Origin of the sequence: Gordonia sp. BP-119 (assembly GCF_016924115.1) — a bacterium.
Taxonomy (GTDB): Bacteria; Actinomycetota; Actinomycetes; order Mycobacteriales; family Mycobacteriaceae; genus Gordonia; species Gordonia hongkongensis.
In genome coordinates this window covers 115,343-230,685 of record NZ_JAFFZF010000003.1, presented here as the reverse complement: position 1 = coordinate 230,685, position 115,343 = coordinate 115,343, and the positions used below count along the sequence as shown (strand labels likewise).

Here is a 115,343-nt window from a genome sequence, read left to right as displayed (position 1 = left end):
TAGAGCCCGATGCATCGCGGTGGACGGAGACGCCAGTGGAAATCGATTTCGTACCCGACCCAACACTGTATCCCTTCGAGTCACGATGGTTCGAATCGTCGGTCGGACGGCTTCATTACATCGACGAAGGCGTCGGGCGACCTGTCCTGATGTGTCACGGCTCCCCCACCTGGAGCTTCCTCTACCGGCACATCGTGACCGGGCTGCGCGATCGTTTTCGCTGCGTCGCCCTGGACCTCCCCGGCTTCGGGCTGTCCAGTCGCCCCGACGGGTTCGGCTACACCATCGCCGAGCTGACGGTTGTCCTCGGCGAGCTGATCGACCACCTCTCCTTGGACGACTTCGTCCTGGTGGGTCACGACTGGGGTGGACCCATCGGACTCGGTGCGGCAGTCCCCCGCGCCGAACGCGTGGGCGGGATCGTTCTCGCGAACACCGCGTTCTGGCCGATCGATCTGCTACCGAATCGATTGTTCAGCGCGGTCATGAGCAGTCGTCCGTTGCGACAGTGCATCCTCGAACAGAATCTGCTCGTCGAAGGCGTACTGCTCGGCAGGTTCGGGCCGACCTTGACCAACGCGGAGGCCGAGCACTATCGGCGGGTGCAACCGAGTCCCGACGCCCGATATGGACTCTTGGTCATGCCCGGCGAGATCCGCTCGGCGAGACCACTCCTCGAGCAGTTGGCCGCGGATGTCCCGCTCCGTCTGGGCGATAGGCCGGCACTCGCCGTATGGGGGATGAGGGACATCGTTTTCCGGCCGCGACGCTGCATCCCCAAGATTCGCGCGGCCTTCTCCGACCTGGAGGTCGTCGAGCTCCCGGACGCCAAGCACTTCGTGTCCGAAGACGCTCCCGAGACGATGAGCGCGGCAATCGCCGCGCGATTCCGCGATCGGTGACGAGCTTCGACGACCATTTCTTCGTTGAACTGCACACGATTTGCCATAATGCTGCCAGTTTCCGGCGGCACGGCTACTGTGTGAGCCACTCGAAGGGCAAGGCACTTGGCGCGCCTCGCCGGCCAGGTCGCCAGCGAAAGGACGTTCATGCCTTCCCCGTCGCCCGCAGCACGACTCGCGGCTGAGTTCTTCGGAACATTCTGGTTGGTCTTCGGCGGATGCGGCAGCGCGATCTACGCCGCCAAGCAGATCGCCCAGTCCGAGGACGGCCAGGACACCTTCCAGGTCGGAATCGGGTTCCTCGGTGTCTCTCTGGCTTTCGGTCTCACCGTCGTGACGATGGCCTACGCGGTGGGGCACGTCTCCGGCGCACACTTCAATCCCGCGATCACGCTGGGCGCCGCCGTCAGCGGCCGGCTCTCCTGGAAAGAGCTGCCCACCTTTTGGGTGGCGCAGGTCGTGGGTGGCCTGTTGGCCGGCCTCATGCTCTTCCTCATCGCCAAGGGCCAACCCGGGTTCGAGGCCGAGGGCAATATGGCCGCCAACGGGTTCGGAGAACACTCCCCCAGCAACTACTCGCTCACCGCGGTCCTCATCGCGGAGATCCTGCTGACGGCGTTTTTCCTCATCGTGGTCCTCGGCGCGACCGACGGACGCGCTCCCGCGGGCTTCGGTCCGCTCGCCATAGGCTTGTGCCTCACGCTCATCCACCTGATCTCGATCCCGATCAGCAACACATCGGTCAACCCGGCGCGTTCGACGGCGGTCGCCTTCTTCAACGGCAACGGCGCACCCGGTCAGTTGTGGGCCTTCTGGCTGGCCCCGCTGATCGGCGGACTGATCGGCGGTCTCCTCTACCCACTGCTGTTCCAGAACGGGAAGCGCGCGGCGCCCGAACCGACCCGGACCGAGACCGCCGACGCCTGAGCGTGGCGGTGGGCCGGTTCGAGGACGGCCCTGCCGTGCGACTGATGAACCCGAACTCGACTGATGGACTTCGATCGAGTCCATCAGTCGAGTTGGGGTTCATCAGTCAGAGTAGGACGCGGTCTCGCGGCCGACGGAGGAACACGAAAGAACTCGTTGTGCTCGGAGCGAGCCCAATTTCTGCTCCCTGAGGAGGCCGGAGCTTGCGGAGGCCGTCACGAAGGGTCCTGGTGAGATGCGTCGCCAACCCTTCGAGGCTCGTCGATCTCGACGCGCTCCTTCGTCGCTTGCTCGGCCCGGCGGCTAACGCTCCACGCACCTCAGTACCTGCGGCCTGGCGGCCGTCGTGGACTACGAAAAAACACTCTTGAGCGTCCCCATCTCTGCTCCCTGAGGGAGGGCATCGCTTGCACCCCACAGACCAGCGGTGTTGAGGCTGTTTCGGATTAGGGAGCAAATGGTGTGTCGATCTTTCGGATCGGGGACCGGGGTCCCTCCGCAAGCTCCGGGCGCGCCTCGAAAAGCATTGAGCGGCGCTCCTTTCGGAGTAGGAGCATGCCGCGCGTCGCGATCAGGACGGCGCGACGACCCGCAGGATCTCTCGCCCCGAATGCAGCCGGGAGATGTTGTCGGTGATGTCGCGCACCCGCCCGACGAACGTGTCACGGGTGACCCCCGAGATGTGCGGGGTCATCAGCACGTTGGGCAGTTCACCGAACGGCTGGGCCGACGGGTCCGCCTGATCGCCGGCGGTCGGATAGTGGTACCAGACGTCGAGAGCGGCCCCGCCGATCGTTCCGTCCCGCAGAGCCTCGTACAGATCCTGCTCGACGATGAGCGGGCCGCGGCCCACATTGACCAGCACCCCCGAGGGCCCGAGGCGCCGCAGGTGGCCGGCGTCGATCATGCCCGTCGTGCGCGCAGTCAGTGGCGCGGAGACGACCACGACGTCGGACTCGTCCATCAGGCGGTCGAGATCGGTGGTGTCGCCGTACCATTCGAGCCCGGAATCGTCGGCTACCCGGCCGGAACCGGTCACTGCACAGGCCCGTGCGCCGAACGCACCCATCAGGTCCGCGGTTCGTCGACCGATGTGGCCGAAGCCCACATAACCGATCATCGCGCCGCCCAGAGTCCGCGGCTGTGCCACGCCGTCGCGGTACACCGCCGAGGCCCACGACCCGTGACGCAGCGCGGCGTCCTGGACGAGGAAACCTCGCCGCACGGTCACCACCGCGGCGGCGATGTACTCGGCGATCGAATCCTCGTGATGAAAGGTGTTGGCCACCTCGGTGTTCGCCGCGAGGTCACCGAAACTGACCTTGTCGGTGCCGGCGCCACCGGTCAGCACCAGCCGCAGACCGGAACCCGCGCGCGCCATCGCCGGGGTCACCCGACCGCCGACGTAGACGTCGGCGTCGGCCAGATCGGCCACGAGCGCGGCCTCGTCGAAGGCCGCGTGCCAGGACGTGTCCACGCCGGCGGGCAACAGGCTCTCGAACAGCGCGCGGTGCGGCACGAAGTTCCGTTCACCCACCACGACTTTCAGGCCTCCGCCGCGCGTTTCCGCCACGACCTCAGCTCCGCACGAGCGCGGGTCGTTTGCTGTCGAAGGTCCAGTCGGGGATGAGGAACTGCATTCCGATCGCGTCGTCCCGCGCCCCGAGCCCTTCGGAGCGGTACAGCTGATGAGCGGCTTCCACCTGCTCCATGTCGAGTTCGACGCCGAGACCCGGCCGGTCGGGAACCGTGAGGTGACCGTCGACGATCTCGTACGGCTCGGTGGTGAGGCGTTGTCCGTCCTGCCAGATCCAATGGGTGTCGATCGCGGTGATCTCGCCCGGCGCGGCGGCCGCGACGTGCGTGAACATGGCGAGTGACACGTCGAAGTGGTTGTTGGAGTGCGATCCCCAGGTGAGCCCCCAGGCATCACACAGCTGCGCGACGCGCACCGAGCCGGCCATGGTCCAGAAGTGCGGATCGGCCAGCGGGATGTCGACCGCATTCGTGCGGATCGTGTGCCCCAACTCGCGCCAGTCGGTCGCGATCATGTTGGTCGCGGTCGGCAGTCCGGTCGCACGCTTGAATTCGGCCACCACCTCACGGCCGGAGAATCGACCCTCCGGTCCCACCGGGTCCTCGGCGTAGGCGACCACATCGCGCAAGCGTCCGCCGATCCGGATCGCCTCCTCGAGCAACCAGCCGCCGTTGGGATCGAGCGTCACCCGGGCCGTCGGGAAGCGTTCGGCCAGCGCGGTGACGACGTCGGCCTCCTCGTCGGGCGCCAACACTCCGCCCTTCAGCTTGAAATCGGCGAAGCCGTACCGCTTCTGGGCCGCCTCGGCGAGCGCGACCACGCCGTCGGCATCGAGGGCCTCCTGATGGCGTAAGCGCATCCAGTCGTCGGTCTCGCCGGCACCGTCGGCGTAGTCCAGCGTTGTCCTGGTGCGATCCCCCACGAAGAAGAGGTAGCCGAGCGCGGCAACCCGATCGCGTTGCTGTCCCTCGCCGAGCAGCGCCGCCACCGGCACACGGAGGTGCTGGCCGAGGAGATCCAACAGTGCCGATTCGACGGCGGTGACCGCGTGGATCGTGATGCGCTGATCAAAGGTCTGGTCGCCTCGGCCACCACGGTCACGATCGGCGAAGGTGCGCCGGATGTCCTGCAGGACCGCGTTGTACTCGCCGATACCGCGTCCTTCGACGATCGGTCGCGCATCGTCGAGCGTCGTACGGATCGGCTCGCCGCCCGGGACCTCGCCGACCCCCTGGTTGCCCTCGGAGTCGGTCAGTACGACCAGGTTCCGCGTGAAGAACGGGGCGTGTGCTCCGGACAGATTGAGCAGCATGCTGTCCCGCCCCGCAACGGGGATCACCCGCATTTCGGTGACCACCGGGGTCGTCGTGGACGTCGATGTGGCTGTCGTCATGGTGAGGTCCTTTCAGAAGTGTCAGAAGAAGATCTGCTGGCCGATGAGCAGTGCCGCGCCGAGGGCCGACACCGTGATCGACACGGTGCGGAGCCGATCCCGGTCGAGTACCCGGTTGACGGCGCGGGAGGCGATGAAACCGAGTACGACGACCGGTGTCAGGGCAAGGAACGCCCAGAGGATCTCGGCGCTCACGCTGCCGGTCGCGGCAAGCGCGGCCATCGACATCACGCTGCCGACGAGGAAGAACGCACTCATGTTGCTACGCACATGCGCGTTCTCCTCGCCGGAGTACACCAGCGCCATCGGGGGCCCGCCGATGGACGTGGCCGTGCCGAGCAATCCGGAGGCCGCGCCCGCGGTAGCCAGGTTGCGACGTACCGGTGCCGGCCGCCAGCCGACGGAGGCGATGACGACACCGCCGAGCACGACCGCCGCCAACAGCAGTGACAGACCGCGGGTGGGCAACCACACCAGCAGCAGGGCGCCGGCGATGGTCCCGGGGACCCGACCGGCCAGGGCCCACCCGGTACCGCGGAAGTCCAGGCTTCCCCGCTCGCGGATCACCACCAGCAGCGTGACTGTCGTCGCAGAGGCGATCAGCATGCCGGGAAGTAGAGTCGGCGCCACCAGGGCGACCACCGGCGCGGCGAGCATGCCCATCCCGAAACCGATGGATGCCTGCATGCAGGACGCGAGGAACACGGCCACCGCGATGGTCACGCATGCCACGACGCTCACACCAGCACGACCTTCGTGCTGCCCAGCGTGCTCACGCCGCCGGCGCGGGCATACCCAGGCCGACCCGCCCGCGGGGGTGATAGCACTCGGCGATGTGCCCGGCCTCCTGCCGATCGGTGACGGCCGGCGGGAGCTCGGTCGCGCAGATGTCGGTGGCGTGTGCGCAGCGCGTCCGGAACCGGCAGCCCGACGGCGGATTGAGAGGCGAGGGCACTTCACCGCTCAGCAGGATTCGCTCACGGCGGTTGTCGGCGTCGAGCGTGGGTGCCGCGGACATCAGCGCCTCGGTGTACGGATGCGCAGGATGGTCGAAGACGGCTTCGGTACTGCCTGTTTCGACGATCCGGCCCAGGTACATCACCGCGACCCGGTCGGCCACATGACGCACCACCGAAAGATCGTGCGAGATGAAGATGTAGGAGATGTCGAGTTCCTGCTGGAGTTCGTTCAGCAGGTTCAGCACCTGCGCCTGTACCGAGAGGTCCAGCGCCGACACCGGCTCGTCGCAGATGATCACCTCGGGATCGAGCGCGAGCGCTCGGGCGATTCCCAGGCGCTGGCGCTGACCGCCCGAGAATTCCTGCGGGCTGCGGTGTTCGTCGCTCGGCCGCAACCCGACGAGATGGAGCAATTCACGGACACGGGCGGCCCGGTCACGCTTACGCGGGTACAGGTCCTTATGGGTGCGCCATGGTTCGCCGATGATCTCGGCCGCGGTCATCCGGTTGTTCAGCGAGGCATACGGATCCTGGAAGACCATCTGCACCTTGCGGCGCAGCGCGAGCAGGTCCTTGCCCTTGAGCCGGTAGGGGTCGGTGCCGTCCCATCGGACGGTGCCGGTGTCGGGCCGCTCGAGCATCATCAGCGTTCGGGCGAGAGTGGACTTGCCGCAGCCGGATTCGCCGACCAAACCGAGTGTCTCGCCGCGGCGGAGATCGAGATCGATCCCGTCGAGCGCGCGGAGCTGCTTGCGGCCGCCCTTCCCGGACACCGCGAAGGTCTTACCGACGTCACGTACTTCGAGAACCCGGCTCGTGTCGAGCGGGGCCGCGGCGCCGCGGCGCGCCTTGTCGAGGCCGGGCGTCTTGTCGAGGCTGGTCGTCTCAGGCATTGTCGATCTCCTCCGAGAAGTGGCAGGCCGCGGCCCGGTCGGTGCCGGTGGCCGTCAGCGTCGGCCGTTGCTGCACGCACTGCGCCCGAGCCAGCGGACACCGCGCCTGGTAGACGCAGCCCGTCGGGATCGAGTGCAGATCCGGCGGCGTACCGCCGATCGATTTCAGGTCGGCGCCCCGTTCGGCGCTGACGGGTACGGAATCCAGGAGGCCCTTGGTGTACGGGTGCTTTGGACTGCCGAACACCTCGGCCACCGGTCCGGTCTCGACGACGTTGCCCGCGTACATGATCGCGACGCGATCGGCTTGCTCGGCGACGAGCGCGAGGTCATGGGTGATCAGGACGACCGCCATGTCGTGTTCGGCCCGGAGGCGGCCCAGCAGCGCCATGATCTGGGCCTGCACCGTCACGTCGAGAGCGGTGGTGGGTTCGTCGGCGAGCAGCACCTTGGGGCTCAACGCCACCGCCATCGCGATGAGCAGACGTTGCCGCATCCCGCCGGAGAACTGGTGGGGGTAGGAGTCGACCCGCGACTCCGGTTCCGGGATGCCCACGTGCCGCATCAGTTCGATCGCCTCGAGGCGGGCCTTCTTCTTCGACATCCCGCGATGGATGCGGAACGGTTCGGCGAGCTGGGTCCCGACCGGGTACACCGGGTTGAGGGCGGTCAGTGCGTCCTGGAACACGATCGCGAGTTCGGTGCCGGCCATCTCGCGTCGCTTCGACGCCGAGGCGGAGACGAGGTCGACGGAGTCGAGGACGATCGATCCGTCCGAGACCGAGGCGATCGGGTCGAGCAAACCGACGAGCGCCTGTGCTGTCATCGACTTGCCACACCCGGATTCGCCCAGGAGGGCCAGGGTTTCGCCGCGCCGGGCACGGAAGGAGACGTGGTCGACGGCCCGGACGGTACCGGTGGGCGTTCGCAGATCGACGGTCAGGTCGACGACGTCGAGTGCGACCCGGTCGTCGGTGCCGGCGTCGGGCCGGTCGAGGGCAGGAGCACTCATCGCAGCGCCTTTCGTGAGGAGAAGAACCGCTTCCGGGCGTTCGGGGTGGTCAGTCGCCACCGCTGGCCGGGGTCGGTCGCGATGCGGGCCCACGCGGCCAGCATCGTGGCCGACACGGTCGTGATGACGATCGCCAGACCCGGGAAGAACGACAGCCACCAGGCGGTCTGCAGGTAGGTCCGGCCCTGCGACACCATCAGGCCCCAGCTGACGTCGGGCGGCTGGATACCGATGCCGAGGAACGACAGCGACGACTCCGCGAGCATCACGTAGCAGAAGTCGAGGGTGGCCACGGTGAGCAGCGTGGGGAGCAGGATCGGCAAGACGTGCCCGCGGAGGATCGCACCGCTGCTCGCACCGAAGGTCCGTGCCGCGTCCACGAACACGCGGCTCTGCAGCTCGGCGGATTCGGCCCGAGCGGTCCGCAGGTAGATCGGAATCCGGGTGATCGCCAGCACGGCGATGATGTTGGCAGCGCTGGGCGAGAACACGTACAGGATCACGACGGCGAGCAGCAGCGACGGAAAGCTCATGATGACGTCGGCGATACGCATCGCGGTGGTCTCACGCCAGCCGCGGTGATATCCCGCCCACATGCCGATCGCCGAGCCCACGACGCACGAGATGATCACCGCGGGCAGGGAGACCATGAGCGTGGTCTGGCAGGCGACGATGAGCCGGGCGAGCATGCTGCGACCCAGCGGGTCGGTGCCCAGGACGTTCATCCACCCCGTGTCGAGGTTGAACGGCGGGAGGTTCGACTCGTCCAGGTTCTGGTCGGTGGCGGCGTCGCCGACCAGCCACGGACCGAAGATCGCGGTGAGCAGGATGAAGGTCAGGATGCCGGCGGCGACGGTCGCGAACTTGTCGCGGAGCAGCAGCCGCCACAGCGGCAGCTGCGCGCCGGGCACCTTCTTGGTGGCGACGGAGTCGCCGGTGATGTCGGTCGAGGCGACGGGACTCGTCGTGTCGACGGGATCGGTGACGATGGACATGTGTCAGTACTCCTCGATGTGTCCGGCGACTAGACCGTGGCCTTGTCACGAACGCGTGGGTCCAGGAGGGCGAGACCCGCGTCGATGACGATGTTCAGGATGAAGATGCTGAGAGCGGTGAGGAGCACCGCGGCCTGCAGGACCGCGAAGTCACGCTGCAGGATCGAGTCGATCATCAGCTTGCCGATGCCGGGCCAGCCGAAGATGGCCTCGACGATGACCGCACCGTTGATCAGGCCGACCGCGAGGTCGCCGGCGACGGTGAGGGCGGGGGCGGCCGCATTGCGGAGCGCGTGGTGGGTGACGATCCGGAAATCCCCGGCCCCCTTGCTCCTCGCCACCTTGACGTACGGGGCCGACAGGGCGGAGACCATGGCGCCGCGCACCACCTGGGTGAGAACGCCCAGCGGTCGGATCATCAGTGTCGCGATCGGCAGGACCCAGGCCAGCACCCCACCGGTACCGGAGGTCGGCAGCCAGCCGAAGACGACCGCGAAGATCCAGATCCCGGTGATCGCGAACCAGAAGTCGGGGACGCTGGCCGCGGTCATCGACAGCAGGCTCGAAAAGCGGTCGGCGAGTGAGTTCGGCCGGTAGGCCGCCCAGCAACCGATGATGATCGACCCGAGGACCGACAGCACGAGCGTGACGAAGGCGAGCTGCAGAGTCGCCGGGAACGCTGCGAGCGCCATGCTCGCGGCCTGCTGGCCGGTCTTCAGCGACTCACCGAAGTCGAGGTGGAAGACGCCGGCGAGGTAGTCGGTCATCTGCTGCCAGATCGGTTTGTCGAGCCCGTTCGCGGCGGCGAACTCGGCGCGCTGCTCCGGGGTCGCGGAGACCGGGAGGTAGAGATTGGTGGGGTCGCCGGTGAGCCGGGCCATGAAGAACACGCCGAACAAGACGATGATCAGCGGGATCAGGCTGGTGAACATCCGGCGCCGGAGGAAGGTGAGCATCGGTCATCGCCTCTGTTTCAGTCGTTCTGGGCTGGCGCGTGGGTCATCTCGGCGAGACGCATCTCGTCACCGGTGGCCGAGTTGGGCCGGTAGGCAACACGATTCGCTTTCGCGAGAACTGCTTGCATGTGTGCGATATACGCGTACTGGCGGATCTCGCGCGGCTCGGCGGCCAGGACCGCGGCGAGTGCGTTCTGACGGGCCGGGCCGGTGAGAGCCTCGGCGGCACGGATCTGTTCGTCGTAGGCGGCTGTGCCGTAAGTGCTCTGGTAGCCGTCGGACAGCATGTACTGGTCGAGGGTGAACTGGGTGTCACCGGCCTGGTTGCCGTGCATGATCATCAGCAGCACCGGTCCCGACCCGGGCACGAAAGGCCTTGTCTGATACTGCATCTGACCCGAGGTGTCCATCATCTCGATCTTGACGTCCAGCCCGATCTTACTGAGCGTGAACTGCAGGTTCTCGATGGTCTCGTTGATCTTCGGGAACTGACCTGTACGGCCGATGAGGCGGATGGTCCGGTCGACCGGCACCCCGTCCGCACGGGCTTCGTCGACCAGGCGCTTGGCGCGGTCGAGGTCGTAGGGCGTCGGGGTCAGCTGGTCGTTGTAGCCGACGATGCCCTCCGCGACCAGCTGGGCCGCGGGTGTACCGAGACCCTGGAACAGCGCGTCGACGATGCCGACACGGTTGACGGAGAGATCGATGGCCTCACGCACCCGGTAGTCGGTCAGGGGCGCATCGGTGGCCTGCATGCGCAGAGCGGTCGTCTCGTTGTTGGTGTAGGCGATACCGAGATCACCGGCTCCGTCTTCAGGACCCAGCGAGGTGGCGATGTCCGCCTCGTCGTTGGAGACCATCGCGGCACGGACACTGCCCTCGGAGCGCCACTGGTAGACGGCGCGGGTGAACGCAGGGGCGTCGCCGTGATAGTTCGGATTGGCTGTCAACGCCACGCGCTGGCCCGAGTCCCAGAAGTCGACCATGTAGGGGCCGGTCCCGATCGGCACGCGCACCTTGTCATCGGCGACGGTGGTGCGCGGGACGATCTCGATGAACGACAGGCGCAGCGGCAGGATCGGGTCGGGGGTCTCCGTGCGGACCTCGATGGTGCTGGGGTCGATCACAGTCACCTCGCGGGTGCTGTCGTCGAAGACATAGCCGTTGACGTCGCAGCCGATCGCCCCGTTGAACGTGCGACGGATGGAGAACGCGGCGTCCTCGGCGTCGAACGGCTGGCCGTTGCTGAATCGAATGCCCGAGGCCGTGGTGAAACGCCATACGTTCGGCTCCACCTGGGTCCACGCCGTCGCGAGACTGGGCTGCAGTTCGCCACTGTTCGGATCCCGTTCGATGAGCGGTTCGGTGATGTTGGAACGGACCACGACACCGGTGGCCGTGAGGGAGGCGTCGCAGGGTTCCAGCGTCGGCGGCTCCTGGGGCAGGACGATGCGCAGGGTGTCCGGTGAGGCGCTCTCGCTCGCGGTCGTGTTGGCGACGCTGCAGCCGCTGGCCGCGAGCACGGCCACCGCGGACAGTGCCAGCAGACACCCGGCGGGGCGCTTCCGGGATCGCAGAGCTGCGATCTGCATGGGGACCTCCGATGAAAGAAAGACTGCGAGTGATCTCGCGGTGGGCTCGACCGCGTTTGTGACGGTAGACACACGCTATGAGCGTCGCGATGACGGCGTCAACAGAGCAAAAGCCCAGCAAACGGCCATTTCGGCGGGTTTGGAGGGCTTTCGAAAGGCCTCTGAACCGGCGACTCCGCGAGTCGAAACCACCGCTGACCTGACGGTTCATCGCTGCTCTCTTGCGCTGGACGAATCGACAACCCCGTATCAATACAGTTTGAGTATCGGTCCATGTTATTTGCGTGTTGGACAGGTATCCGTGGCACTTCTAGCGTTGACCACATCCACCGAAGGACCGGTCTGTGTCCTGCACTCCTGGAGGTCAAGCATGACGAGCAGTTCGGCCGGCACCGCGACGGCAACGGAAACCATTGGGCTGAAGGACCTTTCGTCGTTCCACGGCTCTGTCCTCCGCGTCGGCCCGCTGAAGCCCTCGCTCGAGGAGCGTCTCGAAGGTACCTACGGCGCCCAGCGACTGCCCGATGACCGGGAGGCGCGGAAGGCCTTCCTCGCGCGCAACGCCGACGCGGTGACCGCGGTCGTGACCTCGGGACGAACTGGGGTGGACGCCGGCTTGATGGCCGAGCTCCCGAACCTCGGCGCCATCGTCCACTTCGGCGTCGGTTACGACACCACCGACGTCGCCCGTGCCGCCGAGCTCGGCATCGGCGTCAGCAACACCCCGGACGTCCTCACCGACTGCGTCGCCGACACCGCAGTCGGACTACTCCTCGACACGATGCGCGGTCTCGCCGCGGCCGATCGGTTCGTCCGAGCCGGTCGCTGGCCCGTGGAAGGGAACGTTCCGCTCACCCGGAAGGTCTCCGGCACCGACGTCGGCATCCTCGGGCTGGGCCGTATCGGCTCGGCGATCGCCCACCGCCTGACCGCCTTCGGGTGCCGGATCACCTACCACAACCGCCGCCCGGTCGACGGCTCACCGTATCGCTACGCGGCGTCGCCGGCCGAGCTCGCCACCCAGGTCGACGTGCTGATCGTGGCCGCCGCCGGCGGTGCCGACACGCGCCATCTCGTCGACCGGGACGTCCTCGAGGCGCTGGGCGCCGACGGCTTCCTCATCAATGTGGCGCGCGGCAGCGTCGTCGACGAGGACGCCCTCGTCGACCTGCTGCGGCGCGGCCGACTGGCCGGCGCCGGGCTCGACGTGTTCGCGCACGAGCCGGAGGTGCCCGAGGCGCTGCTGTCCATGGACAACGTCGTACTTCTCCCCCACCTCGCGAGCGGAACGGTCGAGACACGTGCCGCCATGGAGGAACTCACGCTCGCCAACCTCGACACCTTCCTGCAGACCGGTGACCTGTCGACCCCGGTCGTAGCACCGAATCACGCTCTGCGAAAGGACATCTGATGTCTGTCGTCCTCAGCTACCTACCGACAACCGAGGGGCGCGGCGCGCTCCCGTTCGGCTTCGCCGAGGCCCGTATGCGCGGCACCGACGTCGTGATCGTGGCCGATGGCGACAACGCCTCGTCACCGGAGTTCCTGGTCGACCTTGAGAACGCGCGCAAGGTGGCTCAGTCCGGTGACGTCGAATACCGTGTCGCCGAAAATGATCCGGGCCTCTCGCACGCCGACCAGCTCATCGACGCATCGTACGACGACGCAGCCGAGCTCCTGGTGATCGGCCAGCGCAGGCGTTCACCGGTCGGGAAACTACTGACCGGCAGCGTCGTCCAGCGTGTGCTGCTCGACGCACAGTGCCCGGTGGTCGCGGTGAAACCACCCGTGCGCGCCGCGGTCTGATCGGGCTTTTCCACCGCAACCCCTGCTGGTCGAGCAGCGTCGAACGAGCGAAGCGAGTCCGCCGCGCCCGTCGAGGCCACCGAGGTGAGGTCGTCAACGGGATCCGGTGCATAGTCGACGAACTCGTTCCGAGGTCGTCGTCAGATCCACTCCCGTTCGGGGAGAACGTCTCTCATCAATCGCGCAAGAGCCGGGTTGGTATTGTCGGCGCGCCAGGCGATGTTCATCTGCACGGGACGATCGCGGATCGCGGTCACCTCCTTGAACACCACCCCGTCGGGATGCATGGTCATGGCCGACTCCGGAACCAGCGCCATGCCCAGCCCGGAGTGCACCAGGACCAGCATGGTGTGCACTTGCGTGACGTATTGGACATAGCGAGGCGACGCCCCGACCGCCGTGAAGGTGCTGATCAGCAATTCATTGAAATACCGCGCATCCGTGGGCGAATACATGATGACCGCCTGACCGTCGAAGTCCTCGATCGCGAGGTGCTCGGCGTCGGCGAACTCATGATCGGCGGGCAGGGCGGCGACCAGGCGCTCATGGTGCAGCGGACGGGAGTTCACACCTGGGCGAGAGATCGGCGGGCGGACGATGCCGAGGTCGAGATCACCGCGGACCAACGCCTCGACCTGCGCGATGGTGACCATCTCCCGCAAGACGAGCCGAACGTCGGGTAGCTTCTCGCGGGCCGTCTGCATGAGCCGGGGCAACACCGCACGCGCCGACGCCCCCGTGAAACCGATGTTCACGGTGCCCAGATCACCCGCAGGCACGCGGCGGACCGTCAGAGCCGCCCCCTCCGCGAGCGCGACGATGCGTCGTGCGTCGGGTAGGAAGGCCGCGCCGGCCGCCGTCAGCGACACTGCCCGGCTGCTGCGTTCGATCAACTGGACGCCCAGTTCGTGCTCCAGCTGCTGGATCTGCCTGCTGAGCGGGGGTTGCGTCATGTGGAGCCGCTCGGCCGCTCGGCCGAAGTGCAGCTCCTCGGCGACCGCGATGAAGCAGGAGAGGCGCGAGAGAGAGAACATCGATCCACTTTCGGCATCGTCACCCCGCGATCTGCGGAGCGGTGTGGATGACGCTAACCCACTCCCACGGTGACGGTCGAGGGTTCGCCCACGTCACCACCGCGGGCTGGAGTTCACCCCATCACCGCGGCGGTGCTCGTGGATACGCTCACCACCGCGGGCTGGAGTTCACGAAGCCGGGATCGATGGACTGCATGTAGCCGGTGTCGTCCCGGTCGCGGATGCCGCAGTCGAGGTACTGCTGGTGCAGGGCCTCCAGCGACTCATCGTCGAGTTCGACGCCCAGACCCGGGCCGGTCGGGACCGGCACCGCGCCGTCGACGATGCCCAGGACGCCGGGCTTCACCACGTCCTCGGTCTTCCACGGCCAGTGGGTGTCACAGGCGTAGGTGAGGTTCGGTGTCGCAGCCGCGAGATGCACCATCGCGGCGAGGCTGATGCCCAGGTGCGAATTGGAATGCATCGACAGGCCGAGTCCGAAAGTCTCACAGATACCGCCGAGGAGACGCGACCGCTGCAGGCCGCCCCAGTAGTGGTGATCGGACAGGACGACCGAGACCGACCGCTTGCGCACCGCCGGTTCGAGGTGGTCGAAGGCGACCACGCACATGTTCGTCGCGAGCGGCATGGACGCCTGCTCAGCGACGCACGCCATACCGTCGAGGCCGGGGGTCGGGTCCTCCAGGTACTCGACGATGCCCTCGAGTTCCCCCGCGACGCGCACCGAGGTCTCCACGGTCCACGCCGCATTGGGGTCCAGGCGCAACGGGATTCCGGGGAACTCCGCGTGCAGCGCCTTGATCGCCGCGATCTCTTCGTCGGGGGCGAACACGCCGCCCTTCAGTTTGATCGCGGTGAACCCGTAGCGGTCGATCATCCGGTGTGCCTGCCGGATCAGTCCGCTCGGATCGACGGCCTCGCCCCACTCGTCCGGCAGTCCGTTGGTGCCGGCCGCCCCGGGGTGGGCCGCCCACTTGTAGAACAGGTAGGCGCTGAACGGAACTCGGTCCCGCACGCGGCCGCCGAGCAGATCGCTCACCGGTCGACCGAGGACCTTACCCTGGATGTCGAGACAGGCGACTTCGAATGGCGAGAAGACACGATCGGTGGTGCTGGCCGTGGTGATCATGCCGGCCACTCCGTCGCCCCCGGTCACCGACAGGGTCGAGACCCACAGGTCGATGGCATCGCGCAGGTTGTGGAGCGCGAAGGCATCGAGTCCGATGATCGCCTCGGCGGCGGCCTCCATCCGCGCGAGATGAGCGGTGTCGGCATAGGTCTCGCCGAGCCCGCGGATTCCGCCGGCCGTCTCGATCACGATGATCGCCCGCAGTGCGTAGGGCTGGTGCACACCCACCGTGTTGAGCAGCGGCGGGTCGACGAAGGCGACCGGGGTGACCGTGACCTCGGTGATCGTGGTGTCGGTGTGCGGACTCGCCACGGTTCGCGTCCCGACCGGCACCGACTGGAAGGTATTCGTCGACATGAGTTCTCAGACCGTGGCCTGCGCGGCGAGCGTCGTCGCGAGGACGGCGCGCCCGGCGGCGGTGATCCGCTCGAGCTCGGCCTGGTGCTCCGGTGTCGGCTGGACCAGCGGCGCGCGCACCGGACCCGCTTCGATGCCCTCCATCGTCACACCGTGCTTCACGAGTGCGACCGCATAGCCCGGCACCCTGTTGCGCAGACGGACCAAGGGGTGGAAGAACTCTCGCAGCAGCGCCTCGGTCAGCTCGACGTCGCCGTTCTCCAACGAGTTGTAGAAGGCCAAGGCCAGTTCCGGGGCGAACGCGAACGTCGCCGACGAGTACAACGTGACACCGATGGCGCGGTAGGCCTGCTGGGTGATCTCGGCGGTGGGCAGGCCGTTGAAGAACAGGAACTCCTTGCTGTCCCCGAGTGCTTCCTTGACCGCGATCACGATGCGCGACACGTTGTCGAGGTCACCGGTGCCGTCCTTGAACCCGATGACCGTCGGCAGCTTGGCGACCTCGATGGCCGACGCCTCGTCGAACACGGCGTTGCCGCGGTTGTAGACGATGAGCGGCAGATCGGTGGAGGCCGCGACTGACCGCGTGTACTCGGCGAGGCCGGCAGGCGGCATCGTCACCAGGTACGGGGGCAGGAGCAGGATGCCGTCGGCCCCATTGGCCTTCGCGCTCACCGCGAACTCGCGGGCCTGGACGAGGGAGCCGCCGGCACCGGCGAACACCGGGACGCGGCCGGCGACGGTCTCGACCGCGCAGCGGACGATCCGCCCGAACTCCTCGAGTCCGAGGGCGTGGAATTCGCCGGTGCCGCAGGCGACGAACACGCCGCCGGGACCGGCGGCCACCCCGCGGTCGATGTGTTCGGCGAGGCGACGGTAGTCCACCTCTCCGGTGCTGTCGAAGGGTGTGACAGGAAAGAACAAGACGCCGTTGAGCATTGGGACTCCTTGGATGGGGTGAGGATCAGTCGCGGATGAGTTCGCCGTCGACACGGCGCCAGATCTGTTCGGGGTTTCCGTCGGCAATGGGGTTGGGCAACAGCGCCGTCGGAACGTCCTGATACGCCACCGGCCGCAGGAAACGCTCGATGGCGAGCGACCCGACGCTGGTGCTACGGCTGTCGGAAGTGGACGGATAGGGTCCGCCGTGGACCATCGCGTGTCCGACCTCGACGCCGGTGGGCCACCCGTTGAAAAGGATTCGCCCGGCCTTGAGTTCGAGTGCCTCGAGAAGCACCCGGGCGTCGTCGAGGTCGGAGTCCGCAGCATGAACGGTCGCGGTGAGCTGACCTTCGAGCTCGGCGGTCACCTCCCGCACCTGTTTGAGGTCGCGACACCGCACCACGAGGCTCGACGACCCGAAGATCTCCTGCTGCAACGTCTCCGAAGCGAGAAAGGTCTCGGCCCGCGTGCCGAAGAGCGCGGCGGCGCAGGTGTTCGGACCCGTCGCTTCCGCCGATCGGGCGAGAACCTCCGCGGCCGAACCGAACTCCTCCACGCCGGAGGCGTAGCTCGCGGCGATCCCCGGGGTCAGCATCGGCGTCGGCGTCGAGGCGGCGATCGCCTCCGCGGCAGCGGCGATGAATGCATCGAGATCGGGACCGTCGACCGCGATGACCAGGCCGGGATTGGTGCAGAACTGTCCCGAACCCATCGTCAGCGAGCCGACGAATGCGCGGCCGAGGCCGGCGGCATCGGCACGCAGCGCCCCCTCCAGCGGGTAGACCGGATTGATCGAGCTCATCTCTGCGTACACCGGGATGGGTTCGGCTCGCGACGCCGCAGCGGCGACGAGAGCCGTTCCGCCCGAACGCGACCCGGTGAAGCCCACCGCCTTGATGCGCGGGTCGGTCACGAGGGCGATACCCAGGTCGGGCCCGCTGCCGTAGAGCAGGGAGAAGGTGCCGGCAGGCATTCCGGTGGCGGCCACCGCCTCGGTGATCAGACGTCCCAACAGTTCTGATGTGCCGGGATGGGCGTCGTGGGCCTTCACCACCACGGGACATCCGGCGGCCAATGCCGACGCGGTGTCGCCGCCGGCGACCGAGAACGCGAGCGGGAAGTTACTGGCGCCGAACACGGCGACGGGTCCGAGCGGCACCTTGCGCTGCCGGATGTCGGCGCGCGGCAGCGGCGTCCGATCCGGCCGTGCGGGATCGATACGGGCGCCGTGCCAGCTGCCCTCGCTCAGCACCGAGGCGAACAACCGGAGCTGACCCGACGTCCGTCCCACCTCACCGGTGATCCGCGCCGCCGGGAGTCCGGTCTCGGCCACGGCACGCTCGACGAGGACCTCGGTCGCCGCATCGAGGTTGTCCGCGATCGTCGAGAGGAACCGCGCCCGTTCTTCGGACGAGGTGGCGCGATACGGTCCGAACGCTTCCGCGGCCGCAGCGGTGGCACGGACGACGTCGGCTGGGGTTCCGTGTGTGTACGCGGGCAGGAGACGAGTGCCTGTCGTCGGGTCCACGCCGTGGACGGCCTTCCCCGCGCCGGTCACCCGCTCACCCGCGATGATCAGTTGTCCGGTGAGGTCCTGCGTCGTCAGCGGTGCGGGGTGCTGCGCAATGGTCATCGTGGTCCCATCCGTTGTGCGTTGGCATTCCGCCGAGGTAGCCCGGCCGCGGCGGCGCCACGAGAGAGGTGTCATCTGCTCTCGATGGCGGGTCGCCGTCGGCGCGGCTGTGCGGTGAGCTCGGCCTTGCCCCGACCGTAGAACCCACGATCCATACATGTCCAAGTCAAATATGGACGTCTTCAATGCTCAGAGTGAATCGACCCAGGTGTCCGGTTCAGTCGGGACGCGCTCGCTTGTCAGCCGATACGTCATCCGGCCGGCCCACGCCGCGCCGCGTACCGGACCAACAGCAGTCGACAGTGGGACAATCACTGCGCCGAATCCGACATACCGCACATCGCCGAGCCACGGCGAGCGGCGGCTGTCGGAGCGGGCACACCACCCATTCGACGAAAGCGGAATCCAGAACCGATGAAGCGCATTCGCCTCCTCGCCGTCATGGCCCTGGCCATCACGGCACTCACCGTCTCCTACGGCACCGCACACGGCGCTCCCGCGCCCGCGGCGCCGTCCCACTTCTCCAGCGCATCCGCCGACGGGACCTCCATCACCTCCCAGCTCCGCAACGCGACGTTCGTCGCAGGCGAGCAGGAACTCCGGGTCGTCGACTCACACGGACGGACCATCGAGCGAATCGGACTGGTGCTGCCGTTCGACGGCGCCGCTGTCCCGATGCGCGCGAAGGTCTCCGCCGACCGCACCCAGGCGACGTTCACCCCGATCCTCACCCCCGAAGCCCGCGCGGCGATCGCTGCCGGCGTCCGCCCGGCCTCGGCGAAGAAGGACCGCGCCTACCAGCAGATGATCTGGCACATCACCAACGGGTGGAACCGCGGCGGCAACGTCACCACCGCCATCGGCGCTCTCGCCGGCCTCATCATCGGCTGCATCATCATCGTCGGCTGTGTCTGGGGTGCGGGCGTCGGCGCGGCCATCGGAGCGGTCATCGGTATCAACAACGGCGACCCCCGCGCCGGGCAGTCGATCCTGAACTGGATCAACACTCCGTAAGTCCAGCGAGCAGGGCTTGGCTTCTCGGGTCCCAGATGCTGCAGAATCCCCAACTCCGCGTGCGGGGTTGGGGATTTTCTGCTTCTTCCGGCCTCGTGGACGCGTTTTCGGCGCAGGAGGCCGCGTGCACCGCGCCGTGGAAGGTCGAAGGCCGTCAGTGACCGTGTCGGCAATCGGCGCCGAACGTCCGACCCCGGGTCACACTCGCGCATCTCACCCAATGCAGATGCGCGTGTTCAGTCCGGTGGCGACGTCGTAACCGGCCGCTCAGATGCAGCAGATGACCCGCCGAACCTGACCGGCCGGGGCCCGATGATGGGTTGATCGATGTACGTCACGGCTCGTTCCATCAACGAGTTCGCCGCGCGCACACTGGTGGAGGTCGGTGCGGCTCTCTCGACCCCACGTGCTCCCGCCGACGACTCGTCGCCGAAAAGACCCCTCCGCGAACCGAGTTCGGCGCACCTCGAGACGGGGTAGCCCGGACGACTGGACATCGGCCCGACGTCTATCGACTTCAACCGACCCGAACCGTCGCCGACCTCCGGCATCGGATCGGATGGAGACCGCCGGATACATGTCTCACTACCCAGGACCCGGCGGGTCACCGCGACCGGAGAACACCGGGTCGTAACCCCGCCGCGCACCCACCCACGGGGCGCCACAAGAGTGCGTCATCGCACCAGGCCGAGAACCGCCGGCCGGCCACACCCGAGGGATACGCCCTCAACAGCCAACGCGCCCACATCGATACCTGGACAGGGGTGTAGCCATCGCTGAAGATGCGGTAGGCGACGCCACCGCGACACAGCTGTTTCACCTCCAGCGAGTAATGCTGACCTTGCCCCCCGGATAAGCGGCACGACGGCTCCGCCGGTCCCACGTATCGCCCGCACCATCGAGGCGACCGTTTCGACGACCCAGTCAGTGTCTCGGCGATAGCAATTCCCGCATACTCAGCGGCATCTGAAATCGCTGAGCCGGACGATACCCTTCGGCCCCCAACATATGTCGCCGCTACCTTCCGCACGCCGGCAACGCCAGTCCGGTCGCCGCCGGGGACGTCGAGACTGCTCCATAAGTGAACATGCACACCCGATCCGCGCGTATTCGAAAACTGGAGCGACTTGAACCAGCCACTGATCACGATCCACGCACGGTCAACGCGAATCGACGCACAGTCAACGAAATATGCTGCACAGTCGATCGATTCACGGTTCTCGGCTTGTGGAATTTCCTCGAAATCGAACGCATGTTCCGGTACCTTGGAGTCATGCCAGAGCTCGCCACTCTCCTCGATCAACTCATCGAGACCACCCCGCCCGCCGACGACCCAACCGGCAGAGCAACATTCGACTCCCTCCACACGTGGCGCCTGATCCGCAACCTTGCCGATCACCAGATCGGCACCCACGCAGCACAACTCGACGAACTCGGCGTCGCGCAGAAGACCGGCAGCACCACCAAGAAGCTGCTGATCGAGTCAGGACATGCGCCGGCCGCCGCCCTCCGCACCATGCGCAGTGTCGACGCGCTGCCCAACCTGCCCGCTGTGGCGCGTCACGCTGCCGACGGACGACTGTCGAGCGAGATCGTCGATGCCATCGTCCGCGGCATGAACGAGATCGATAGACGTTGCGGGGAAGCGCTTTCCGTCGACAAGCGCTCCCGGTTTGAGATCGAACTCATCGCCCAAGCACTATCCGGTGCAACACCGACTGAAGTGCTCAAGCATGCGCAGGCCATCGGCAACGCTCTCGGCGATGCGTGTGACGCAGGAACCCCAGCGTCGGACGATGCAAGTTTGAACTCGGTGAGCGCCCACACCACCGACGACGGCCGCGTCGAAGTCCGCGCCGATCTCACCCAGGTCGTGGGCGAGAAGTTCCTGGCGATGATCGACGAACGATCCTGCCCACGACCCGAACCCGACGGCGCCAAGGATCGTCGCACCGCCGAGCAACGCCGCGCCGACGCCTTCGAATTGATCCTCGACCAAGCCGCGATCGGCGCGAGCATCGACACCGTTGGTTCCTCGCGCACTCAATTGATACTGACTATCCCCGCGACCGGAGACCTCGCAACGCTGCCGTGGACCGGATCGGTCAGCCAAGCGACCGCGAAACAGGCGTCGTGCGACGGCTCGCTGACCCCTCGAGGCTCGCTTCGCTCGCACCTCGGGGAGCAGGGGCGACTCGACGCTGAGGGCGTACCGCTACAGATGGGCCACACCCACCGCTTGTTCCCGGCGCACCTGCGCAAAGCAATGATCGTCCGCGACGCCTGCTGCATCAAATGCGGTGCGCCACCGTCACATACCCAGGTCCACCACGTCACCCATTGGGCCGACGGCGGACCCACCGACCTCGACAACGGTTGCCTGCTCTGCCAACGCTGCCACAACCAGGTCCACCACCACGGCTGGGACATCGTCATGGGATTCGACCGACACCCCTGGCTCGTCCCACCCGCCACCATAGACCCACACCGCCGACCACTACCCGCCTACAACCGCCGCACCATGCGCCTCGACGACGCCGCCTGACCGGCCGTCCGACAACCACTTTCGCGTAGCACCCTCCGCACCCGGGCCATACCCGGGACCGCATCCGTACTTTGACAACTCCACAGCGGAACACGACCGACCCGCTCCCACTCGGCCATTCGAGCGGGAGCGGGTTCCGGGCAGCCGAACCCGACGTCGACGTTGATCACTGAACAGACCTCGATCGAGCACCACGACGGCGGCAGTCGCACATGCAACAGCCTCACGGCGCGGTTCGTGACCACGTAGGCATGCGCGAACCCGCGCCGAACTCCAGAACACAAGAACTGCCGCACGCGTCGGCGAGCAACCTTCCTGCCGCCCAGGTCCTCGTCGTACGTCCCCGCGGCGTTGCTTGTTTACAAATAGACGTGAATGTCTAGACAACGGACATTGTCGCGGTTAATGTCTAGTGGCGTAGAACACAGCCCGCCCAGACAGGAGCGCGTATGAGTACCGCACCGACCCCGTTCACCGCGGATGACTCCGCCGCCGAGTGGAAGGACCGCAAACGCCATCTCTGGCTGCTCGGCCTGATCCCACCGACGTCGATCTTTCTCGCAATGGGTCTCGTCGCCGGCTTCAATGCGATCGGCCATGGTTTCGACGTCGTGTCGCCGGTGTGGTGGTGGATCGGGCCGCTACTCGTCTACGTCCTGCTCCCGATCCTCGACGTGTTCTTCGGGCCCGACGGATCGAATCCGCCCGAAGAGCTGATGGAGCAGCTGGAGAACGACAAGTACTACCGCTACTGCACGTACGTGTACATCCCGTTCCAGCTCGCGAGTCTCGTGATGGCCTGCTACCTGTGGACGGCCGACGACCTCAGTTGGCTCGGCATCGACGGCGGGCTCGGGCTCGCGTCGAAGATCGGGCTGGCGCTGTCGATCGGCGCGATGGGCGGGATCGGAATCAACACCGCTCACGAACTGGGGCACAAGAAGGACGATCTGGAACGCTGGTTGTCGAAGATCACTCTCGCCCAGACGTTTTACGGTCACTTTTACATCGAGCACAACCGTGGGCACCACGTGCGGGTCGCGACGCCCGAAGATCCGGCCAGCTCCCGTTTCGGAGAGTCGTTCTGGCGCTTCCTCCCCCGTAGCGTCTGGGGAAGCCTCACGTCCTCCGTCGAACTCGAGCGCAAACGCCTCGAGCGGGCGGGCAAGCCCTTCTGGCATCCGAGCAACGACGTCCTCAACGCATGGGCGATGTCGATCGTGCTGTGGGGGGCGCTCACCGCGATCTTCGGCTGGGAGATCCTCCCCTTCCTCGTGATCCAGGCCGTCTACGGTTTCTCACTGCTGGAGACCGTGAACTACCTCGAGCACTACGGTCTACTCCGCCAGAAGACGCGGACCGGCCGCTACGAGCGGTGCACGCCCGAGCACAGCTGGAACTCCGACCACATCTGCACCAACATCTTCCTGTACCACCTCCAGCGCCACAGCGATCACCATGCGAACCCCACCCGGAGGTACCAGACGCTGCGCAGCTTCGACGGCGCGCCCAACCTGCCGAGCGGATACGCGAGCATGATCACGCTCGCCTACTTCCCGCCGATCTGGCGGCGGGTGATGGACAAGCGGGTGCTCGACCACTACGACGGAGACGTCGAACGGATCAACATCGCACCGCACCGCCGCGAACGCGTCCTGGCCGAGCACGGGGTGTCGCCGCGATGAGCACCTTCCGTTGTCCGGTCTGCGATTACGTCTACGACGAGACCGTCGGCGCTCCCCGGGAGGGATTCCCGCCCGGCACGCCCTGGGCCACGATTCCCGACGACTGGCCGTGCCCCGACTGCGGCGTGCGGGAGAAGATCGACTTCCTCGGCGCCGGGAGCGAAGCGAGCGGGCCGGATGATCTCGGCGCCGGGAGCGAAGCGAGCGGGCCGAATGACCCCAGCGGCGCCGGGAGCGAAGCGAGCGGGCCGAATGACCCCAGCGGCGCCGAGAGCGAAGCGAGCGGGCCGGATGAAATCAGCGAAGGGAACTCTGTGCGATGAATTTCAAGCTCTTCCGTTGCGAGGTTTGCGGTTTCGAGTACGACGAAGAGCTCGGCTGGCCGGAGGAAGGCATCGAGCCGGGCACCCGCTGGGCCGACATCCCCGACGACTGGAGCTGCCCGGACTGCGGTGCGGCCAAGGCCGATTTCGAGATGGTCGAGGTGGCCCGTCCGTGAGCGCCGGCACCATCCGGGGCGGTTCGGTGGTGATCGTCGGCACCGGCGTAGCCGGCATCACGGCTGCGGAGTCGCTGCGTTCCAACGGTTTCGACGGAACAATCACCGTGTTCGGGGACGAGCCACAACTCCCCTACCGACGAACGGCGCTGAGCAAGAACCTCGTCGACGGCGACCTGACGGACGCCAAGATCACGCTCCGTCCGCCCGGGTACTGGTCGGATCGGGGCATCGAGATCGTGACCTCGACGCGCGTCGCCGACGTCGACACCTCGTCGCGGCGGGTCTGCCTCGCCGACTCCTCCCAGGTGGATTACGACGCGCTGGTCCTGGCCACCGGAGGGCGTGCCCGGCGACTCCCCGGCACGACGTCGTCCCCGCTCGCCCTGCGCACCCGGCACGACGCGGCGGAGCTCCGGCACGCGATCCAGGACGGGCCGGTGATCGTTCTCGGCGGCGGACTGATCGGACTGGAGATCGCCGCAGCCGTGGCGTCGACCGGAGACGGTTCGCGCGTCACCGTCATCGAGCGCGAGACGTCGCTGTTGTCACGGGTCGTTCCGGCAACGGTGGCCGAGGCGGTGGCGACCCTGCACCGGGAACGCGGGGTGCAGATCCTCACCGGCGTGGTGCCCACCACGATCACCGCCGAGTCCGTGACGTTGCCCGACGGACGGGCCTTGACCGGAACGGTGATCAGCGCGATCGGAATGGAGCCCGATCTCGAATTGCCGCGCAGCGCCGGCATTCCCGTCGATGCGGCCGGGATCGTCGTCGACGATTCGCTGCGAACCCGAGTCCCCGGCGTCTACGCGGCCGGCGACGTCGCGGCGCGGCCCCATCCGTTGACGGGCGCACCGATGCGTGCCGAGCAGTGGCTCACCGCGACCGAGCACGGCAGACTGGTCGCCATGACGATCGCCGCCGACCTCGGGCTGGACACCGGCATCAGCACTGCGGTACCGCGTGTGCCACTGGCCTGGACGATGCAGTACACGACCAACATCCAGATCGTCGGGTGGCCGACATCGGGAGATCGTGTGGAGGTCGACCTGGACGACTCCTGCTCTGTCGTGCGGGCTTTCGCCGGCAGTCGTCTTGTCGGCGCGGTCTGCCTGGGCAGGGGCGGCTCGGGACGATCCCTGCGCGCCGAGATCGAGTCATCTCTCCAGCCGGTCGGTGCGCACGGATGACGACTCGCAACTATGCGCAGGACAGCAAAGCCCTGCTGCACAACTCGCTGCTCGACGGACTGCACGACCTGCTGCTGGACCGGGACTGGGCGGCGGTGCGCATGTCCGATGTGGCCGCCGCGACGGGGGTCAGCCGCCAGACCGTCTACAACGAGTTCGGTTCCCGGTACGGCCTCGCGCAGGGCTACGCGGTGCGGTTGGCGGGCCGTTTCGCCGGCCATGTCGCAGATTCCTTGGCGAGTTCCGTCGACGACGTCACCGAGGCCCTGCACAAGGGGTTCGGTGAATTCTTCGCCGGAGTCGCCACCGACCCGCTGATCGCCTCGCTGCTGTCCGGCGAGGCCAAACCCGATCTGATGAAGCTGATCACCACCGATGCGGCACCGATCATCACCACGGCCGCCGACCGGCTGGCCGAGGCCTTCCGCGAGTCCGAGTGGCTGTCGATGCCGGAGTCCGACGTCGTGCGGATCTCGCGCGCGATCACCAGGATGGCGCTGAGTTACATCGCGATGCCCCCGGAGGGCGATCGCGACGTCGCATCCGACCTCGCCGAGGTCATCGCCCCCGCCATCGAGGCGGCCCGCACGCGGGTGTGACGTCAGCGCCGCAGCAGGTTCCGCGTGCCCCGACGGATCACCGCGCGGTAGATGCGGTCGATCGTGCCGATCCGCGCGTCCTCCGGGTCCACGAGTTCGTTCTCCGCGATGAGGGACTCCTCGCCGTCGATCGTCTCGTGATTGAAAGCCTCGAGTGTCCGGCCCGGGCCGGTCAGCCGATCGACCGCCCCGACGAGTGAGTTCTCCTGTGCCAGAGCATCGTCGAACACCTCGTGGTCGACGCCCAGATGCTCGGACAACAACCGCGTGCGCATGGACAGGATCGTCTCGCTCAGGTCGCCGTCGGCAGGGTCGTTCGGATCGGCCTCGATGGCGACGTCACACTCGCTGTCGAATCCGAGCGACCGGTTGTTGAGGTTCGAGGATCCGATGCGCAGGAGGACGTCGTCGACGATGAGCACCTTGGCGTGCACGTAGATCGGGTCCCCCTCGGCCGTCACGGGGTAGAAGGCGCGGAATCTGTCGTACTTGTCGGCGCGCCACAGGAGTTGCAGCAATTTGTGCCGCGCACCGTCCATGGCGAGCCGTTCCACCGGACTGTCCGCATGCCTCGGCAGCACCAGGACGATCTCGGGCCCGTCGGGCTCGGCGAGTCGTTCCGCCAGCGCGTCCGCGACCTCGCGCGCCGCCAGGTACTGGCTCTCGATGTAGATCGTGCGGCGGGCCGCGGCGAAGGCCGCACGGTACAGGCGCCGGATCTCCTCGACCTGGGGCCGGTCGTCGTACTGCGGAATCGTCCGGGCCACCGCGACGTCGCAGTCGGTGAACGTGACGTCGAGATCCGTCGGCCAGATGTCGGGGCCGTCGGTGTCGACGAGGGGTTTGAGGCTCTCGCCGGTGGCGGCCTCCCACCGGTCGAGCGCGACAGACGCGACCACGCGCGCGGCGTCGCCGTCGAGGGCGACCGTGACGTCATGCCAGGGCCCATGCGGCCGGTCATCGGGATCCCGGCGAAACTCGTTGTGCGACAGATGTTCCGAAGTGTCCCACCGGTTCACCGTCATGTCGATGCCGCCACAGAACGCGAACTGGTCGTCGATCACCGCGATCTTCTGATGATGCGCGGCGGAGACGGGGTGGGCGGCGTCGATCCGGTAGTGCAGACGACGGCCGGTGAGCAGATCCTGGACGAAGGGCGGCGCGACTCCGCGCAGGATTCCGGTGAACGCGCCGGTGCTCCAGCGCAGGACGTGGATCTCCAGTTCCGGACGGTTGTCGATGAGCCACCTCAGGAAGTCACCGAGCACGTCGGGGACCTCGTCGTCGGCGGTCCGCGGATCGAGCCGGATCCGGGTGTCCACGTCCCAACCGATGAGGACGATGCGGCGCCGGGCCTGCAGCAACGCCGACTTCGCGTGCAGGAAGTAGTCCGCCGCGTCGACGATGCATGCGACGCGGTCGGCGGTCGCGATCTCCCGGCACGTGTCCCCGGCACGCAGGATCGGCTCGTGATCTGACTCGTCCACCGCGTTCGCTCCTTGAATCGCCTTGGCCCCCCGACCGGCGCCCATTGTGCCAAGCGCGCATGTCGCCCGCGCGGGCGAGGCGCCGGGCGAACGTCGGCGGGGACGAGGAACGAGGCGCGGCCACGGACGATGCCTACACTCGTCGAGGTGAGCGCCGACACGACTGCCGACCGACCCGCAGACGGTGCGGGCATGCGCCCGGTGCGTCGACGCGGTCGGCGGACGGTGATCGCCGCGGCGCTGGTCGTGATCGTCGTCGCGGGCGTCGGTCTCGTCGCATGGCGGGCCGTACCCGAACGGTGGTTGCCCTGGGACACCGCCGAGTTCCCGCAGATCGACGCCGCGGAACTCACGCCGGCCCAGCGACGCGTCGTCGAGGCGGTGCGCCACGAACACACCGCTCAGCGTCCCGGGACGTTCTACTCCGAGGGCGTCGACGAACCGTGGTGCGCGAACTTCGTGAGCTGGATCATGCGGACGGCCGGCAATCCGCTGGTCAACCCCCACTCCGGTCACTGGCGCATCCCCGGGGTGTACACGCTGCAGGAATACTACGAGGCCGCCGGTCGGTTCGACGCGGTCGGCGCGCAACCGCCCCGAGTGGGCGACGTCGTGCTCTACGACCGGTCGTCGGGATTCGGACAGCACACCAACATCGTCGTCGCAGTCGATGGTGAGTCCGCCGTCACCGTGGGGGGCAACGAGATGGGCCGCATCCGGGTGCATTCGCTGGACTGGCGCTCCGACGGCGGTGTCGTCGGATTCGGCCGCGGATTGCCGGGGTGACGATGACAGACTTCACCGGGTTCCCGGAGGCCGCCCTCGACTTCTACGACGATCTGGAGATCGACAACTCCAAGGTGTTCTGGGAGGCCCACAAGGCCACCTACCGTGCCGCGGTTGCCGAACCCATCCGCGCCCTGACCGACGCGCTGGCCGACGAGTTCGGCCCGGCCAAGATCTTCCGACCGCACCGCGATGTCCGGTTCTCGAAGGACAAAGCGCCGTACAAGACCCATCAGGGCGCGTTCGTCGCCGTGGCCCCGGCCACCGGGTACTACGTGCAGATCGGCGCACCGGGTGTTCGCGTCGGCGCGGGCTTCTACGAGGCCACCCCGGCCCGGCTCGCCGAGATTCGGAAGTCCATCGACCACGACCGCAGCGGACCCAAGCTCGAGAGCCTGCTCCGGCGGCTCACGGGGGACGGCTGGGAGATCGCCGGGGACCGGCTGAAGACCGCACCTCGCGGGTACGACGTCGCCCACCCGCGAATCGAACTGCTCCGCCACCGATCGCTGTCGGTGGGTCGGGACTACGGATTCGACGAGATCATCCATTCCGCGGAACTCGTCGATCGGGTGCGGCGGGACTGGCGGGCGACGGTCCCGTTCGTCGAGTGGATCGCGGCCCGCACCGGTAGCTGAGAGCCCGCACCGACCGGTTCGCGCGCCACATGGAAACGATCAGACGGCGACTTCGACGGTTGGCGCGCGCGTGCAACGGGAGGCGGGTGATACTGGTCGCCGACCGCGTCCGAGATCCGAGGACGATCACAGGCACCCGGGTGGACCTCCGATGACGATCCGAGTTTGTGACCCCGATGCCCGAGGAGCACCGATGACCGACACCGTCCACTACGGGCACATCTTCCATCTCGCCGGCAGTCCCGCGATCACCGAGGCGGTGGACGCGCTGGTATCGATACCCGACGGAGCTCTGGTGGTCGGCGACGACGGCACGATCAAGTTCGCCGGCGAGAGATCCGAGCTCCCTTCCGAATTCGCGAGCGCGGAGGCGCACGAGCACCCGAGCGGGTATCTCATCCCGGGCTTCGTCGACACCCACATCCACTTCCCGCAGACCTACGCCGGCGACTCCTACGGCGGCGGGCAACTGCTCGAATGGCTCAATCTGTGCATCTTCCCGTCCGAATCCAAGTTCGCCGACCACGAATTCGCCCAGGCCGCCGCGGTCGAGTTCACCAGGCGACGGGTCGCCGCGGGTACGACGGCGATGATGGTGTTCGGTTCCGCCTTCCCCCACGCCCAGGATTCCCTGTTCACCGAGACCCAGAAGGCCGGGCTGCGTACCGTGGCCGGCCGCGGCATCCAGACCGTCGGCGGTGACACCGCCAAGCCGCTGCTGACCTCGGAGGAGGAGGCGATCCGCCTCACCCGGGCCGAGATCGACAAGTGGCATGCCGCCGACACCGGCGACTACCGGACCGCGTTGCTGCACGTCGCGATCGTGCCGCGGTTCTCGCTGTCGGTGACCACCGAGACGCTGAAGAACCTCGGCGACCTGTACGACGAATACCGCGAGCAGGGCGTCTACGTCCACAGCCACCTCAACGAGAACAACCGTCCCGGCACCGGAGAGGTGGACACCACCAAGGAGGTCTACCAGGTCGACTCCTACCTCGACACCTATGACGGGAAGTTCCTGCCCGGATCGCAGGTCGGCGGCAAGAGCCTGCTCGGTCCGCGGACAATCCTCGCGCACTGCGTGCACTGCCAGGACGCCGAACTCGCGCGCATGGCCGAAACCGGTACCTCGATCTCGCATTGTCCGGTGTCTCAGTTGTTCCTCGGATCCGGCACGATGCCGTGGAAGCGCACCGTGGCGGCGGGTGTGAACATCTCCGCCGGAACCGATTTCGGCGGCGGCGACGAATGGCTCGTCCCGCGCGTACTCGGAGATGCCTTCAAACAGCACATCACCGAGCCCGGAGACGCCGGGGTGTCGATGCACCCTGCCGAGATGCTGTTCATCGGGACCGTCGGCGGGGCCCGGGCACTCGACATGGAGAACCGTTTCGGCAACTTCGATGAGGGCAAGGAAGCCGACTTCCTGGTCATCGAACCCGTGGACGCCCTGAAGTCCACGCTGGAGAACGCCGTCCGGTCCGACGATGCCGATCTCGCCCGCGACCAGACCCTGTTCGGCCTGCTGATGGGCCTGCGCGAGTCGTCCATCGCCGAGGTCTACGTCCAGGGGCGTCGGGTCACCGTCTGACCGGCAGCCCATGAATCGGCGACCCGAGGACACGACGATCGTCACCACCCACGACGCCACAGGCACCGCGATCATCGCGGTGTCGGTCTTCCACGCCGGCGACACCGGCGATTTCGCGGAGTGGGCCGCGACACTCGCCGCGTCGGCCACCGACTCCGACGGCTGTCTGGGTGTCGCGATCTCGGCGGTGACCGACGGACATTTCGACCCGGCGGTCGCCACCACCTTCGTCGACGAGGACGCCCTGGACCGTTGGCTCGACAGCTCGGGTCACCGCGCGGCGCTCGATGCCGGACGAGCGCACGGTTGGCTACCGGCGACGCCCGTGCTCGAACTCGTCGACGGGCGGTCGCCGCCGCCCGGTGTCGGCGCGTTCCGGCACGACATCGTCGCCGGAGCGGTACCCGAATTCATTGCGGCACAACACGTGCTGACCGACGCAGCAAGCGAGTTCGGCGGTTACGAGGGCACCGCGCTGTTCGTCGATGCGCAACAGGAGACATCGCTGTCGGTGTTGCGGTTCCGCACGGACCGCCAGCTGGCGGCCTGGGTCTCGTCGAGCCGACGCAGCGAAGCGCTCGCCGGGCTGCGTTCGAGCCTGACCCATGATTTCGAGACGATGGCCAGCACGACGGCCTTCGGCACCACGGTGCGCACCGATCGCGGCCGGATTCTGCAGACACCGAATTGGAAGTCGGCGATGATGGTGCTGCTGGTCCTGTACCCGACCGTGATGACCCTCTCCAGGTTCCTCGGCCCGACACTCGATCGTCTCGGTGCGGAGCCGTGGCTGGCATTGTGGCTGAGCCAGGTGGTCAGCGTCTCGCTCATGCAGTGGTGGCTGATGCCATGGGCCTCGCGCCCGTTCCGGCGGTGGCTCGATCCGGTAGACGGAAGCAACTGGCGCAGCAACGTCGCGGGGGCGGGTACGGTCCTGCTCCTCTACCTCCTGTGTCTGACGGTGTTCGCCAACGTGACGTGGCTCCAGTTCTGGGACTACGCCGACGCCTGATCTCGGCTCACCCCACGATCCCGTCGACGTACAGCCAGCGGCCGTTCGCTCGGAGGAAGCGACTGCGCTCGTGCAGCGATCCACGCTCCGCACCTCGCCGATAGTGGGCCGTGAACGTGACCTCTCCCTCGACCTCGAACAGTGAACCCCCACTACTCGACTCGATGTCGAGGCGGTACCAACGCATCGACTCGTCCAGATCGAGTGCGGCGGGGCGGGTGTCGGGATGCCAGCTCGCGAGCAGATGATTCCGATCGCCGAGCGCGAAAGCGGTGAAACGCGAACGCATCAACGTCTCTGCGGTCGGCGCGGCCCGCTCACCGGCGAGAACGGGACCGCAGCAGTCGCCGAGCGACAAGCCGGACGTGCACGGGCATCTCTCGGGGACGTCCCGCATTTCCGAACCGCGTTTCACCCCTCGATCGTAGGGTAGACAGGAGTGGCGGCCCGCCCGGGCGGCGGACCCACCGCGGACTATGCCCAGATGTTCTCACGATTGGAGCGATTACCTTGTCGGACAATGTGTATCGAGTCATCGAAGTGGTCGGATCGTCATCGACCGGCACCGACGACGCCATTCGTAACGCGATCGCTCGTGCCTCGCAGACCGTCAAGCATCTCGATTGGTTCGAGGTCACCGAGACCCGCGGCCACATCGAGGAAGGTCAGATCGCGCACTTCCAGGTCACGCTGAAGATCGGTTTCACGCTCGAGTCCTCTGCCGACGCGGCCCAGTGACCCGCGACCTCACCGCCGTGAGTTCGCGGCGGTGAGGAACGCACCGATCTCGGCCCCGACGGTGCGAGGAGACGCCCGCGTTCGGCATGCGCCCGGTCGGGTCCGAACCTAGACTTCGGGGGATCATGACGCGCACTCAGCTCCTCCCCGGCCGGTCGATCCGATGAAGTACACACAGACGATCGCCGGCACCACCTATGAGTTCGACGGCCTCGTCGAACTCATGGCGAAGGCCACCCCACGCCGATCCGGCGATGAACTGGCCGGTTGCGCCGCCGACTCCGACGCCGAACGTGCCGCGGCCGCATGGCAACTCGCCGACGTGCCACTAAGCCGATTTCTCGACGAGCCACTGGTGCCGTACGAGTCCGACGAGGTGACCCGACTGATCATCGACACCCATGACCGGACCGCGTTCGCCGAGATCGCCGACCTGACCGTCGGCGGGTTCCGGGACTGGCTGCTGGAGATCGCCACCCGATCCGATGCCGGTGAACGGCTCGCCCGCGTCGGCCCCGGACTGACCCCCGAGATGGTGGCCGCCGCGTCGAAGATCATGAGGAACCAGGACCTGATCCTGGTGGCGGCGGCGACCAGGGTGACGTCCGCCTTTCGCTCGACCATCGGACTGCCCGGCCGGATCGCGACGCGCCTACAGCCCAACCACCCCACCGACGACCCACGCGGCATCGCCGCGGCGACCCTCGACGGCCTGCTCATGGGCTGCGGCGACGCGGTCATCGGGATCAACCCGGCGTCGGACTCGCCGCGGGCGACCGCCGACCTGCTCCACATGCTCGATGACATCCGGCAGCGTTTCGAGATCCCGATGCAGTCGTGCGTGCTGTCGCACGTGACGACCACGGTTGACCTCATCGAGCAGGGGGTGCCGGTCGATCTCGTGTTCCAGTCCATCGCGGGCACCGAGGGCGCCAACAAGGGGTTCGGCGTCACCTTGGACATCTTGCGCGAGGCCGACGAGGCGGGCCGGTCGCTGCGCCGCGGAACCGTCGGCGACAACGTGATGTACCTGGAGACAGGTCAGGGGTCGGCGCTCTCGGCCGGTGCGCATCTCGGCACCGGCGGCAAGCCGGTCGACCAGCAGACCCTGGAGACGCGGGCCTACGCGGTGGCGCGGATGCTGAAACCGTTGTTGATCAACACCGTCGTCGGCTTCATAGGACCCGAGTATCTCTACGACGGCAAACAGATCATCCGCGCGGGACTCGAAGATCACTTCTGCGGCAAACTGCTCGGGCTCCCGATGGGAGTCGACGTCTGCTACACCAATCACGCCGAGGCCGACCAGGACGACATGGACACGCTGCTCACCCTGCTCGGCGTCGCCGGTGCCGCGTTCGTCATCGCCGTGCCCGGGGCGGACGACGTGATGCTCGGTTATCAGAGCCTGTCGTTCCACGACGCCCTCTATGTCCGTGAGGCACTCGGACTGCGGCCGGCGCCGGAGTTCGAATCCTGGCTGGCGCGACTCGGCATGACCGACGGCGCCGGCCGCATCCTGCCGGTCGATCCGGGCGAATCCCCACTCCTGCCACTGGCGTCCGGGCGATGACGCCGACCCAGCCCGCACCCGCGGACGATCAGCCGACCCCGGACCCCTGGACCGAGCTGCGCCGGAGCACACAGGCCCGGATCGGACTCGGACGCGCGGGCAATTCACTTCCGTCGCAACGAGTTCTCGAGTTCCAGTCCGCTCACGCAGTCGCCCGCGACGCCGTCCACGAGCCGCTCGACGTCGAGGATCTCACGCGCGCGATCGGCGAACTCGACCTCGATCCCCCGATCGTGGTCCGGAGTCGCGCGGCAACGCGCAGCGAGTACCTGCGCCGACCCGACCTCGGCCGGCTACCCGAAGATCTCTCGCAGCTCCCGCACGCCGACGCCGAGATCGGGATCGTGCTGGCCGACGGACTGTCACCTCGCGCCCTCACCGATCACGGCGGCGGCTTGGTCGCGGCACTGCTACGTCAATTCGACGGCCGGTACTCGATCGCGCCGCCGGTCATCGCGACCGAGGCCCGCGTCGCACTCGGTGATCACATCGGCGAGGCGCTCGGCGTCAGCACGCTCATCGTGATCATCGGCGAGCGTCCCGGCCTCTCGGTCGCCGACAGCCTGGGCGTCTATCTCACCCACCTCCCCCGGCCGGGACGCGCCGACTCCGACCGGAACTGCATCTCGAACATCCACCCGCCCGACGGTCTGCACTACGACGTCGCCGCACGGACGACTGCCGCGCTCATCGACGGCGCCCGGAAACTCGGACGATCCGGTGTCGCACTGAAGGACATGTCGCGCACGGACGCCCTCGCGCAGATCGACGACGCGGAGGCACTCCCGCACGAGTCGTGAGTGCGTTTCACTCCCTGAGGTGCGAGCGAAGCGAGCCTCCTTCTGCTCGCTGATCCGAAAGGACGACACAACCATTGCTCCCTGAGGTGCGAGGAGCGCAAGCGACGAGCCACGAAGGGTTTGACGACGCATCTCACCAAGACCCTTCGTGACGGCCTCCGCAAGCTCCGGCCTCCTCAGGGAGCAGTAATTGGGCCCGCTCCGAGCACAACGAGTTCGTTCCAGTCCACGACGGCCGCCAGGTGCAGCTACTGAGGTGCGAGCGAAGCGAGCCTCGAAGGACTCCATACGTGTCTCACCCGGCCCTTCGTGGCTCGTCGCTAACGCTCCTCGCACCTCAGGGACCAGTTGGGTCTGTGCTTCTTTCGGATCAGGGAGCGGAGGGGTCAGGTCCCGAGGATCTTCGCCTTCTGTGCGGCGAACTCGGCCTCGGTGAGGATGCCCTGCTGGTACAGGGCTCCGAGCTCCTTCAGCGCCGAGATGGTGTCCGTCGGGGTCGATGCGGGCGCCTGCTGCTGAGGCGGCGGGGCGTACTGGGGTTGTGCGTACTGTTGTTGTGCCCGTGGGTCCTGGGCAGCGGCACCCTGCTGAGCCCATCGGCTCGCCTGGCGTCGGGACACCCGGTTGCTCACCGCCGTCGCGGTGCCGGAGATGACGGCGGTGCGGGCGACGCCGCGGAGAAGTCCTGGCATGGTCTGTCCTTTCGAGGTTTCAGGTCGGTGGTCGCAGTGCGCTACGCGGTCGGAGCGGCCGGCGCCGCCTCGTCGGCCGCATCGAGTTGGGCGAGCAGTGCGTTCACCGGTATCCGGCCCGAAGCGACGAGCTGTCCGCCGCCCTTTCGGACGGCCGTGGCGAACGGAGCAGCCCATGCGTTCTCCCAGACGAGGACGGCCGCGCTCGACCCCGGATCGATCACCGTGGCCGCCTCCGCGAGGTCGGAGTCGTCGAGCAGGGAGGTCGCCGCGCCGTCGAAGATCGCGAAATCAGCGCCGAGCGAGTTGATCTCGAGCCGGGCGACCGTACCGTCGGCGTCCTTGGTGATGAAGACGATGTCGATCAGTCGCACGATCCCGCGGTCGATCAGATCGATGAGATGTGGAAGTGCCTCACCGGTCGGCTGCTTGCCCGTCCACTCGACCACGATGTAGTCGATGGGTCCGAGTTCGCGGTCAGCCGTCTGGTCGACACCTGCTTGGTCGTCCAATTCCTTCTCCCTGTCTCGTGCCGTCGATGTGACCGTCTGGCAGCGGGCCCCGGTCACGACCTCAGATCCACCACCGAACGTCCCGGTTGCGCCTCGTACAGTTCGCCGATCTCCCTGGCGTACTTGGTCGCAATCGGCTTGCGGCGCAACTTCATCGTGGGGGTGAGCTCGTCGCCGCCGGGATCCCAGGCGGTCGGCACGATGGTAAATCGTTTGACCTGCTCCACGCGGGACAGTGACCGATTTCCGGCACGGATTGCCACCGCCACCTCGTCCACCACGTCGGGGTGCGAGGACAACTCGGTCAGGTCGGCACCGGACAGGTCGAGTCGCTTGGCCCGCGCGGCCGCCGCATCCGGGTCGAGAACCACGAGCGCGGACACATAGGGCCGGCCGTCGCCGATCGCCGCGACCTGACCGATCAGCGACGACGCCGCCTTCATCGCGTTCTCGATGTTGGTGGGCGACATGTTCTTCCCGGACTCGTTGATCATCAGTTCCTTCTTGCGGTCGACGATGGTCACGTTGCCGTCACCGTCGATCGTCGCGATATCACCGGTCGACAGCCAGCCGTCGGCATCGATCGTCTCGGCCGTCTTGTCGGGCTGTTTGCGGTAGCCGCGCATCACGACCGGTCCGCGGACGAGGAGCTCTCCGTCGTCGGCCAGTCTCACCTCCATGCCGCGGACCGGTTTGCCGACGGTTCCGATCCGGAGGTTGTCGCTGGTCGTCATCGTCGAGACGCCGGTGGTCTCCGACATCCCCCAGACCTCGAGAACCGGGATACCGAGTCCCAGGAAGAATTTCAGCACCTCCGGTGGGATCGCGGCCGCACCCGATCCGGCGAAGGAGACCTGGTCGAGGCCCAGCGCGGTACGGACCTTGTGCAGCACCAGGCGGTCGGCGAGACCGTGTGTGAGACCACCGGAGCCCTTGCCGTCGATCTGGGCCTGCGCCGCCGAGGCCCCGGCGCGGAACGCCCAGTCGGCGAGCGCCTTCTTGACCGGGCTGGACTCCTCGGCCAACTTCGCCTCGATCCCCGCTCGGATCTTCTGCCACACCCGCGGCACCCCGAAGAAGAACGTCGGGTGCACGTCGGGAAGGGCCGCGGCGATCTCCCGGGGATCGGGCACCGTGGTGATCTGGATGCCGCGCATCATGTTCGCGGCGTGGGAGGAGACCCGGTCGGCGATGTGCGCTGCGGGCAGATACGAGATGGCCCGGTCGTCGAAGCCCGCCTGAACGATCTCGGCGAGCGCCGTCATCTCGGCGACGATGTTGCGATGGGTGATCTCGACGCCCTTCGGCGGACCGGTGGTGCCCGAGGTGTAGATCAGGGTCGCGAGGTCCTCGGGTTCCACCGCCTGCCACGTCGCGGTGAAGTCGAATCCGGCCGGCGGCGGAGACTGTTCGAGATCGGCCAGCGACAACGCGCCCGTCGCGACGCCGTCGACGACGATCGTGGTGGACACCCCGGTCGCCGCGGCGGTGATCGCGGGCAGGAACACCTGCTCGGTGACGACGACGGAGTTCTCCGCGTTGCCGAAGAGGTACTCGATCTGTTGGGGCGAACTCGTGTTGTAGATCGAGAACGGAACCGCGCCGAGGTGCAGCGCCGCGGCGTCGACGAGGTGGAACTCGGGGCGGTTCGTCAGCATGATCCCGACGGTGTCGCCGCGCTTGACCCCCAGGGCCGCGAGCCCGCCGGCGATGGCTTCGACGCGCGCGGCGTACTCCGTCCACGTGATCTCCTGCAGCCCACCGACCGTACGGATGGCGACGGCGTCGGGCCGTACGGTGACCGTCTGCTGGAACGCGGCGGGCAGCGTCGCCACCGCGACACCGGTCTGATGGGGGAAGGTGATGGTCTCTGCAGCGGTCATGACAGTCCTCGACTGGCCGAAGTGATGTGTTGCACGTCACATTAGCCAGTTCGGACGCGCGTCACGGCCGGTTCCGGTGAATGGTGAACTGTTGACAAAAACCCCAGATCAGGACCGTTTGTCGAGCGAAGGACGCTCGGTCAGCGACTCGAGATTCCAGGCGCCGCCACCGGTCAGTTCAAGCAGGTCGGTGTGATGCTGGTCGGTGGTGCTGCGGTGACTCACCGACACCAGGATCGTCTCCGGCAGCTCCGTGCGGACGAGCGAGTACAGCGAGTACTCCAGCCCCTCGTCCACAGCCGAGGTCGCCTCGTCCATGAACACGGCCTGCGGCCGGGTCAACAGGATGCGCGCGAAGGCGATGCGCTGCTGCTCGCCCGGGGAGAGCACCTTGACCCAGTCCTCCTCGTCGTGGAGCCGGTCTGCCAGATGCGGGAGGAAGACCTTCTCGAGCGCCGCCTTGATGGCCTCGTCACCGACGTCGTCGGGCAGTGCCGGGTAGGCGACCGCCGTGCGCAGATCCCCAGCGGGATGTAGGGCATCTGCGACAGGAACAGCGTGTGCTCCCCCGGCGGCCGGGTGAACTCGCCGTCGATGAAGGGCCACAGTCCGGCGAGGCCGCGGAGCAGTGTCGTCTTGCCCGAGCCCGACCGCCCTTTGACGACGAGAGCGGCCCCGGGTGCCAGGGACAGGTTGAGCGCGCTGATGAGTTCGTCGCCGCTCGGGGTCTTCACGTCGACGTCCGACAGAGCGACTGCGCGTTCGCGATCCACGGTCGTGACCTGGGCCATGGTGCGCGACCGTGCATCGGCGTCGGCGAGACCGTCGAGACGGATGATCGACGCGCGCAGAGCGGTGAAATCGTCGTAGGCGTTCCGGAAGAACGAGAGTGCGTCGTGCATCTCGCCGAAGGCGCTGGCGGTCTGCGTCATGTCACCGAGCTTGATCTGACCGTCGAAGAACCGCGGTGCCTGCACGAGAAGTGGGAACACCACCGCGAGCTGCGACGCGCTGAAGTTCCAGCCGACGAACGCCAGCTGCACATGGATGATCTGCCAGAAGTTCTTGACGACCGCACGGAATCTGGTCATGAGGTTGTTGTGTTCGACGCGCTCGCCGCTGTAGAAGGCGACGTTCTCCGCGCTGTCACGGACGCGGACGAGTGCGTAGCGGAAGTTCGCGGTGAGGCGTTCGCGCCAGAAGTTCAGTCGAATCAGCGGGCGTCCGATGGCGAACGCGACCACGCTGGCGACGAGAACGTAGACCAGGACCAGCCACATCATCATGCGCGGGATCTCGACGCCGAACAGCGTGACCGGCCCGGACAGGTCCCAGAGCACGACCGAGAACGACACGATCGACGCACACGCCGGGAGCACACCGTTCGTCGAGACCCCACCGCCGCCCCAGAACAACGACGAGCCGACGGTGGCGATGTTGGTGATGTCGGCCTCGATACGCTGGTCCGGGTTGTCGACGCCGGGGTGGATGTCGACGGCCCGTCGCTGCGGATCCGACTTACCGCGCCCGAATCGTCTGCGCCGCAACAGTCCAGCGCTGAGGTCGACGAATCGGTTGCGGTAGAAGGCACGGCCGGACATCCAGTCGGCCGTCGCCCCTTCGGTCAGCCAGTAGCGGAGCCGGATCTCGAAAGCCGCACCGACATAGATCTCCACCATGGTGCGGACGACGTGAGTGGCGGCGAGGATGCCGAAGATCGTGATCGAATGCCAGAACGCGTCTTTGCCGATCTGGAGCATCTCCGCTCCCTGGGGCCCGCCCGTCGCGATGCCCTCGGCCGCGGTTTGCAGGGACGTGTACAGGTCGTTGCTCCAGTAGCTGAACAGGACGCTCAGCCGCACACCGAGCAACGACAGCAGGGTGAGGACGACGACCAGCGCCCACGCCCAGACCCGGGTTCTCGGGTCGGTGAAGAACCCGCCGATCACCCGCCACAGCGGGCCGCCCCACCGGCTGAACCGCGACAGCAGATATCCGATCACCAGGATGGCCACGGCCGAGATCGCAAACGCGATCGCCAACCACTTCAGACTGGCCCACACCTCGTTGCCCCAGTCGATGCTGTACTCCACGCACACTCCTCGCGTCGGATGGCCCGGCGGCGGGCATCACGGTCGACAAACCCCGGTCGATCGCAGCGAGGACCCCGTCGCCACAACGGGTCCGGGCCTCAACGATGATCCGGCGCAGTTTAACCCGGCGTTCACCCGGTGTCCGGGCAACCGCGTCGACGGAGCGCCGACCGGCCGCCGGGAGCGCGGAATGTCGGTTTTGCCGAGCGGTTCTGGTGACGTCAGCCCAGCGGGCGCAGCACCGCGCCCTGCTGGAGCGCCGCGGTCGAGACCGACTCCGAGAAGCGACGGTCGGCATCGCCGACGCTGACGAGATAGCCCGCGTCGGTGTAGTCCACGCCGTTCACCTCGAAGGTGAGTTGGCACCCGTCGTCGCCGCGGAGGAACACCGACAGCGTGGTGCGGGCGACCTCCCCGCCGGCCGCGTCGAAGAGGACGACCGGTGCGCCGCGGGCCAACGTGCCGCCGTCTGGGAGCGCGGCGTTCTCGGTCAGACAATCCGCAACGACCCCGCCCTTGGCGGTGAACGTGGGCGTGGTCAGCAGGCCGGCGACGACCGCGACACCCACGACGACCGCGAAGACGATCAACGCGACCGCGGTCGCGACGATGACCGGGACACGCGTACGCCGCTGCCATGTCCGGCGCGGCAGCGGTGGGCCGGGGTCCAACCACATCTCGGGTGCGGGGCCGTACCCCGGGGTCATCGACCCGCCCGTGCCGCGATCCATCAGCTCCCCCTGCAGACCCGTGCGGTCACTTCTTGGGCGGGAAGTACTTGATGAGCGCTTCTTGCACGACCGACGTCGCGAGAGTGCCGTCGCGCATCCAGAACCGGCCCGACCCCATCCCGCGTGACCCCGTCGCGACCGGGGACCGCGTGGCGTACAGCAGCCAGTCGTCGAACCGGAACTCGCGGTGGAACCACATCGAGTGATTGACGGTCGCGGCGAACAACCGGTCCATGCCCCAGGAGAGGCCGTGGGTGGTGATGATCGAGTCCAGCACCGTGGTGTCGGAGGCGTAACACATTGCGGCGACGTGCATCACGGGGTCGTCGGGCATCGTGCCGTCGGCCTTCATCCACACCCGGTTGTCGGTCAGCTTCGCCCCCGCCTCCTTCGCCTTCCAGCTCGGATCGTTCGCGAAACGGATGTCGATGGGGTGCAACGCATTCACGAAGGCCGCGATACGGTCCTCGTAGCCCTTGAAATGCTCACCGAGAGTGGGCAATTCCTCCGGATAGGGCACCTGGGGGATCTCCACCGCGTGCTCGAGCCCAGAAGTGTTGTCCTGGAACGCGACCAGCATCGTGAAGATCTCTTCGCCGTCCTGCTTGGCCGTCACCTGACGATTGGCGAACGACCTGCCGTCGCGGAACCGGTCGACGTGGTACTCCAACGGTTTGGTGACATCACCACCACGGATGAAGTGCGCGTGCAGGGCGTGGATGGGCGGATTTCCCCGACTCAGACTCCGGGCCGCCGCGACGACCCCCTGGCCGAGCAGCTGACCGCCGAACGTCCGGGCGGTGACCTGCTCGGGATGGTGCCCGATGAACAGGTCATCGCCCTGACGTTCGACGTCGAGCAATGCGAGCAGCTTGCCGAGATCCCCGGCCTGGTCCACGGTCATGCCTCACACCCTAGAACTCGGACGCGGCCGCGTGGTGCACCGGTCCGAGCAGGAGCGGACGCGGTCAGTGGTCCTGCTCGCCGATCCGGTGCACGTGGATCAGGTTGGTCGAACCCACCGTCCCGGGCGGGGCCCCGGCCACGATCACCACGACGTCACCCTCGCTGAGTCGGCCGATACGCAGCAGCTGATGGTCGACCTGGTCGATCATGTGGTCGGTCGTGTCGACGTGGTCGACGATGAACGTCTCGGTTCCCCAGCTCAGCGCGAGCTGGCTGCGGACAGCCTGGGTCGGCGTGAACGCCAGCAACGGGAGGCGCGAGTGCAGACGGGCCAGTCGACGCACGGTGTCCCCGGACTGGGTGAACGCGACCAGCGCCTTCACCTCGAGGCGCTCGCCGATGTCGCGCGCCGCGTAGGAGATGACACCGCGCTTGGTACGCGGCACGTGGGACAGCGGCGGCACGTCACGGGGGCCGGTCTCGACCGCCCGACAGATCCGGTCCATGGTCCGCACCGTCTCGAGCGGGTACTTGCCCACCGACGTCTCGCCGGACAGCATGACCGCGTCGGCACCGTCGAGGACCGCGTTGGCCACGTCGGAGGCCTCGGCCCGGGTCGGGCGCGAGTTCTCGATCATCGAGTCGAGCATCTGCGTCGCCACGATCACCGGCTTCGCGTTCTCACGGGCCATCTGGATGGCCCGCTTCTGCACCAGCGGCACTTCCTCGAGCGGCAGTTCGACGCCCAGGTCGCCACGGGCGACCATGATCGCGTCGAAGGCCAGCACGATGGCCTCGAGGTTCTCGATCGCCTCGGGCTTCTCGAGCTTCGCGATGACCGGCACCCGGCGGCCGACGCGGTCCATCACCTCGTGGACCAGTTCGATGTCGGAGGGGCTGCGCACGAAGGAGAGCGCCACCATGTCCACGCCCAGTTCGAGGGCGAATTCCAGGTCGGCGATGTCTTTCTCCGACATCGCCGGCACCGAGACACTCATCCCGGGCAGCGACAGCCCTTTGTTGTTGCTGACCGGGCCGCCCTCGGTCACGGTGCAGAGGACGTCGTTGCCCTCGACCGCGGACACGGCGAGGCCGACCTTGCCGTCGTCGACGAGCAGGCGGTCGCCGGGGCTGGCGTCCTCGGCGAGCTGCTTGTAGGTGGTCGAGACGCGGTCGTGGTCGCCCACGACGTCGTCGACGGTGATGCGCACCTGCTCGCCGGTCGCCCAGACGGTCGAGCCGTCACAACCGTCGAAACGGCCGAGCCGGATCTTGGGGCCCTGTAGGTCGGCGAGGACGCCGACGGCTTTCTCCGTGGTGTCCGAGGCCTTGCGGACGCGCGCATAGACGGCCGCATGGTCCTCATGCGTGCCGTGGCTGAAGTTCATCCGGGCCACGTCCATGCCGCTTTCGACGAGCTCTTTCAGTCGCTCGTCGCTCGCGGTGGCGGGGCCCAGGGTGCAGACGATTTTGGTTCGGCGTGTCACAAGAACACCTTAGTCCCGTCCATGGTCCATCTCCATGTCGCCGACGACATGTCACCGGCCCGCCACCGGCTGTTACCGCTGGTGGCGAGCCGCTACCGCCGAGTATGAAATTTACTTAACTTGTTGCGGCCGCGTGTGTTCGACCGAGCCCGTTGGGTGGCGGCGAGGGCCTGCTCAGCGCACCGACAGGGGCAGGGACGCCGGACGGACCGGAGACGGGAGGTCGGACTCGCCGACCAGGAACTCGTCGACCGCACGCGCGGTCGAGCGACCTTCCGCGATCGCCGACACCACGAGCGACGCGCCGCGGTGGGCGTCACCGCAGACGAACACGCCCGGGGCGTCGGTCTGCCAGTCGCTCCCGCAGGAGATGACGCCGCGCCGGTTCGGCTCGATCTCGAGATCGGCGAGCAGCGCCCCACCCCGTACCCCGGCGAACCCGATCGCGAACAGGGCCAGCTCGCAGGGGATCTCGAATTCCTCACTCACCGGCGTGATCTCGCGGCGCCCGTCGGCATCGCGCGTCACCTCCACCTCGGCGAGCACCATCGTCGTGACGTTGCCGTCCTCGTCACCCTCGAATCGCTGAACCGCAACCTGGTGCAGCCGTTCGCCGCCCTCGTCGTGTGCGCTCGAGGTCCGCATGATCAACGGCCATGTCGGCCACGGCGACCGTTCGTCGTCGCGCTGCCCGGGCAGTTCCGGGTTGTAGTCGAGTTGCACGACCGAGGCCGCGCCCTGACGGTGCGCCGTACCCAGGCAGTCGGCTCCCGTGTCACCACCGCCGATGATCACGACGTGCTTGCCCGCGGCGGTGATGGGTGACGGCCCGTCGCCCTCGCACTCCTTGTTGGCGGGCACGAGATGCTCCATGGCGAGGTGGATGCCGTTCAGCTCCCGCCCCGGCACCGGGTTGTCGCGTGCCTCCATCGCACCGATGGCCAGGACCACCGCGTCGTGGTTCGCGCGTAGATCAGCCACGGACAGGTCGGCCCCCACGTCGCAGTTGGTGACGAAGGTCGTTCCCTCCGCCCGCATCTGCGCGATACGTCGGTCGATGTCGGACTTCTGCAGCTTGTACTCCGGGATGCCGTAGCGGAGCAAACCGCCGAGACGGTCGTCGCGCTCGTAGACGGTGACGTCGTGACCAGCCCGGGTGAGCTGTTGTGCCGCAGCCAGTCCCGCGGGTCCGGAGCCGACGACCCCGACCGACTTGCCGGTCGTGGACTCGGGCGGCTCGGGCCCGATGATGCCTTCGGCCCACGACTCGTAGGCGATGGTCTTCTCGATGCGCTTGATCGTCACGCTGCCGCCGGTCGCCGGTTCGGAGATCGACAGCACGCAGGCGGACTCGCACGGCGCCGGGCACACCATCCCGGTGAACTCCGGGAAGTTGTTGGTCGCGTGCAGCCTGCTGCTCGCGGCATCCCACCGGCCGCGCCGGACGAGGTCGTTCCACTCCGGGATGAGATTGCCCAGTGGGCAACCCGCGGTTCCGGAGTGACAGAACGGGATACCGCAGTCCATACACCGGCGGGCCTGTCCGCTGACCTCGTCGAGGACCTTGATCGGATTGTCGGCGTGTTCGTAGACGTCGTCCCAGTCCTGGACGCGTTCGGCGACCGGACGGTACTTCGCCTCTTTCTTCGGGACCTCCAGGAACCCGCGCGGGTCAGCCACGTGCCGCCTCCATGATCGCTGAATCGACGTCGCGCCCTTCGGCTTCGGCCATCCGGGCCGCGTCGAGGACACGCTTGTAATCGGTGGGCATCACCTTGGTGAACGCCAGGCAGCGTCGAGGCCAGTCGGCCAGTATCGATGCGCCGATCGCGGAACCGGTCAGTTCCGTGTGCGTGGCGATGGTGTGCTTGAGCCAGGCGAGGTCTTCCGGGTCGGGACGCAGGAGTTCGACCATGGCCATGTTGACCTTCGCGGGATCGAGGTCGTGGACGAACGCGATACCACCCGACATGCCGGCCGCGAGATTGCGTCCCGTTGGTCCGAGGACGACCACCCGGCCACCGGTCATGTACTCGCAGGCGTGGTCGCCCACTCCTTCGACGACCGCCGTCGCACCCGAGTTGCGTACCGAGAAGCGTTCGCCCACTCGGCCTCTGAGGTACACCTCGCCGGAGGTCGCCCCGTAGAGGATCGTGTTGCCGGCGATCACCTGGTCCTCGGCGACGAACAGCGAGTCGGGATTCGGCGTGACGACGATCTTGCCGCCGCACAATCCCTTTCCGACGTAGTCGTTGGTGTCACCGGTCAACCGGATCGTCACTCCCGGCGGCAGGAAGGCCCCGAGCGATTGCCCGGCCGAGCCCTCGAGCCTGACCGTGATCGTGTCGTCGGCGAGGCCGTCGGCCCCGTACCGCCGGGTCACCTCCGAGCCGAGCAGGGTGCCGACCGTCCGGTTCACGTTGCGCACCGGCAACTCCAGGGTCACCGGGTGTGCGTCCTCGAGTGCACCCTCGGCGAGCTGGATCAGCGTCTGGTCCAGCGCGCGCTCGAGGCCGTGTTCCTGGCCCCGCACCCGACGACTCGGTCCCTTGTCCTCGACCTTGCGGAAGATCGGGCTGAGGTCGAGCCCCTTGGACTTCCAGTGCGCGACCGCCGCGTCGGTGTGCAGACGCTGCGACTGCCCGATGGCGTCGTCGAGCGTGCGATAACCCAACTGCGCCAGATACTTCCGGACGTCCTCGGCGATGAAGCGGAAGAAGTTGACCAGGTGGTCGACCTGACCGGTGAAGCGGGACCGCAACAGCGGATTCTGGGTGGCGACGCCGACCGGGCACGTGTCGAGGTGACAAACGCGCATCATGATGCACCCGGCGACGATCAGCGGCGCGGTGGAGAACCCGTATTCCTCGGCGCCGAGCAAGGCCGCGGTGATGACATCGCGCCCGGTGCGCAGCGCCCCGTCGCACTGCACCGTGATGCGGTCGCGCAGGCCGTTCAACATCAGCGTCTGCTGGGCGTCGGCGAGGCCGATCTCCCACGGCGTGCCGGCGTGTTTGAGCGAGGTCAGCGGCGACGCGCCGGTGCCGCCGTCGTGCCCGGAGATGAGGACGACGTCGGCGTGCGCCTTCGACACCCCGGTCGCGACCGTCCCCACGCCGACCGCACTGACCAGCTTCACATGGATGCGTGCCTGCGAATTCGCGTTCTTCAGGTCGTGGATCAACTGGGCGAGATCCTCGATCGAGTAGATGTCGTGGTGCGGCGGCGGCGAGATCAGCGCGACACCCGGCGTCGAATGCCGGGTCTTCGCGATCCACGGATACACCTTGTAGGCCGGGAGCTGGCCGCCCTCACCGGGTTTGGCACCCTGCGCCATCTTGATCTGGATGTCGGTGGCGTTGATGAGGTAGTCGCTGGTCACGCCGAACCGGCCCGACGCGACCTGCTTGACCGCGCTGCGGCGTTCCGGATCGTAGAGACGCTCGACGTCCTCGCCGCCCTCCCCCGAGTTCGACCGGCCGCCGATCCGGTTCATGGCCATCGCGATGGTCTCGTGGGCCTCCGCGGAGATCGATCCGTAACTCATCGCGCCGGTGTTGAAGCGCTTCATGATGTCCTCGACCGGCTCCACCTCGTCGAGCGGGATCGGTTCGCGCGCATCGAGATCGAAGTCGAACAGTCCGCGCAGGGTGCCACCCTCACGCGAGAGCCGGTCGACCTCGTCGGAGTACTTCTGGAAGATCTCGGCCCGGCCGGTCTTGGTGGCGTGCTGCAGCAGGAAGATGGTCTCGGGCGAGAACAGGTGCAATTCGCCCTCGCGGCGGTACTGGTACTCGCCGCCGACCTCGAGTCGACGGTAGACCTGTTCGGTGGGGTTCTCCGGGAAGGCCCGGTGGTGGCGGATGCGCACCTCCTCGGCCAGTTCGTCGAGTCCGACGCCCTCGATCCGCGACACCGTCCGGGTGAAGTACTCGCGCACCACCTCCGACGACAATCCCACGGCCTCGAAAGCCTGTGCGGCGGTGTAGGAGCTGATGGTCGAGATACCCATCTTGCTCATCACCTTCAGCACACCCTTGCCCAGCGCCTCCAGATAGTTGCCGATCGCCTTGGCCCGGGTCACCCCGGTCAGCTCACCCTCGGCGATCAGATCCTCGATGGTCTCGAGCGCCAGGTAGGGATTGACCGCGGCCGCGCCGAATCCGATCAGGGTCGCGATGTGGTGGACCTCGCGGGCATCGCCGGACTCCACGACGAGGGCGACCCGCGTCCGCTCCTTGGTGCGGACCAGGTGGTGGTGCACCGCCGAGGTGGCCAGCAGCGACGGGATGGGCGCGTGCTCGGCGTCGGTGAGCCGGTCGGAGATCACCAGCGTCGTGTGCCCCTCGGCGATCGCCTGACTGGCCCGCAGCCGGAGGTCCTCGAGCGCCGCGGCGAGACCCGCACCGCCCTCGGACACCTCGTAGAGCGCCCGCAGCACCTTCGCCGACAGACCAGGATTGTCACCGTCGTCGTTGATGTGGACGAGCTTGGCCAGCTCGGCATTGTCCAGCACCGGCCAGTGCACCATGATCTGGCGGCACGACGCCGCGGTCGGCCGCAGCAGGTTCTGCTCCGGACCCATCACGCGACTCATCGACGTGACGATCTCCTCGCGGATCGCATCCAGCGGCGGATTCGTGACCTGGGCGAACAGCTCGACGAAGTAGTCGTAGAGCAGCCGCGAACGCTGCGACAGCACGGCGACCGGGGTGTCGGTGCCCATCGATCCGAGGGGTTCGTAGCCCGACGCCGCCATCGGGGTCAGGAGTACGCGCAGATCCTCCTCGGTGTAACCGAAGGAGATCTGCCGGCGGACGACGGTGTCGTGGTTGGGCTGGAAGACCGGCCGGTCCGGGAGCGTGGCGATGTCGAGCAACCCGGCGTGGAGCCACTCGTCGTACGCCTCGGCGTTCATGAGCTCGCCCTTGAGTTCCTCGTCCGGGATGATCCGGCCCTGCTCGGTGTCGACGAGGAACATGCGGCCGGGTTCGAGCCGGCCCTTGCTGATCACGTCGTCGACCGGGACGTCGAGCACACCGGACTCGGAGGCGAGGATGACCCGGCCGTCGCGGGTCTGCCACCACCGGCCCGGGCGCAGTCCGTTGCGGTCGAGGACCGCGCCGACGACCGTGCCGTCGGTGAACGTGACGCACGCGGGACCGTCCCAGGCCTCCATGAGCGAGGAGTTGAACTGCAGGAACGCCCGACGACGGGGATCCATGTCGGGCACGTTCTCCCACGCCTCGGGCACCATCATCATCACCGCGTGGTGGACGTCCCGACCGCCGAGGTGCAGGAGTTCGAGGACCTCGTCGAGCGACGCCGAGTCGGAGGCCTCGGGCGTGCAGATCGGGAATGCGCGCTTGAGATCGCCGGGGATGAGGTCGGTCTCGAGGAGCGCCTCGCGGGCACGCATCCGGTTCCGGTTGCCGCGCACGGTGTTGATCTCGCCGTTGTGCGCCACGAACCGGAAGGGGTGCGCGAGCGGCCACGACGGGAAGGTGTTGGTGGAGAACCGGGAGTGGACGATGGCGATCGCGCTGAGGCAGCGGTCATCTCGCAGATCCTCGTAGTACAGCGGGAGCTGCATCGTGGTGAGCATGCCCTTGTAGACCATCGTTCGACTCGACAGCGATGGGAAGTACAGCCCGGTGCCGGCTTCGTCGATCTCCGGTGTCACCCGTTCGGCCTGCTTGCGGAACGGGTAGATGAAGCGGTCGAGCGCGAGCCCGGCGATGCGGTCGGCGCCGGGCGCCGGGTCGACGGTGACGAACAGCTGCATCATGTACGGCATGCATGCGACGGCCGTCCCGCCGACGTCGGCGTGTTCGTGGTCGACGGGGAGGTCCCGCCAGCCGAGCACGGTGATGCCCTCGTCGGCGGCGAGGGCCTCGACCCGCTCGATCGCCGCGCGGCGCAGGTCGGGGTCCATGGGCAGGAAGCACGTTCCCGCGGCGTAGCTGTTCGACCCGTCCGCGGCGGGCTCGGGTAGGTCGAAGTCGACGGTGTCGCGCAGCAACTCGTCGGGGAGTTGGATCAGGATTCCCGCGCCGTCACCGCTGTTGGTCTCCGCCCCGGCCGCACCTCGATGTTCGAGGTTCTCCAGCGCCAGCAACCCGTCGGCGACGATCGAATGCGAACGGCGACCGTGGATGTCGGTGACCATGGCCACACCACACGAATCGACCTCGGCCTCCGGGTCGTACAGACCCTGCTTGGCCGGCAGCGCAGAAAACAGCATCACTACCTCCACTCGAACCGAGAACCGGCTCGCTGCTGAGTGTCCAATGGGACAGCACTGGCCCGTGGAGCATTGCGCGGCGTACGAATGACCGTGCCGAGATCGGTACCGGGTTGAGTCAGAACCGTTGAGCGCTTGCGTGCTCTGGAACGGTCGGTACCGGGCGGAGGATCGCGCACCGTGAGATCCGATCCTATCCGAACACCCGGGGAGGCGTCGTCACCCGCGACCTGTGACCCTGCCGACGGATCAGCTCGTGGCAGGACCGAACGTCAGGACTTGTCTCCGTCGGAGGAACCGGCACCGGCACCCGGTGTGGTGTCGGTGGGGGTGTCCGTCGGGATGTCGGTATCCGACTCCTCGGCGGGATCGGCGGTGTCGGTGACCGCGTCGGCGTCGATGTCCGGATCGGCGTCGGCGACCGGATCGGCGTCGGCAACCGGATCGGCGTCGGCAACCGGGGCTGCGTCGGGGACCGAGCCGGTGGTCGAGTCGTCCTTGTCGGCCGCGTCCATGTCGTCGTCGGCCTCGGAGTCTGCGGAGTCCACGGTCTCGTCGGCAGCCGGTTCGTCCCCCGGCGACGTCGCCGTCTCCGGCTGAGCGGGCGTTCCGGCCTCGGTACCGGCCTCGGTCGCTGAGGTCGTCTCCTCGTCGGCCCCGAGGTCGACCGCTTCGTCTGTCGGAGTTTCGGGGTGCGAGGTGGTGTCCGACTCGGCCCCGTCGAGCGCTTCCTCGTCGAGCGCTTCGTCGACCGGCTCCTCGCCACCGGCCTCGACGGTGTCCTCGCCCGGCTCGACCGGACCGTCGGCAACCGGCTCCGGTTCGGCGCCCGGCTCCGCTTCGGTCGTCGAGTCCGTGTCCGGTTCGACGCCCGGCTCCGCATCGCTGCCCGCGGCCACGGGGTGTGCGGCCGCAACCGGGTCATCCGTGCCGGCGGTGTCGTCGGTGGACGGCTCCCCCACCGCGCCCGCCTTCCGACCCTGGTCGTCGGAATCGAACAGGGATGATCCCGCCGCACCCGTCGCCACCCCGGCGGCGGCCGCCGGACTCGGCTCCGGTTCGATGTCCTCGTCGTACCAGTCGTCGACGTACCCGGCGACACCCTGCTCCGCGAGCTCCGCGGCACGGTCGTCGTGATACATCTCCAGTCCCTGTTCGCGTCCCTTGGGCGCGACCACGAAATAGACGACGGCGGCGAGGAACACCAGCGCCGCGGTGAAGAGGTTCGGTCGGATGCCCGCGATGTCGTTGGCGACGGCCGCGCGGTCGTCGCGCAGCAATTCGATGAAGAACCGGCCCAGGCAGTAGCCCGCGACGTAGAGCGCGAACAACCGGCCGTGCCCGATGCGGAAGAACCGGTCGACGACCACCAGGAGCACGACGATGAGCACGTTCCACAGCAGCTCGTAGAGGAAGGTCGGATGGACCACCGCGACCACGACGCCGTTGGACACGCCGTCGATCAGTCCGGGGTCGGAGTACCCGGCGGCGTTCTCGCGTTCGTAGATCTCCAGGCCCCACGGGAGTGTGGTCTCGCGTCCGTAGAGCTCCTGGTTGAAGTAGTTGCCGAGGCGACCGATCGCCTGTGCCAACAGGATCGGCGGCGCGATGGCGTCGCCGAAGGCGGGCAGGCGGATGCCGCGCCGACGAGCGCCGATCCACGCGCCCACCGCACCGAGCGCGACCGCGCCCCAGATACCGAGTCCGCCGTCCCAGATCTTCAGTGCGTCGATCGGTTCCTTCAGCGCATCGGCACCGAAGTACGTCTTCCAATCGGTGATGAGATGGTAGAGCCGGCCACCGATGAGGCCGAACGGGACCGCCCAGATCGCGACGTCGAGAACTTCGCCGTCCTGGCCGCCGCGGGCCATCCATCGGCGGTTGCCCCACCAGACGGCGACGATGATGCCGACGATGATGCACAACGCATACGCGCGTAGCGGGAAGGGTCCGATCTCCCACACGCCCTGAGGCGGACTCGGGAGGTAGGCGAGCATCGTCGAGGTCGGCGCGATCACGCTGTCACCCTAGCCGACCGGATGGGACGTTCGACCTGTCGACCGGGACCCGCCGCGTCGATCACGAGAGCGTCCGGTTCAGACAGACGCCCGACGCGAGCGGACCCCTTCGGCCAGTTCGGAGACGAGCGAGGCCAACCGGTCCTGGCCCGCGTTCGCCGCGGTCACCAGCGCCGAACCCACGATGACTCCATCTGCGTACGAGGCGATCTGGGCCGCCTGCTCGCGGTTGCGAACGCCGAGACCGACGCCGATCGGGATGTCGGAGTACTCGCGAACCCGCGCGCACAGCTCAGGAGCCATGTCCGACACGGCATCTCGCGCACCGGTGACACCCATCGTGGAGGCCGCGTAGACGAAACCCCGGGACGCATCGACAGTGAGGGCGATCCGCTCGGTCGTCGATGACGGAGCGACGAGGTAGATGCGGTCGAGCCCGTGCCGGTCGGCCGCCTCGTGCCACTCCGCACCCTCTTCGGGGATCAGGTTCGGGGTGATGAGTCCGGCACCGCCGGCCGCCGAAAGATCACGCGCGAAATTCTCGACGCCGTACTTGAGGACCGGGTTCCAGTAGCTCATGACCACCGCGTTGCCGCCGGCGGAGGTGATGGCCTCGACGGCGGTGAACACGTCACGGACACGCACACCGTTGGTCAGTGCCTGGTCGGCGGCGTCCTGGATGGTCGGGCCGTCCATCACCGGGTCGGAGTAGGGCACGCCGACCTCGATGATGTCGCAACCGGCGTCGACCATCGTCCGGAACGAGGTCAGCGACTCGTCGACGGTCGGGAAACCGACCGGGAGGTAACCGATCAGCGCACTGCGACCCTCGTCCCGGCAGCGGGCGAACACGGGGCCGAGCTTCGACGGGATCGACTGTGTGCTCATGCCTGCTCTCCGGGCTTCTGGACGTCCGACGATTCCGACAGGGTGGCCTCGTCCTGGGACGGCGGGGCGTCGAACAGCCCGAACCAGCGTGCGGCGGTGTCCACGTCCTTGTCGCCGCGACCGGAGAGACTGACGACGATGATCGAACCCTCCCCCAGTTCCTGCCCGAGTTTCAGGGCGCCGGCGACCGCATGGGCCGACTCGACGGCGGGGATGATGCCCTCGCGGCGACTGAGCAGCGCGAGTGCATCCATGGCTTCGGTGTCGGTGATCGGCCGGTACTCAGCTCGGCCGGTGTCCTTGAGATAGGCGTGCTCGGGTCCGACCCCCGGATAATCCAGGCCCGCCGAGATCGAATGGGATTCGATGGTCTGACCGTCGTCGTCCTGCAGGAGATAGGAGTACGCGCCCTGGAATGCTCCGGGTGTCCCACCGGTGAAAGTCGCTGCGTGGCGGCCGGTCTCGACGCCGTCGCCGGCGGCCTCGAAGCCGACGAGCCGGACGCCCTCGTCGTCGATGAACGGGTGGAAGATGCCGATCGCGTTGGAACCACCGCCGACGCAGGCGGTCACCGCGTCGGGCAGGCGTCCGGCCTTCTCCAGGATCTGCACGCGCGCCTCGAGCCCGACGATGCGCTGCAGATCGCGGACCATGACCGGGAACGGGTGCGGCCCGGCAGCCGTGCCGAAGCAGTAATAGGTGTTGTGCGCGTTGGTGACCCAGTCGCGCATGGCCTCGTTGATCGCGTCCTTCAGTGTCGCCGAACCGTTGTCGACCGCGATCACCTCCGCACCGAGGAGTCGCATGCGGGCGACGTTGAGCGCCTGGCGATCCGTGTCGACCCGGCCCATGTAGATCACGCACTCGAGACCGAGGAGCGCGCACGCGGTCGCGGTGGCGACCCCGTGCTGTCCGGCGCCGGTCTCGGCGATGACGCGGTGCTTGCCCATCCGCTGGGCCAGGAGCGCCTGTCCGAGAACGTTGTTGATCTTGTGCGAGCCCGTGTGGTTGAGGTCCTCGCGCTTGAGGAAGATCCGCGCCCCGCCGGCGTGCTCGGACAGGCGCTTCGCCTCGTACAGCGGAGACGGGCGGCCGGCGTAGTCGCGCTGCAGGCGGTCCAGTTCGGCGAGGAAATCGTCGTCGGCGCGGACCTTCTGGAAGGTCGTGGTCACCTCGTCGATGACGGCCATCAGGGCCTCGGGTACATGGCGCCCGCCGTAGACACCGAAGTGGCCGTGCTCGTCGGGTTCGATCGAGGTACGAGTGGTGAGCCCGACGCTCGCGGTGGGCAGCGGAGTCGCCTCGGCGGCGTCGGTGCGGACGGAATCAGGATGAGCGGTCACTTCAACTCACAGACGATCGGGCCGACAGGCTCACACGGACCGATGCCGGCCCGGACACTTTGTCAGCGAACAGGTTTCGGGCACGACGGGTGTGTGCCCGCGGTGACGAGCTCACGGACCGCGGCACGCGGGTCGCCACTGGTGACGAGACCTTCGCCGACGAGTACCGCATCGGCGCCGGCACCGGCGTAGGCCAGCAGATCGGCGGTGCCGCGCACACCCGACTCGGCGATCCGGATGGTCTCCGTGGGCAGACCGGGTGCGATGCGCGAGAAGGTGTCCCGCTCGACCTGCAGGGTCTTGAGGTTGCGTGCGTTCACGCCGACGACCGAGGCGCCGGCTTCGAGGGCGCGGCTGGCCTCCTCCTCGGTGTGTACCTCGACGAGCGCGGTCATGCCCAGGCTCTCGGTGCGGTCGAGAAGTGAGGCGAGCACGTTCTGCTCGAGGGCGGCGACGATCAACAGGATGACGTCGGCGCCATGGGCGCGGGCCTCATGGATCTGGTACGTGCCGACGATGAAGTCCTTGCGCAGCACCGGGATGTCGACCGCGGCGCGGACGGCGTCGAGGTCGGCGAGCGAGCCGCGGAACCGGCGTTCCTCGGTGAGCACGCTGATGATGCGCGCGCCGCCGTCTTCGTACGCGCGGGCGAGTTCGGCGGGGTCCCCGATGCTGGCGAGTTCGCCTTTCGACGGACTGGCGCGCTTCACCTCGGCGATGACACCGATTCCGGGCTGACGCAGGGCGGCCAGCGCATCCTTGGGGGCGGGAGCCTTGGCGGAGGCCGCTTTGACCGAGGCGAAGTCGACGACGGCCTCACGTGCCGCGACGTCGGCTTTCACTCCCTCGATGATCGATTCGAGAACGTTGGGCACGCTCACAGCGACTTGCTCCCTTCTCCCTCGACGTGTGTTCTCAGGGTAGACGGGCCGTTCGGGCCGGTTGCGTCCGGGTTGGCCGATCAGTGACCTCATCGCGCTGATGCGTCCATCGTCGGAGTCTGCGACCGGGCGTCGCCGTCGCCGTCCCGTCATCGGCTTGCGGTTCAGCGACGGTCGGGGTCGTTCGGGTCGGTCGGGTCGATGCCGGTGTCGAGCGCGTCCCACATCATCCGCTCGTTCGCTCCGGGCGGCGTCGGCTCCGCCGCCGGGCCGGGGTCGTCCGCCCGACCGCTCGTTCCGGGCTTCGCAGAGCCGGATCGGGTCGCATCGGGCTCCGCGGCCGCGGAGTCCTCGTTCTGCTCGGCGGCCTTACGACGCTCGTAGTCGGCGAAGATCTCGGTCTCGATCTCCTCGCGGCGAGCGGCCGGAGTGGTGTATTTCGACGATCGGGTGGCCCCCTTCGCGACGCGCAGCAGCATGACCGCTGCACCCACCGCACACACGGTGCCGGCGAGCACGACCACCGCGGCGAGGGGGTTGGTGTCGACGAAGAGCACGATGTAGCGATCGGGGATGCTGCCCGCCTCGGCGGCGTACGCAGAGTCGGTGCCCCCGGTGATCAGCGAGATCGCCGGGAAAGCGGCCAGGAGCCCGCCGACGGCGACCAGGATCGCGACGACTCGGAGGGCCCAGCCACGCACTGACAGCGCCGCGAGTATGCCCGCCAAGTAGACCAGCGCCAGCGGCGTGAGCCAGGGACTCCAGTCCCCGCCGTTGACCTCGAACGCGCGCTGCGGGGACAACCCGTCCTCGGCGGAGACGGTGGCCCAGGTCAGCCGGCTCGCACCCCAGAAGGCCGCTGCGGCCGCCGCCATCAGCAGTGCCGCGACGACCTGTCGGCGCCGGACGGACTTGCGGCGGATGGCCTCTACGTCAGGACCTGCCGCGGCTCCGGATTCGTCAGAGGTCATGAGTTCTCACCCACCCGTCGCATCGTCGAGGCGGCCGCGACCGCGTTGAGCACCGCGGTGGCCTTGTTACGCGCCTCGTTGTACTCGTACTCGGGCTCGCTGTCGGCCACCACACCACCGCCGGCCTGGACGAACGCCTTACCGCGCGCGAGCAGCGCGGTGCGGATGGCGATGGCGGTGTCGGCGTTGCCGGCGAAGTCGAGATAGCCGACGATCCCGCCGTAGAGCCCGCGGCGGGTCATCTCGTGTTCGTCGATGAGTTCCATCGCCCGCACCTTCGGTGCGCCGGTCAGGGTTCCGGCCGGGAAGCACGCCGTCACGGCGTCGAGGGCATGCTTGTCGTCGCGGAGGGTCCCCGACACGGTCGAGACGAGATGCATGACGTGGCTGTAGCGCTCGATGTGCCGATAGTCGCTGACCTTGACCGTGCCGGGTACGCAGACACGTCCGAGGTCGTTGCGCCCGAGGTCCACCAGCATCAGGTGCTCGGCGTTCTCCTTCTCGTCCTCGATCAGGCCCTTGCCGAGCAGTTGGTCTTCCTCCTCGGTCGCGCCGCGCCAGCGGGTGCCGGCGATCGGGTGCGTGGTCGCCACCCCGTCGGCCACGGTGACCAGTGCCTCGGGGCTGCTGCCGACGATGGTGAACGGCTTGCGCGCGATTGCGTCGGGCGAGCCGGTGTCGCTGTGCTCCTCGGTGCCGGGCATCCGCAGCAGATACATGTACGGACTCGGATTGGACGCGCGCAGCACGCGATAGACGTCGAGCGGGTCGGCGTCGGAGTCCATCTCGAAGCGCATCGACGGCACGACCTGGAAGGCCTCGCCGGCCTCGATCTCGCCGACGAGATCGGTGACGATCTCGCTGTACTCCGCGAGCGATCGCTGCGCGGCGAACTCCGGCCGCGGGCGGTCGAAGGTCGACACCGTCGACGGCGCGGGTGCGGCGAGCGCTTCGGTCATCCGGTCCAGCCGGTCGAGTGCGTCGGCGTAGGCGTCCTCGACCCGCTCGTCGGAGCCGTCCCAGTTGACCGCGTTGGCGATGAGCGTGATCGTGCCCTCATGATGGTCGACCGCGGCGAGGTCGGTGGCCAGCACCATCATCATGTCCGGGAGGCCCAGATCGTCGACCGTGGTCTCGGGCAGACGCTCGAGCCGGCGGACCATGTCGTAGGCCATGAAGCCGACGAATCCGCCGGTCAGCGGCGGCATCCCGGGGAGCGGGTCGGTCTGCAGGAGGCGCAATGACTCCGCGAGGACCTCAAGCGCGTCGCCGCCCTCGGGTGCGCCGACGGGCACCGACCCCCACCAGTGCGCCTGTCCGTCGACGACGGTCAGGGCCGATGGTGCGCCCGCGCCGATGAACGACCATCGGGACCAGGACCGCCCGTTCTCGGCTGACTCCAGCAGGAAGGTCCCCGGACGGTCGCCCGCGAGTTTGCGATAGGCCGACAGCGGCGTCTCGGAGTCGGCGAGGACCTTGCGCGTCACCGGTACGACGCGGTGATCGCGCGCGAGGTCGAGGAACTCGGCGAGAGTCGTGGTGTCGGCGGCCCCGCCGGTGGTGGCGGTCATCCGAGCGGCTCGCCGCCGACGCCCCACTGATTACGCGGAACCTCCGTGATCGTCACCCAGACCGAGTCGGGGTTCTTGCCGGTTGCCTTGGCATAGGCCTCGGTGACCGCGGCAATCGTCTCGCGCTTGACGCGATCCGACAGTCCCGGCGTCTGCGAGATCTGGATGAGGGGCATGGACGCACCGCCTTTCGAAGGTCTCGAGCTGTGGCGTGTCCCGGAGTTCGCACCCGGGACTCGTGTCTCGGGGGTCTATTCTGCTGGGTCCGTCGAGCCCGACCCGGATTCGGCCCCGGAACCCGGCGCCGCGTCGATCCCGAACGTCAGCGACTCGGTGTCGAAACAGCTGTGGTTGCCGGTGTGGCAGGCCGCGCCCACCTGGTCGACGATCAGCAGCACAGTGTCGCCGTCGCAGTCGATGCGGGCGTCGTGCACATACTGCGTGTGCCCGCTCGTCTCCCCCTTCACCCAGTACTCCTGGCGTGACCGCGAGTAGTAGGTCCCCTTCCGGGTGGCGAGCGTGCGCTCGAGCGCGACGTCGTCCATCCAGGCGACCATCAGCACCGTCCCGGTGCTGCGTTCCTGCGCCACCGCGGTGAACAGGCCGTCGGCGTTGCGTTTGAGGCGTGCGGCGAGATCGGGATCGAGTGCCATCAGCGACCTTCCGGATCGGTGCGGGAGGGGACGCGGCGTGTCATCGGACGGTGATCCCGGCGTCGCGCATGGCCGTCTTCACCTGGGCCACGGTGAGTTCGCCGAAGTGGAAGACCGAGGCCGCGAGAACGGCGTCGGCGCCCGCCTGCACCGCCGGCGCGAAATCGTCGATGCGGCCGGCGCCGCCGCTGGCGATGACCGGCACCGACACCGCGGCGCGTACGGCCGTCAGCATGCGCAGGTCGAAGCCCTGTTTGGTGCCGTCGGCGTCCATCGAGTTGAGCAGGATCTCGCCGACACCGAGGTCCTGGCCGCGGACCGCCCACTCGACCGCGTCGATCCCGGTGCCCGTGCGGCCGCCGTGGGTGGTGACCTCCCAGCCCGACGGCGTGGGTTCCGCACCTTCGGGAACGGTCCGGGCGTCGACGGACAGCACGATGCACTGCGAACCGAAGCGCCGACTCATCTCGGCGAGCACCTCCGGCCGGGCGATGGCCGCGGTGTTGACGCTGACCTTGTCGGCCCCGGCGCGCAGCATGGTGTCGACGTCGTCGACGGTCCGGATGCCGCCGCCGACGGTGAGCGGGATGAACACCTGATCGGCGGTGCGCTTCACCACGTCGATCATCGTCGAGCGCCCCGAACTCGACGCGGTCACGTCGAGGAAGGTCAGTTCGTCCGCGCCTTCGCGGTCGTAGCGCTCAGCCAGCTCGACCGGGTCGCCGGCGTCGCGCAGGTTGGCGAAGTTGACGCCCTTGACCACGCGGCCGTCGTCGACGTCGAGGCACGGGATGACCCGGGTCGCCAGCGTCATCGTCGGGTCTCCTTCGGGGTGGTGGATTCTGGGGTGATGACGTCTGCCGTCCATTCCGGGATCGTCTCGCCGATGACACGCATCAGACCGGCGTGCACGGTCGGGGTACCGGCGACCAGCGACGGCGACGCCACGGTCCACGGACGGCCGGCGATGTCGGTCGCCACACCGCCGGCGGCCCGGACCAGCGCCGCTCCCGCCGCGTTGTCCCAGGGGTGCCGGCCGAAGGCGATCGCCCCGCCGAACACGCCGGCCGCGGTGAACGCCATGTCCACACCCGTCGACCCGGTCATCCGGATCCGGGCGGCACGCGTGCTGAGTTCGCGCAGGAGGTCGGCCCGGCGCGCGCCCGGGTAGCGGCCACCGCCGCGGGCATCGAACGGGCCGAAGGCGATGGCTGCCTCGGCGAGTTCCATGTCGGGGGCCGGCGGGACGGCTACACCGTTCAGCAGCAGCGGACCGTCGGCGTGTGCGGCGTACCGGCGTCCCACGAGCGGCAGCCAGGTCATCCCGAGCGTGGCCTCGCCGTCGACCACCAGACCGAGGAGGATCCCGGTGAGCGGCATCCCCGCGGAGTAGTTGAAGGTGCCGTCGATCGGGTCGAGCACCCACACCGGACCGTCGACGACGTCGGCGCCGCCGAATTCCTCGCCGTGGACCGGGATCTGGGTCCGGTCGGCGAGCTCGGCCCCGATGTGGCGCTCGAGGTCGAGGTCCACCTGCGTGGCGAAGTCGGTGCCGCCCTTGTTGATCGCACTCGGCGCACCCTGACCGTCGACGAAGCGATCGACGGCGGCGTCGAGGATCGACCCGGCGGTGTCGAGCAGCCGGGGCAGGTCGAGGGTGGAGTCCGCCGCGCTCATCAGACCCCGGCGACCGCGGTCAACGCCTCCGGCAGCGTGAATCGACCCGCATAGAGTGCCTTGCCGACGATGGCGCCCTCCACACCCTGGCCGGTGAGGCCGGCGATCGCGACCAGATCGTCGATGGCCGAGACGCCGCCCGAGGCCACGAGGGGGGCGTCGGTGGCCGCGGCGACCTCGGCGAGGAGATCGAGGTTCGGGCCCTGCAGCGTGCCGTCCTTGGAGACGTCGGTGACCACATAGCGGGCGCATCCGTCGCGATTCAACCGCTCGAGGACCTCCCAGAGATCGCCTCCGTCGGTGACCCAGCCCCGCCCGCGCAACCGGTAGGAACTGCCGTCGCGGATCACGTCCAGACCGACCGCGATGCGGTCCCCGTGCTCGGCGATCGCGCGGGCACACCACTCCGGGTTCTCCAGGGCGGCGGTACCGAGGTTCACGCGCGTGCACCCGGTGGCGAGGGCGGCGGCCAACGAATCGTCGTCGCGGATACCGCCGGACAGTTCGACCTTCACGTCGAGTTCACCGACCACGCCGGCCAGCAGCTCGCGATTGTCGCCGCGGCCGAACGCGGCGTCGAGGTCGACGAGATGGATCCACTCCGCACCGTCCCGCTGCCACGCCAGCGCCGCGTCGCGCGGCGAACCATACGACGTCTCGGTGCCGGCCGCGCCCTGGACCAGGCGGACCGCCTGCCCGTCGGCGACGTCGACGGCGGGAAGGAGTTCGAGGGTGCTACCCATGGGTGAATCTGTCCTGTCTGTTCTGGATCGAGCGCGGTTCTTGATCGGGCGAGTCGGCGGTGGACGTGATCGGGGTCGGGTCAGGCGGTGTGGCGACCGTCGCGCGCCGCGATCAGGTCTGTCCGGGCGCGGTCGACCATGCGGTTGGCAACGGTACCGATCGCGGCGATCATCGCCGCCACCGCCACCAGCGCGGCGACCAGTCCGGCGATCGGCGACCAGTGCGCACACAGCGCGATGATCGGGACGGACACGATCAGGACCAGCACTCCCGCACCGAGAGCGTAGAAGGCGAGCTTGGCGATCGAGAAACCGGAGGACGCCGAGGACGCGCCCGCCGCGTCGGACCCGGACGGTCGCCCGACGGGTCCGTCGCCGTACCCGGCGTCGTCCGGGCGCGGCGTGCCGTCGGTCACGAGAGTCCCCGAACCCAGTTCTCCAGCAGGTGCGCACCGGCGTCGCCGGACTTCTCCGGATGGAACTGGGTCGCCGACAGCGGCCCGTTCTCCACCGCGGCGAGGAACGGTCCACCATGTTCGGCCCAGGTCAGCTTGGGCGCGGTCAACGGCGAACCCTCGTTGTCCATCTCCCAGGTCTGCGCGGCGTAGGAATGCACGAAGTAGAAGCGGGTGTCGGCGTCGAGCCCGTCGAAGAGCACGGTGCCCTCGGGTGCGTCGACCGTGTTCCAGCCCATGTGCGGCAGAACGGGAGCGGGCAACTGGGTCACACTGCCCGGCCACTCCCCGCAACCCTCCGCCTCGACGCCGAACTCGACGCCGCGCTCGAACAGGATCTGCATGCCCACGCAGATGCCCAGGACCGGGCGGCCGCCCGCCAATCGTCGCCCGACGATCCGGTCGCCCTTGACCGCGCGCAGGCCTTCCATGCAGGCGGCGAACGCGCCGACGCCGGGCACGACGAGGCCGGTGGCGTTCAGGGCCGTGTCGAAGTCGGAGGTGACCGTCACCTGTGCCCCGGTCCGCTCGAGCGCACGCTGCGCGGACCGCAGGTTGCCCGAGCCGTAGTCGAGGATCGTGACGTCGGCGACGCTCACAGCGCGCCCTTCGTCGACGGCACACCGGTCACGCGGGCGTCGTATTCGGTCGCCGCGCGCAACGCGCGGGCCACGGCCTTGAACTCCGCCTCGGTGATGTGGTGCTGGTCGCGGCCGTAGAGGACCCGCACGTGCAGCGCGATGCGAGCGTTGAGCGCGATCGACTCGAACACGTGCCGGTTGATGACGGTCGAGTACGGGACACCCGGGTAGCCACCGATCACGGCGGTGAGCATGTGCTCGGGCTCGCCGGTGTGGACGCAGTAGGGGCGGCCCGACACGTCGACGACGGCCTGGGCGAGGGTCTCGTCCATCGGGATCCAGGAATCGCCGAAGCGACGGATGCCCTTCTTGTCGCCGAGCGCCTGGCCGAGAGCCTGGCCGAGCACGATCGCGGTGTCCTCGATGGTGTGGTGGCCCTCGACCTCGATGTCGCCCTTCGCCTCGACGGTGAGATCGAAGCTGCCGTGCTGACCGAAGGCGGTGAGCATGTGATCGAAGAACGCGATGCCGGTCGAGATGTTCGTCACGCCGGTGCCGTCGAGATTCAATTCGACGGAGATCGACGACTCCCTGGTGCTCCGTTCGACCTTCGCGACACGGGGCGCGGGGTTGGTCGCAGAGGGGGTGCTCACTGAGGGTTCTCCAGATCTGTGGTGGCGAGCGTGCGGCTGACGTCGAGGAAGGCGTCGTTCTCATGCGCGAGACCGATGGTCACCCGGAGGTGACCGGCGATGCCGACGTCCCGGATGAGGACGCCCTGGTCGAGGTAACGCTGCCACGACGCCGCAGCATCCCGGAACCGTCCGAACAGCACGAAGTTGGCGTCGGAGTCGATGACGCGGTACCCGAAGGCGGTCAGCGCCGCGACCACGCGCTCGCGTTCGGACCGGATCGCGGTGACGCCGGCGAGGGTGTCGTCGCTGTGGCGCAATGCGGCTCGCGCGGCGGCCTGGGTCAGCACGGACAGGTGGTACGGGAGCCGCACCAGCTGGATCGCGTCGACGACGGCGGGCGCTGCGGCGAGGTAGCCGAGCCGGCCGCCGGCGAAGGCGAAGGCCTTGCTCATCGTCCGGCTGACGACGACCTTGGCCGGGAACTCGTCGATGAGCTCGACGGCGCTCGGAGCCGCCGAGAACTCGGCGTAGGCCTCGTCGACGATCACGATGCCCGGAGCCGCCTCGACGATGCGACGCAGGTCCGCGAGCGGGATCGAACCGCCGGTCGGGTTGTTCGGCGACGTCACGAAAACGACGTCCGGTTCGCGGTTCGCGACTTCGGCGACCGCGTAGTCGGTGTCGAGCGAGAAGTCGCCCGCCCGCGCCGCGACCAGCCAGGTGGTGTCGGTGCCGTCGGAGATGATCGGGTGCATCGAGTAGGACGGGACGAAGCCGAGCGCGCTGCGACCGGGACCGCCGAACGCCTGCAGCAACTGCTGCAGGACCTCGTTGGAACCGTTTGCCGCCCAGAGGTTTTCGACGCCGAGCTGCACACCGGTGGCCCGTGTCAGGTAGGCGGCGAGGTCGGCACGGAGAGCGACGGCATCGCGGTCGGGATAGCGGTGCAGCACGGCGGCGGCCTCGCGCACCGACGCGGCGACATCGTCGATCAGGGCCGGCGACGGCGCGTGCGGGTTCTCGTTGGTGTTGAGGATCACCGGAACCCTGAGTTGCGGTGCGCCATAAGCGCTCTTGCCACGGAGGTTCTCACGTAGCGGCAGGTCGTCGACGGTGATCGAGCTGCCCGGGGTTGCCGTCACCGGATCGGCGGCCGTCACCGGCCCGCGCTCCCGACGAAGCGCTGCTTCACCGCATCACCGTGACCGGGCAGGTCCTCGGCGTCGGCGAGGGTCACCACCTTGTCGGCGACCTCGCGCAGCGCGGCCTCGTCGTAGTCGATGACGTGGACGCCCTTGAGGAAGGTCTGCACCGACAACCCGGAGGCGAAGCGCGCCGAACCCGAGGTGGGCAGAACGTGATTGGAGCCCGCACAGTAGTCACCGAGGCTGACCGGCGCATAGGGCCCGACGAAGATCGCGCCCGCGTTGTGCACCCGGTCGGCGACCGCGGCCGCGTCCCGGGTCTGGATCTCGAGGTGTTCGGCCGCATAGGCATCGACGACGGCGAGCCCCGCGTCGAGATCGTCGACGAGGACGACGCCCGACTGCTCCCCCGACAGCGCGGTGGTCACGCGTTCGCGGTGCTTGGTGGCCGCGACCTGCTGCTCGAGAGCCTCGTCGACGGCGTCTGCGAGTTCGGCGCTGTCGGTCACGAGCACCGACGCCGCGAGGACGTCGTGCTCGGCCTGGCTGATGAGGTCGGAGGCGAGGATGCCCGCGTCCGCCGAGTCGTCGGCGAGGATCGCGATCTCGGTGGGTCCGGCCTCGGAGTCGATGCCGACCACGCTGCGGCACAGACGCTTGGCCGCGGTGACGTAGATGTTGCCCGGGCCGGTGATGAGGTCGACGGGGTCGAGAACGGCATTCGGCTCGTCCGCGGATTCCGTGTCGGCGCCACCGTAGGCGAGCAGTGCCACGCCCTGGGCACCGCCGACCGCCCACACCTCGTCGACTCCGAGGAGCGCACAGGCGGCGAGGATGGTCGGGTGCGGCCACCCGCCGAAGTCCTTCTGCGGAGGCGAGGCGACGACCAGCGAGCCGACGCCGGCCTCCTGGGCGGGGACGACGTTCATGATGACCGACGACGGATAGACGGCGTTTCCGCCCGGGACGTACAGGCCGACGCGGCGCACCGGAATCCACTTCTCGCTGACGACGCCGCCGTCGACGACCTGGGTGCGGGTGGTCTCCCGTCGCTGGTCGGCGTGAACCTTGCGCGCGCGTGTGATCGACTCGCGCAGCGCCTCGGCAACCTGCGGGTCGAGCCCGGCCAGAGCATCGGCGATGACCTGGGCGGGCACCCGCACCGACGCGGGGCGGACACCGTCGAACTTCTCGCCATAGTCGAGCGCAGAGCTGCTCCCGTTCTCCGCCACCGAATGCACGACCGGTGTCACCGTGTCGAGGACGGCATTGACATCGGTACCCCCGCGGGGCAGCGCGCGACGCAACTCGGCGAGTGTCGGCGTGCTACCGCGCAGGTCAATTCGGGCGAGCATGATCTCTCCTGGTGGCTGCTGATGTACCCGACAAGGATACGTGTCGGCTGCCAGCGGGTTTCTGGTGCGGGTTGTCACCGAGAACGTCGGGGCAGTTCGATCCGGTATGCGGACGAAGCTGCCCCCGTCCTTCCACCGGCCGTTCGCCAGGACCGAGTTGTCCGACGTCGAGGTCCGAACCGGCGACGCGGGGCTGAACCTACGGTGCCGGGATGTCCAGACCGAGGTCCAGGACGGTGACGGAGTGCGTCAGCGCGCCCACGGCCAGGTAGTCGACGCCGGTGCGGGCATAGTCGGCCGCGACGTCGAGCGACAGGCCTCCCGAGCTCTCCAGCTTGGTGCCCGGCGACCGGGTGTTGCGGCGCTGGACGGCCATCTGGGTCTCCCACGGCTCGAAGTTGTCCAGCAGGACCAACTGCGGTTCGAGTCCGAGGACCTCGTCGAGCTGGGTCAGCGAGTCGACCTCGACCTCGACCGGTAGGCCCGGCGCCGCCGCCCGGACCGCCTCCAGCGCCGCGGCGACCGAACCCGCGGCGACGACGTGGTTGTCCTTGATGAGGGCGGCGTCGCCGAGCCCCATCCGGTGGTTGACTCCCCCGCCGGCACGAACCGCGTACTTCTGCAGATGCCGAAGACCCGGAAGTGTCTTGCGCGAGTCGCGGATTCGGGCGTCCGTACCCTCCACCGCCGCCACCCAGGCCGCGGTGGTCGTGGCGATCCCCGACAGGTGCGAGATCAGGTTGAGCGCCGTGCGTTCCGCGGTCAGCAGCGCTCGCGTCGGAGCGTGGACGGCGAGTACGACGGTGCCGGGTTCGACGCGGGTTCCGTCGTCGACGCGCGACGTGATCGTGTACTCGCCCGCCCCGATCACCTCGTCGAAGACCGCCTCGACCACCGGCACGCCGGCGATCACACCATGCGCGCGGCTGATGATCGCCGCGTCGACGACCGCGTCGGCGGGGACCGTGGACGTGGTCGTGACGTCGGGTCCGTATCGCAGATCCTCGTCGAGCGCAGTGCGGATCAGCGCGCGGACCTCGTCGGTGACCGCGGCGCCGAGTTCGCCGCCCACGGCCTGACCGACGAAGCCGTCGCCCGGTGAGGTCGTCGAGGTGGCCGGGTTGCTCACTCGCCCGATCCGGGGTTGCCGATCGCGATCATGCGCTCGACGCTCTTGCGCGCCTTCTCGGCGACGTCGGCGTCGACGAACACCTCGTCGCGACCCTCCCGCAGGCACCGGAGCATGGCCGCCGGGGTGATCATCTTCATGTAGGGGCACGATGCCCGGTCGTTGACCGCCTGGAAGTCGACGCCCGGTGCGGCCTTGCGCAACTGGTGCAGCATCCCGACCTCGGTGGCGACGAGCACCTGCTTCGCGCCGGTCTCGCGCGCGGCGTCGAGCATGCCGCCCGTCGACAGGATCTTCACCTTCTCCTCGGGAACGAAACCCTCGCCGGCCAGATACAGCGCCGAGGTCGCGCAACCGCATTCGGGGTGGATGAACAGGTCGGCGTCCGGGTGCGAGTTCGCCTGCGCGGTCAACTCGTCACCGTTGATGCCGGCGTGCACGTGGCATTCGCCCGCCCAGATGTGGATGTTGTCGCGGCCGGTCTCGCGCTTGACGTGCGCGCCGAGGAACTGGTCCGGCAGGAACAGGACGTCGCGGTCGGGATCGATCGACGCGACCACGTCGACCGCGTTCGACGACGTGCAGCAGATGTCGGTGAGGCCCTTCACCTCGGCGGTGGTGTTCACGTAGGACACCACCAGCGCATCGGGGAACTCGGCCTTCCAGGCCCGGAGTTCGTCCGCGGTGATCGAGTCGGCGAGCGAGCATCCGGCGCGCTCGTCGGGGATCAGGACCCGCTTCTCGGGGCTTAGGATCTTGGCGGTCTCGGCCATGAAGTGGACGCCGCAGAAGATGATCTCGTCGGAGTCGACCTCGGCGGCGATCCGCGAGAGGGCAAGAGAGTCGCCGACATGGTCGGCAACATCCTGGATGGCTGGGAGCTGGTAGTTGTGCGCGAGCAGCGTCGCGTTGCGCGCCTTGGCGAGGCGGCGGACCTCGTCCGCCCACTCCTGCGTCGGCTCCACGCCGGTGTAACCGCCCGGCGCGTCGTACCACGTCGCATCGACGAGCGCCGAGTCCTCGACTGCGGGCGCGGTCATCGACGTGAGGCGATCACTGGTGATGCTCATGTGCCACTCCTCTGGCTACCCGGCGACGAGTTCCGTCCCCGGGACGCTGGTTCCCCAGATCACGGGCCGTGTGTCCGAGGCAGGTTTTCGACTCATGGTCGAAAACGCTATGCATCGTAACATTCGCCACACTCACGGCATTCCCATGACCTCGTCGCCGGCGTTCTCGGCCCGCGATCCAGGCGGACGACGAGTTCAGCCACACATCAGAGCGTCGAGGTAGCGCTCGGTGAATCGCGACTGCGCAACCCGCCCGATCGGCCCGCCCAGACGCGTGAACCAACGCCCCGGACGCGAGAACGCGACGACATGCCCGATCACGGTGCCGTCGTCGAGCCATTCCACCCAGAAGCGCTCTTCGCCGATCTCGGGATGGCCGGGCAGCGTGCCGTACGCGAAGCCGCGCTCGCGCGGGGCGTCGATCACCTCGACGACCCGGCACCGTGCGGTGATCGCGAGGGGGCCGAGACCGGCGCGCAGGTCGACGTCGGTGCCGACAGTGGCCGCGGGGGTCGATTCGTCGACACCGAAGCCGGCATGACGATGCATGTCCCAGTTCATGATTCGCCGGCCGGCCGTGGCGAAGCAGGCAGATCCCGAGCCGATGACCCGTGACCGGCGCAGATGGTGGTAACCGGGCGGGAGCGTCCCGGCCGTCGCGCCGACCTCGGGATAGGTGAGATCCGATCGGTTCGCGGTCACCCGACTCGTGCCACCTCGGCGTCGAGCACGAGCGCCAGATCGTCGAGTGAGGTACCCAGCGCGCGAGCAAGCGCCGCGATCGTGGCGAAAGCGGGCGTCGGCATGCGTCCGGTCTCGATCTTGCGCAGGGTCTCCGGCGAGATACCCGCGCCCGACGCCACATCGCCCAGCGGACGGTCGCCGCGCAACTCGCGGAGACGGGCGCCGAGCCGGCGGCCGGCCGCGATCTGTTCCGGGGTCAGGGGGTTACGCACCATGTGGCGATCCTAGCGGGTCCGGTATACAAATACCGAGACGCGGTGGTATTTGTATACCGACCAGCGATCCGAAAGAACGCAATGACCACGAGAGGACGGGAATGGTCGAACTGAAGTCGCCTGCCGAGGTGGCCGCCATGGGAGTGACGGGGGCGTTCATCGCAGATCTCCTCGACGACCTCGCCGGACGCGCCGACGTCGGGGTCAACCTCCTCGAGCTCGAGGAACGCGCGCGGAAGCTCGTCAACGACCGCGGTGCTCAGTCCTGCTACTGGGACTACTCGCCGTCCTTTGGCCGCGGCCCGTTCCGCAATGTGATCTGCCTGTCGGTGAACGACGCTGTCCTGCACGGACTCCCGCACGATTACGTCCTCGCCGACGGAGACCTGCTCTCGATGGACATCGCCGTCGCCATCGACGGCTGGGTGGCCGACTCCGCGCGCAGCGTCATCGTCGGCACCCCACAGCCCGACGATCAGCGCCTCGTCGCGGCCACGGAAGAAGCACTGGCCGCAGCCATCGACGCCGCTCGTCCGGGCGGTCGGCTCGGCGACATCTCGGCCGCGATCGGAGCGGTCGCCGCCGCACACGGGTATCGGGTCAACACCGAGTTCGGCGGACACGGACTCGGCCGCACCATGCACGAGGATCCCCACGTCGCCAACGTGGGCCGGGCCGGACGCGGCATGAAACTACGCCCCGGCCTGACCCTCGCGCTCGAACCGTGGTTCACGCTCGGTTCCGAGCGCATCAAGTTCGACGCCGACGGGTGGACCATCCGGTCGTTCGACGGCTCCCGCGGCGCGCACAGCGAACACACGATCGCCGTCACCGATGGCGAGGCGCTGGTCCTCACCTCGCACGGGGGCGGGTAGTCGAGGTCACCAGGTGGCTTCGACACGGCGCCTCGCTTCGCTCGGAGCCGGCTCAACCAGCAGGGGGTCGCCGACTCCTCCAGCGGAGGCACCAGCACAACCAGCCGGGGGTCACCAGCACAACCAGCCGGGGGTCACCAGCACAACCAGCCGGGGGTCACCAGCACAACCAGCCGGGGGTCACCAGCACAACCAGCCGGGGGTCACCAGCACAACCAGCGGGGGGCACCGGCTCAATTAGCAGGTGGGGCACTGGCTCAATTAGCAGGGAGGCGTCGACTCAACCAGCAGGGGCGCCAGCCGGGGGCTCCAACTCAACCAGCGGGGGTCAGCAGCAGGGCGCACCCTACAATCGGGCGCATGCCATCCGCCGGGTCCGAGCCACCCATCGCCGACGGTGCGACCCTCCGGGTGGAAGTCCTGAGCGTCGTCTTCCAGATCCGCGTACCCCAGACCCGGAACACGTCGGACACCGACGACCCGTCGTTGTGCGTCCTGCTGTCGCGGTCCGCCGACGGCGTGTGGACACTTCCCGGCGGCGGGGTCGGCGCCGAGGAGACGTTGTCGGCGAGCGCACGCCGGCTCGTCGCGGACGCGCTCGACGTCCGTGAGATCGCGCACCTGGAACAACTGTCGGTCTTCTCCGACCCGCACCGGGTGCCCACGGTCCGCACCATCGCGTCGACCTACATGGGCCTCGTGCCCTCCGACGCCGACGCGACACCCCCCGACGCCGCGGGCTGGTTCGCCGTCGACGGATTACCGCCCCTGGCCTTCGATCACGCCGGGATCGTCGAGGCCGCCCGGCATCGACTTGCGGCCAAACTCTCCTACACCAACATCGCGTTCGCGCTGGCCCCCGCCCGGTTCCCGATGTCGGCATTGTCGGAGATCTACTGCGCCGCACTGGGTTATCCCGTGGACACGACCAACCTGCTCCGCATCCTGAGCCGGCGCGCGGTGGTGGTCGCCACCGGGACCGTCGGCAAGACCGGCCGTAACGGGGGTCGCCCGCCGGCGCTCTACGCCTTCGCGGAGAAGGAGCTACGCGTCACGGATGAGTTCGCGACGCTGCGCCCACCGATGTGAACACGTCCGCCGGCGGCTCGTCGGACTCGAGATCTCCGACGCCCAGATCGGCTGTCCGCGAGGACAACACGCAGACGAGGTACACCACGGCGAACGCGAACGGGGCACAGATGAGCAGCGTCCACGGCTCGCTCGAGCCGGACCGCGTCGCGCCGTCGAGCCACAGCTCCGGCGCGACCCGGTAGACGGCGTCGACCGGCAGTGCGGTCGGATCGTCGTCGAACCGCAGGCCCGCGACCCACATCCCGACCGACGCCGCAAGCGCCGAACCTGCCACCGTCGCGAGGGCGGGCCACACGAATCCGGCGACCCCGCGCCACGTCCGGGCCGCAAACCACACGACGATGGCCGTGACCGCGCCGTAGGCGAACATCGTCAGGGCGAAGGCGCCCACGCCGGCGAAGTCGGCGGGGATGTCCTCGCGACGGAGACCCTCGAACACGACGCCGGTGGTCGGCGGGGTGAGGAGCGCCCAGACCGCCCCGGCGACGACGCCGATGAGGGCCACGCCGACGGTGACCGCGGCCAGTCCCGAGACCGTGCGGACCGGCGGTTTCACCGGCGACCCAGCTCCGACGAGTCGACCGTCCCGTGCCTCGAGCAGCGGGCATCCCATCCGTCGGGCCGCACCTGGACCACCATCCGGCGCCCGCACTGGCCACAGAAGCGAGGGGGTTCGAGACCCAACCGGGCAGCCGGCGGCACGGCGTCGGGAGCCTGCAGTTCCAGTTCGAGTCCGGTGAACACACCGAACCGGCACGGCTCGGCGAGAGGACCCGGGACGGTGTCGATCATGAGAACACGCTACCCATCGCGGCGACGAGCCCGTCAGATCGTGTCGTTCAACGACTTGATCGGCATGGACAGATCACTGAGGAGATCGAGATCGTCCTCGGCGGGCCGGCCGAGGGTCGTCAGGTAGTTGCCGACGATGACGGCGTTGATGCCGCCGAGGATGCCCTGTTTGGCCCCCAGGTCGCCGAGCGTGATCTCACGCCCGCCGGCGAAGCGCAGGATGGTGCGCGGCAGCGCCAGACGGAAGGCGGCCACCGACTTGAGGGCCTCCGCGGCGGGGAGCACGTCGAGATCGCCGAACGGGGTGCCGGGCCGCGGGTTCAAGAAGTTCAGCGGCACCTCGTCGGGCTCGAGCGTCGCCAGTTCGGCGGCGAACTCGGCCCGTTGCTCCAGGGACTCACCCATACCGAGGATGCCGCCGCAGCAGACCTCCATGCCCGCCTCCCGGACCATGCGCAGGGTGTCCCAGCGCTCCTCCCAGGTGTGGGTCGTCACCACGTTCGGGAAGTGGCTGCGCGCGGTCTCGAGATTGTGGTTGTAACGGTGCACGCCCATGTCGCGGAGCTGGTCGACCTGCTCCTGGGTGAGCATGCCCAGGCTGCACGCGATCTGGATGTCGACCTCGTTGCGGATGGCCTCGATTCCCGCCGCGACCTGACTGAGCAGCCGCTTGTCGGGACCGCGGACCGCCGCGACGATGCAGAACTCGGTCGCACCGGTCTTCGCGGTCTGCTTGGCCGCCTCGACGAGGGAGGGGATGTCGATCCACGCACTTCGTACCGGCGAGGCGAAAAGTCCGGACTGGGAACAGAAATGGCAGTCTTCTGGGCACCCGCCGGTTTTCAGCGAGATGATGCCCTCGACCTCGACCTCGGGCCCGCACCAGCGCATCCGCACATCGTGGGCGAGCTGGAGCAGTTCGGTCAGCCGGTCGTCGGGCAACCGCAGAACCCGGAGAACCTGCTCCTGATCGAGCGGCTCGCCGCGGTCGAGCACCTGGTCACGGGCGATGGCGAGGATGTCGTCCGACGCCGGTGCCGAGGTGGTGGCGTCGACTGTTGCCTGGGTCACTGGTGATACTCCTTGGATGATTGTTCTGCTGCGGGAACGTGTTACGGCGTCCGGACGAGCTGTTCCGGATGGCGGGGAGAAAGGGTCGCGAGCCACTCATCGTCGAACCACGACGCTGCGTGGCGGCGGAACTCGGCGGGTTCGAGGTTCGCGGCGCCGGCGGGCAGGACCCCGACGACCGGCACCCCGGTCACCCGCGGGAGGTCGGTGCGGTTGCACCGCATCGCGAGGTCGGGATCGTCCGGCCACCAACCGATCACGAGTCCGGCGGGACGCAGACCGCGCGCCCGCACCGCGTTCACGGTGAGCTCGGCGTGATTGAGCGCGCCCAGCCCCGGCGCCACCACGACCACCACACCGTCGACGGTGTCGGGGACGAGAGTGGCCGCGGCGATGTCGAGGATCGTGGCCGACTCCCCCAGCCGCACCAGCACTCCGCCGGCGCCCTCGGCGAGGGTCAGGTCGTGTGACGCGGCCAGATCGTCCACGGCGCGGACGATCACCGCCGGATCGGCCGGTGGCATCCCGGCGCGGCGCGCGGCGGTGTCGGGCGCGAGGGGTTCCGGGTAGCGGAAGAGCTCGACCGCGGTGACGTCGCCCGCCAGGCGTTGCACCTCGGCGAGGTCGCCGGGTTCGTCGGGACCGACGCCGGTCTGGACGGGTTTGCAGACGGCGACGCGCCCTTCGTGGCTCGTCGCTATCGCTCCTCGCACCTCAGGGAGCAGAGGATGGGCAGACGCTAACGCTCCTCGCACCTCAGGGAGCAGAGGATGGGCAGACGCTTGCGCTCCTCGCACCTCAGGGAGCAGAGGGTGGGCAGACGCTTGCGCTCCTCGCACCTCAGGGAGCAGAGGGTGGGCAGACGCTAACGCTCCTCGCACCTCAGGGAGCAGGGGGTCGGCCACCTCAGGGAGCAGAGGGTCGGCCACCTCGTGGGGCAGGCAGGCAGCGGCGAGTGCGGCGGTCACGACGGTCTTCCCGACGTCGGTCGAGGTCCCGGTGACGGCGAGGACCCTGCCGCGGCGTGCGGCGGTCACCGCGCACCGACTTCGCGGAGCGCGGCGTCGACGACGGCGGCCACGTGGTCGAGGGCAGCGGCATCGAGGTCGGCGCGCACCGTGATCCGCAGCCTCGACGTCCCGACCGGGACCGAGGGCGGACGGAAACACCCGACGAGGACGCCACGGTCCCGGCACGCGGCAGCAGCTGCCACCGCGCGTTGCGGATCCCCGACGACGATCGCGATGACCGCCGCGGCGGGCTCTTCTACGCCACACGCGAGCGCCAGGCGACGGGCGTTGTCGCGCAGTCGGTCCGGCAACCCGGGTTGCGCCCGCAGGATCGTCAGGGCGGCATGCGCGGCGCCCACCGCGGCCGGGTTCAGGCCGGTGTCGAAGATGAAGGTGCGGGCGCAGTCGACGAGGTGCGAGCGCAGCAGCTCCGACCCGAGGACCACACCGCCCTGCGCGCCGAGCGATTTCGACAGCACGGTCGTGACGACGAGATCGGGAGCGCCCGAAAGTCCCTGTTCGGCGACGAGTCCGCGACCACCCGGACCACGTACCCCGAGAGCGTGGGCCTCGTCCACGAGCAGGACGGCCCCGTGCGCGCGTGCCGCGGCATACAGATCCGCGACCGGCGCCGGTTCACCGTCGATGCTGTACACCGAATCGGTGACGACGAGCGCCCGGGCCTCGGTACGTTCGGCGAGGGCCCGCCGGACCGCCCCGTGATCACCGCGGTCGACGACCACCACCCGGGCACGCGACAACCGGCAACCGTCGATCAGCGACGCATGGGTGCCGGTGTCGCTGACGATCAGGTCGCCGCGCGTCGCCAGCGCGGTGATCGCACCGACATTCGCCAAGTAGCCGGACGAGAAGACGAGTGCCGCATCGAATCCGAGGAAGTCGGCGAGATCGTGCTCGAGATCGATGTGTGCCTGGGTGGTGCCGACGACGAGGCGCGACGCCGTCGAGCCACCTCCCCACCGTTCCGCGGCGGCCCGCGCACCGGCGATCACCGCGGGGTGGGTCGACAACCCGAGGTAGTCGTTGGAACCGAGGTTGATCTCGTCGCCGGCCGCCCTGCGGACGTGTGGGCTGCGATGCAGGCCGGCCTCGGCGCGCGCACGGGCGGCGCCGGCCAGCCACGCCAGACCGATCTCTCCCCCGCCGCTGACCCGCGCATCGCCGTTGACCCTCGAATCCGGCTGCACCTGAATCGAAGTCATGACCGCACCACTGCCGGCTCGCGATCGCCGACCGTGGCATGCACGGCAGCGGACACTCCGCGCACGATCACCCCGATGTCCTCGGGTGTGCAGATGAACGGCGGCATCGTATAGACGAGATTGCGGAACGGCCGCAGCCATGCCCCGGCCTCGACGGCCGCGTCGGTGGCCGCCACCATGTCGACCGGGCGATCGAGTTCGACGACGCCGATCGCGCCGAGGACCCGCACATCGACGACGCCGTGGCGATCACGCAGCGGTTCGAGTCCGTCGCGGAGCCCCCGCTCGATCGCCGAGACCCGCTCGGCCCACGGCGTTTCCAGCAGCAGTTCGATCGCTGCGACGGCCACCGCGCAGGCCATCGGGTTGGCCATGAAGGTCGGGCCGTGCGCGAGTCCGCCCGCCTCCCCCGCACTGATCACCTGAGCGATCTCGGACGTGCACAGGGTCGCGGCGAGCGTGAGGTAGCCACCGGTGAGCGCCTTGCCGACACACATGATGTCGGGCGCGACGCCGGCGCCCGGCGCCGCGTCGGCCCCCGGGGCGGCGTCGGCCCCCGGGGCGGCGTCGGCCGCGAACAACGTTCCGGTACGGCCGAATCCGGTCGCGATCTCGTCGAAGATCAGCAGGACGTCGTGGCGGTCACAGATCTCCCGGAGCGCACGCAGATATGCCGCGTCGTGGAATCGCATGCCGCCCGCACCCTGGACCACGGGTTCGACGATGACCGCGGCGAGCTCGTCGCGGTGCGCGCGCACGGTGCGCTCGAACTCGGCGACGTAGTCGGGCCGGAACTCGGCCGGCGGGGCGTCGACGAAGATCTGTTGTGCGAGAACACCCTTCCACATCGCGTGCATGCCGCCGTCGGGATCGCAGACGCTCATCGGGGTGAAGGTGTCGCCGTGGTAGCCGCCACGCCAGGTGAGCAGACGCGTGCGGCCGGACCGACCGCGGCTGCGCCAGTACTGCAGCGCCATCTTGACCGCCACCTCGACCGACACCGATCCCGAGTCGCAGAAGAACACCTTCTCCAGGCCGGCCGGGGTGATCTCGACGAGGAGCTGCGCCAGCCGGGCAGCCGGTTCGTGGGTCAGACCGCCGAACATGACGTGCGACATCCGACCGAGCTGAGCCGCCGCGGCGGCGTCGAGTCGAGGGTGTCCATAACCGTGGATCGCCGCCCACCAGGAGCTCATCCCGTCGACCACCGATCGGCCGTCCGCGAGTTCGAGGCGGACACCCGAGGCCGAGGCCACGACCAACGGCCGGGTGGCCGCCGGCAGCGCACCGTAGGGGTGCCAGATGTGGTCGGCATCGATGCGACTGATCGCGTCGTGATCCATGAGGCACCTCCCGGCCTGTCGTTAGGCAGTCCTGGACACCGTCCAGGACCCTGAACACCGTACAGGGCGTCCTGAACGGTGTACAGGCCCGGGGTTCGATGCCCCACTGCCGGGTCATTACGCTGACGCGGGTGAGCAACAGTCGCACCGACGTTCTGCGCGCCGCCCGCGACATCCTGGGCGAGCACAGCCTGGCCGACCTGTCGATGCGACGCCTCGCCACCGAACTCGGCGTCCGTCCCAACGCGCTGTACTGGCACTTTCCCAACAAGCAGACCTTGCTGGCCGCGCTCGCCGACGACATCCTGGGTGCGGTCGCCATCCCCGACACCTCGCTGGCCTGGGACGAGCGCCTCGATCTGCTCGCGACCGACATGCGCAGTGCGCTCCTCGGAGTTCCCGACAGTGCCGAGGTCGTGTCGTCGAGCTGGGCGAGCGGTCTGTCGTCGAAGGCCATCACCGCCGACATCATCGCCGCCGGCACGGCCGGTGGTTTGTCCGTCCGCGACGCCGAGGCGGTCAGCACCGCACTGTGTCAGCTGGTCATCGGGCTCACCATCGAGGAACAGACGCGCGCGCAGATGGAGCGTCTGGGTGTCACCGGGCCGTCGGGTCGCGACTTCGCGGGCGAGTTCCGCGACGGGCTGGGCATCATCCTCGACGGAGCCCGGACGCGCCGCTCGCGGTGAACCCCGCGCGGCCCCGCAGACCGGTGCGCGAGTGTCGCGGTCGTCCGAATCGGTGTTTCACAGCTTCGACGAGTACATTGCTAGCCGGTCATCCCGGCCCCGAGACCGATCTGTCCCCCACCGGAAAGAACACGCCCTGTGGCATCGACGACGCGAGTAGTGGCGCCGGAGTCGTCCCCCTCGACGCCGACAACGCCCGCATACCGCACCGACCTCGACGGCCTGCGCGGTATCGCCATCGCCCTCGTCGCCTGCTTTCACGTGTGGTTCGGCAAGGTCTCCGGCGGCGTCGACGTCTTCCTCACCCTCTCGGGATACTTCTTCGTCGGGTCGCTGCTGCGGCACGCGATCACGAGCCAGGCTCCGCACGTCTCCTTCCGCGACACCCTCAACCCGTGGCCACGGCTCAAACGTCTCCTCAAACGGCTGCTGCCGGCGCTGCTCACCGTCCTGATCGCGGTCACGGTGCTGACCCTGCTGATCCTCCCGCAGACCCGGTGGGCCAATGTCGGCCGCGAGGTCATCGCGAGCGCGCTGTACTACCAGAACTGGTATCTCGCGCAGAACTCCCAGGACTACCTCGCCGCGAGTTCGGCGAACAGCCCCCTGCAGCACATCTGGTCGATGTCGGTGCAGGGCCAGTTCTTCGTCCTGACCCTGCTCGTCGCCCTCGCGTTCGCGGCGTTGCTCAAGGTCGGTGCCCGCGTCGCCCGGCCGTTCGCCGACCCGCGGGTCATCAGGTTCCTCGTCGGCGGCGCGGTGTTGGTCGTCGCGCTCGCCTCGTTCTACTGGGCGCACCGCGGCCTGGCGATCAACCAGCCGTACAACTACTACGACACGATCTCCCGTCTGTGGGAACCGCTGGCCGGCGGCCTGCTCGCGATCTGGTTGCCGTCCCTGCGAATCCCCAACTGGCTGCGCAACATCGCGACCGTCTTCGCGCTCGCGCTGATCGTCAGCTGCGGGTTCTGGATCGACGGTGTCAACGCCTACCCCGGTCCGATGGCACTGGTGCCGGTCGGCGCGACGCTGCTGATCATCTGGGCGGGCGCGACGGCGTTGCAGAAGCCACCTCGGGGGTCCCATGCCGCGGCCACCGAGATGCCCGTCACGAACCGCTGGCTCGCGAGCAGGTGGCCGGTCTGGCTCGGGACCATCGCGTATTCGCTGTACCTGTGGCACTGGCCGCTGCTGATCTTCTATCTGACCTGGCGCGACAAGAACCATGCCAACTTCGTCGAGGGCGTGCTCATCCTCGCGGCGTCAGTCGGGCTCGCGTGGCTCACCAAGCGCTACATCGAAGACCCGCTGCGCGGCGGCGATCGTTCGGCGCTCAGCCGCGGCCGCCGCGACGGGCGGTCGCGGTGGCTGTCGTACACGTCGGTCGTCACCTCGATCCTCGTGGTGGCGACGCTCGTCACCGGCGTCGGCATCACCGTGTGGGAGCGGCACGTCGCGAACATCGTCGTCGACACCAAGAACCTCGACCCGAGGTCGTACCCGGGGGCCCGAGCACTGCTCGACGGCTGGCCGGTGCCCGCCCTCGATCCACAACCGTCGGCGCTGGAGGTCATCAAGGACTTCCCCGAGACCTCCACCGACGGCTACATGAGCGACTTCACCGACAACGAGATCCACGTCGGCACCTACGGCGATCCGACCGCGACGCGCACCATCGCGCTCGCCGGCGGCTCGCATGCCGAGATGTGGATCTCGGCGCTCGACATTCTCGGCAAGCGCAACGGTTTCAAGGTGAAGACCTACCTCAAGATGGGGTGCCCGCTGTCGACGAACCGGGTACCCAAACAGCGCGGCGTGCCCTACCCGGAGTGCTACGACTGGGGACAGCGCGTCATCGATCGCGTCATCGCGGACAAGCCGGACGCGGTGCTGACGAATTCGACGCGACCGCGGGACTACGAACCCGGCGACTGGGTGCCACCGGACTACGTGCCGATCTTCGACCGTTTCCTCGACGCCGGGGTGCCGGTGTTGGGCATGCGGGACACCCCGTGGCCGAAGAACGCGAAGGGCACCATCGACACCCCGATCTGCCTCGCCGACGGCGGCGACGCCGAGAGCTGCGGGTCGCGCCGCAGTGCTGTCCTCTCACCCGAGGACCCGGCGGCGGAGCTGGCCGCCACGCGACCCGACTTCCACCCCCTCGACATGTCCGACGGGATCTGCGACGCCGAGCGGTGCCCGGCGATCGTCGGCAACATCACCGTCTACAAAGACCCACACCACCTGAGTGCGACCTATGTCCGCAGCCTCACCGACGAGCTGGGGCGCCAGATGGAGGCGCAACTGCCGTGGGCTGGTCCCGCGGTGCCGTGACGGTCGGCGGAAGTCGCGGGCTTCCTCCGGAAGCGGCGGGTGGGGCAGCCCACATCTGACCCGACCGGCCGCGTCCTGAGATGACCGTCCGCGGCAACGCGACTAGGGTCGACCCATGACGTCGTCGAAGGCGGGTAAGACCGGACCGCCGGCCCCCGGTGAACAGCCGGGTGATCCCGACTCCACTCCCGATTCAGATTCCACCGCCGATCCCGGCTCCCCCTCGGAGCCCCACGCACCGGAGTACGACACCACCTCGACGACGGCAGCACCTCCGAGTGGTGGCAAGACCATCGCCGACCCCGTACCGATGCCGTCCGACCCGATCCAGGCCGAGGCGCTGGTCCAACCGGAACCGGCCCCGATCCCGGTGTGGCCGGGTACTCCATACCCCCTCGGCGCCACCTATGACGGTGTGGGAACGAATTTCTCGCTGTTCTCCGAGGTGGCCGAAGCCGTCGAGCTGTGCCTGATCGACCGCGAGGGCCACGAGCGTCGGATCCGGCTCGAAGAGGTCGACGGTTACTGCTGGCACTGCTACCTGCCCAACGTCGGGCCCGGCCAGTTCTACGGCTTCCGCATCTACGGGCCGTACGACCCGTCGCAGGGATTGCGTTGCGACCCGAGCAAACTCCTGCTCGATCCGTACGGCAAGGCCTTCCACGGCGACTTCGACGGCGACGCATCGCTGTTCTCCTACCCGCTCCCGACACCGCCCGAGGACACCGACGAATCGGCGGTCGACGACGACGCATCCGCAACCCCCGAGACCGGGGCCGCCGACACCGGGACCGGCGGTGGCGGGACCGACGAGGGCGCGGTCGACGATGCCGACGAGCCGACCGCCGAGGCGGGCGATGCGGCCGATCCCGCCGATGAGGCAGGCGAGTCCGACGGCGATGCCGCGCCCGCGGAGCACGGGGACATCCCCGATCCCGAGCCGGTCAATCCGATGCCGCAGTTGGACTCACTCGGGCACACCATGGTCTCGGTGGTGATCAACCCCTACTTCGACTGGCAGAACGACCGGTCGCCCAATCGTCCGTACCACCAGACGGTCATCTACGAGGCGCACGTCAAGGGCATGACCGCGACCCATCCCGACATCCCCGAGTACCTGCGCGGCACGTACGCGGGGCTGTGCCATCCGGTGATCATCGACCACCTCAAGGAGTTGGGCATCACCGCCATCGAACTGATGCCCGTGCACCAGTTCATGCAGGACTTCGTCCTGCGCGATCAGGGTCTCCGAAACTACTGGGGATACAACACCTTCGGATTCCTGGCACCGCACATCGAGTACTCGTCGAACCCCGACCAGCCGGCCAGCGCGGTGACCGAGTTCAAGGCGATGGTGCGTGAGTTCCACAACGCCGGCATCGAGGTCATCCTCGACGTCGTCTACAACCACACCGCCGAGGGCAACCACCTCGGACCCACCGTGTCGTTCCGGGGCATCGACAACGCCGCCTACTACCGGCTCGTCGACGGCGATCCCGAGATGTACATGGACTACACCGGAACCGGCAACAGCCTCAACGGTCGTCATCCGCACACGCTGCAGCTCATCATGGATTCGCTGCGGTACTGGATCCTCGAGATGCACGTGGACGGCTTCCGTTTCGACCTCGCGTCCACGCTGGCCCGCGAACTGCACGACGTCGATCGGCTGTCCGCGTTCTTCGATCTGGTGCAGCAGGACCCGGTGGTCAGTCAGGTGAAGCTGATCGCCGAGCCCTGGGACATCGGCGAGGGTGGTTACCAAGTGGGCAACTTCCCGCCGCTCTGGACCGAATGGAACGGCAAGTACCGCGACACCGTCCGCGACTACTGGCGCGGCGAGCCGTCCACCCTGGGCGAGTTCGCCTCCCGGCTCACCGGATCGTCGGATCTGTACGAGGCGACCGGCCGACGGCCGCTCGCGAGCATCAACTTCGTCATCGCGCACGACGGTTTCACGCTGCGGGACCTGGTGTCCTACAACGAGAAGCACAACATGGCCAACGGTGAGGACAACCGGGACGGCGAGAGCCACAACCGGTCGTGGAACTGCGGAGTCGAGGGACCCACCGACGATCCCGAGATCAACGCCCTGCGCGCGCGGCAGCAGCGGAACATCCTAGCGACGCTGTTCCTGTCGCAGGGCACGCCGATGCTGGCGCACGGCGACGAGATCGGGCGTACCCAACAGGGCAACAACAACGTCTACTGCCAGGACTCCGAATTGTCTTGGATGGACTGGACTCTCGCCGAGGAGAACGCCGACCTGCTGGAGTTCACCCGCAAGGCCATCGCACTGCGCACCCGGCATCCGGTCTTCCGGCGACGAAAGTTCTTCGGCGGGAAGCCGATCCGATGGGGCGACCAGGCACTCGACATCGCCTGGCTCACCCCGGCCGGCCAGGAGATGACCGCCGAGGACTGGGACAGCGGGTTCGGCAAGAGCCTCGCCGTGTTCCTCAACGGAAACGGACTGGGCGAGAAGGACGAACGTGGCGAACTGGTCGTCGACGACTCCTTCTTCATCTGCTTCAACGCCCACTACGAGGACCTGGACTTCACGCTCCCGCCGACGTGGTACGGCAACGAGTGGGTCGGCGAACTGGACACGACGCATCCCGTGGGGGACAGCGAGCTGACGGCCTCCGCCGGCGAGTCGGTGACCGTAGGCGCCCGCTCCGTCCTGGTCCTGCGAAAGACCTCGTGACTCCTATGGGCAATCGTCCGACCCCGCGCGCAACGTACCGGCTCCAACTATATGGCGACTTCGGATTCGCCGATGCCGCAGCACATCTCGACCACCTCGCCGAGTTGGGGATCAGCCACGTCTACCTCTCCCCGATCGGCACGGCGTCGGCCGGGTCGACGCACGGCTACGACTGGTTGCCGCCGCCGGCGGTCTCCGCCGTGCTGGGCGGGATCGACGGGCTGCGGGAACTGCGTTCCGCCGCCGCCGAACGCGGTCTGGGTCTGATCATCGACATCGTCCCGAACCACACCGGGGTAGCCGATGCACTCGCCAACCCGTGGTTCGCCGACCTGCTCCGTCACGGGCCCGCATCGGACTACGCACACTATTTCGACGCCGACTTCAGCGACGACAACGGTGCCGACGGGAAGCTGGCCCTGCCGATCGTCGCCGCCGATGGGGACCTGAGCCCACTCGAGATCGACGAGCACGGGAATCTGCGGTACTACGATCACGCGTTCCCGATCGCCCCCGGCACCGCGGGAGACATTCGGCCCGCTCGCTCCGCTCCCGGCGCCGGCGGCACACCGCAAGAGGTCCACTCCCGCCAGCACTATCGGCTCGTGCCGTGGGACAGCGGCCTCATCGGCTACCGGCGCTTCTTCACGGTCAACGAACTCGCCGGTCTGCGCCAGGAGGACCCGGAGGTCTACGACGCGACGCACCAGTGGCTGCGTGAGCTACTCGACGCCGACCTCATCGATGGTGTGCGCGTGGATCATCCGGACGGTCTGTGGGACCCCCAGGATTATCTGCGCCGGCTGCGCGCGGACGTCGGGGACGATCGTCTCCTGTACATCGAGAAGATCCTGGCGCCGGACGAGCCCCTCGAACCGACCCTGCCGGTCGAGGGCACCACCGGGTACGACCACATGCGCGTGATCGATGCCGTGTTCGTGGCGCCGGCCGGCGTCGCCCAGCTCACCGAGCTACACGAACGGATCACCGGCGAGAGCGGTGACGCGCGGTGGGTGGAGGCCGCCGAGCACGATCGCAAACTCCGCACCGTGCGGGAGTCGTTCCCTGCGGAGCTCAGACGTCTCGTACGCGCCGTCACCGCGCGCGTCGAGGGATCACCGGCCTCGGATCCGGACGTGATCGCCACCGCCTGCGCCGAACTGATCGCCGCGCTCGGGGTCTACCGGGCGGACTACCCGTCGTTGCGTCCACGTCTGCTCGCCGTCGCCACCGGGATCGCCGAGGCGAAGCCCGAACTGCGTGCCGCGATCGACCTCATCGTGCGGGAGACGGCGGTGCCCGGCGAGGCGACATCGAGGCTGGCGCAGACCTGCGGGGCGGTGACCGCGAAGAGCGTCGAGGACAGTTTGTTCTACCGGACGGCCCGGCTCGTCTCCGCCCAGGAGGTCGGTGGCGATCCCGCGAATCCCGTCATGTCGCTGGCCGATTTCCACGAGCACAACGCCGAGCGCGCCGCGCGGTGGCCGCTGGCCATGACGGCCACGTCGACGCACGACACCAAACGCGGTGAGGACGTGCGCGCGCGGATCGCGGTGCTCGCCCAGATCCCCGACCGCTGGTCCCAGCTCGTCGACAAGGTCTGGCGCGAGACCGACGTGCCGGATGACCTGACCGGCTATTTCCTCCTGCAGAACATCGTCGGGGTCTGGCCCACCGGCGCCCCGGTCACCGACGAGTTGCGGGGCCGGTTGATCGAGTACGCCCGTAAGGCGACTCGCGAGGCCGGTCTGCGCACCACGTGGACCGAGGTGAACGAGGAGTTCGAGACCGCAGTCGAGACCTGGATCGGCCAGGTCACCAGCGGGGACGTCGCATCCTCGGTCGCCGAACTCGTCGACCGCATCGGACCGGCCTGGGAGCAGGAAGCGCTGGCGCGCAAGGCGATCGCGATCCTCGGGCCCGGGGTCCCCGACATCTACCAGGGCACCGAGTGGTGGGAGGACTCCCTCGTCGATCCCGACAATCGACGACCGGTCGACTTCGGCCGGTCGACCGAGCACCCGAAGACCCGACTCGTCCAGGAAGCTCTCCGTGCCCGGGCCGCGCATCCCGATGCGTTCGGCGTTGCGGCCACCTATGAACGGCTGACCGCCGACGGGCCCGCCGCCGACCACACCATCGCGTTCGTGCGCGGCACCGGCGAGGCCCCCTCGGTCGTCGTGGTGACCGCCCGGTTCACCCACAGCCTCGACCACGATGCCGCGGCCGCGACGTCGGTCACCCTGCCCCCGGGGTTCCGGTGGCGCGACGACCGAACAGGGTCGGTGTACGAGGGATCGGTCGACCTCGCCTCGGCCCGCGGCCAACACCCCGTGGCGATACTCGTCCGAACGTGACGTCCACCCACCACTGATAGACGAGCGCGCCCCCGAATCGGTGGCGCGCTCGTCCATTGCCGGTGAGTGTGTCCGCCCGGATCAGCCGCCCGGCGCGGGCGCGGGCTGCGGTGCCGGCGACGGCTGGGGTGCCGGTGCACCTGCGGCGCCGGGCAGCGACTGCGACGGATCGATCTGACCGCTGGGGCTCCCCGGCGGACCGTCGACCTCGGACACCAGCCACTTGCCGTCTTCCTTGCTGAGGTCCAAGCGGAAGACCATCAGGCTGGTACCGCCGCTGGGCAACTTGACGCTGCGGCCGGTCACCTCCGCCATCACCACGGTCTTGGCGGTGTCGGCATCGACGGTCTCGACAGCGACCACGCTGATCGTCGAGGACACCTCGATGTTCAGGGACTCCACATTGGCCTCGGTGTCGGCCCGTTCCTGCTCGAGGCGGTTGCGCAACTCCCCCGTCGACAGCGGACCCAGCAGTTCCTTCGAGTTGCCCGCGTTGTCGGCATTGAGCGTCGTCACGAGCTTCGTGACGAAGTCGGCCGAAGCCGCCTTGGAATCGGCGAACGCGTCGGCCTCCCGCTGCAGGTCGTAGGCGCGCCAGCCGAAGAACGCCACCAGCGCGATGAGCGCGACCGCGACGATGGCGACGAGAACCTTCTTGATCCCGCCGCCGGTGACCGTGAACAAGATCTCGCGGCGATCCGAACCCGCCTTCGATGATGCTGCCGGCGACGGGTCACCCGCGGCACCGGAGGCGTCGGCACCGTCGGTCTCGGACGTGCTCGCCACCGTGCCGGTTCCGCTCCGTCGAGCCGACTTCCCCCGCGGCGTCGCCGCGGTCCCGGCGTCGTTCGTGTCCTCCGCGCTCGTCGCCCCATCGGTGTGATCGGCTGCGACAGCCCCGCTCTCGGGCGGCGTGCTGTCGGCCTTCTCGTCCGTTGGATTCATGTCGGGATCAGTACGATCTGGGTCATTCCGGTCAGTCATCTACAGGTCACACAACTTGTCTGTCGTCGTCGAGTGGCCGTCAGTCGTCGAGCGGCCCATCACTTGTCGAGCGGAACGGTACGGGCGTTCGGGTCGTAACCCGGCGGCGGTCCCGCGGTGTCGTCGCCCGGTGGCCGTGGCGCATTGGCCGAGCCACGGATCTGCTGACGCGGATCCTCGGTCACACAGTACAGATTGGTCGGGATGGTCAGCTCGAGGATCTGCGTCGGCCGCCGCGGCGTCACCGGGTAGTTGCAGCTCGGACGCGGGTACACCGACCCGAAGATCCACAACGCACCGTCGTGGAACATGGTGAGGCTCTTGACACTGGCATCGCGGATCGCGGGGAACAGCGTCGCGAGCGCCGGCGCACGCAACGCACCCTGCTCGGCGATGTCGACGAACTGCTTCGTCACATCGGTGATCGGATCCGTCAACTGGTTGATCGACCCGGCCAGGCTCGTGAACTGCGAGGGACCCCGGTCGAGGAGCTCGCGGAGTTCCTTGTCGGAGGCAGCCGCCGAGTTGACCAGCGAACTCAATCCCGCCACCGTCGTGCCGAGGTCGGGCTGGATCTGTGCCGTGGTCTTGAAGATGGTCCCCGCGTTCTGGATGAACTTGGTGGTCTCCGGCAGCGCGGTGTACAGCTTCGCGAAGATCGTGCCACCGGAGTCGAAGATGACCGACAGGTCGTTCGTGCCGTCCTCGTCGTAGAGGGCGATCTTCAGATTGTCCACGGCGGAACGGAGTTTCGCCGGATCGATCTGGTTGATCAGTTCCAGCGAGGACTCGAGCAGCTGCGAGAACGGCACGGTGACCTCGGTCTGGTCGGCCCGGATGACGTCCCCGTCCTCCAGGTAGGGACCGTCGGAGGTGTCCGGCTGGAAGTCGACGTACTGCTCTCCCGCAGCCGACAGACCCAGTGCCGCAACAGTGGTGTCGCGGTTGATCTTGTACCGGTCCTCGACCGTGACGACGACCTCCACCGAATCCGGTTGCACCCGAACGGTGTCGACGTCGCCGATGCGCGCGCCGCGCAGTGTGACCCCGGACGTCTCCTGCAGACCGCCGGAGATCGGGAACTGGATGGTGAGCTTGTACTTGTCGGCGAACGGCTGCCACCGCAGGATGCCCAGGGCGAGATAGCTGAGTCCGACGACCATGACCAGTACCAGGGCGATGTTGCCCACAAGTACCGAATTCCGGCGTAGGACACCGAATATGCCGCTCATCCGCAACACCCCCTCGTCCCCGTGATCCGCGCCAGCAGACGGGTCAGTGTCTGCTGCAACGCCGCCGAACCCTCGTCCACGTCCTGGATCTCGGGCAGTCTGCTCGCCGAGTCGAAGCCGACACCCGGGCTGAGCCAGTAGACCTTCGCCGACACCAACGCCGCGCTACCCGGTGTGGACTTGACCCACTTCGGTGTGAGCTCGTGCAGGTTGTCGGCCAGCGATCCGAGCGGGCCGGCAGCCTGCCGGAGGCCGGCCAGCACCGTCGACAGATGGCCCAGCATCTCGACCAGGTTGTCCTGATCGCTGTCGAGGAAGTCGTTGGTGGCCGTTGTGACCTGCTGGGTCTTGTCCAGCGTGGTCAGGATCGTGGCGATCTGCCCGTTCAGCGACTCGAGCGCCGGACCCAGTTTGTTGATCGACGCCATGATCTGCGCACGCCCGTCGGCGAGCTGTCCGCTGAGCACCCGCGTGGCGGCCAGCGACCGATCGACCGCCGCCGAACTCTGGTTCAGCTTCCGGATACCGGTGGTCAGGCCCCGGATCGCGCCGTTGAGATCCGACGGGTTCGTCGCGACCGCGCTGCTCAGCTCGGTGAGGATGATCGTCAACGAGTTCAGCGAACCGCTGTCCACGACCCCGCTCATGCTGATCAGCAGATCCTCGACCGTCGCCGCGGCCGACGTCGGACCGGTGAGCGTGTCCCCGTCCACCATCAGACCGTCGCGCGCCTCGATCGGCGGCAGCAGGGCGACGAAGACGTCGCCCAGCGGTGTGGCCTGGCGGAGTTCGGCGCCGGTCCCGACCGGGAGCTTGGTCTTCTTGCTGACCTGCATGGTCACCACGGCGGTGTAGTCCTTGGCGACGAGGTCGGTGACCTGTCCGACATCGGTTCCGTTCAGCTTCACCTTCGCCTTCGCCGGCAGGTTGAGCGCGTTGGCGAAGTTCGCGGTGATCGTGATCGAGTCACCGATGCCGCCCGGTGCGGGCAGCGGGATCTGCTCCACCGTGAGACTCGGGAGGAGTCCGCAACCGGTGAGCCCCATGAGCGCCGCTAGCAGCACCGCCATGACCCCGCCTCGGCGGACCCGGCCGGGGGATCGCACAGGGCGCCCGGGACCGTCCGAACGGTTCAGCGAATCCATTGTCGCCGTTCTCATTTCGTCAGCTCCAGCATCGCCGAGTAGATACCGAGGTCGGGACCGAAGTCCTTGAGCTTGCCCGTTCGGCAACCGTCCTTCTGCAGGTTGATCGCCTCACAGAACTCGGCGAGGAGTTCGTTGTCGAGGAGCGTCTTGTCGAGCAGCAGCTGCGCGCGCCACGCTCCCTGTTCGGCCGAGATCGAGTTGCTCAGGTTCTGGAAGAGCAGCGGGCCGACGTCGACCGTCTCGACGACCTGCCGCGAGTAGTCCCCGAGATTGGCGGTCAGCGCGGCGAGCCGGTCGAACGACACCGACATGGTGTTGGTGTTGTTCTGCAGGAACACGGTGGTGTTCTGCAGCGTCTGATTCAGGTTGGCCAGGGTGGCGAGCAGACCGGGCGCCTGGTCTCCCAGCAGCTGCGACACCTGGTTGACCGACTCGGAGAACGCCGTCATCTTCGGATAGTTCTGCACCAGGGTGGTGGTCAGACCCTCGATGGTCTCGAGGATGTCGACGAGGGCATCGCTGTTGCCCGCCACCACATCGGACGCCCCGCCGAGTTCGTCGAGCGCCGCCCGGATCTCCTCGCCGTTGCCGGTGGCGATGCCGGAGGTGATGTCGATCATCTCCGCGAGCGGGCCGGGTCCTTCTCCCTCACCCTTGAGTGCCACCACCAGACCGTCGATGGCGTCGAACAGTTCGCCGACCGACACCGGGGCCTTCGTCTCCTTCAGGACCGACCCGTCCTCGAGCTTCGGCCCGCCGTCGTAGGCGGGTGACAGCTCGACGTGGCGGGTGGTGACGATCGAGGTGTTGACGATCGCCGCCGTGGCGTCGGCCGGGACGGGGACGTCGCTGTCGATCGTCATGGTCACCTTGACGCGCTCGCCCTGCGGTTCCACCGCGGTGACCTGACCGACCGGCATGCCGAGGACCGCGACGTCGTTGCTCACGTAGAGCCCGGCGACGTTGTCGAAGTAGGCGGTCACCTCGATGGCCTGGCCGACCGCCGCCTTCCAGCTCCCCGGGATCATCGAACAGCCGGAGAGCCCGAGGATGCCGAGCAGCGCGACCCCGACCAGCAGGATCGGGCGGCGGAGTCCGTGGGCGTGCATCGTCGTACCTGCCGTCGTGTCCGGGCTCATCGTTTCCGCGCTCAGCATCCGTCCACCACCCGGGCCAGGCACAGCCAGTTGTCGGGGAAGATGCCCCACGGCAGATAGCCGTTCGCGTAGGGCCCGTCGCCGATGACGTTGTTGGTCAGGCGCGCGGTGACCGGGAGGATCTCCAGCAACTTGCGGAGGTTGTTGCGGTTTTTCTCCAGGCCCTGGGTGATCGTGTTCAGGTTCGCCATGATGGGCGCGAACTGGTTGGCGTTCTCGCCGGCCACCGCGGTCGCCTGCTCGGTGAGTTCGGCGATGCCGTCGAGCATCCGGGTGACCAGCTCTTCACGCGCGACGATCTTCTGGGTCAGGTCGCGTCCCTGACCCACGATCACGGCGAGCTGGGCCTGATTGTCGTTGACGATGTTGGTGATCGTCTTGGTGTCGGCGATCAATTGGTTGATCTGGTCCTTGCGATTGGTGATGACCTTCGACATCTGGGTGAGCGCCTCGAAGGTCGGCTCGGTGATCGCCGGCACGCCGGCGAGTTGCCGGTTGAGGGTGCGGATGCTCTCGGAGAGCGTCCGGTCGTCGATCCCGGTCAGGATCGGCGCGCCCGCCTCGATGGTGCGCTGGAGATCGTAGGGCACGGCGGTCTTCGCGATGTGTCCGTCGGGTGCATCCTCCGGCGAATCCCCCAGCGACACATCGATGTAGCGCTGACCCAGCAACGTCGACATCTTGATCTCGGCAGAACCGTTGGACGTCACCCGGACGTCGCTGTCGACCTTCATGGTGATGGCCACGTGCTGTCCGGCGAGTTCGGTGTCGGTGACCTCACCGACGTCGATACCGGCGACGCGGACCTTGTCCCCCGGCCGGATACCGCCGGCCTGGGCGAAGTCGCCGGTGAGGGTCTTCTTGCCCAGATGCGCGGTCGCGAGAGCGGTCACGCCGAGCAACAGGGCGACGATGACCACGGCGCCGATCACGCCGAACCACACGCGCCGGTTGTCACGGAAACTCCTGCGGAACCAGCTCATCGGCACACCACCGAGTGATTCGTGCCGCCGATCTTGTTGAAGATCCCGGGCGGTAGCAGGACGTCGCCGATCGCGACGTCGAGATCACATGCATAGATGTTCACGTAAGCGCCCTCACCGAGCACGAGCGGGAAATGACCGAGGAAGATCGGCGCGTCGACCGCCATCCGATCGAGTTTGGCGCCATTGCTGATCAGCGTGTTGGTCGCGATCCGGCCGTCCGTGGCGGCCTCGGCCAGACTCTGTCGGCTCTCACTCAGCACGTCGGCGAATCCGCTTGCGGTGCGCCCGATGTCGGTCACCGCACTGCCGAACGCCGCCGAGTTCGAGTTGAGGTTGGCGATCAGCGCCGACATCGACTCGATGACGGTGCCCAGCTGGCCGCCCTGGCGCGACAGGTCGCGCATGACCGCGCTCAGGTTGTTGATGATCGCGCCGAGCACGACGTCCCGGTTGGCCGTGTCCTCCGCGAGGCGGCCGACCTCGGCGACCGTGTAGCTCAAGGACACCGAATTGCCCTGGAACGCCTGGATCAAGCCCTCGGACAGGGCGTTGACCTGTTCCGGGGTGAGGGTCTCGAAGACCGGCTGGAACCCGGCGAGCAATGTGGTGACGTCGAAGGAGTCCTCGGAGGGGAGCTCGAGCGTCGACCCCGGATCGAGGGGCCGACTCTCCCGGTCCGGGACCAGCGTCAGGTTCAGATATCGCTGCCCGATGAGGTTCTGGTAGCGGATCGCCCCCCGCGTGTTGGTGTAGACCTGCTGGTTGTCCTGCACCTCGAAGGTGACCCGGGCACGGCCGTCGGCGAGTTCGATCTGGTCCACACGACCGACGCGGACACCGGCCATGCGGACGTCGTCGCCCGTGGCGAGACCCGAGGCATCACCGAAGTAGGTCGTGTAGCTGTTGGTGGTCCCCGGCACCGAGCGCTCCAACGTCGAGAAGATCACGTAGGTGACCAGCAACGCGGCGATCCCGAAGATGGTGAAACCGATCAGCGGTTTGCGGATCGATTCCGAAGCCGCGCTCATCGGCCTCCTCCTTGACCTTCGCCGCCCCGGCCCGCCTCGGCGGCGTTGCGCACCTCGAGCGTCTGGACCAGCGGTCCCAGCATGATCGTGTCCGCTGCCGACGGGGTACGGCGCAGGACGGTGCCGAGCGTCTTGTTGTCGGCATCGGTGGTGACGTTGCCGACCGGCTTGTTCCGGCGCATCCCGTCGGAGGGATAGATCGCCAGCGGACCAGACATCGTCGGTCCCGTGCCGGTGCCGGGCCCCACGCAGCCCGGGCCGCGCAGGGTGCCGTACGGACCGCCGTCGTACACCGGGCAGTTCTGCCGGGTGTAGCGCTGGAAGGCGCCGAAGCTGACACCGATGTTTTGCTGCACGTGGCCGTTGGTGCCGGTGAACACCGTCAGCACCCGGGCGGCCAGGTTGTTCAGCGCGATCACGCCCTGCGGCAACGAGTTCGGCTCGAGGACGAGCGCTCCCAGCATCCGGTTCAGATCGGTCACCAGACGCTGACCGCTGTTGCCATTGCGCGCGAACAGCAACTGGGTCTGGTCGAGCAGGCCCTGACTCGCGGTCAGCACCGCGGTCAGGTCACGCTGCTTCTCCGCGATGGTGATCGCCGGGATCACGCTGCGGCCCAAGGTGTCGAGCAGTTGCGGCGCCGATTGCGCGAGGCCGGTGAGCGCGGCGTCGAAGTTGTCGAAGCCCGGGGGCGCGCCCGGCGGGAACTGGGCGTTGATCGAGTCGAAGTAGTTCCGCAGCACGGGGACGAACGACCCGAACACCGAGCCGCCGCCCTTGAGCGCGTCGGCGATGACGCCGAGCACCTGCGCCAGTTCCTCCGGCGGCACCGCGTCGAGGATCTGCTTCAGCTCGTTCTGGGCGTCCTGCAGCTTGATCGTCTCGAGCGAGTCGTCGGCCGGGATCACGTCGCCGGCGGACAGCCGGTCGGCACCCACCTCGGCGGGCTGCACCAGCTCGACGGAGTTGACGCCGAACAGGTTCGACGGAACCGTACGCGCGGTCACCGAGGCGGGAATGCCCTCGGCCTGCGCCGGCTCGATGTCGATGGCGACGTTCTTGATCAACCGGGAAGCGTCGGCCTGTGCGGAATCCTCGACGCTGATCGACTTGACCGTGCCGACGATCAGCCCGTTGTACCGGACGTCGGCACCGGTGGACAGCCCGTCGCCGACATCGACGAGTTCGGCCGTGACAGGCACCGTCTTGCTGAACGTGCCCTGGTACCGCATGAACAGCAGCACGAAGATCACCAGCAGGACGAGCAGGAAGGCGACTCCGCGCAGCACGTATTGCAGCAGCGAGGGATTGCGCCCGTCGGTCGCGATGTTCACGGTCTCCCCCTCATCCCGAGATCTTGATCCCGGGCGACGTGCCCCAGAACACGAGTGTCATGACCAGGTTCGCGAAGACGATGACGATGATCGCGAGTCGGATGGCATGTCCGGCAGCAACTCCCACTCCTTCGGGACCACCTGAGGCGAAGTAGCCGTAGTAGCACTGGATGAACGTCGTCAGCAGGACGAAGACGATCACCTTGAAGAACGAGAACAACATGTCCCACGAGACGAGGAACTGGTTGAAGTAGTACAGATACGTGCCCTCGCCCTGACCGCTCTGCAGCATGAACATGAACTGGCAGGCGAGGTAGTTGGCGGCCAGCGACACCGAGTAGAGCGGGATGATCGCCAGGACGGCCGCGCACATCCGGGTGGTGACGAGATACGGCAGCGGCCGGATCGCGATCGCCTCGAGGGCGTCGATCTCCTCGGCGATGCGCATCGAGCCCAACTGTGCGGTGAACCGGCAACCCGACTGGGCGGTGAACGCGGTCGCGGCGAGCAGCGGTGCGATCTCGCGGGTCGTCGCGAACGCGGACAGCCCGCCGGTCACCGGCGACATGCCGAGCAGGTTGAGGGCGGTGTAGCCCTCGATGCCCACGGTCGCGCCGCCCATGATGCCGAGGATCACCATGACGCCCACGGTGCCGCCACCCACCACGATGGCGCCGTTGCCCCACGCCACGTCGGCGAGCAGGCGCCACACCTCTTTGCTGTAGTGACGGAACGCCAGTGGCACCGCGGCGATCGAGCGGACCAGGAAGGTGATCAGGTGGCCCATCGCGGCGAGCGCATCGCGCGGACCGCGGTACACCGCCTTGGCGGCCTCGAGCGGCCGCAGGGCCGGAGGAACATACCGTGACGCGGTCATCTCACACCACCCTCGACGGGAACAGGATCGCGAACAGCTGCGTGAGGATCACGTTCACCGTGAACAGCAACAGGACCGAGTTGACGACAGCGGCGTTCACCGAGTCGGCCACACCCGCGGGCCCGCCCTTCGTCGAGAGGCCGCGATCGCAGGCGACGATGGCCACGATCGCGCCGAATATGACGGCTTTGGCCAACGCGAACATGAGGTCGGCGGTGGTGGCGAAGGACGCGAAGGTGCCGGTGTAGCTACCCGGTGTGCCGCCCTGGAAGTAGACGTTGAAGACGTAGCCGGTGATGAACCCGACGAAGCAGACGAAGCCGCAGAGCAGGAAGCTGACGACCATCGTCGCGAGGAGTCGCGGCGAGATCAGACGCTCGATGGGGTTGACGCCCATGACGCGCATCGCGTCGATCTCGTCGCGGATGGTGCGGGATCCGAGGTCCGCGGCGATCGCCGAGCCGACGGCGCCCGCGAGGAGCAGCGACGTCACCAGCGGTGCACCCTGCCGGATCACACCGAGACCCGTCGCCGCGCCGGAGAACGACGTGGCACCGACCTGACCGGCGATGTTGGACACCTGGATCGACACGATGACGCCGATCGGGATGGCGACCAGGAGGGTCGGGAAGACCGAGGTGCTGGCCATGAAGGCGCACTGACGGATGAACTCCCCGAACGGGAACCGTCGCTTGAAGAGATCGACGAAGAGGGTCCGGAACACCTCGACGAACATGCCGAGCTGGCGACCGAATGTGTCGAACGAGGCGACGACATGGCCGTCCACCCACGACCGCACCGCCCCCGGCCTCTTGCGACCCACCTCCTCGTCGTCCGAGGTGACTGCGTTAGTGCTCAATCCCTGCCCTTGCGTCTCGGCTTACCCGTTCACCGGCCGTCAGGTCGCGATGGCGCGTGTCGACCTCGACGCGCGTTCTCGTTCCCGCAGACCCGCTTCGCGTGCCCCCGTGGGCATGAGCGCCGCGGGTAAGATACCCCATTCCCCTCGTCCGAATGTGTTCGGCCTCACACTAGCGCCCGACTGCACCTGTCCGAGGTCCGACATACCTTGCATGATGTGACGAATCCCCCGACCGCTGCCGCTGTTGCCCAGAGCACGATAACTTGGTCGGACGACCAGCGGGAACAAAACCTACCACTTCGTTCCAATGTGGAGCCCTTCCGATCACCGCGATCACTGGGCGAACTCCGGGTCTGGGCACCGAATGCGCAGGTCGTAGAGCTGGTGATCGGGTCGTCCGCGCAGGACCCGGCCGCGGACCGGATCACCATGACGGCAGGCGCCGGCGGGTGGTGGCAGGTGGACACCGCACCGGGAACCGAACCCGTCGAGGAACTGCGCTACGGATTCTCGATCGACGGCGGACCGGTGCGTCCTGATCCGCGGGCCGTGCGCCTGCCGGACGGGGTGCACGAACTGTCGGCATTGTTCACCGTCGACGACGCCGGATGGACCGACGCAGACTGGACCGGTCGCGACATCCGGGGAGCGGTGGTCTATGAGCTCCATCTCGGCACCTTCACCCCGGAGGGCACGCTCGACTCCGCCATCGGCCGGCTCGACCATCTCGTCGACCTGGGGGTCGACTTCGTCGAGCTGATGCCGGTCAACGCGTTCAACGGGGTTCACAACTGGGGCTACGACGGCGTCGGCTGGTACGCGGTGCAGGAGACCTACGGCGGACCGGCGGCGCTGGCCCGGTTCGTCGACGCCTGTCACGCCCGGGGACTCGGTGTCGTCCTCGACGTCGTCTACAACCATCTGGGTCCGTCCGGCAACTACCTACCCGACTTCGGGCCCTACCTCTCCGAGGGCGTCACATCCTGGGGATCGTCGGTCAATCTGTCCGATCCGGACTCCGACGAGGTCCGTGCGTTCATCGCCGGTACGGCCCTGCGGTGGTTCACCGAGTTCCATGTCGATGCCCTGCGCCTCGACGCGGTACACGCGCTGGCCGACCACCGCGCCGTGCACATACTGGAAGAACTCGCCGCCGCCACCGACGATCTCGCCGTCGAACTCGGGCGACCGCTGTCGCTGATCGCCGAGAGCGACCTCAACGATCCCCGCATGATCTCCCCGCGCAGCGTCAACGGACTCGGGCTCACCGCGCAGTGGGACGACGACATCCACCACGCGATCCACACGCTGGTGTCGGGCGAACGGCAGGGCTACTACCGCGACTTCGGGAGCTACGGCTGCCTGGAGAAGGTTCTCACCGGCGGGTTCTTCCACGACGGCACCTATTCGTCGTTCCGGAAACGCCGTCACGGACGACCGATCCCGACCGACCGGCTGCCCGCGTCGGCCCTCCTCGCCTACACCTGCAACCACGATCAGATCGGCAATCGGGCGATCGGCGACCGCCCGAGCGCCTACCTCGACGGCGGACAGCTGGCGATCAAGGCGGCGCTGGTCCTGCTGTCCCCGTTCACCCCGATGCTGTTCATGGGTGAGGAGTGGGCGGCCGCGACACCGTTCCAGTTCTTCACCTCCCACCCGGAGCCCGAACTGGGCCGAGCCACCGCGGAGGGGCGCAAATCGGAATTCGCCGAACACGGCTGGGACAGCGACGACGTGCCCGATCCGCAGGACCCGGCGACGTTCGAGCGGTCGAAGCTGGACTGGACCGAACTCGACGATCCCGCACACGCGCGTGTGCTCGACTTCTATCGAACTCTCATCGCCTTGCGGAAAGCCGAAGCCGCGCTGTCCGATCCGGCCTTCTCGTCGGTGTCCGTCGACTTCGACGAGGCGGCCGGATGGTTCGCGATGCATCGCGGTGACTGGTCGGTGGTCTGCGTTCCCGGCGCCGCACCGGTGACCGTCCCGATCTCGCTCGACGTCGAATTGGCCTGGCAGTCACCGAGTTCCGAGGGCTCCGAGCTCGCCTCGCCGGGTCACAACGTGATCGTCGGCCGCCGTGGTGACGGCTCATAGCCCGAAGTCGCGTGTACCGCGGCTTCGGGCCATGAAGTCAAGTGGTCAGATGGCGTCGCCGCCGTCGATGCTGCCGAAGTCGCCGACCTCGACGTTGCCTTCGTCGTCGACCGCGGTGTCGAAGGTGCCGTCGCCGTCGGTGTCGGCGACGGCGATGTCGGTGAGGCCGTCGGCGTCGGTGTCGGCTTCGATGATGTCGATCTCGCCGTCGGCATTGGTGTCGTAGGCGATGGAGTCGGCCTGGCCGTCGCCGTCGGTGTCGAGGATGGCGTCGGTGGTACCGTCACCGTCGACGTCGGTGAGTGCGGCGTCGACGGCTCCGTCGCCGTCGGTGTCGATGAGAACGGCGTCGGCGGGGATCTCGGTGCTCATGGGGTTGTCCTTCCAAGTGACGAGGCGCTGTGGTGGTGCAGTGCCTCTGGGCGGTTCATGTACTTGGAGGCGGCACCGGACGCGAATGTTCCCGTGGTCTGGTGAGTCATCCGAATGGTCGACGCCGGCGTTTCGCGGCCCCGGCTCTCAGGTCAGGTAGGCGTACGCCGGACTACCCGGTTCGAGCCGCTCGCAGTGGAGTCTGGAATGGGCCATCCGGTCCATCAGATCGCCGAGCCCGTCGCGGTGTCCCAGCTCGACGCCGACGAGCGCGGCGCCGGTCTCCCGGTTGTTGCGTTTGACGTACTCGAACAGCGTGATGTCGTCGTCGGGTCCGAGAACCTCGTCGAGGAAACGCCGCAGTGCACCCGGCTCCTGCGGGAAGTCGACCAGGAAGTAGTGCTTGAGTCCCCGGTGCACCAGCGAGCGCTCGATGATCTCGCCGTACCGGGACACGTCGTTGTTGCCGCCGGAGACCAGGCACACCACGGTGGAGTCCGCGGGCAGCTGCAGTTTGTCGAGGATCGCGACGGCGAGAGCACCCGCGGGTTCGGCGATGATTCCCTCGTTCTGGTAGAGCTCGAGCATCGCCGAGCAGATGGCGCCTTCATCGACGTGGGTTATATGCGCGGTTCCCGGCACGGGCGCGTGACGCTCGTCGAGTACCACGCGTGCGGCCGGGACGTCGGTGATGCTCGCCAGCACCGGGTGATCGGTCACTGTCGCGCCCATCTCCGACAGCACCCGGTGCCCGATGGTCCCGATGCGCTTCACCGCCGCCCCGTCCACGAACGGGTCGATCTCGGCGAGGGTCACCGGTCCCCCGTTGACGAGGGCAGCGCTCAGCGACACCGCGCCGGTCGGTTCGACACCGACGATCGTGACGTCCTCGGACAGGCCGCGGAAATAGGTGGCCATCCCGGCCAGGCATCCCCCGCCGCCGACCGGCGCGACCACGACGTCGGGAACACGACCCAGCTGTTCGACGATCTCGTGCGCGATGGTCCCCTGACCGGCCGCGGTCCGCGGGTCGTCGAATGCATGAATCCACGCGGACCCGGTACGCATCACGTCGTCCTGAGCAGCGGCCGCGGCGGCGTCGTAGGTGTCGCCGACCGCCTTGAGTTCGACGAAGTCACCACCGTGCCAACGGATTCGATCGCGTTTCTGCTTGGGCGTGGTGGTCGGGACATAGATGCGTCCGGGCACCTGCATGCTCCGGCATGCGAACGCGACCCCCTGGGCGTGGTTGCCGGCGCTGGCCGCGACGACACCACGCGACAGCTCCTCGGCCGACAGCTGCGCCATCACGTTGTAGGCGCCGCGCAGTTTGTAGGAACGGACGGCCTGGAGGTCCTCGCGCTTCAGGAAGATCTCGGCCCCGGTGTCGGCGGACAGCCGCGGGCAGATCTCGAGCGGGGTACGCGCCACCGCGTCGGCGATACGGATCGACGCGGCTTCGATCGCGTCTACCGACAACGCCTGTTGATGGACCGGGACGTGGTGCGTACTCACGACAGCCATGTTCTCACTGTCTGCCGGTGATCCGATGTCGCGGGTTCCGACGCCCGTCCGCGACCGCGTCGTGGGTGGTGGCATCGCGGCGCCGGATGAATCGGCATCGCGGCACATTCGCGCACCCGATGGCGTAACACTGGACGGGTGCGTTTGACAGCGAGCCGGACGGGAATCTTCCCGACAACCGTCTCGCCCAGCCATCACCGACGGCGACCAGCCTCACCGACCAGGGAGCAGCCATGACAGCTCGTCGAACCTTCCCACCCCGCACGCGACGCCTGTCACGACTGGCCGCGCTCGGAGCGGCCGCCGCCCTGGCGGTCGGGCTCGGCGCCGCCGTGGACCCCGCCCCGGCCGCGGCCGCCCCCGTGTGCGCGGGTGCCGGGCAGCCGGCGCGACTCGTCGGGTCGGTGCCCGGCGCGGCGCTCGAGGGCCTGACCGTCGACGCCGCCGGACGCCTCTACACCACCGACCTGATCACCGGTCGCGTGTATCGCCTGGCCGGACCGGGCGCACCTGCGGTTCCGATCGCACGCGTGCCGGGCGGGAGCGGAGCGGGTGCGCTGGCGTGGACCCCCGGCGGCACCCTGCTGGTCGGATACGGCGCCGACCCGCGCGTCTTCGTGGGCGACGCGCTGCGACACGCATCCATCGCCCGGCTCGACATCAACACCCGCGCCCTGCGGGCCTGGGTGACGGGACTTTCGGCGGCCAACGGGATGGACGTGTCGGCGCGCGGAAATGTGTACGCCACCAACGACTTCGGCAATCTCATCGGTCGGGTGAGCCCCACCGGCGCCGTGCAGGCCGCCTGGGGAGCGCTGCCGAGCGCGAACGGAGCAGTTCTCGGACGCGGCGACGGGTGGCTGTACGTGTCGAGGACCTTCGTGAACCCGGGCGTCAGCCGGATCTCCACCGCGAATCCGCGTGTCGTGCAGAACCTGCTCACCGTGGGTGCGCCATCGACGCCGGACGGACTGACCCTCGATTCACGCGACCGACCTGTGGTGCCGTTCAACGCGACGGGTGAGATCGTGCGCGTGACGGCGCCCGGAAGCTACTGCGTGCTCGCGACGGGCCTACCGACCTCGAGCATCGTGTCCTACGGACGAGGCGACCGCGGATTCTCGGCCGGACGTCTCTTCCGCGCCGGATTCGACGGACGGATCTACGAGATCCCCGGCGGGTTCGATGCCGGCGCGACGGCCGCCGTCCCCGGCAGGTAGCGCTCGCCCCACCACACCGCGAGCAGCGTCAGTCCGCTCGCCCAGGCGGTGACCGCGAGTGAGCCGAGAAGAACGAGGCTGACCAGTGCCACCACGACCGCGGCGGCGACGGCGTGTGCCTTGTGGACCGGCCATTGCGCACCCAGGACATCGACGGTGCGGGGCTGCCGCGATGCCGGACGACCGGGGTCGACGTCGATCAGAGTCGCCATGTCGGATCACTCCCTCGCTGGCCGGGTGCGCTGGACGTGCCGTCGAGTGTAGCGCAGAACGAACGAGAATGTTCGGCGACCCGAATCCTGAGTCACGGCCGGGTGAAGTCGGTCGAGCAGGCGACCCTCACTTCAGCCGCGTCAACTCAGACAGCTGGGCCCCAGGAGGGCTTTGAGGTCGCCCATGAGGGCCGAACTCGGGGCCACACGCAACGACTCGGTCAGTTTCAGCTGGGTCTGCCGCTTGTCGCTGACGAGCGTCACGTGCACGTCGGCCATGCCGGGATGCCGGGTCAGCACCTGCTTGAGCGCCGCCACGCGGTCGGGGGTGCAGAGTCGCGCCGACAGTGTCAGTGCCACCGGTTTGGTCGCCCCCGCGGTTTCCAGATCCGGCACCGCCAGATCGTTCGCGCTGATCATCATGCTGTCGTCGCGCAGGTTGACGCGCGCCTTGATCAGGACGATGTTGTCGGCGACGATGTCCATCCCGTACGCGACATAGGCCCGCGGGAAGAAATACACCTCGACTCCACCGACCATGTCCTCGAGGGTCACCGCGGCCCACGGCTCGCCCTTCTTGTTCACCCGCCGGGTCACCGACGAGATGATGCCGCCGATGGTGATCTGGGCGCCGTCGGCGACGTTGCCCTCGAGGAGCGTCGAGATCGAGGTGTCGGTGTGCGCGGCGATCGCGTGCTCGACGCCGCTGAGCGGATGGCCGGACACGTACAGCCCCAGCATCTCCCGCTCGATGGCGAGCTTGTGCTTGGTGTCCCATTCCTCTTCGGGCACCTTGACCGCGAACACCTCGGCCATCGAGTCGTCGGCACCGCCGGCGTCGCCGAAGAGGTCGAACTGTCCGATCGCCTCGGCCTTCTTGGTTCCGATGACCGATTCGACGGCCTCCCCGTGAACGAGGAACAGACCCTTGCGCGGGTGTCCGAGTGAGTCGAAGGCGCCCGCCTTGATCAGCGACTCGGTCACCTTCTTGCTGCAGGCGGTGACGTCGATCTTGCCGAGGTAGTCGGAGAAGTTGGTGAACTTCCCCTTCTCCTCGCGCGCCGAGATGATCGAACCGACGACGCCGGAGCCGACGTTGCGGATCGCGGCGAGACCGAATCGGATGTCCTTGCCGACCGCGGCGAAGTTCCGCTGCGACTCGTTGACATCGGGCGGCAGCACGGTGATCCCGAGCTTGCGACAGTCGGCCAGGTAGATCGCGGCCTTGTCCTTGTCGTCACCGACCGAGGTCAGGAGGCCGGCCATGTACTCGGCGGGATAGTTCGCCTTGAGATACGCGGTCCAGAAGGACACCAGCCCGTAGCCGGCGGCGTGCGACTTGTTGAACGCGTAGCCGGCGAACGGCAGGACGGTGTCCCACAGCGCGGTGATCGCGGCCTGGGAGAAACCGTTGTTGCGCATGCCCTCCGCGAAGCCGTCGTAGGCCTCGTCGAGGATCTCCTTCTTCTTCTTGCCCATCGCGCGACGCAACAGGTCGGCCTGTCCGAGCGAGTACCCGGCGACCTTCTGCGCGATCTGCATGATCTGCTCTTGGTAGACGATGAGACCGTAGGTCTCCGACAGGATCTCCTTGAGCGGCTCCTCCAGCTCGGGATGGATCGGCCGGATCTCCTGCAGACCGTTCTTGCGCTTGGCGTAGTCGGTGTGGGCGTTCACACCCATCGGGCCGGGACGGTACAGCGCGAGCACGGCGACGATGTCCTCGAACCCGGTGGGCTGCATCATCTTCAGGAGTTCGCGCATGGCGGCGCCGTCGAGCTGGAACACCCCGAGGGTGTCACCACGGGCGAGCAGTTCGTAGGTCTTCTCGTCTTCGAGCGGCAGCGAGTCGAGGTCGAGATCGATTCCCCGGTTGAGCTTGATGTTCTCCAGGGCGTCGCCGATGACGGTGAGGTTGCGCAGACCCAGGAAGTCCATCTTCAGCAGGCCGATCGCCTCACACGACGGGTAGTCCCAGCCGGTGATGATGGCGCCGTCCTGCGCGCGCTTCCACACCGGGATCGCGTCGGTCAGCGGCTCCGAGGACATGATCACCGCACACGCGTGCACACCGGCGTTGCGGATCAGACCCTCCAGTCCGATCGCGGTGTCGTAGATCTTCTTGACGTCCGGATCGGTCTCGATGAGCGTGCGGACCTCGGCGGCCTCGTTGTAGCGCTCGTGTTCGGGGTTGGTGATACCCCAGACCGGAATGTCCTTGGCCATGATCGGCGGCGGCAGCGCCTTGGTGATGCGGTCGGCGATCGCGAATCCCGGCTGACCGAACTGGACGCGCGCCGAGTCCTTGATCGCGGCCTTCGTCTTGATGGTGCCGAACGTGATGACCTGGGCCACCTTGTCGCTGCCCCACCGGTCGGTCGCGTACCGCACCATCTCGCCTCGACGACGGTCGTCGAAGTCGATGTCGATGTCGGGCATCGACACCCGCTCGGGGTTGAGGAACCGCTCGAAGAGCAGGCCGTGCGGGATCGGGTCGATGTTCGTGATGCCCAGCGCCCAGGCCACGAGCGAACCGGCCGCCGAGCCACGGCCCGGGCCGACCCGGATGCCGACCTCGAGAGCGTGGCGGATGAGGTCGCCGACGACGAGGAAGTAGGCCGGGAACCCCATCTGGATGATGACGTCGAGTTCGTAGTTGGCGCGCTGCAGGTATTCCTCGGGCACCTCGGTGCCGGCGAAACGGCGCTCCGCGAGTCCCTTCGCGACCTCCTTGCGCAGGAACGTCTGCTGCGTCTCGCCGTCGGGGACCGGGAAGACCGGCATCCGGTCGCGGTGGGTGAAGACCTCTTTGTAGGACTCGACGCGCTCGCCGATCTCCAGGGTGTTGTCACACGCCCCGGGGACGATCGAGTCCCACTGCTCGCGCATCTCGGCCGCGGACTTCAGGTAGTAACCGTCGCCGTCGAACTTGAACCGGGTCGGATCGGAGAGGGTCTTGCCGGTCTGCACGCACAGCAGCGCCTCGTGCGCCGCGGCGTGCTCCTTGGTCACGTAGTGGCAGTCGTTCGTGACGATCGGCTTGATGCCCAGCTTGCGACCGATCTCGAGCAGACCGTCGCGCACACGCCGCTCGATCTCGAGCCCGTGCTCCATGAGTTCGAGGTAGAAGTTGTCCTTGCCGAAGATCTCCTGCCACTTCGCCGCGGCCTCGAGCGCCTCGCGGTCGTGGCCGAGCCGGAGCCGGGTCTGCACCTCACCGGACGGGCATCCCGTCGTCGCGATGATCCCCTCGGCATGCTCGGCGATCAGGTCCACATCCATCCGCGACCACTTGCCGAGCTGCCCCTCGATCGACGCGAGGGACGACAGCTTGAACAGGTTGCGCAGCCCGGTCGCGTTCTCGGCGACCATCGTCATATGGGTGTAGGCACCCGAGCCGGAGACGTCGTCGCTCTTCTGATCGCGGGTTCCCCACTGGATTCGTTTGGTGTCGAATCGCGAGCCGGGGGCGATGTAGGCCTCGATGCCGATGATCGGCTTGATGTCGTTCTTGACCGCCGTGTTGTAGAACTCACTGGCGCCGAACATGTTTCCGTGGTCGGTCATGCCGATCGCGGTCATCCCCAGACGTTTGGCCTCGGCGAACAACGGGGACACCTTCGCCGCACCGTCGAGCATGGAGTACTCGGTGTGGTTGTGCAGGTGTACAAACGAGTCCGTCACGGCGCCTCTTCTGTCGAGATCAGTCGGTAGATGTCGGGTCAGTCGTCAGATGTCGGTTCGGTCGGCGGTCATCGGCACCCGGGAGAGTGCGCCCGACGGCGGTCGGGCGGGTCCGAGTCCGGGTCCACTCTAGGCGCGTGCACCGACACCGCCGGGCTCCCACTCCGCGTCGTGACGGATGGGACAGCTGTGGTAGCGGAGCCGGTTCGCTCACCGCGCTCACAGGGCCATGAACACGATGACGATCGCGACCAGCAACACCACGGCGACGATCGCCAGCACGATGGGCAACCGGTTCGACGACGACGGCTTCGGTGCTGGTCCCACCGGTCCGGCGAAGCCCCGGGGACCCTGACCGGGCAGCCCGCCGGGTCCCGCGGCATCCAGGCCGCGCGGCGGGGTGCCGGCCGGTGTCGGGCCGACGCCGCCCGGGCGGCTCCGGTCGGGCCGCAGGTGGTCGTTGCTCTGCCGGAACGGATTCGACGGCGGACGCTGCCACACCGCCGGATCGGCACCGGTCGTCGGCCTCGATCTCGGGCCGCGCCCGGGCACCCGCGAGCCCGGCGCGGGGCCGGAGGACGGCGTGGCGGCACCCGGTGGGGCGTTCGGCGGACCGCCGCGCGCCGGGGCCGCGCGCTGCGTCGCTTCATGTGCCGGGTCCACGTTCGCCGCTGGACGGCCGGGCCCGGGTCGGCGGGGCTCGGCCGGCCCCGGCCGTGATCGACGTTCCGCGGGTGGTCGGTCGGGGGTCGCGGCGCGACCGGCGGGCGGCGGTGTCGGCCGGTCGGACCGTCCCGGCATGTCCGGCGCGCGCCGACCCGGGACGGCGCCGCCGGCCATCCGACCGGGGAGGCCGCGGACCGTCTCCGCGTCGAGGTCGGCGGCCGACCTCGGCCGCACGTTCCGCAGACCCGTCGCCAGCGCGTCGGCGAACTCCCGGCAGCTGGCGAAGCGCTCGTCGGGGGACTTCGCCATCGCACGCGCGATGACCGCGTCGGCGTCGGGCGAGAGTCCGGGCACGAGCTCGGATACCTGCGGTACGGGTTCTTTCAGATGTGCTCCGATGACGGCGCCGTTGTCGCGGTCGTCGAAGGGCACGCGCCCGGTGAGCAGGTGGAAAGTGGTGGCCGCCAGCGAATACTGGTCGGTCCGGCCATCGAGTCGACGACCCGTCAGCTGCTCCGGGGACGCGTACGACAGCGTGGCGAGGACCGTGCCGACCGAGGTGAGCGCCTCGGTCTCGTCGGACAGTTTGGCGACCCCGAAGTCGGTCAGCAGGACCCGCTGCTCGTCGAACGACGAATCATCGTCGACCTCGGCGAGCAGGATGTTGGCGGGTTTCACATCGCGGTGCAGCAGTCCGCGCCGGTTGGCGTGGTCGATCCCCCGCGCCACCTCCGACACGATGTGCACCACGCGACGCGGGGCGAGGCGGCCGCATCCGGCGAGTTCGCGCGCACAGTCGGTTCCCGGGACGTACTGCATGGCGATCCAGAGCAGATCGGCCTCCGCCGACTTGTCCGGCCTCGACGCCACCGGCACACTGGCGCGTCCGCGGTTGAACACGGTGACGATGTTCGGGTGGTCGAGCGTGGCCGCGACCTCGGCCTCCCGCAGGAACCGCCGGCGAAAGTTGCTGTCCGTGAGCCCGGCCGAGGCCTTCAGCACCTTCAGGGCGTCGTACCGGGGCAGCTCCGGATGCCGGGCGAGGAAGACCGCACCCATGCCGCCGCTGCCGAGTACCCGTTCGACGCGGTACCCGGCGACGAGGGTTCCCGGCTCGAGCACTCCCCCAATCTAGCGGTGTGTCTCGGAAATAGTCGATCGAACGGCCTGGTCGCGCGAGGCATCAGGCCCGCTCGCTCCGCTCCCGGCGCCTCGTGAGGTCAGGTCGCGCGCAGGACCTCGAGCGCGTGCTGCAGGTCCTCGGGGTATGACGAGGTGAACTCCACCTGTCGGCCGTCGGCCGGATGGGCGAACCCGAGCGATCGCGCGTGCAGCCATTGGCGTTCCAGACCCAGCTTCTTGGCCAGCACCGGATCGGCGCCGTACGTGGGATCACCGCAGCACGGATGGTGGAGGGCCGAGAAGTGAACCCGGATCTGGTGTGTGCGACCGGTTTCGAGGTGAACGTCCAGCAGCGACGCCGACGCGAACATCTCCAGGGTGTCGTAGTGGGTGACACTCGGTTTGCCGTTCGCGGTCACCGCGAACTTCCAGTCGTTGCCGCGGTGGCGGCCGATCGGCGCATCGATGGTCCCCGACGGCGGATCGAGGTGCCCCTGGACGAGCGCGTGGTAACCCTTGTGCACGGTCCGCTGTTTGAACGCCCGCTTGAGCAACGTGTACGCCCGTTCGGACACCGCGACCACCATGACCCCCGACGTGCCGACATCGAGACGGTGGACGATCCCTTGACGTTCGTGCGCTCCCGAGGTCGAGATCCGGAAACCCGCGGCCGCGAGGGCCCCGATGACCGTCGGGCCGCTCCAACCCAGCGAGGGATGCGCGGCGACACCCACCGGCTTGTCGACGACGACGATGTCGGAGTCGTGGTAGATGACCTCGAGGTCCTCGACCGGGGTCGGCTCGACGCGCAACGGCTCCTCCGGTTCGGGCAGCGTGACGTGCAGCATCGTGCCCGCGGCGAGTTTGTGCGACTTCCCCACCGCCACGCCGTCGACGACGACGTCGCCCTCCTCGGCCAGGGTGGCGACGACGGTGCGCGACAGCCCGAGCATCCGGGAGACACCGGCGTCCACGCGCATCCCGTCGAGGCCGTCGGGCACCGGCAGGAACCGCGATTCACGCATGCGCGCCGCCCTCGGTGCCGGCGGGATCGCGCTGCTCGCGGCGGGCCGCCCAGCCCGTGCGGGTGCCGTCGTAGTCGAAACCGAGCGCGGAGAGGACGACCAGGAGGATCGCGCCGCACACCACGGCGGAGTCGGCGACGTTGAACACCGGCCACCACCCCACCGACACGAAGTCGACGACATGGCCCTGAAGTGGTTGCGGGGCACGGAAGATGCGGTCCGTCAGGTTGCCGATGGCGCCGCCGAGCACAAGGGCCAGACCCGCCACCCACCACCAGGAGCGCAGCCGGCTGCTGTAGCGGATGATCACGAGCACGACCACCAGGGCGATGATCGACAGCACCCAGGTGTATCCGGTGGCCATGGAGAAGGCCGCGCCGCTGTTGCGGACCAGACGCAGGGTGACGAAGTCGCCGATGATCTCCACCGGGCGCATCGGGTCGATCGTGGCGACCGCGATCGACTTCGTGAGCTGGTCGAGGCCCAAGATCACCAGCGCGACGCCGAGCACCACGATCGTCGCCTTCGGCACCCGGCGGCCGGGACGTGCGGCGGCGTCGGTGTCGCCGGGTCGGCGGTCGGCCCCGGGTTCGACACGGTCGTGCGGGTCCACGTGCTCTCGATCCGTCAGGGGTTGGTCATCCACAGCATCATTGTCCACGACACGTCGAATACGCTGGCTACCCGTGTCCCCGCATCCCCGTCGCCTCCGGTCCGTCGTCTCGTCCATCGGGGCGGTGACCGCGCTGTCCGTACTGGTCGCGGGATGCGCATCGGGTCCCGACGAGACGCCCGGCGCTCCGGCGGCGAGCACATCGGCGGGCTGCAGCACCGACTCGCCGTCCCGCGCCGCCGGTGCGGCGCCGGTCCCGATCGCACCGGCGACGGTGACGATCGTCGACGCGGGAACCGGGGAGCGCCGCGTGCCGACGACTGCGCCGGACGTCGCCACCGCCCAGTCGGTGACCCTGGTGACGACCTCGGAGGTGGCGTCACCGGGCACCTCGGACGCCCAGACCGTCGAGATGCCACTGACCGCGCGGTTCGGGTGCGCCGATCCCACCGACCTCGAACTCGACCTCGGCACGGTCACATCCCCCGACACGACCCTGAACGACGAACTGTCGGCGATGGCCGGCGCGAGAGCCGGTCTCACGCTCGGTCCGGGCCTGGCGCCGGTGTCCCTGCGGATCGCGCCGCCGGAGCCGGCCGGCGGCGAGGCACGACTGGCGGTCGAGCAGGCGCTGGTGTCGGCGTTCAACGCGGCGGTCGTGCTCCCGACCGAACCGATCGCGGTGGGTGCGACGTGGCGGAGCGAGCGGGTGATCGCGGCCGCGGCGACCGTCACCCAGACCATCGAGGCACGGCTCACCGCCTGGGACGGCAACCGGCTGACCATCGAGTACACCGCAGACGAGACCCCGGTGAACTCGGTGTTCGCGATCCCCGGCGGCAGTGACAGCCTCACCATCAGCCGATACAGCTACACCGGTCAGGGGTCGGTGACCGTCGACCTGACCCGCGGGCTGCCCATCGCCGGCGAGGCCACCTATCGGGGCGCCCGCGAGTTGGTCGGCGCGGACCCGAGCCGGCCGCTGGTACAGCGGACCGGACTGTCCGTCACCTGGCGCTGAACGCCGACGGCCCCGGGTCACCGACTTCGGTCGGCGACGCGGGGCCGCGGATCATGCTGTGCGGCGAGTGGTCAGCTCGCGGGAGCGCACATGGCGCTCTCGACCTGGTAGAGGCCGAGGAGGTTGCACACGGTCTCGTTCGAGAGCTTCCAGCGTCCGTCGTCGAAGACGATGGTCGACTCGGCGTTGGTCGGCGGGTTGCCCGCGGTCTCGATCCGGACCTTGACGCGGGCCTTGTTCGGGCCGGCGCTGATCACGGGGTTGACGAGGACCCAGTCGACGTCGGAGTTCTCGGCACGCGCCTTGACCAGCTCGTCGAAGATCGCCGGGTCCTTCTCCGAACCCTCGACCAGTTCGACCTTCTCGGCCCGCGGGATGTCGGGGTCGACGGCCTGATCCACCATCTCGTTGAGGGCGGCAATCGACGGCGGGTTACTGCCGTCGGTGATCTCGGAGCCATCGCCGCTCGCGGCGGCGGTGGTGCTGGTGAGTGTCGGTGCGGGCGGGGCGTCGCTGTCGTCACTCCCGCAGGCCGCGACGGTGGTCATCAACGCGGCCGCGATCATGGTCGCGCCCAGAAACTTCCGATACTTCAACGATCTCCCTCACTGTGTTCTCGGGCATGGGGTGCGCCGGCGGGCGCTCTCGTACCGCGATGCCGGACGTGTCTGCCGGGTTCGACCCGACCGGACGTGTCTGCCGGGGTGTACCCCCAGCCGGACGTGTGTGCCGGGTTCCCCCCGGCGACGGCCCACACCACTATGCCAAACGGCAGGCACCAGGGGTCCCCGGTGCCCGGCGACACGCGTCGACGATCCGTCCGGCCGGCGGCGCCGAGCAGGCAACGCTTGACGGGCCGACCTGGTTCCGGTGACCCTTGGGCACCATGACAGGCACCCCGCCCGCGGCCGCCGGAGTCACCGTGCTGATCAGCACCGGAGGCACGATCGCCGCCCAGACCACCGACGACGGCGCGGTCCCGGCGCTCGGCTCGGCCGCTCTCCTCTCCGCCGCCGGGAAAGTCACCATCGGGACCGACATCGGGGCCGGGGACGACGGGACGTCGCGCACTCCGTCGGCCACCCGCACCGTCGACCTCATGTCGGTGGACAGTTCCGCGATGACCGTCGCCGACCAGTTCGCGGTGGTCCGCGCAATCGCCGACGCCCTGACCGACCCCGCCGTCCGCGGCGTGGTGGTCACGCACGGGACCGACACGATGGAGGAGACGGCCTACCTCGCCGACCTGTACGCCGCCGACGAGCGGCCGGTCGTGTTCACCGGGGCCATGCTGCCGTCTGATTCTCCTCGCGCCGACGGGCCGTCGAATCTCGCCGCCGCGTTGGCCGCGATCGACGACCCGGCCGCTCGCGGTCGAGGAGTCCTCGTGGCCATGGGGGGCCGGCTCCTGCCGGCACGCGGGTTGTTCAAGGTCTCCACCACCGACCCGGCGGCCTTCGACACCGTGCAGGGCACCCGTCGGGCCGACGACCCGCCGGTGCCGCGACGAGTGCTCGCCGGACCGGTACCGGTGGGCCGGCCGGCACGCGTCGATGCCTTCACCCTCTACCCGGGCGTGTCACCGGGACTGATCGCCGCGTCCGTCGCGCAGAACGCCGCCGGCGTGGTCCTCGCGGCGACCGGCTCCGGGAACACCCACCCGGACATCACCGCCGAGGTGGCACTCGCCGTCCAGCGCGGGGTGACCGTCGTCGTCACCAGCCGCGTCCCGTACGGCGAGGTGACCGCGACCTACGGCGGGGGCGGCGGCGCAGTCGATCTGCGGCGGGCCGGGGCGATCGTGTCACCCTGGCTGCGCGCACCGCAGGCGCGCATGGCGCTCATCGCACTGCTGACCTCGGGTCACGATCTCGAATTGATCACCGATTTCTTTGTCGCACAACAGGACTGATTGCTGCCACCGGCACCCGCCGGGTGGCGGTCACGGCCGGTCGATACCGTGCCCGATCGGTCAACCGTCGCCCGGAAGATCCCACTCGAGGCTGTCGAGCGGATCCGCCGGACGGAGGTTCGGATCGTCGACCGGAAACGTGCGCGTGCGCCCCGGCCCGCTCGTGCGGGTCTCGAATCGCACGGTCACGACCCCGTGTCCACTCCCCTGAACCCAGCCGTGCCCGTGGTCGGGGTGGGTCACGTCGGCGCCGGGGCCGAAGCGGCCGACCGGCATCGAACTCCCTCCCGGCGCGAACCGCGGGGGTTCGGGCGCCGAGTCAGCTATCTGGACGGCCGACGCCTCGGCCCCGGCCGGGTCCGGTGACGTCGCCACCTCGGCGCCGCCCCCCGCTGCCGCACCGTGGCCTGCGGCGGTGTCGTGGTGGGTGGTCTCGACATCGGCCGGTCCCTCGCTGCCCAGCTCGTCGAAGAGGGCGTACTGCTGCACCGCGGTCAACCCCGAGAAGCTGACGCCGACAAGGCGAATCGCCCCGATGGAACGCGGATCGAGCGCGAGCCGCTGCGCCGTCCGCTCGAGGTCGTCGAAGTCGGTGGTGGCCGCCGCGGTCGTCGCCGAGCGCGTCAGGATCGACATGTCGGATCTCTTCAGTTTCAGTACGACGGTGCGCGCTCCCCGGCCGTCGGTGAGCAGTCGGCGGTGAGCGCCGGCGGCGGCCTTGCGGATGGCGGGACGCAGCGCGTCGAGTTCGACGATGTCCTCGGCGAAGGTGGACTCGGCGCTGATCTGCTTCGAGGAGGCACGTTCGGCGACCGGCCGGTCGTCGATGCCGTGGGCAAGGCGATGCAACGCGGGACCGACGGTGGCGCCCAGCACGGAGGCCACCTCGACCGGCGACATCGCCGCGAGGTCACCGATGGTCGCGATCCCCAGCCGCGCCAGCCGATCGCCGGACACGGGCCCGATGCCCCACAGCTTGCGGACCGGGAGCGAATGCAGGAACTCCAGCTGGCCGGACGGTGGGATCACCATCACCCCATCGGGTTTGGCCATCCCCGAGGCGATCTTCGCGAGCTGTTTGCCGCTTCCGAGCCCGACCGACGCGGCGAGTCCGACCTCGCTCCGGATCCGGGATCGAAGCTCCTCGGCGAACTCGCGGGCCGCGTCGACGGTCGCCCCCGCGAGTTCCTCCGGCTCGCCGAACGCCTCGTCGAACGACAGCGTCTCGATGACCGGAACAGCCTCGCGCACGATCCCGAAGACACGTTTGCTGACCGTGCTGTACACCGATCCGCGCGGCGGGATGACCACGCCGCTCGGCCCGATGAGCCGACGCGCCTGGTGCATCGGCATCGCCGAGCCGGCACCGAACACGCGCGCCTCGTAGCTGGCGCCGGCGACCACCCCGCGCCCACCGGACCCGCCGACCAGTACCGGGCGGCCGCGCAGCGTCGGGCGGGTGAGCTGTTCGACGGAGGCGAAGAACGCGTCCATGTCGAGGTGCATCACCCAGCGTGGGCTGCGTTCGGACCCCCGCCCCGACACCGCACCGACCGGGCGCGGCGGTTCGGGTTCGAGGCGTGACACCTCCCCGAGTCTAGTGAGCAGCGGTGACGGCGAAGACGGGGATCAACCCGGCGTGGGCGGCGAGATCCTCATCCGACGAGGCGAGCTCGAGGCCCGCGGGCAGGAACCGCCCGACCTCCCACCCCCAGCGGCGCAGGTACTCCCGGATGACCGGCGGACGAAGCGCGGGGTCGAGCTCGGTGAGGGTGACGACGGCCCGACGTCGGCCGCGGCGGAGTTCCACCGTCCCGGCCGCGCGTGCGTTGCGGACCCATTGCGTGTCGCCTCGGACGGCGACCAGGAATTCCGCCCCGTCGAGTCGCAGCACGTTGACCGGCACCCGCTGCGGCGTGCCGGTCTTCCGGCCGACGACGGTGAGCGTCTGGGCCCCGGCCAGGTTGACCCCGCGGTCGGCGAGCCAGCGCACCGCGCGGTTGAAGGCGGCGTCGAATCCGCTGGGGGCCTTGTAGTGGGTGGTCGCGGTCATGATCGGCCTTTCGTCGAGGTGATGAATCCGAGAGCAGTGCTCTCGAAATCGAGTATGCAGCCACGCCGCCAGGAAATCAAGAGCACCGCTCTCGGTTGTGGCAGGATCGTCGCCATGGCCACCGGACGAACCCGCGCGGAGAACCGCGCGATGATGACCGACGAGATCCGTCGACTGGGACGCGAACACCTGACCACCTACGGCGCCGCCGGGCTCTCGTTGCGCGCCATCGCCCGCGACTTGGGCGTCGTCTCCTCGGCGGTGTACCGGTACGTCCCGAGCCGCGACGAGTTGCTGACCATGTTGCTGGTGGAGGCTTACACCGATGTCGCGGACGCCGTCGATGCCGCGGCCGATTCCATCGCCACCTCCCGACGGCGCGATCGACTCGCGGCCGCGGCCGCGGCCGCGCGGACCTGGGCTCTCGCCGAGCCGTCCCGATGGGCGCTGATCTACGGAAGCCCGGTGCCCGGTTACTCCGCCCCCGGCGAGCGGACCATCGGGCCCGGCACACGCATTCCCGTGCGGCTGCTCCGCGAGTGCTCGGCCGCTCACGCCGAAGGCCTGCTACGCGCCGACCTCCCCTCTCCCACACCGGATGTCGCCGCGGACATGGACGCGATCCGCGACGAGTTCGACCTCGACACCCCCGCCGCGGTCCTGGCCGCGGCCACCACGTTGTGGGCCGTACTCGTCGGCGCGATCAGCCTGGAGACCTTCGGCCAGTACGGGACCGACACCTTCGCGCATCCCGAGCAGCTCTTCCGGCTCCAGATCGAGCAGACACTGTCGGGCCTGTTCGCCTGAGATCGGACAGAGTGCGGTATTCGTACCGGTTTCCGGTACAGATCCCGCACTCCGCGCGGTGGGTGGATCAGCGGGTGACCGGCCGACGGAGCTCGACCCCGACGAGCTTGTCGGGGTTGCGCATCACGTAGATGTCGACGATCAGGCCATCGACGACGCGGAGGGTGATCGCGGTCTGCAGCCGGCCGTCGAAGTAGAGGATCATCCCGGGCTGACCGTTGAAGACCACGAACTCGGCGCGGTAATCCTCGAGCACGGCACCGATCCGGGCGAACCCCGACAGCACCTGCATCACCGCGGGCGCCCCGCGCATGGGCTGCCGTACCGCGGTGGCCTTGCCGTTGCTGTCCGAGGTCAGCACCACCTCCGGTGCCATGAGGGCGATGAGGGCGTCGGCGTCGCCCGACTCCGCCGCGTCGAGGAACGTCTCGACGACCTCCGCGGCGCGGGCGCGGTCCATCGGATCGAACCGGGGGCGGCGACGCTCGACGAACGACCGGCCTCGTTCCGCGAGCATCCCCACCTCGCCGGGCGTCCAGGACAGCATCGTGGCGATCGTGTCGTCGGCGAATCCGAAGATTTCACGCAGGACGCATACCGTCCGCACAGCGGGCTCGAGTTCTTCCAGAACGAGCAGCATCGCGGTCGACGCGAACTCCGCAAGACCCGCGTCGGCGAGGACGTCGCCGTCGAACCGGATGGGATCGGGCAACCACGGTCCGATGTAGTCCCCGGCAACACGTCGACGCGCGGTGAGCGTCTCGAGCGCGCGCCGGGCGACCTGCGCGATGAAGTGCGCTCGGGCCGACCCGGGGCCGAGCGCGTCCACCGGCGCGCTCGCCGGATGATCCCAGGGGCAGTGTCGGACAACATGATCGGCGTCCACCGCCGAGCCCAGGATCTCGTAGGCCACCGTGAACAACAGCGGTTCGAACGCGGCGGATCGCGCCGGGATCGGGTCCACGTCCATGCGGGTCATCGGGGTCTGCCCCCTCGTAGATGGTTCGGGCGGCGAACGACGCGCTCGGGTGTGTGCTCACCCTGCGGGGCCGGGTCGCGGCAGTCTCCACACCGTACGTGGCGCAGCACCACCAGGGTGCGACTGTTGCGATCGGTGTCCCAGATCGTCTCGTCCGATCACACCTCCCGCGCGACCGACGACGACACCGCGCGGACACCCGGCCGGGATGTCCGCGCGGTGCACGTGTCAGCGATCAGTTCGCCTTCGCCACGTCGGCGGTCACACCGTCTCCCAGTTCGATGCTGCCCGCGTCACCATCGCCGGTCACGTCGAACCGCACCGCGAGCACCTCGCCGGCGATCAGGTCGGCGTGCGTCCTCGCCCAGTCCAGACGTTCGGCCGGTACGACGAGTCGCACCGTGATCCGGTCGGAGACGTCCAGTCCCAGGGTGCGGCGCGCATCCTGCAGCTCGCGAACCCGGTCCTTCGCCCACCCCTCGGCCTCGAGTTCGGGCGTGACCGCCGTGTCGAGGACGACCAGGCCGTTCCCGCCCGGCAGCTCCGCGGTCGAGTCCGGTTCGACGGCCACCAGCCGCCGGGTGAACTCCCCGTCGTGGAGTTCGATGCCGTCGGCGACCACGACCTCGGACCCGTCGGCGCCCTCGCCCGCAGTCCAGTTGCCCGACTTCACCGCCTTGATCGCACGCTGCACGTCCTTGCCCAAGCGGGGGCCGGCGGCACGCGCGTTGACCGCGATCTCGTGACGTCCGTACTCGCTGGCATCGGTCGCCAGAGTCACGTCCCTGACGTTCATCTCGTCCTTGATCAGGTCGACGAACGGCTCGAGCGCGGCCGCGGTCGGCGAGGCCACCGTCAGACCCGACAGGGGCAGTCGGACCCGCAGCTTGTTGGCCTTGCGGACGCTCGACGCCGTCGAGCACACCGCCTGGACCTGGTCCATGGCCATGACCAGGTCGGCATCGGCCGGCAGCTCATCGCTCGTCGGCCAGTCCGTCAGGTGCACCGACCGCTCCCCGGTGAGACCCCGCCAGATGGCCTCGGTCGCCAGCGGGAGCAGCGGCGAGGCCAGCCGGCAGGCGACCTCGAGCACGGTGTACAGGGTGTCGAAGGCGTCGGTGTCCGCGTCCTGGCCGGCCCAGAAGCGTGCCCGGGAACGACGCACGTACCAGTTGGTGAGCGACTCGACGAACTCACGGAAGGCGTCGCACGCCCCCGCGATGTCGTAGGTGTCGAGTGCCGCGGTCATCGTGTCGCGGGTCGTCGCCAGCTTGGCCAGGATGTAGCGGTCGAGCACGTGCTGCGAGTCGGTCCGCCAGGTCGCCGGGCGCTCGGCGTAGAGCTGCAGGAAGCTGTAGGCGTTCCACAGCGGCAGGAGCGCCTGGCGCACCCCTTCCCGGATGCCTCGCTCCGTCACGACGAGGTTGCCGCCGCGCAGGATCGGCGAGGCCATCAGGAACCATCGCATCGCGTCCGATCCGTCGCGATCGAAGACCTCGTTGACGTCGGGGTAGTTGCGCTTGGACTTCGACATCTTCTGGCCGTCGTCGCCCAGCACGATCCCGTGCGCAGCAACGGTTTTGAAGGCCGGCCGGTCGAACAGCGCGGTGGCCAGCACGTGCAGCGTGTAGAACCAGCCACGGGTCTGCCCGTTGTACTCGACGATGAAGTCGCCCGGATTGTGGGCCGGGGCGTGCGCGGAGTCACCACCGTCGAACCAGTCGCGGTTCTCGAACGGATAGTGCACCTGCGCGAACGGCATCGAACCCGACTCGAACCAGCAGTCGAGGACCTCGGGCACCCGACGCATGGTCGACTTCCCGCTCGGGTCATCGGGATTGGGCCGGGTGAGTTCGTCGATGAACGGCCGGTGCAGGTTGTCCGGACGCACCCCGAAGTCGCGCTCGAGGTCGTCGAGCGAACCGTAGACGTCGACGCGCGGGAACTCCGGGTCGTCGGACACCCAGACCGGAAGGGGCGCACCCCAGTACCGGTTGCGGCTGATGTTCCAATCCCGGGCGCCTTCGAGCCACTTGCCGAACTGTCCGTCCCGGATGTGTTCGGGCACCCACGTGATCTGCTTGTTCAGTTCGACCATGCGGTCGCGGAACTGCGTCACCGCGACGAACCACGACGGCACCGCCATGTAGATCAGTGGCTGGCCCGACCGCCACGAGTGCGGGTAGGAGTGCTCGATGGTCTCGTGCCGCAGGATCCGCCCGGTTTCCTTCAGGTCCTTGATGATCACCGGGTTGGCGTCGAAGACCATCAGGCCCTCGTACGGCGGGACCTGCGCGGTGAAGCGTCCGCCCGGGTCGAGCGGTTGCACCACCTCGATGCCGTTGGCGGTCGCGAGGTCCATGTCCTCCTCGCCGAAAGCCGGTGCGAGGTGCACGATCCCGGTGCCGCTGTCGGTGGTCACGTAGTCACCCAGCAACACACGATGGGAGTTCGGATGGCCGGCGAAGAAGTCGAACGGCGGTGTGTACGACAGGTTCTCCAAGGTCTTGCCCAGGTGGGTGCCGAGCACCTCCGGATCGGCGATTTCCTTCGCGTACGCACCGATCAGCGCCTCGGCCAGCAGGTATTCCCGGCCGTCGGCGGCCTTCACGTGGACGTAGGTGACCTCGGGATTGACCGCGATCGCGAGGTTGGACGGCAGGGTCCACGGCGTCGTCGTCCAGATCAGCGCGTTGACTCCGTCGAGCGAGGCCAGCGGACCGTCGGGCACCCGCAGCGGCATCGTGACGGTGACCGCCGGGTCCTGCCGCATCCGGTAGGCATCGTCGAGCTTGGACTCCTGGTTGGACAACGGCGTCTGCTCGTACCAGCTGTAGGGCAGCACTCGATAGCCCTGGTAGATGAGCCCCTTGTCGTAGAGCGCCTTGAACGCCCACATCACCGACTCCATGAAGTCGAGATCGAGTGTCTTGTAGTCGTTGTCGAAGTCGACCCAGCGGGCCTGGCGGGTCACGTAGTCACGCCACTCCCCCGTGTACCGCAGCACCGAGTCGCGGCAGTACTCGTTGAACTTCGCCATGCCCATCTTCTCGATCTCCGACTTGTCGGTGATCCCGAGCTGGCGTTCGGCCTCCAGCTCGGCAGGCAGACCGTGTGTGTCCCAGCCGAATCGGCGGTCCACTTTCTTGCCACGCATGGTCTGGTACCGGGGTACCAGATCCTTGACGTAACCGGTCAGCAGGTGACCGTAGTGCGGCAGACCGTTCGCGAACGGCGGACCGTCGTAGAAGACGAACTCCTCGGCGTCGGCCCGGTTCGCGATCGACGCGGCGAAGGTCGAATCGGAGTCCCAGTACTGCAGGACCCGCTGTTCCACGGACGGGAAGTCGGGGGCGCTGCGCCCGGTGCCCCCGGTCATGTCGACTTTGGGATACACCCGCCCGGACTGAGTGGGGGCGGACTGGGTGGGGTCGGTCGCGTCGCTCACGGCTCGTCTCCTCGTGCCTGGTGATGTCTCATCGGCACGGGGACGCACACCGGAGGTCTGCGCGGTACCACCCCGCTTGCGCCGGAGATCCGACGCCACTCGACGAATCGCGACGGTCGATGACCGTACGATCCTGTGGCTGTCACGGGCCACGCCCGCCCGGTTCTACTGGGAGTCACGCATTCGCACCGTCCACTGGACGCCACACTCGATGACACTGTTCTTCCGGGTGCTCCCCGGTGATGGCCGGATCAACGCGTGAACCAGTGTAGCGACGACCGACCCGGCCGGGCCAATGGGTTCTCGACCGGTGCGCGGCCACCCGGGTGCGCTCAGTCCGGCGGCGGATGCCAGTTCGGATCAAGCGGATCGAAATCCGCACGCCGACGACGCGGCGCGGACTCGTCGGGACTTGTTGCCCAGTCGTCCGGGCCGGCGGCGTCGCCGCCCGGCACGTCGTCGGGGGCCCACCCCGAGGACTGTGGGTCGAACGGACGCGGAGCCGACGGCGGGCCGACCGGAGGCCGTTGGCCCCTGGTCGGAGGCGGGCCGGATTGCGGAGGACCGAATTGCCCCTGCTGCGGCCGGGCCTGCTGTTGAGTCCACGACTGTTGACCGACACCGGGTTGGCG

At 68.3% G+C, this 115,343-nt stretch carries 99 protein-coding genes and 2 pseudogenes (1 of these 101 cut by a window edge); 29 read left to right on the top strand and 72 right to left on the bottom strand.

Annotated features, from left to right (window positions below):
- Positions 1–35: 35 nt before the first annotated feature.
- Positions 36–902: an alpha/beta fold hydrolase gene (locus tag JW364_RS03655; protein ID WP_068972543.1), complete on the top strand. Its 867-nt coding sequence runs from the start codon at positions 36–38 to the stop codon at positions 900–902.
- Between the two features lie 147 nt (positions 903–1,049).
- Positions 1,050–1,829: an aquaporin Z gene (gene aqpZ / locus JW364_RS03650; protein WP_205332979.1), complete on the top strand. Its 780-nt coding sequence runs from the start codon at positions 1,050–1,052 to the stop codon at positions 1,827–1,829.
- A 571-nt stretch (positions 1,830–2,400) separates the two neighbouring features.
- Here aqpZ and JW364_RS03645 read toward each other — a convergent pair.
- Genes JW364_RS03645 through JW364_RS03610 form a run of 8 tightly spaced genes read right to left on the bottom strand, consistent with a single transcriptional unit; the run spans position 2,401 to position 11,166 of the window.
- Entirely contained in the window at positions 2,401–3,378 is a 978-nt protein-coding gene (locus JW364_RS03645) for a 2-hydroxyacid dehydrogenase (protein ID WP_240198612.1), read from the bottom strand.
- Between the two features lie 28 nt (positions 3,379–3,406).
- Complete coding sequence (locus JW364_RS03640; RefSeq protein WP_205332981.1) at positions 3,407–4,759, bottom strand: enolase C-terminal domain-like protein; 1,353 nt, start codon at positions 4,757–4,759, stop codon at positions 3,407–3,409.
- 21 nt (positions 4,760–4,780) lie between these two features.
- Positions 4,781–5,500, bottom strand: a complete 720-nt coding sequence (locus JW364_RS03635) for a sulfite exporter TauE/SafE family protein (protein ID WP_205332982.1) — start codon at positions 5,498–5,500, stop codon at positions 4,781–4,783.
- Between the two features lie 31 nt (positions 5,501–5,531).
- The gene (locus tag JW364_RS03630; RefSeq protein WP_240198561.1) at positions 5,532–6,611 is read right to left on the bottom strand and encodes an ABC transporter ATP-binding protein; all 1,080 of its coding nucleotides are present in this window, start codon (positions 6,609–6,611) and stop codon (positions 5,532–5,534) included.
- The gene (locus tag JW364_RS03625; protein WP_205332983.1) at positions 6,604–7,623 is read right to left on the bottom strand and encodes an ABC transporter ATP-binding protein; all 1,020 of its coding nucleotides are present in this window, start codon (positions 7,621–7,623) and stop codon (positions 6,604–6,606) included. Before JW364_RS03625 ends, JW364_RS03630 begins: the two co-directional genes overlap by 8 nt.
- A complete protein-coding gene (locus JW364_RS03620; protein ID WP_205332984.1) occupies positions 7,620–8,618 on the bottom strand; it encodes an ABC transporter permease in 999 nt (332 codons plus the stop codon). The genes JW364_RS03625 and JW364_RS03620 overlap by 4 nt, the downstream gene beginning before the upstream one ends.
- A 29-nt stretch (positions 8,619–8,647) precedes the next feature.
- Positions 8,648–9,574: an ABC transporter permease gene (locus JW364_RS03615; protein WP_137808530.1), complete on the bottom strand. Its 927-nt coding sequence runs from the start codon at positions 9,572–9,574 to the stop codon at positions 8,648–8,650.
- A gap of 17 nt (positions 9,575–9,591) precedes the next feature.
- Positions 9,592–11,166 (bottom strand): ABC transporter substrate-binding protein, encoded by a 1,575-nt coding sequence (locus JW364_RS03610; RefSeq protein WP_205332985.1) that lies wholly within the window; start codon positions 11,164–11,166, stop codon positions 9,592–9,594.
- 370 nt (positions 11,167–11,536) lie between these two features.
- On the opposite strand from JW364_RS03610, the gene JW364_RS03605 reads away from it, so the two are divergent.
- Positions 11,537–12,577 (top strand): 2-hydroxyacid dehydrogenase, encoded by a 1,041-nt coding sequence (locus JW364_RS03605; RefSeq protein ID WP_137808528.1) that lies wholly within the window; start codon positions 11,537–11,539, stop codon positions 12,575–12,577.
- On the top strand, positions 12,577–12,972 hold the full coding sequence (locus tag JW364_RS03600) for a universal stress protein (protein ID WP_137808527.1): 396 nt from the start codon (positions 12,577–12,579) through the stop codon (positions 12,970–12,972). The genes JW364_RS03605 and JW364_RS03600 overlap by 1 nt, the downstream gene beginning before the upstream one ends.
- Before the next feature lie 140 nt (positions 12,973–13,112).
- Here JW364_RS03600 and JW364_RS03595 read toward each other — a convergent pair whose 3' ends face one another.
- The 4 genes from JW364_RS03595 to JW364_RS03580 all read right to left on the bottom strand — a co-directional run bounded on the left by JW364_RS03595 (position 13,113) and on the right by JW364_RS03580 (position 18,067).
- Positions 13,113–14,006 (bottom strand): LysR substrate-binding domain-containing protein, encoded by an 894-nt coding sequence (locus tag JW364_RS03595; protein WP_137808526.1) that lies wholly within the window; start codon positions 14,004–14,006, stop codon positions 13,113–13,115.
- A 148-nt stretch (positions 14,007–14,154) separates the two neighbouring features.
- Entirely contained in the window at positions 14,155–15,492 is a 1,338-nt protein-coding gene (locus tag JW364_RS03590) for a glucarate dehydratase family protein (protein ID WP_240198560.1), read from the bottom strand.
- A gap of 6 nt (positions 15,493–15,498) precedes the next feature.
- The gene (locus JW364_RS03585) at positions 15,499–16,431 is read right to left on the bottom strand and encodes a 5-dehydro-4-deoxyglucarate dehydratase (RefSeq protein ID WP_137808525.1); all 933 of its coding nucleotides are present in this window, start codon (positions 16,429–16,431) and stop codon (positions 15,499–15,501) included.
- A 25-nt stretch (positions 16,432–16,456) separates the two neighbouring features.
- Positions 16,457–18,067, bottom strand: a complete 1,611-nt coding sequence (locus JW364_RS03580; protein ID WP_137808524.1) for an aldehyde dehydrogenase (NADP(+)) — start codon at positions 18,065–18,067, stop codon at positions 16,457–16,459.
- A gap of 414 nt (positions 18,068–18,481) precedes the next feature.
- Here JW364_RS03580 and JW364_RS03575 point away from each other — a divergent pair, with 414 nt between their 5' ends.
- The 7 genes and pseudogenes from JW364_RS03575 (at position 18,482) to JW364_RS03545 (ending at position 25,602) form a co-directional block, all read left to right on the top strand.
- Complete coding sequence (locus JW364_RS03575) at positions 18,482–19,081, top strand: hypothetical protein (protein ID WP_068971945.1); 600 nt, start codon at positions 18,482–18,484, stop codon at positions 19,079–19,081.
- Positions 19,082–20,333: 1,252 nt separating this feature from the next.
- Complete coding sequence (locus JW364_RS03570; RefSeq protein WP_137808523.1) at positions 20,334–21,626, top strand: HNH endonuclease signature motif containing protein; 1,293 nt, start codon at positions 20,334–20,336, stop codon at positions 21,624–21,626.
- Positions 21,627–22,075: 449 nt separating this feature from the next.
- Complete coding sequence (locus JW364_RS03565; RefSeq protein ID WP_205332986.1) at positions 22,076–23,311, top strand: alkane 1-monooxygenase; 1,236 nt, start codon at positions 22,076–22,078, stop codon at positions 23,309–23,311.
- Positions 23,308–23,478: pseudogene (locus tag JW364_RS03560) on the top strand (rubredoxin); the annotation flags it as partial. The gene JW364_RS03565 and the pseudogene JW364_RS03560, both read left to right, overlap by 4 nt.
- A gap of 152 nt (positions 23,479–23,630) precedes the next feature.
- A complete protein-coding gene (locus JW364_RS03555) occupies positions 23,631–23,810 on the top strand; it encodes a rubredoxin (RefSeq protein WP_205332987.1) in 180 nt (59 codons plus the stop codon).
- On the top strand, positions 23,807–25,003 hold the full coding sequence (locus tag JW364_RS03550) for an NAD(P)/FAD-dependent oxidoreductase (protein ID WP_205332988.1): 1,197 nt from the start codon (positions 23,807–23,809) through the stop codon (positions 25,001–25,003). The genes JW364_RS03555 and JW364_RS03550 overlap by 4 nt, the downstream gene beginning before the upstream one ends.
- Complete coding sequence (locus JW364_RS03545) at positions 25,000–25,602, top strand: TetR family transcriptional regulator (RefSeq protein ID WP_065632366.1); 603 nt, start codon at positions 25,000–25,002, stop codon at positions 25,600–25,602. Before JW364_RS03550 ends, JW364_RS03545 begins: the two co-directional genes overlap by 4 nt.
- Positions 25,603–25,604: 2 nt before the next feature.
- Here the strand turns inward: JW364_RS03545 and JW364_RS03540 are convergent, their stop codons facing one another.
- Positions 25,605–27,134 carry a phospholipase D-like domain-containing protein gene (locus JW364_RS03540; RefSeq protein WP_240198559.1) on the bottom strand — a complete coding sequence of 510 codons (1,530 nt, stop codon included), beginning with the start codon at positions 27,132–27,134 and terminating at the stop codon, positions 25,605–25,607.
- 147 nt (positions 27,135–27,281) lie between these two features.
- On the opposite strand from JW364_RS03540, the gene JW364_RS03535 reads away from it, so the two are divergent.
- The 4 genes from JW364_RS03535 to JW364_RS03520 all read left to right on the top strand — a co-directional run bounded on the left by JW364_RS03535 (position 27,282) and on the right by JW364_RS03520 (position 31,116).
- On the top strand, positions 27,282–27,875 hold the full coding sequence (locus JW364_RS03535) for a CHAP domain-containing protein (RefSeq protein ID WP_240198609.1): 594 nt from the start codon (positions 27,282–27,284) through the stop codon (positions 27,873–27,875).
- 2 nt (positions 27,876–27,877) lie between these two features.
- The gene (locus JW364_RS03530) at positions 27,878–28,513 is read left to right on the top strand and encodes a DUF2461 domain-containing protein (RefSeq protein ID WP_159371002.1); all 636 of its coding nucleotides are present in this window, start codon (positions 27,878–27,880) and stop codon (positions 28,511–28,513) included.
- 193 nt (positions 28,514–28,706) lie between these two features.
- Positions 28,707–30,104, top strand: coding sequence for an amidohydrolase family protein (locus tag JW364_RS03525; RefSeq protein ID WP_205332991.1), 1,398 nt, complete (start codon positions 28,707–28,709; stop codon positions 30,102–30,104).
- Positions 30,105–30,183: 79 nt separating this feature from the next.
- Positions 30,184–31,116, top strand: coding sequence for an antibiotic biosynthesis monooxygenase (locus tag JW364_RS03520; protein ID WP_205333019.1), 933 nt, complete (start codon positions 30,184–30,186; stop codon positions 31,114–31,116).
- A 7-nt stretch (positions 31,117–31,123) separates the two neighbouring features.
- Here JW364_RS03520 and JW364_RS03515 read toward each other — a convergent pair whose 3' ends face one another.
- On the bottom strand, positions 31,124–31,513 hold the full coding sequence (locus JW364_RS03515; protein WP_159371935.1) for a YchJ family protein: 390 nt from the start codon (positions 31,511–31,513) through the stop codon (positions 31,124–31,126).
- Between the two features lie 113 nt (positions 31,514–31,626).
- Between JW364_RS03515 and JW364_RS03510 the strand changes: the two genes are divergently transcribed.
- The 3 genes from JW364_RS03510 to eutC all read left to right on the top strand — a co-directional run bounded on the left by JW364_RS03510 (position 31,627) and on the right by eutC (position 34,227).
- Positions 31,627–31,854, top strand: coding sequence for a dodecin (locus tag JW364_RS03510; RefSeq protein WP_065632361.1), 228 nt, complete (start codon positions 31,627–31,629; stop codon positions 31,852–31,854).
- Between the two features lie 163 nt (positions 31,855–32,017).
- Positions 32,018–33,427 (top strand): ethanolamine ammonia-lyase subunit EutB, encoded by a 1,410-nt coding sequence (locus tag JW364_RS03505; protein ID WP_205332992.1) that lies wholly within the window; start codon positions 32,018–32,020, stop codon positions 33,425–33,427.
- Complete coding sequence (gene eutC / locus JW364_RS03500) at positions 33,424–34,227, top strand: ethanolamine ammonia-lyase subunit EutC (protein WP_065632359.1); 804 nt, start codon at positions 33,424–33,426, stop codon at positions 34,225–34,227. Before JW364_RS03505 ends, eutC begins: the two co-directional genes overlap by 4 nt.
- Positions 34,228–34,613: 386 nt before the next feature.
- On the opposite strand, the gene JW364_RS03495 is transcribed toward eutC, so the two are convergent.
- The 30 genes and pseudogenes from JW364_RS03495 to JW364_RS03355 all read right to left on the bottom strand — a co-directional run bounded on the left by JW364_RS03495 (position 34,614) and on the right by JW364_RS03355 (position 66,849).
- Positions 34,614–34,919: an SHOCT domain-containing protein gene (locus tag JW364_RS03495; RefSeq protein ID WP_065632358.1), complete on the bottom strand. Its 306-nt coding sequence runs from the start codon at positions 34,917–34,919 to the stop codon at positions 34,614–34,616.
- A gap of 41 nt (positions 34,920–34,960) precedes the next feature.
- Entirely contained in the window at positions 34,961–35,431 is a 471-nt protein-coding gene (locus JW364_RS03490) for a DUF6325 family protein (protein ID WP_065632357.1), read from the bottom strand.
- Between the two features lie 53 nt (positions 35,432–35,484).
- On the bottom strand, positions 35,485–37,314 hold the full coding sequence (locus tag JW364_RS03485) for a long-chain fatty acid--CoA ligase (protein ID WP_205332993.1): 1,830 nt from the start codon (positions 37,312–37,314) through the stop codon (positions 35,485–35,487).
- Between the two features lie 108 nt (positions 37,315–37,422).
- Positions 37,423–37,920: an ATP-binding cassette domain-containing protein gene (locus tag JW364_RS24105; protein WP_307814709.1), complete on the bottom strand. Its 498-nt coding sequence runs from the start codon at positions 37,918–37,920 to the stop codon at positions 37,423–37,425.
- 290 nt (positions 37,921–38,210) lie between these two features.
- Positions 38,211–39,263: pseudogene (locus JW364_RS24100) on the bottom strand (SbmA/BacA-like family transporter); the annotation flags it as partial.
- 365 nt (positions 39,264–39,628) lie between these two features.
- Complete coding sequence (locus JW364_RS03475; protein ID WP_240198557.1) at positions 39,629–40,138, bottom strand: hypothetical protein; 510 nt, start codon at positions 40,136–40,138, stop codon at positions 39,629–39,631.
- 25 nt (positions 40,139–40,163) lie between these two features.
- Positions 40,164–41,042, bottom strand: coding sequence for an acyl-CoA thioesterase II (locus JW364_RS03470; protein ID WP_205332994.1), 879 nt, complete (start codon positions 41,040–41,042; stop codon positions 40,164–40,166).
- Between the two features lie 64 nt (positions 41,043–41,106).
- Positions 41,107–42,531: a pyruvate kinase gene (gene pyk / locus JW364_RS03465; RefSeq protein WP_137808511.1), complete on the bottom strand. Its 1,425-nt coding sequence runs from the start codon at positions 42,529–42,531 to the stop codon at positions 41,107–41,109.
- Between the two features lie 174 nt (positions 42,532–42,705).
- Positions 42,706–44,211: a glutamate synthase subunit beta gene (locus tag JW364_RS03460; RefSeq protein WP_205332995.1), complete on the bottom strand. Its 1,506-nt coding sequence runs from the start codon at positions 44,209–44,211 to the stop codon at positions 42,706–42,708.
- On the bottom strand, positions 44,204–48,775 hold the full coding sequence (gltB, locus tag JW364_RS03455; RefSeq protein WP_137808509.1) for a glutamate synthase large subunit: 4,572 nt from the start codon (positions 48,773–48,775) through the stop codon (positions 44,204–44,206). The genes JW364_RS03460 and gltB overlap by 8 nt, the downstream gene beginning before the upstream one ends.
- 272 nt (positions 48,776–49,047) lie before the next feature.
- Positions 49,048–50,793 carry a prolipoprotein diacylglyceryl transferase gene (lgt, locus tag JW364_RS03450; RefSeq protein WP_068970348.1) on the bottom strand — a complete coding sequence of 582 codons (1,746 nt, stop codon included), beginning with the start codon at positions 50,791–50,793 and terminating at the stop codon, positions 49,048–49,050.
- Between the two features lie 78 nt (positions 50,794–50,871).
- Positions 50,872–51,681 (bottom strand): tryptophan synthase subunit alpha, encoded by an 810-nt coding sequence (trpA, locus tag JW364_RS03445; RefSeq protein WP_068970347.1) that lies wholly within the window; start codon positions 51,679–51,681, stop codon positions 50,872–50,874.
- Positions 51,678–53,024 (bottom strand): tryptophan synthase subunit beta, encoded by a 1,347-nt coding sequence (trpB, locus tag JW364_RS03440; RefSeq protein ID WP_205332996.1) that lies wholly within the window; start codon positions 53,022–53,024, stop codon positions 51,678–51,680. Before trpB ends, trpA begins: the two co-directional genes overlap by 4 nt.
- Before the next feature lie 62 nt (positions 53,025–53,086).
- Complete coding sequence (gene trpC, locus JW364_RS03435) at positions 53,087–53,905, bottom strand: indole-3-glycerol phosphate synthase TrpC (RefSeq protein ID WP_065632347.1); 819 nt, start codon at positions 53,903–53,905, stop codon at positions 53,087–53,089.
- Between the two features lie 164 nt (positions 53,906–54,069).
- On the bottom strand, positions 54,070–54,876 hold the full coding sequence (locus JW364_RS03430) for a TIGR02234 family membrane protein (protein WP_205332997.1): 807 nt from the start codon (positions 54,874–54,876) through the stop codon (positions 54,070–54,072).
- A complete protein-coding gene (locus JW364_RS03425) occupies positions 54,873–56,447 on the bottom strand; it encodes an anthranilate synthase component I (protein ID WP_137808506.1) in 1,575 nt (524 codons plus the stop codon). The genes JW364_RS03430 and JW364_RS03425 overlap by 4 nt, the downstream gene beginning before the upstream one ends.
- On the bottom strand, positions 56,444–56,623 hold the full coding sequence (locus JW364_RS03420) for a tautomerase family protein (RefSeq protein WP_004021167.1): 180 nt from the start codon (positions 56,621–56,623) through the stop codon (positions 56,444–56,446). The genes JW364_RS03425 and JW364_RS03420 overlap by 4 nt, the downstream gene beginning before the upstream one ends.
- Positions 56,624–56,698: 75 nt before the next feature.
- The gene (gene hisI, locus JW364_RS03415; protein WP_058251762.1) at positions 56,699–57,100 is read right to left on the bottom strand and encodes a phosphoribosyl-AMP cyclohydrolase; all 402 of its coding nucleotides are present in this window, start codon (positions 57,098–57,100) and stop codon (positions 56,699–56,701) included.
- A 40-nt stretch (positions 57,101–57,140) separates the two neighbouring features.
- Positions 57,141–57,914 carry an imidazole glycerol phosphate synthase subunit HisF gene (hisF, locus tag JW364_RS03410; protein WP_065632344.1) on the bottom strand — a complete coding sequence of 258 codons (774 nt, stop codon included), beginning with the start codon at positions 57,912–57,914 and terminating at the stop codon, positions 57,141–57,143.
- Positions 57,911–58,777, bottom strand: a complete 867-nt coding sequence (locus tag JW364_RS03405; RefSeq protein ID WP_068970344.1) for an inositol monophosphatase family protein — start codon at positions 58,775–58,777, stop codon at positions 57,911–57,913. The genes hisF and JW364_RS03405 overlap by 4 nt, the downstream gene beginning before the upstream one ends.
- Entirely contained in the window at positions 58,777–59,520 is a 744-nt protein-coding gene (priA, locus tag JW364_RS03400) for a bifunctional 1-(5-phosphoribosyl)-5-((5-phosphoribosylamino)methylideneamino)imidazole-4-carboxamide isomerase/phosphoribosylanthranilate isomerase PriA (RefSeq protein WP_058251759.1), read from the bottom strand. Before priA ends, JW364_RS03405 begins: the two co-directional genes overlap by 1 nt.
- An 80-nt stretch (positions 59,521–59,600) precedes the next feature.
- Positions 59,601–59,936 carry a hypothetical protein gene (locus JW364_RS03395; protein ID WP_068970343.1) on the bottom strand — a complete coding sequence of 112 codons (336 nt, stop codon included), beginning with the start codon at positions 59,934–59,936 and terminating at the stop codon, positions 59,601–59,603.
- Positions 59,933–60,574, bottom strand: a complete 642-nt coding sequence (gene hisH / locus JW364_RS03390; RefSeq protein ID WP_068970342.1) for an imidazole glycerol phosphate synthase subunit HisH — start codon at positions 60,572–60,574, stop codon at positions 59,933–59,935. The genes JW364_RS03395 and hisH overlap by 4 nt, the downstream gene beginning before the upstream one ends.
- Entirely contained in the window at positions 60,571–61,209 is a 639-nt protein-coding gene (gene hisB, locus JW364_RS03385) for an imidazoleglycerol-phosphate dehydratase HisB (RefSeq protein ID WP_055476578.1), read from the bottom strand. The genes hisH and hisB overlap by 4 nt, the downstream gene beginning before the upstream one ends.
- Positions 61,206–62,351, bottom strand: coding sequence for a histidinol-phosphate transaminase (locus tag JW364_RS03380; protein WP_055476577.1), 1,146 nt, complete (start codon positions 62,349–62,351; stop codon positions 61,206–61,208). Before JW364_RS03380 ends, hisB begins: the two co-directional genes overlap by 4 nt.
- Positions 62,348–63,691 carry a histidinol dehydrogenase gene (gene hisD, locus JW364_RS03375; protein ID WP_055476576.1) on the bottom strand — a complete coding sequence of 448 codons (1,344 nt, stop codon included), beginning with the start codon at positions 63,689–63,691 and terminating at the stop codon, positions 62,348–62,350. The genes JW364_RS03380 and hisD overlap by 4 nt, the downstream gene beginning before the upstream one ends.
- A gap of 199 nt (positions 63,692–63,890) precedes the next feature.
- Positions 63,891–64,820: a carboxylating nicotinate-nucleotide diphosphorylase gene (gene nadC / locus JW364_RS03370; RefSeq protein ID WP_165629927.1), complete on the bottom strand. Its 930-nt coding sequence runs from the start codon at positions 64,818–64,820 to the stop codon at positions 63,891–63,893.
- Positions 64,817–65,890, bottom strand: a complete 1,074-nt coding sequence (gene nadA / locus JW364_RS03365; protein ID WP_055476574.1) for a quinolinate synthase NadA — start codon at positions 65,888–65,890, stop codon at positions 64,817–64,819. The genes nadC and nadA overlap by 4 nt, the downstream gene beginning before the upstream one ends.
- 195 nt (positions 65,891–66,085) lie before the next feature.
- Positions 66,086–66,592, bottom strand: a complete 507-nt coding sequence (locus JW364_RS03360) for a DUF1990 family protein (protein WP_159371014.1) — start codon at positions 66,590–66,592, stop codon at positions 66,086–66,088.
- Complete coding sequence (locus JW364_RS03355; protein WP_055476572.1) at positions 66,589–66,849, bottom strand: helix-turn-helix domain-containing protein; 261 nt, start codon at positions 66,847–66,849, stop codon at positions 66,589–66,591. Before JW364_RS03355 ends, JW364_RS03360 begins: the two co-directional genes overlap by 4 nt.
- A 101-nt stretch (positions 66,850–66,950) precedes the next feature.
- Here JW364_RS03355 and map point away from each other — a divergent pair, with 101 nt between their 5' ends.
- Both map and JW364_RS03345 read left to right on the top strand, forming a co-directional pair.
- Positions 66,951–67,724: a type I methionyl aminopeptidase gene (gene map, locus JW364_RS03350; RefSeq protein WP_165629925.1), complete on the top strand. Its 774-nt coding sequence runs from the start codon at positions 66,951–66,953 to the stop codon at positions 67,722–67,724.
- A 360-nt stretch (positions 67,725–68,084) separates the two neighbouring features.
- Positions 68,085–68,813: an NUDIX domain-containing protein gene (locus JW364_RS03345; protein WP_055476570.1), complete on the top strand. Its 729-nt coding sequence runs from the start codon at positions 68,085–68,087 to the stop codon at positions 68,811–68,813.
- On the opposite strand, the gene JW364_RS03340 is transcribed toward JW364_RS03345, so the two are convergent.
- From JW364_RS03340 to JW364_RS03315, 6 genes are all read right to left on the bottom strand, one after another.
- Entirely contained in the window at positions 68,776–69,372 is a 597-nt protein-coding gene (locus JW364_RS03340; protein WP_307814707.1) for a DUF2567 domain-containing protein, read from the bottom strand. The two genes, JW364_RS03345 and JW364_RS03340, sit on opposite strands and share 38 nt — an antisense overlap.
- Positions 69,369–69,608: a hypothetical protein gene (locus tag JW364_RS03335; protein ID WP_055476568.1), complete on the bottom strand. Its 240-nt coding sequence runs from the start codon at positions 69,606–69,608 to the stop codon at positions 69,369–69,371. Before JW364_RS03335 ends, JW364_RS03340 begins: the two co-directional genes overlap by 4 nt.
- A gap of 33 nt (positions 69,609–69,641) precedes the next feature.
- Positions 69,642–70,679: a biotin synthase BioB gene (gene bioB / locus JW364_RS03330; protein WP_055476567.1), complete on the bottom strand. Its 1,038-nt coding sequence runs from the start codon at positions 70,677–70,679 to the stop codon at positions 69,642–69,644.
- A gap of 41 nt (positions 70,680–70,720) precedes the next feature.
- Complete coding sequence (gene bioD, locus JW364_RS03325) at positions 70,721–71,404, bottom strand: ATP-dependent dethiobiotin synthetase BioD (RefSeq protein WP_240198599.1); 684 nt, start codon at positions 71,402–71,404, stop codon at positions 70,721–70,723.
- Between the two features lie 308 nt (positions 71,405–71,712).
- The gene (locus tag JW364_RS03320; protein WP_205332999.1) at positions 71,713–72,912 is read right to left on the bottom strand and encodes an 8-amino-7-oxononanoate synthase; all 1,200 of its coding nucleotides are present in this window, start codon (positions 72,910–72,912) and stop codon (positions 71,713–71,715) included.
- Positions 72,909–74,255: an adenosylmethionine--8-amino-7-oxononanoate transaminase gene (locus JW364_RS03315; RefSeq protein WP_205333000.1), complete on the bottom strand. Its 1,347-nt coding sequence runs from the start codon at positions 74,253–74,255 to the stop codon at positions 72,909–72,911. Before JW364_RS03315 ends, JW364_RS03320 begins: the two co-directional genes overlap by 4 nt.
- 131 nt (positions 74,256–74,386) lie before the next feature.
- On the opposite strand from JW364_RS03315, the gene JW364_RS03310 reads away from it, so the two are divergent.
- From JW364_RS03310 to treY, 4 genes are all read left to right on the top strand, one after another.
- Positions 74,387–74,944, top strand: coding sequence for a TetR family transcriptional regulator (locus tag JW364_RS03310; RefSeq protein ID WP_205333001.1), 558 nt, complete (start codon positions 74,387–74,389; stop codon positions 74,942–74,944).
- Positions 74,945–75,082: 138 nt separating this feature from the next.
- Positions 75,083–77,281: an acyltransferase family protein gene (locus tag JW364_RS03305; RefSeq protein WP_374100785.1), complete on the top strand. Its 2,199-nt coding sequence runs from the start codon at positions 75,083–75,085 to the stop codon at positions 77,279–77,281.
- Between the two features lie 115 nt (positions 77,282–77,396).
- Positions 77,397–79,988 (top strand): glycogen debranching protein GlgX, encoded by a 2,592-nt coding sequence (gene glgX, locus JW364_RS03300; RefSeq protein WP_205333002.1) that lies wholly within the window; start codon positions 77,397–77,399, stop codon positions 79,986–79,988.
- Between the two features lie 5 nt (positions 79,989–79,993).
- A complete protein-coding gene (gene treY, locus JW364_RS03295; protein WP_055476560.1) occupies positions 79,994–82,345 on the top strand; it encodes a malto-oligosyltrehalose synthase in 2,352 nt (783 codons plus the stop codon).
- Positions 82,346–82,426: 81 nt separating this feature from the next.
- Here the strand turns inward: treY and JW364_RS03290 are convergent, their stop codons facing one another.
- From JW364_RS03290 to JW364_RS03250, 9 genes are read right to left on the bottom strand one after another with little or no spacing between them, the layout of a single operon-like run.
- Positions 82,427–83,329 carry a hypothetical protein gene (locus JW364_RS03290; protein WP_055476559.1) on the bottom strand — a complete coding sequence of 301 codons (903 nt, stop codon included), beginning with the start codon at positions 83,327–83,329 and terminating at the stop codon, positions 82,427–82,429.
- A 59-nt stretch (positions 83,330–83,388) separates the two neighbouring features.
- Positions 83,389–84,561, bottom strand: coding sequence for an MlaD family protein (locus tag JW364_RS03285; RefSeq protein ID WP_055476558.1), 1,173 nt, complete (start codon positions 84,559–84,561; stop codon positions 83,389–83,391).
- Positions 84,558–85,706 carry an MlaD family protein gene (locus JW364_RS03280; RefSeq protein ID WP_084817311.1) on the bottom strand — a complete coding sequence of 383 codons (1,149 nt, stop codon included), beginning with the start codon at positions 85,704–85,706 and terminating at the stop codon, positions 84,558–84,560. Before JW364_RS03280 ends, JW364_RS03285 begins: the two co-directional genes overlap by 4 nt.
- Positions 85,707–85,717: 11 nt before the next feature.
- Complete coding sequence (locus tag JW364_RS03275; RefSeq protein ID WP_055476556.1) at positions 85,718–86,818, bottom strand: MCE family protein; 1,101 nt, start codon at positions 86,816–86,818, stop codon at positions 85,718–85,720.
- A 41-nt stretch (positions 86,819–86,859) separates the two neighbouring features.
- Positions 86,860–87,849 carry an MCE family protein gene (locus JW364_RS03270; RefSeq protein WP_055476590.1) on the bottom strand — a complete coding sequence of 330 codons (990 nt, stop codon included), beginning with the start codon at positions 87,847–87,849 and terminating at the stop codon, positions 86,860–86,862.
- On the bottom strand, positions 87,846–88,880 hold the full coding sequence (locus tag JW364_RS03265; RefSeq protein WP_055476555.1) for an MCE family protein: 1,035 nt from the start codon (positions 88,878–88,880) through the stop codon (positions 87,846–87,848). Before JW364_RS03265 ends, JW364_RS03270 begins: the two co-directional genes overlap by 4 nt.
- Positions 88,877–90,214, bottom strand: coding sequence for an MlaD family protein (locus tag JW364_RS03260; RefSeq protein WP_055476554.1), 1,338 nt, complete (start codon positions 90,212–90,214; stop codon positions 88,877–88,879). The genes JW364_RS03265 and JW364_RS03260 overlap by 4 nt, the downstream gene beginning before the upstream one ends.
- A 10-nt stretch (positions 90,215–90,224) precedes the next feature.
- Positions 90,225–91,091 carry an ABC transporter permease gene (locus JW364_RS03255; RefSeq protein ID WP_055476553.1) on the bottom strand — a complete coding sequence of 289 codons (867 nt, stop codon included), beginning with the start codon at positions 91,089–91,091 and terminating at the stop codon, positions 90,225–90,227.
- 1 nt (position 91,092) lies between these two features.
- On the bottom strand, positions 91,093–91,950 hold the full coding sequence (locus tag JW364_RS03250; protein ID WP_055476552.1) for an ABC transporter permease: 858 nt from the start codon (positions 91,948–91,950) through the stop codon (positions 91,093–91,095).
- Positions 91,951–92,289: 339 nt separating this feature from the next.
- Between JW364_RS03250 and treZ the strand changes: the two genes are divergently transcribed.
- Positions 92,290–94,053, top strand: a complete 1,764-nt coding sequence (gene treZ / locus JW364_RS03245) for a malto-oligosyltrehalose trehalohydrolase (protein WP_275892288.1) — start codon at positions 92,290–92,292, stop codon at positions 94,051–94,053.
- Between the two features lie 45 nt (positions 94,054–94,098).
- Here treZ and JW364_RS03240 read toward each other — a convergent pair whose 3' ends face one another.
- Positions 94,099–94,425 carry a hypothetical protein gene (locus tag JW364_RS03240; RefSeq protein ID WP_205333004.1) on the bottom strand — a complete coding sequence of 109 codons (327 nt, stop codon included), beginning with the start codon at positions 94,423–94,425 and terminating at the stop codon, positions 94,099–94,101.
- 147 nt (positions 94,426–94,572) lie between these two features.
- On the bottom strand, positions 94,573–95,949 hold the full coding sequence (gene ilvA, locus JW364_RS03235) for a threonine ammonia-lyase IlvA (RefSeq protein ID WP_205333005.1): 1,377 nt from the start codon (positions 95,947–95,949) through the stop codon (positions 94,573–94,575).
- A gap of 233 nt (positions 95,950–96,182) precedes the next feature.
- Between ilvA and JW364_RS03230 the strand changes: the two genes are divergently transcribed.
- The gene (locus tag JW364_RS03230) at positions 96,183–97,169 is read left to right on the top strand and encodes an SMP-30/gluconolactonase/LRE family protein (RefSeq protein WP_205333006.1); all 987 of its coding nucleotides are present in this window, start codon (positions 96,183–96,185) and stop codon (positions 97,167–97,169) included.
- Here JW364_RS03230 and JW364_RS03225 read toward each other — a convergent pair.
- From JW364_RS03225 to lspA, 5 genes are all read right to left on the bottom strand, one after another.
- Positions 97,112–97,381 (bottom strand): hypothetical protein, encoded by a 270-nt coding sequence (locus JW364_RS03225; protein ID WP_055476140.1) that lies wholly within the window; start codon positions 97,379–97,381, stop codon positions 97,112–97,114. The genes JW364_RS03230 and JW364_RS03225 overlap by 58 nt on opposite strands.
- A gap of 141 nt (positions 97,382–97,522) precedes the next feature.
- Positions 97,523–101,065 (bottom strand): DNA polymerase III subunit alpha, encoded by a 3,543-nt coding sequence (dnaE, locus tag JW364_RS03220; protein ID WP_055476139.1) that lies wholly within the window; start codon positions 101,063–101,065, stop codon positions 97,523–97,525.
- Positions 101,066–101,284: 219 nt separating this feature from the next.
- Entirely contained in the window at positions 101,285–102,853 is a 1,569-nt protein-coding gene (locus tag JW364_RS24400; protein WP_205333007.1) for a serine/threonine-protein kinase, read from the bottom strand.
- 98 nt (positions 102,854–102,951) lie between these two features.
- On the bottom strand, positions 102,952–103,878 hold the full coding sequence (locus JW364_RS03210) for an RluA family pseudouridine synthase (RefSeq protein ID WP_055476137.1): 927 nt from the start codon (positions 103,876–103,878) through the stop codon (positions 102,952–102,954).
- Positions 103,871–104,524, bottom strand: coding sequence for a signal peptidase II (lspA, locus tag JW364_RS03205; RefSeq protein WP_231632730.1), 654 nt, complete (start codon positions 104,522–104,524; stop codon positions 103,871–103,873). The genes JW364_RS03210 and lspA overlap by 8 nt, the downstream gene beginning before the upstream one ends.
- Positions 104,525–104,564: 40 nt before the next feature.
- On the opposite strand from lspA, the gene JW364_RS03200 reads away from it, so the two are divergent.
- Entirely contained in the window at positions 104,565–105,512 is a 948-nt protein-coding gene (locus JW364_RS03200) for a hypothetical protein (protein ID WP_055476135.1), read from the top strand.
- 71 nt (positions 105,513–105,583) lie between these two features.
- Here the strand turns inward: JW364_RS03200 and JW364_RS03195 are convergent, their stop codons facing one another.
- Entirely contained in the window at positions 105,584–106,060 is a 477-nt protein-coding gene (locus tag JW364_RS03195) for a hypothetical protein (RefSeq protein WP_171011519.1), read from the bottom strand.
- A gap of 338 nt (positions 106,061–106,398) precedes the next feature.
- Between JW364_RS03195 and JW364_RS03190 the strand changes: the two genes are divergently transcribed.
- Positions 106,399–107,424 carry an asparaginase gene (locus JW364_RS03190; protein WP_078112840.1) on the top strand — a complete coding sequence of 342 codons (1,026 nt, stop codon included), beginning with the start codon at positions 106,399–106,401 and terminating at the stop codon, positions 107,422–107,424.
- Positions 107,425–107,484: 60 nt separating this feature from the next.
- Here JW364_RS03190 and JW364_RS03185 read toward each other — a convergent pair whose 3' ends face one another.
- Complete coding sequence (locus JW364_RS03185) at positions 107,485–108,930, bottom strand: DNA polymerase IV (RefSeq protein ID WP_078112877.1); 1,446 nt, start codon at positions 108,928–108,930, stop codon at positions 107,485–107,487.
- Positions 108,931–109,021: 91 nt separating this feature from the next.
- Positions 109,022–109,477, bottom strand: a complete 456-nt coding sequence (locus JW364_RS03180; RefSeq protein ID WP_078112838.1) for a nitroreductase family deazaflavin-dependent oxidoreductase — start codon at positions 109,475–109,477, stop codon at positions 109,022–109,024.
- Positions 109,478–109,591: 114 nt separating this feature from the next.
- On the opposite strand from JW364_RS03180, the gene JW364_RS03175 reads away from it, so the two are divergent.
- Entirely contained in the window at positions 109,592–110,284 is a 693-nt protein-coding gene (locus JW364_RS03175) for a TetR/AcrR family transcriptional regulator (RefSeq protein WP_078112836.1), read from the top strand.
- 67 nt (positions 110,285–110,351) lie between these two features.
- On the opposite strand, the gene JW364_RS03170 is transcribed toward JW364_RS03175, so the two are convergent.
- From JW364_RS03170 to JW364_RS03160, 3 genes are all read right to left on the bottom strand, one after another.
- The gene (locus tag JW364_RS03170) at positions 110,352–111,263 is read right to left on the bottom strand and encodes an RNA polymerase subunit sigma-24 (protein WP_205333008.1); all 912 of its coding nucleotides are present in this window, start codon (positions 111,261–111,263) and stop codon (positions 110,352–110,354) included.
- Positions 111,264–111,498: 235 nt separating this feature from the next.
- Complete coding sequence (gene ileS / locus JW364_RS03165; protein WP_205333009.1) at positions 111,499–114,711, bottom strand: isoleucine--tRNA ligase; 3,213 nt, start codon at positions 114,709–114,711, stop codon at positions 111,499–111,501.
- Between the two features lie 332 nt (positions 114,712–115,043).
- On the bottom strand, positions 115,044–115,343 hold the 3' end of the coding sequence (locus JW364_RS03160; RefSeq protein ID WP_205333010.1) for a hypothetical protein. The gene runs 576 nt beyond the window's last position; 300 of the gene's 876 nt are visible here — the last part of the coding sequence; its start codon lies beyond the right edge, outside the window; its stop codon occupies positions 115,044–115,046.

Bases quoted from the DNA above. Each gene is read 5' to 3' on its own strand.
- JW364_RS03475 (WP_240198557.1), bottom strand. From the start codon at position 40,138: ATGGATCGCGGCACGGGCGGGTCGATGACCCCGGGGTACGGCCCCGCA.
- eutC (WP_065632359.1), top strand. From the start codon at position 33,424: ATGACGCCGACCCAGCCCGCACCCGCGGACGATCAGCCGACCCCGGAC.
- JW364_RS03540 (WP_240198559.1), bottom strand. From the start codon at position 27,134: ATGGGCGCCGGTCGGGGGGCCAAGGCGATTCAAGGAGCGAACGCGGTG.
- JW364_RS03230 (WP_205333006.1), top strand. From the start codon at position 96,183: ATGACAGCTCGTCGAACCTTCCCACCCCGCACGCGACGCCTGTCACGA.
- JW364_RS03280 (WP_084817311.1), bottom strand. From the start codon at position 85,706: ATGGATTCGCTGAACCGTTCGGACGGTCCCGGGCGCCCTGTGCGATCC.
- JW364_RS03620 (WP_205332984.1), bottom strand. From the start codon at position 8,618: ATGTCCATCGTCACCGATCCCGTCGACACGACGAGTCCCGTCGCCTCG.
- aqpZ (WP_205332979.1), top strand. From the start codon at position 1,050: ATGCCTTCCCCGTCGCCCGCAGCACGACTCGCGGCTGAGTTCTTCGGA.
- JW364_RS03515 (WP_159371935.1), bottom strand. From the start codon at position 31,513: ATGCGGGACGTCCCCGAGAGATGCCCGTGCACGTCCGGCTTGTCGCTC.
- JW364_RS03525 (WP_205332991.1), top strand. From the start codon at position 28,707: ATGACCGACACCGTCCACTACGGGCACATCTTCCATCTCGCCGGCAGT.
- JW364_RS03225 (WP_055476140.1), bottom strand. From the start codon at position 97,381: ATGGCGACTCTGATCGACGTCGACCCCGGTCGTCCGGCATCGCGGCAG.
- JW364_RS03600 (WP_137808527.1), top strand. From the start codon at position 12,577: ATGTCTGTCGTCCTCAGCTACCTACCGACAACCGAGGGGCGCGGCGCG.
- JW364_RS03175 (WP_078112836.1), top strand. From the start codon at position 109,592: ATGGCCACCGGACGAACCCGCGCGGAGAACCGCGCGATGATGACCGAC.
- JW364_RS03275 (WP_055476556.1), bottom strand. From the start codon at position 86,818: ATGCACGCCCACGGACTCCGCCGCCCGATCCTGCTGGTCGGGGTCGCG.
- JW364_RS03345 (WP_055476570.1), top strand. From the start codon at position 68,085: ATGCCATCCGCCGGGTCCGAGCCACCCATCGCCGACGGTGCGACCCTC.
- JW364_RS03285 (WP_055476558.1), bottom strand. From the start codon at position 84,561: ATGAGCGGCATATTCGGTGTCCTACGCCGGAATTCGGTACTTGTGGGC.
- JW364_RS03265 (WP_055476555.1), bottom strand. From the start codon at position 88,880: ATGAGCGCGGCTTCGGAATCGATCCGCAAACCGCTGATCGGTTTCACC.
- nadA (WP_055476574.1), bottom strand. From the start codon at position 65,890: ATGAGCATCACCAGTGATCGCCTCACGTCGATGACCGCGCCCGCAGTC.
- JW364_RS03180 (WP_078112838.1), bottom strand. From the start codon at position 109,477: ATGACCGCGACCACCCACTACAAGGCCCCCAGCGGATTCGACGCCGCC.
- JW364_RS03420 (WP_004021167.1), bottom strand. From the start codon at position 56,623: ATGCCCCTCATCCAGATCTCGCAGACGCCGGGACTGTCGGATCGCGTC.
- priA (WP_058251759.1), bottom strand. From the start codon at position 59,520: ATGGGTAGCACCCTCGAACTCCTTCCCGCCGTCGACGTCGCCGACGGG.
- JW364_RS03255 (WP_055476553.1), bottom strand. From the start codon at position 91,091: ATGACCGCGTCACGGTATGTTCCTCCGGCCCTGCGGCCGCTCGAGGCC.
- JW364_RS03580 (WP_137808524.1), bottom strand. From the start codon at position 18,067: ATGACCATTGCGCAGCACCCCGCACCGCTGACGACGCAGGACCTCACC.
- JW364_RS03485 (WP_205332993.1), bottom strand. From the start codon at position 37,314: ATGACCGCTGCAGAGACCATCACCTTCCCCCATCAGACCGGTGTCGCG.
- JW364_RS03210 (WP_055476137.1), bottom strand. From the start codon at position 103,878: ATGCGTGAATCGCGGTTCCTGCCGGTGCCCGACGGCCTCGACGGGATG.
- JW364_RS03195 (WP_171011519.1), bottom strand. From the start codon at position 106,060: ATGACCACCGTCGCGGCCTGCGGGAGTGACGACAGCGACGCCCCGCCC.
- JW364_RS03320 (WP_205332999.1), bottom strand. From the start codon at position 72,912: ATGACTTCGATTCAGGTGCAGCCGGATTCGAGGGTCAACGGCGATGCG.
- hisD (WP_055476576.1), bottom strand. From the start codon at position 63,691: ATGCTCGCCCGAATTGACCTGCGCGGTAGCACGCCGACACTCGCCGAG.
- hisI (WP_058251762.1), bottom strand. From the start codon at position 57,100: ATGGCACTCGATCCCGATCTCGCCGCACGCCTCAAACGCAACGCCGAC.
- JW364_RS03545 (WP_065632366.1), top strand. From the start codon at position 25,000: ATGACGACTCGCAACTATGCGCAGGACAGCAAAGCCCTGCTGCACAAC.
- JW364_RS03190 (WP_078112840.1), top strand. From the start codon at position 106,399: ATGACAGGCACCCCGCCCGCGGCCGCCGGAGTCACCGTGCTGATCAGC.
- JW364_RS03530 (WP_159371002.1), top strand. From the start codon at position 27,878: ATGACAGACTTCACCGGGTTCCCGGAGGCCGCCCTCGACTTCTACGAC.
- JW364_RS03615 (WP_137808530.1), bottom strand. From the start codon at position 9,574: ATGCTCACCTTCCTCCGGCGCCGGATGTTCACCAGCCTGATCCCGCTG.
- hisF (WP_065632344.1), bottom strand. From the start codon at position 57,914: ATGACGCTGGCGACCCGGGTCATCCCGTGCCTCGACGTCGACGACGGC.
- JW364_RS03470 (WP_205332994.1), bottom strand. From the start codon at position 41,042: ATGACCGTGGACCAGGCCGGGGATCTCGGCAAGCTGCTCGCATTGCTC.
- ilvA (WP_205333005.1), bottom strand. From the start codon at position 95,949: ATGGCTGTCGTGAGTACGCACCACGTCCCGGTCCATCAACAGGCGTTG.
- trpA (WP_068970347.1), bottom strand. From the start codon at position 51,681: ATGAGCACACAGTCGATCCCGTCGAAGCTCGGCCCCGTGTTCGCCCGC.
- JW364_RS03240 (WP_205333004.1), bottom strand. From the start codon at position 94,425: ATGAGCACCGAGATCCCCGCCGACGCCGTTCTCATCGACACCGACGGC.
- gltB (WP_137808509.1), bottom strand. From the start codon at position 48,775: ATGCTGTTTTCTGCGCTGCCGGCCAAGCAGGGTCTGTACGACCCGGAG.
- JW364_RS03355 (WP_055476572.1), bottom strand. From the start codon at position 66,849: ATGGTGCGTAACCCCCTGACCCCGGAACAGATCGCGGCCGGCCGCCGG.
- JW364_RS03625 (WP_205332983.1), bottom strand. From the start codon at position 7,623: ATGAGTGCTCCTGCCCTCGACCGGCCCGACGCCGGCACCGACGACCGG.
- JW364_RS03590 (WP_240198560.1), bottom strand. From the start codon at position 15,492: ATGTCGACGAATACCTTCCAGTCGGTGCCGGTCGGGACGCGAACCGTG.
- JW364_RS03575 (WP_068971945.1), top strand. From the start codon at position 18,482: ATGAAGCGCATTCGCCTCCTCGCCGTCATGGCCCTGGCCATCACGGCA.
- map (WP_165629925.1), top strand. From the start codon at position 66,951: ATGGTCGAACTGAAGTCGCCTGCCGAGGTGGCCGCCATGGGAGTGACG.
- JW364_RS03640 (WP_205332981.1), bottom strand. From the start codon at position 4,759: ATGACGACAGCCACATCGACGTCCACGACGACCCCGGTGGTCACCGAA.
- JW364_RS03425 (WP_137808506.1), bottom strand. From the start codon at position 56,447: ATGACCGCCACCACCGGCGGGGCCGCCGACACCACGACTCTCGCCGAG.
- JW364_RS03585 (WP_137808525.1), bottom strand. From the start codon at position 16,431: ATGCTCAACGGCGTCTTGTTCTTTCCTGTCACACCCTTCGACAGCACC.
- JW364_RS03405 (WP_068970344.1), bottom strand. From the start codon at position 58,777: ATGAGCGCGGCGGACTCCACCCTCGACCTGCCCCGGCTGCTCGACACC.
- JW364_RS03505 (WP_205332992.1), top strand. From the start codon at position 32,018: ATGAAGTACACACAGACGATCGCCGGCACCACCTATGAGTTCGACGGC.
- treY (WP_055476560.1), top strand. From the start codon at position 79,994: ATGGGCAATCGTCCGACCCCGCGCGCAACGTACCGGCTCCAACTATAT.
- JW364_RS03170 (WP_205333008.1), bottom strand. From the start codon at position 111,263: ATGACCCGCATGGACGTGGACCCGATCCCGGCGCGATCCGCCGCGTTC.
- JW364_RS03570 (WP_137808523.1), top strand. From the start codon at position 20,334: ATGTTCCGGTACCTTGGAGTCATGCCAGAGCTCGCCACTCTCCTCGAT.
- JW364_RS03555 (WP_205332987.1), top strand. From the start codon at position 23,631: ATGAATTTCAAGCTCTTCCGTTGCGAGGTTTGCGGTTTCGAGTACGAC.
- JW364_RS03495 (WP_065632358.1), bottom strand. From the start codon at position 34,919: ATGCCAGGACTTCTCCGCGGCGTCGCCCGCACCGCCGTCATCTCCGGC.
- JW364_RS03290 (WP_055476559.1), bottom strand. From the start codon at position 83,329: ATGACTGACCGGAATGACCCAGATCGTACTGATCCCGACATGAATCCA.
- JW364_RS03605 (WP_137808528.1), top strand. From the start codon at position 11,537: ATGACGAGCAGTTCGGCCGGCACCGCGACGGCAACGGAAACCATTGGG.
- JW364_RS03335 (WP_055476568.1), bottom strand. From the start codon at position 69,608: ATGATCGACACCGTCCCGGGTCCTCTCGCCGAGCCGTGCCGGTTCGGT.
- JW364_RS03315 (WP_205333000.1), bottom strand. From the start codon at position 74,255: ATGGATCACGACGCGATCAGTCGCATCGATGCCGACCACATCTGGCAC.
- JW364_RS03185 (WP_078112877.1), bottom strand. From the start codon at position 108,930: ATGCACCTCGACATGGACGCGTTCTTCGCCTCCGTCGAACAGCTCACC.
- glgX (WP_205333002.1), top strand. From the start codon at position 77,397: ATGACGTCGTCGAAGGCGGGTAAGACCGGACCGCCGGCCCCCGGTGAA.
- JW364_RS03270 (WP_055476590.1), bottom strand. From the start codon at position 87,849: ATGAGCTGGTTCCGCAGGAGTTTCCGTGACAACCGGCGCGTGTGGTTC.
- JW364_RS03610 (WP_205332985.1), bottom strand. From the start codon at position 11,166: ATGCAGATCGCAGCTCTGCGATCCCGGAAGCGCCCCGCCGGGTGTCTG.
- JW364_RS03595 (WP_137808526.1), bottom strand. From the start codon at position 14,006: ATGTTCTCTCTCTCGCGCCTCTCCTGCTTCATCGCGGTCGCCGAGGAG.
- JW364_RS03630 (WP_240198561.1), bottom strand. From the start codon at position 6,611: ATGCCTGAGACGACCAGCCTCGACAAGACGCCCGGCCTCGACAAGGCG.
- JW364_RS03565 (WP_205332986.1), top strand. From the start codon at position 22,076: ATGAGTACCGCACCGACCCCGTTCACCGCGGATGACTCCGCCGCCGAG.
- JW364_RS03535 (WP_240198609.1), top strand. From the start codon at position 27,282: ATGCGCCCGGTGCGTCGACGCGGTCGGCGGACGGTGATCGCCGCGGCG.
- JW364_RS03430 (WP_205332997.1), bottom strand. From the start codon at position 54,876: ATGACCTCTGACGAATCCGGAGCCGCGGCAGGTCCTGACGTAGAGGCC.